We start from the raw sequence: 95,795 nt of genomic DNA on the forward strand, positions 1-95,795 counted from the left end.
TACTATATTGACATAAATCCAAGGATAATTAAAATCGTTGTAACGCACCCACATGGAGCTTTTATTTCAGCGTTATCAATACCTATTTCTAGGCTTACGGCTTCCCCCGACATTCGACAATTTAAGGCTTATCACCTAGGGTATGCTAAGAGGCATAAATGATTATACATTAGACACTCTCTACATTAATTACATGGCTAAATATTGTAATCCTATGTATAAAGGGGCGCGGTACAATTTACCCATACCTGTTTTGTTCATCAATAGCCCACTTAATGCTCCAAGTGTGCCACCGATAGAACTTATATTTCCACCAAGAGAGTTTATATATTTGATAGCAGATGCTAGCGAATCTAAACCTTTTACTCCTGTGGTTCCTAAATCTACAAAGAATTTTACCAGTTCAGAGTCAATTATTGTATTGGACAAAGACTGAAATGCTGAGACATTTTGAGAAATTTTACCACTGATACTATCAAGGTATTTTTCATTTTCCTTAGTAGCACTACCCACACTGTTAATCGCCTGTTCTGTTGCTTTTTCGGCATCTGAGAACTGTTGGGTAATTGCATTCCAAGTTGTTACGTTTCTCTTACCAGCAGCAAGTTCTGCATAATACTGTTTCTGCTTATCAGTAAGGGTTGGTAATACCTTTGAGTAATCTTGGGCAATCTGATATATACTTCTAAGATTTCCATCAGCATCCTCAATGGCTATGCCAATTTTACCAAAACTTTTTTGTAGTTCTGCTGATAATCCATCAATACTTTCTCCGTCTTCGTTTACACCTCGTAAGCGAGCAGAAAGAGTAATAAGGGAGGTTGACACTTTTTCAACATTACGCAATTGTGCATAACCCGCTGTAAGCAATCCTATTGTTTCTTGAATTGTAGTTCCACTTTGAGCCATGGTTCCAGCGGTACGTTCTAATCCTTCTGCTAATTCGTCAAAACCAATTGGACTCTGGTTAGATGTACTGTTTAACATATCAACAATAGACATGGTTTGAGATTCAGCCATATCATATCCTTTTAGTACAGATATAAGCGTTCCTGCCGCATCAGTTGTCTCGGTAATTCCTTCTGCGACGTTTGTCATCATAAGCGCAGCTTCTGCCATATCCATACTATCAGATAATTCATAACCAGCACGTTTAAACTCGGTTATGGCATCAATTACCTGGGTTCCAGTTTTACCTACAGTTTCCCCTAATTTGTATGCTTTATCTGTAATCTCAGCTAATCCCTTTGCGGATAAATCGGAAACCTTTGATAACTCAAGTAGAGAATTATCTAGGTTTATAACTTCTTCCCTCATTTTTCTCAATGAATTTAATCCGGTCATAATTAACCCGGAAACACTTACCCATGAGAAAAATTTACTTCCCATATCTTTGACGGAATCCCATGGAGTTTTTCCCAACAAATTCATTTCTCTAGCATTAATTTTAATCTTCTCAAACTCAGCATTAAGTTTGTCATACTCAGATGTTGGTAAATTCGGTTTTTTCAACCCATCAAGAACCCTATTTACGTCAGCGCCTAATAATTTCATAGCTTTACTATTATTATCTGCCCATGTTTTAATGGAATTGGTTTTTGATAGTCGCTGAGAATCAGTTGCTAATTTATTTGTTTTGAGCGTGACTTCTGAAACGGATATTCCGGCAGATTTAGCAGAATCAGAGAATGATTTAAACCTACTATTGACGACAGAAAAATCACCTTGCGTTTTTACTTTAGATAAATCACTAAGCAAACTCTCAACACTAACTTCTGCTCCATTAATTTGAGTTTTGAATTTATTAATCTCTGGACTAATTCTCTGAATATCTGCGATTTTTGCTTCAAGACCAGAAACATTAATTCCAACTTTTTCATCTTTATTGATGGCAACAGTTTCAGCCTTTACTTTTGATAGTTCTGATCTAGCAACCCTTAATTGATCATTAAAAGTATTCAGAGAAGCAGTATCTCCAACTTTAGATAAAGCAACATCTAAGTCATTTACGGTTTTTGTAATTTGAGGAAAATCTTTTGCATCAGCTTTTAATTTTTCTAAGTCATTGTTGGCAATCGAGAGTCCAGAATTAAAGTCAGTTCCCTTTAATTTGCTAGAAACATTTTCTGCATTTCGATATTCCTTGACCATACTTTGCAAAATGGAAATTTGTTTTTTCGCTTCTACTTCCATATCTGCAAAATTAGACTTAGAAGCCGCACCAACGCTATTAATACTAGCTTTTACCACTTCGTACTGTTTTGATAGAGAGTCAATATTAGCCTGCGATTTAATTGGCTTTGATGAATTTTGATCTTTATAACCAGATTGGATAGAATCAAGTGAGTTACTTAATTGCCCAACTAATCTTTTTTGCTGACTTATGAAGTTGTCTGTTTTAATTGTTGCGGTATCAAGTGATTTTGAATACTGTCCTGCAACCTCCACAAACCCACGAAGAGCTTCTTCTTCCCCGTTTGCATTTTTATTGGTTCCAATTTGTCTCCACGCTATTGTTTTTTTTATTACTTCATTAAGTTCATTCTTATAAGAAACAGTAGCTTGATGAAGTCTTGTAATATTTTTACCAGCATCTTTATCAAATGAAGTACGGGTATCTATTTTTATATCTGTAAGTTGACCCTTAGCTTCAGTCCAATTGCTTACTAACCCTTCCATTTCACGTTTGAATTCATTGGATGTAGAGGGGTCAATTTTGAAATATTTCCCCATTGATTTAGAGCTAACATTTGATATTGCCTTATCTGCATTATCAGAAATCAACTGTCCAACGGTTTTTCCAATCTGTTTCGCCTGATTCTGTAATTGGTTTGTATTACCAAACACGAGGTTAATGTCAATTCCGTTTTTAGTTAACTGATTTTTTAATTCAGTAATTGCCGACTGATCTAAATTTAGTTTAGATACAGTTACAGCCAAATCTTTAATTGCCTCGGCTTGTTTTTGTAAATCACCTTTGGCATTAGCATCTAATAAGGCACCAAGCTGAATTTTATAATCGTTCATTATTCTATCACCCCTTTAACAAAAAAAAGACTAACATAAATTAGTCTAGGTTATTTTAATACCCTGTTTTATTAAGTTTTCTTTTAAAATATCAATAATTTCTCCAAGTTCCTTCAAGGCTCTGTCCCAAAATCCACCTGAATTTACACGTGCAGTATAACCGTGATTTCCGCCATCGCTATCATCATCAGGAAACCTAAAGTTTGCCCAATTGACTACATCCATACCCATAGCAAATCTGCCGTCATAATCATGTGGGTAACTTGGGTCGAATTTTCCAGTATAAGGATAGGCATAATTGAGATAATCTTCATCTATTTTAACTTCACATGCAAACCCGTTTTTTGTTTTAACTATGTCGGTCTTTACAAGCGAAGTTAATAAACGTTCTGTTCTTTCGTATATTTTTGGTGTAAATTCTATATAGTATTGTTTTATAGAATCATCTATTGCTTTATAAACTTTTTTTTGAACATCCGATAACATTTTCTTAGCAATTTTCTCAAATAGTTTATCTAAATCTTTTCCATTCTTAATTACAGTAGCCATAGCTATTCTCTTTCTTTCTTATCATTCCCATCATCCTTATGTACAGAATCATGAATAACACTAGCTAATTCAGCCAAAAATTCTTTTTTAACATCATCAGGAGTCATTTCCTTACTAGCGATAGCTAATTTGGTTAACATCTCTATATAGTCATCACTATGAGAGAGTGCCTTATAAATTTCCATTTTTAGTTTTGCATAGAATAATTTTGATTTGATGTAATTTAACATTTAAGTTTCCTTTCTTATTGTGAGTGAACTGAAAATTTCCAATAGTTACAATTTGTCAAAACCTCAAATTTGTTCTCGTTTGGTAGATATTTTACTCGTGAAATTTGTGGGCTTGTAGAGCATATGTATTGATAGGTCTTTGAATCTAGGTTGTATTTATTGTCGCCTAATATTTTTGCGATTTCCCAATCATACATTAATGAATAATCACCTCGATTTCGGTACGAGGGTTATTCTTGTCATAGCTAGTTTTTAAAGTGAGAGAGCGAAGATGCGACCCGTCGTCGTCAACAATGAAGCCAGACTCGCTAAAGCCATCTAAAATAAATTTAGGAACCGTATTATCACAATCTATCCGTCTTTTAGTTGGCATATATGTAGTAAAAATCATTTCAAAGTTATCAAGATGTTCATTTTGTAATCCTAAATCGTTAATCCACCAAAAAATGAAATCTTTCCACTTTTGCTTTAGAGCATTCATTTGAATACGTGGCAACACCATCCAAATATTTATGGAAGGGTGGTAGGCATGTTCAATTGCCTTTTTTCTAGCTCTTGGGTGTTTGGAAAAATAATACTTATTATATTTTTCCACCACGCCACCATCTAATATCAATTTTATTTTTTCTATGACAATTTCACTTCCTTTTCTGCAATATAAAAACTCCACCAGATTGCCCGGTGGAGTTGTATCTATGTATTATGAATTTATGTAAAGTTAACTTAAAGTGTTTGTCATACTAGTCTTCGCCAAAAGACAAATATAACCTTTTGATTCCAATTCTTGTTTTAGGACAATAGCTTCATCTAATTCCGATAACGGATAGTTGTCCTCAAAAAAGATGGAAGATATGTAATCGTCAATGGATAATGCAATAAGTTTGTAATACCCCATTATGCTACCTCTAAATATCCGTGCTTACGAAGTTGTTTTGTTATGTATGCAATGCCCTCTGGATAGACCCTTGTCTGTAAATGAGCGGTACCATCAGGAGCAATGGCAGGACACGCCATAAATTTCCCACGATGTACAGGTCTTTCATATGGAACGTTGTCTCCATTTTCATTTTTAAAGCAAATCCCGATCTCTCTTAATCTGTCAAATAACTTATACTCACCAATTCCAATAAAGTGTGCGACTTCATTTACAGAAAATGTTCCTTTAGTATCCATTAAGAGTTTCCAGTCTTTTTCGGTTTCTTCAAGTGAAGATATTCTCTTCTTTTGAGCGGCGATAATTTCATCTTTCTTTTCAATCGTTGCATTTGCGATTTTCACTGCTCTTGCAAGAAATACCTCATTTGGCTCTTCTTCTATGACCGGTATATATCCACCCGTCTTGCGAATCTGAGGAAGTATTTCTGATGTCACCCACTTGCGAAACGCTCTTGCATTCTTGGCTTTAGATTCAAACGTTAAATCATAGAGAGAATCTTCAGTAATTCGTGTAGCTTCAAAGTTGCTATCTAACGTTATTGTTTCAAAGTTGTCACCTGGTGACAACCCTTTAATAGAAAGGCTTTCACAGATATGCACTATTTTATCCTTTCTCAGATATGTACGTCCTTTTGCCTGTTTGGTGTATCCTAAACATGAACAAACTTCTCCAAGAAAAAAATAAATGTCTTCATTAAATTTTGTGACAGTTAATTTACCAAATTCAATGTTCTTAAAAATTTTTAAATCATTCATTATTTAATTCCTCCATTCAATGTTGTAAAAATGAGTTGGAGTGTGTATAATGATAATACGCACTCATGCTACCTAGTGTTTGTGCGATAAAAGGTGCTGCCGACTTGTCCAGAGTGGGGCAGTGCCTTTATTTTTTGATTTTCTCTAATATTTCTGACGCACTTATACCACTGTTCAAATATATCTCTACAAATTCTTTTATGAATCCTTGAACAGAAATTCCATCTTTTATCGTCTTTAACTTAAGACTTTGATGAATGTCGTCATCTAATCGCACAATTATCTGTTTAATAATTTTACACCTCCATCTATAATATTTGATAATAAGATATCATGATATTATGATAGCATGAATGCAGAAATAAGTCAACTCATTTTATTATTTCCTCTATGGCTTTATAAATAGGATAGTGAACGTGGTCAGAGGATTCCCACTTCGCAAAGGAGCGACCTTCGCTATTCACTACCCAAGGGCGAGTTCAATAACCTCTCGCCACACAGATATGAAAATACCTGCATCAACCTATTGGTGCTCATGTAGATATTCTCTATTTTGAAATGCAAAAAGAGCGAAATCAAATTAATGAAATCGCCCTTTAATCAGTTAATCTACTACATTCAATTCTCGCATAACCGGCTCAACGACACTATGAATGAATCCGTTGCCGCCGTGTGATTCGTAGCTTTTAAATAAATCCCAAAAGGCATCCTTTTCCAGTGCGCTCCATTCACCAAGATCTTTATATTTCTTATAATAAATAATTATAGTGTCTTTTAACTTTGCCATTTCTGTCTCGTCCATCTTGTTCTGCATAAAGGTGATTTGATCACTCAACGTATCAATTTTATTCGATACACTTTGCAAGTTTTCCTTTAATTTTTCATCATGCTTAATAGACTGTTCTACGTCGATGGCTCTTTGTTTCCATAAGTCATCAAGGCTTTTGGCTGTCTGTATAATAAGTCGTCTCTCTTCATTTTTTTGTTTTACCCACCTGACCGGTTTACCAATTGCCACAGAGAACTTTTCTATTGCGACTTGGGCGGCAACAAAGATAGCCAATATTTGAAAACCTGTTGTCACCCATGTCAATATGTCAATATTTTGTAATTCCGCAAGTTTTTTCACTCATTATGTACCTACCTCTCGAATTATAACGCTTTATTTTTGATATCAAATAATGCGGTGCCAACCAATGAATCTAAATAATCTTCAAAATCAGAATTGGCTTCTTTCAAACTTCTGTAAATGGAAGTTGATAATGCCTGACACACTTTAGTCTTGGCAAGTTCTTTTACTTCCTCCTGTTTTTCAGGTGTCCAGTCCGATGTTTTCTTAATATGTTTCACTTCTACCTCATAAACCGATTTTACCGATTTGACAACTTCCTCATATAAAATGGAAGCATATTTATCTAGTTTCTTTGTTTCAGTCCATGCGTAAATCTGCTTCCATGCATATCCTAAAATTGGAACCAAAACAACCGTCCATATAGTGGACAACACTTCCATAATATTGATATTCTGCAATACTTCATTCATAATATAATACCTCCATTCTGAAATAGGAGAGTAGCAGATTCTCGGCTATTTCACATATGCTGTGTGTCATGTGGTCACGAGTATATCTGATCTACTTTTACACTCATTATCTTGAGCAACCTATATTGATTTGACATCAGTTTTCGTATTTTTTATCAGCATACATTTCTGACAATGCATCCCACAATGATTTACACTTTTTATATTTCCAGACAGATATCTTATCTGTGCTAGTATATACCCATGTATAACGAATTCCTTTTGATTTCAGAAAGGCAACCTCATTAACAAATGAAGTTGCATATTCTTTATCCCACTTGTTTTTATTTTCCATATTCATTATTAATCGTAAAAAAATGGGACACATAAATATCAATTAAATAGATTAAAAGAATTTTATGCATCCCATCTCTCTATTCAATCTGCTCGCTTTCCTTTTCATTTACAGAAGTACTCTTATTAGGTTTTCTTTCTTTAACCCTATTAGTTGCTTCTGTATTGCTCTTGTTGTCGATATCTCTTGCGGATATGACTTTTTGCAAATATTCCTGTCCGCATTCAACGGAGCACGCCACCGTCCTCCAATGAAAAGCCGTATTATCATGTTCACAATCGCTGCAAGGAGTGTATAATTTACCACATATCTTACACGGTTTTTGGACTTTATATGCCATAAGTATCCTTTCTAACAATTTAAGAGAAAAATTACCTCTCTTGCATTGGTTAATAGACTATGAAATCCCACAAATTCGTTGAACCAGAACAGCCACCAGCGAGAGACTCTGCTTCAATAGCATGTACTGTTGGATCTCCTCCCATAGAAATATCAAACTCGCCACTAAAATCAGCTCTGTTAATAATAAACTGTCCGTGGAAAAGGTTATCACAATTATCTTGTGCCGTTACATCAACGTACATCTTGAGAGTCTTACTATAGGTTTCGGAATCATTTGAAATCTTCGCAGAAACAACCTCCTCGTCATAGAAAACCACAATTTCTGACCCAGCAGGAATATCACCATCAAAAAATGTAATTTCACTTGCGGCATATGCAAATTTACCCGTAGCAGAAGCAGTTGCATCCTGTTCCAACTTTTTACCAAGAGAACCATTTGCGTTTTTCAAATACGCATACCCAATCTCTGCACCGGCTGTTCCCACAGGAGTACCAGTCAACGTTGCCTTGTTAGAATTAACTATAGCAACCTCTGTCTTTCTTACTTTGAAGCTTCCCTGTTCAACGGATGTACCAGTCTGAGCAGCCAAGGCTCCACCAACTAATAATCCATTAGTAGCAGTAACCGTTACCGCCTTATTCTTCTTAAGAGAGCCAATCTTACGCCCACCCCGTCCAGTAATATCAACTTTTTCCTGAGTGTTATTGATCGCCCCCTCCTGAATCTCGTCCATAATAAATTCAAGTTCACCAGCATTATTAAAACATGTAATCTGATCAATTTCAGTGATGCTTAACTTGCTTACGTCAATATCTGCCATTTTAAATCCTCCTTTAGTTGTATAAAAATAAGACCCTATCTAAAATGGGTCTCTGCTACTTATCATCAATCCACCACGACAAACATGACTTGTCGGTCATTTTCGAAACATCTACCGTCCCGGAGTAAACTCCTGTCATAGTTTTATCAAAGGTAATACTTTTCTGTATTTGCTTGAAACTTTGGTTAAATTTATATATTGATAAATTCATTACTTCTTCATAGTTGTATTTAAATTCTGGTCTGTTAACCAGCGCAACTATTAAGTTTTCCAAATATGGCTTGTATGGTTTCTTGGCATTGCGCTTTTGTCTCTTTCTCTCCTTTTCAAGCAAATAACGCTTTGCCTCATCATTACCTGGCTTTGACTTAATCTCTTCAATATTGTTGATTTTTCTAAGAGCGTTTACAATTTTTATGTATATAAATTCATCAATTTTATAATCTATTCCGTTTGTAGGACTATACAAAATATTTGTATCATTGGTTTGATCCACATAAACGCCGTAATCATTTGTATTCATATCAAAAAACAACATTGATAAATCCGATTTACCATACATGGGAAAGAGAGTCATAAATAACTCGTAATTTGATATCTCGGTATAATCTATTCCCATATCATCCAACTGCACCATATACTGATATGGTGTAGCAGTAAGAGAGGAGATGATAGAATAATATGTTTGTTCATCTTCGAGAATTTCGCCAACTTTGGGTATGCGAAGTCTAAGTTTCTCCGTAATATTTATATGGTCAGATAATAGTAAACTCTTCTTATCTTCCATATTTGGCACCATCACTGAAATCCTTCACTACAAATTTAAGCAGACGACCTTTGAATTTTTGTTGCGGATAATACGGAACATTACTTACCAAAGTAGTAGTTCCTATACCCAGAATATTTTTATCGGAGAAGATATTGTCCAACTCACAAACTGCTTTATCATACCAGAGATAAGTTCTCCCATTTTCCTCATATCTTATTGCGTCTTGATGGCAGATGATATAGAAGTATATGGTTAAATCCTTATATACATCATTCCTTGGGTCAATGGCAGCACTAATTTCAAAGTTGATGAATTTATCGGTTTGAGTAATGGTCTCTGGAATATATTCATGAGGAAAAGACCATTTATAAGGGATAATGTCTTCCGGATATTCTTCTTCAGCTTCGCCAAGTAATTTTATCAACTCTTCTGACCTACAAATTTGATCCATAATTAGCTTACGATACTCTATTATTTCATAACTTCTTGCTTTACCTATACCACCACCCCCCCCCTTAAAATCCTTCTACAATAGTTATCTCAATCTCGCCAACATTTTTACCATCAACCAAAATACATAATAAAAAAGATTCTCCTATTAGAGAATCATCATCTACTTGCAATTTAATTGTATTCCCAGAAATCGTCTGAGTTATTTTATCAGCGAAATTACATTCCACATTCCACTCAAAATCTACATCTGCAACAGCAGCTCCATCATTATCTGAAAAATTAACCAAATAAGTTCTCGAATATCCGACCTTTAAGTTGGTATTTCCGGTGATATTTGCAAATAAATTCGCTGTTTCATCGGGTGGGTCTGGATTAGGTGGGGTAGTGATCGGTTCAAAATAGTTACACACACCATTTTTATCAGTATCACGATTATAAGAACTATCTTGTTGTAATGTTAATTCAATCAACCCCTTGCTTCCATAATTAAAAGTAGTATTGTTTACATTTGTAACAGCGTAAGTGGTAGTGCTATATTTGTCTAAGAAAAATCTTCGCGCTTCTCTAATTAATTTTGTATTCTCATCAAATGGAAGCTTAACACGGTGCACTCCGTTTAGAGTTGTGAGAACTGAATCTTCATCTGTCCCAATTGTATTAGTTGAATTATCAACACAAGGATATGAGAGTATGACTCCTTCTGGTGATTGAAATAGAAGAGTATAATTACATAACGTAAGTTCCCCCTGCTTATGTATTTCGCCGATATTAAATAGATTTGTACACAGCCAATATTCTTTAGTATTGTTATCAAATATAATACTACCTACTACAAGATTACTGTCTAACAATGTTTGAATAGTAGATATGACTAAGTTTGAACTCTTTTTCCTACTAAATATTCTACAGTCTAGTTTATCGTCAGATTCCCAAAATGTTATGTGTGGGTTAAATGATGGATCTTCATAAAATGTAGACTGTAATAATATTTTACTGTTTTTGATATTTTCATCTCTTATAGTTGAACCACTAGAATTTAGCATTCTTTTCTTGAAAATTTCTAAAGCAGTCAATTACCCACACACCTCCTTTTTGTATTATTTTTGTTTTCTCCACGAGTATCTTGATAACAGCGTCTCATTTTCTTTGAGATATGTATTATGCATCAATATTAATTTATCTAAAAAATTTGCAGGAGAAAACGCATTGAAATCCTTAGAAGAAAGACTTGCCTTTAAAACTGTAGGTACTCTAATATAATTGGAATCTATAAAAGATAAAAGTAAATAATTAGATAATATTTCTATCTCCATATCATCCAAGTCATCGTTAAATTTACCTTCTGCTTCATTTCTACTTGATAAATCTTTTTTACATGTGTGAAATGAGACAATAGCGGGTCTTAAATGTTCATGTAGCATTTCATATACTTCATTTTCTTCCATTAAAGGAATATCAAAATCCTTTAACTTTGGCAGCACACTGTCATAGATTACTGTATATAGAGTTGCCATAAGCACCTCCTATAAATCAAGCAAATCAAATAAATCTATATTCAACAGCCTTTCCAAACTTTTAACCACCTTGACATCAGAAATGCCCCCGCTAACTACCATGTTCTTGATTTTTGTTACAATAGTATTCTTAATTCCTCGTGGGGGTAATGCGTCAAACTTTTCTTTGATTTCTGACATATTTTCAATAGTGTAAATTGAACCATCCATTAAATCTGCATAATTTTTATAAACAGAAACCAATCCAAATGCTTTGACAACTCTATCATCCTTTGGCTCCAACCATAAATCCTTAAAGTACGATTTATAATTTCTATTCATATCCTTTAAAGCAGAATATGTCATGACTTCTTCGTGTCCAACTGTATCCCATTCATAAAAATCATTGTTCTTAGAATCTTTGTATGAAACATGAGGAATCAATGATACAACGACAATTTCTTCATCGTCCTTTAGTGTTTTAGTATCAACCGTTTTCTTTTCCACAGTTACATTAGAAGATGCCACTGTAGATTCCTCTACAACAGCATCTTCGATTATTGTGGTTGCGGTCTTTTTGCTAGTATTAGCCATATTTTCTAACCACCTCTTATATTATTTTTTTTATGTATTAGGCAAATGTAAATACACCAAAATAAGGAGGAAGCAATAACCCCATTCCTAATTTTGTCTGAACCTGAATATCAACGCTCTGGTCATTATTCTTCTTTCCAGTTGTATCCATATCAGAACGAGTGTCACCAATAAATTCAAGTTTAATTGGCTTTACATCTCCACCCATAACAAATACTTTTGAATCATCAAGAGCTAATTCAAAAGTGCCAGATTTCAACGTCTGAGGAATAACCATCAGAGTATTACCTTCCCAATCACCAATTGAACCAGTTGCTGCCTTTGCCTGTTTCTGAGAATCTGCGAACATCTTATCAGGTACGGCATTTGCAAGTTTCCTTAATGCGCCTTTAGTACCAGCCAATGTCATAGAGCTATATCCACCGGCAGCCTGTACTAAATCTACAAGAGAACCAAGTGCTGATTCATCGTTCCCAGACTTAGAAAATTCATCGGGAACAGAGTTTGCAACATTCTGGAACTGTGCATATAATCTATCCTGGATGTACTTATTAGTAGATTTATAAATCTTGTCCATAATTTTTTCAAGACCAGTGATGCCAAGTAAGAATCTTTCCAAATCCTCGTAAACATGAATATAAATCCACTCAGAAGGAAGAGTAATCTCAGCCCCTACGTCAATAGCCTGACGATTTGTATCCCAGTGGTTACCGGCGAAACTAGCTACAGACAATAATCCACCTTCAGAATAAAATGCAGTCATATCTCCAAGAGCTCTGTTTTTAACTTCAACAAATGCATCAATAAAAGGAGAATTTAACACATTCTCACCAATAGTGATATTTGTGATTTCCTCCATGATTTCAAAAAGCACAAGATTATTTCTTCTGTATGCCTGGTATAAAGTTTTGCCCTGAAGCATGTCTTTATTGATTTTATCTCTAAGATAATTTTCTAAATCCACTCTGGATAATTTTTCGGAATCAATATACTGAGTATAGTCCCCTCTTGCGAGATCAAGAGTTAAATCATAAATCTTTGTTTCTTCTTTAGAAAAAGTTAATTTATTTCTATTCATAATTAAATATCCCTCCTTTAATAATTGTAATTAAGCCAGTGTCGTAACTTTGATCTCATACATATCTCTTGAATATCCATATGTATTTGCAGCGGTTACGAGTGTTGCGCCCTGTACACGTTTTCTCATTACAGTTCCCTCGAATGCAACATCTGCGGTTGTGGTGGCAGAAGCTACTAATTTTCCAGTAGTAGCGTCAACTGTTACATAAGCATCCTTTACAAAATTTGCTACAGAAGCGGCAGTGACACATGCTGTATTTACTAAAAATTCATCATTTAAGGCTAGTTCTCTTACTCTAAATTTTGTTCCAGCCGGAATAACAAATTTATCTTTTCTCTGATTGGATTTATATGTAGTATCAGCAGTCCAAGCGGGCTGATCGATTACAACGGTTGTCTTACCTGCACTCAATCCTTTATGAAACACATAAGTATAATCCTCTCCATCGGCTAATTCATCAATATAACCTATCAGTCCATTTTCCAATTCCTCAGTTGTAGAAATTGCATCAAAAATTCTTTTTGCACCTTTAGTGCTTAACATATTTGAGCTTTCGAATACACCTTTAATTGCCATAATTCAATATCCTCCTTAATTATTTGCTTACTTTAATTGCGCCATATTTTGTCTGAACGACTCCCTCATCATTAGATGTGTAGTCAACAATATCAGCGGTTAAAGTATCATTGTTTTTCTGCTTCTTTGTAAAATTTGTATTTAAAGATTTTTGTGTAAATAAAATTGCACATTTTGCTTCAATCTGATCCAATGATAAATTATCTTTCTCATTTTTAAGTGCCGTGTACTCATCCACTGTACTTAAATGTTCATCAAATTTCGCAAAACACTCATCCTTTTTAAGTTCAACGGCTTTCTTCTCGTTTTCGGCTTTTTCTCTTACGAAATCTTCATATTTCGGTTTAATCTCGTCGTATTCTGACTTAATAGAAGAGTAGTTAGTTTCAGCAGTTTCTTTCGCAGTTGTTAATTCGCCAATCTTTTTATCAGCGGTTTTACAGAAATCTTCCACTTCATTTGCAAAAGAAAAAGCACCATCAATTACTTGAGTGCCTTCTTCAAAATTTGTGTATTCAATTTTCTTTCTGGTTTTAGTTGTAAAATCTACCGCTGGTTTGTCTCCATTCATCGTAAATTTAAAACCGAAGTAGGTATAATTTTCTGCTCTATCAATACAAATTACCTCATCGTTCTGTAAATCTACGGCAGAATATCTTATTCTTAAATCTCCCCAACGATCTCGATACTGTTCATGTGCAGAAACTATATTATCTATTTCGCTAAACTGTTGCATCGCAGTTAAAGAGAAATCAGTTTTTGTTTCCTCTGGTTTTGCCATTTGTGTACCTCCTTTATTAATGTTTTGTTTAACATAATCTGTGTAAGTCTTTAATTTATTTGACAATTCACTTTGAATGCTTTTTACAAAATCACTCATTGTAAACTGGACTTCAATTGTGGAATTGTGCATACCTGGTTCTTGGTCATTGCCTAATATACAAGCTGCTCTAAATGAAAATTTGGTGAAATGGAATAGATTGTTTTCGTCTTCCCACCCTTCAATAGAATCCCATAATTCCATAGAATGTGATTTAACTAAATCTCTATTGATAATTTCAGAGCTTTTATCGAACATGTTCCAAATAATTCCATCTACAACTAAAAAAGTACGTGTTACACCATCATCACATAACCTATCCTCATAATGTGCGTTATTATCTTCGGAGCTTAATATGACACCATACGCTGAACCAGCATATTTTTTTTCAACGTTTCCGTCTTTTCTTGTGATTATGTATCTGTGATCACTAAAATCATCTTCACCCGAAGAATTTTTCTCTATAAACCCGACAATCGGGATGTACTCAATTGTTGGGATTGCATCATCGACGACAGAGCGTTCAAAAATAGATCCGTTATAATTATCTTGCAAATGCATCATCCAGATCCTGACTTTAGTAAATCGCCCATCAGAAGTGTCCATCTCATTTAGTTTTTGAAACATAACAGGAACAGAATAGTTTTCTAGTTTTTTTATATCCATTTTATCTATCACCACCTTTCATTATCTTTTTGCATTTTCATCACCATTTTCTGTTTGCTCACCGGCGGTATCTAACGGCTCACCTTTTGAAGCATTTGTAGGTCTGCCTCCACTGTCTTTACTTTGGGTATAAGAAGATGAAAGTGGTATCAAATTATTCTGAAAGTCAAATATCTTTTGCTGTAAAATAAAAGAACCATCAATCTTAGAAGGCGTCATATCTAGTGCAGCAAGCCATTTTGATATAACGGGTGCACCAAATGAACAACCAGACTGATACCGATCTATAACATCTTTTCGATTGTATATAGTGATATCCAGTAAAAAGAATGAAAATTTATAATTCAATTTATTGTGCTTGTTTAACTTGATATATCTGTTTATCCAGCGTTCAAACTGACGGTAAATACCGTATATTAAACCAGAATCATTTTCTATTGAATACCCCAACGCCGTACCACTAGAGGAGCCATTAAACATTTCATTTGAAACACCTGCCGAGTTATAGGTATCAGTAGTAGCGTCAGCGACATTATTTCGAGTATTGCTCGAATCTTTAAAGCTAATGGCTTCTGCTTTAGAGCCTAATGTATGAATTAATCCAATGTCGTCTGACATACTTTCTTTATTTAATTCTGCAAAAACAGCCAGAGTGTCAGGTGTCAATAATGGCTTATCAACGGTACTTTCATCTATTGGAACCTGAACTAAAATTGCTTTATAATTATCTGTTCTAGCTGATTGTAATTTTAATTTTTTATAAGTGTCCAAATCAAAAATATCCCTTACTATGGAAATTAGTAACGGATACGGATATGTTAGATGACTATTTAATTTTATACATATTTGCTTATCTGAAGGTGGGATATACCAATTAATAATATCTCCATTACGATAGTCAATATAAGCTTGCTGAATATAGTCTGGATAAGCACCTATATTTAAAGGATTAATACTTGATAAATCAAATTTGAAATTATATAGCCCGTCCTGAACCTGTCTTAATTTACAATGACGATTATCTAATTGCTGAATAAAAAAATCTGTAGAATTCTCTAAAATAACTCCGTAAAAGACATCTTGGTAAGGGAGAACTTTCATGATTTTTGAGAACTCATGCTTCAGACTCATCTTTTCAAGTTGCGCAGCTAAAGCAAAATAACTCTTTTTCAAAGTGTCCAAGTTATAGCTATCTTTTACATCATATAAATCAATTCCCCAATCAAAAAGAGCCATGTTACTGTAATATGTATTTAGTCTATTATAATGAGGCGAAATACGCATAAGAAAATCACTTGTAGACAATAAGATTTGAGACGATGAATGCGGATGCTCCAAAGCCAGATTAATGTCATCTAAAGAATAATTTCCGCAGCGATATGTCTCTATTATATTGTTCAAATATAAGTCATTTATCATGAGACGCTTAAATCCAGACCAATCAACAGGTTTGTTCCCATTCATAGATTTATTAAAGTTTGACTCGTCCCGTTCATAGATTTGCTGCGAATTAATAGCAGAAGAGGGGAGTGGAGTAGTGAAATTCTTTGGCTTGTTTTTCGAGCCTTTTGGTCTTGGCATATTTATGTATCACCTCCTTTTTAATAGATTTTTGGCTTTTTGTTTAGCTTTGATAGGGATTGAGCATATGACTGGGCGTTGAATGAAGATATAGGTTTTTCATTTGTGATTATCTGTCCTCTTCTTAATTCGTATAACCTATGGGCCAACATAATTAATACATAAAAGCGGTCATCGTGCATGGAGCTTTCCTTATCTTTTGCTAAGGCATAGGTTTTTGTAGTCTTCTCAGAGTTTTCATATTTATATATTGATGTTGTTTCAAGTTTCATTAAATCAATATTGGCTAAAGCAGAGATTTCTTTGTCGGACAGTTCATATTTTTCAATTATCTCCTCGTCTGAATCTTCTTGTTTTTTAGCCATTGAAATAAATTCTTGTTTAAATTCATAAGGGAACTTTATTACCCCTAAATCAATCAATTCTATAAACTCGTCAACCATTTGTGTTCTATATTTTCTAGGGCTAATTAATCTTAACTTATCAATAGCATTAGGGTAAAGTTCTTTATATCCAGTATAGATATCGTGAGATGCATCTATTAATCCCCTATGATGTCGGCCATCTTCACCAACCCAATCATTAAGTAATCCATCCGCATATGCGGAAACTCCCGCACCTCCAGATCCTTGGTCGATCAGTAAACTATCTATATTTTGATAATCGTTGTATTGTCCATTATAGGAAGCAAGATACTTTCGGATTTCCGCTAATTGTCTGTTCGAATCTAATTTATATCCCCTTTTACTCGCCTTATCAAACAAATTAACACAATTGACAATCTCACCAATATACCCATAATTGGGATCATTAACAATATTCATAGCACCAAGAATTGAATTATCAAGTGTTCTGGCAGGATCTAACGCGAGACATATTGAAGTATCTGGTTTATAAGATAATTGAGGAAGATAGAAACATTCGTTTCGTCGTATAGTCCCCCATTTGACAATCTGGTTTACTCCACCATCACGAGTGGGCTGATTATAGTACTCCCTTAATGCTTTTTCTCTGTTCGCTTTCATGGCAGCATCAACTTTATCCTGGGTAAGTAGAGCGGTATATGGTTTCCCATCCATGAATGTTTTTATTGCTGTATCGCAAATCATATCAACAACTATGTAATCTCTATCACCGGCAATCATTCGTTTTGCGAAGTTTTTATAATGCTGATAGAAAATTTTGCTCATGTCATCTTGAGATGATGCATAAACCAATTGTGTTGGACATTTTCTTTTCAAAGTATCGGGATTAAATCCTTTGGCAACTGAGGTCTTGAATTCTGTGTTTTGCGTCGCAAAAGCTTCACATACTGCAATTAGTTCGTCTGAAGAGAATGCGGCTTCATCAAAAAATACTAAGGTTGCTCGACGTGATCTATTGTTGTCTGGATTCCCGTTTAATGTAAATATTTCACTACCATTATAGAACTCCACATGAAATCCTGACTGAGCATGACCAAAACCAGTCTTATTATTACTTGATTTTTTAGTTTCCTTTTCAACAATATCCTTAAGAGAATCAATAGATGCCGCTGTCTTACCGATACGAAGAACAATCTCTTCAATTTTTGAAAAGGTTTCTTTTGATTGATCACCAACGGAACTTACAATATAAATAGCTTGATTTTCATATAAAATTGCTTTGAGAACCATAAAAATAGCGCCCAAAAATGATTTTCCGAAATTTCGGCTACAACACCATAAAACATGTGGTTTATTCCAACTTGCTTGTAATATGTATTTTTGGCTATCTATAAGTTTTATTCCGAGCAAATCTTCACAAGCAATACAAGGGTTTCTTCTATAATAAGCAATACTTTTGGCATCTAGCTCACAAATACGTCTTTTTCTCTCCGATATTAAATTATGATAAGCCATCGTCGTCACCGTCCTCTACAGTGGACAATTGCGATTTTAGCTCATCAACCTGAATAAGTAATTGACGCACTTGTTCTTTTTTGTCATCTAACTCTTTATATAAATCTTCTATAAGCTTTATCTGCGTTTCATATACTTCCTTCTTATCATTTTCATCAAATAGGCAGTGATCAAGAAGTGCCTTTTGAGACACCGAAATTGCCCATTGAGTTCCAGGCCCACTTAGCTGATCATAGTAATCGGCTTCGGCCTTATCAAAATGCTTCTCTCTAAGGTCGCGCATTAAATACGTCAGAGTTGATTTACCGACATCCTTGTTAGATCTGTTCTTTACGGAAATTTCATTTTCTTTTGCTATTTTATCGTTACTGGCGACAAGATCTTTCTTTATGACATTTAAAGTTTTAATGTCATTTGCATCCTTGACCGGATCTAAGTTTGCAATTCGTTTATCACAAACATGAATCTGTTTATTGTTATTAACTATTTGTAGTATCTGGGAAAGTTTATAAGCATCTTCAGCTGAATCTTCATCTTCCAAATACGGGGCAAGCTGATTAAACAAAAATCGCCTATCCTCTTCTGGATAATCTTCAAATGGATCGTATCCAATGAGTTCAATTGCGTAATCTCTATTTTGAGTGTCTTGTTTTGACCACTTGACTTCTTTATCTTGATCAAGATCAGTAGAATTCTTGCCTATTTCACCAGCTAAAATTGATTGTGAAAAGTCTTGATATTGATACTGACGACCATTTATTTGACGCATATAAAGCCCCATGCTAAAGTTGTTGTTGGCCTTTATAATACTGTCGAAAAGAGAATAGTAATAAGGAATATCAAGCTTATAACACATGAAAATACAAGCTGATTTTGTATCATATTTTTTCTCATAATGTGTAAAGAGTTCATTAACACAATCCTTGCAAATATGTGTAAATTTAGAATTCTTTTCAAAACATTCTGACCACGGAGATTTAAAGAATTTACCAACTGGATTTTCATAACTTTTGCCGCAACGTAGGCATGTATAAACATGAGAATCGTCAAAGTTATCTGTTAAGTCGGCAACTTTGGGTTTTCGTGCCATTTATAATACCTCCTTTGCTGTTTACAATAAAAATAAGCACCACCGCCAGTGCAGTAGCGCTTGTTGATAGCTTCTGTATTTTGTTTTCACCATTGAATGTGCAGTTCTAGGTCCAAATGGGAAAGTGATTATGTTAATTTAAAGCCTATAACAATATGACTTTCTTTTAATTTGTCAATTTGTTCATTACTTAATCCAGAACATTCATCAAGAAATAAAATTTTATTTTTGACTTGTCTCATACTTAAAACATATCTGTAATTACAAATTGGTACATTAAATCCAAACTGCTTGCAATTATTCTTTATTCCAAACGAACCATTAGTTGTTTCAGATACTACAATACCATTGTATTTGTGACACAGACTCGCTAAAGCATAAGATTTTCCTGTCCCTCTACATTCATCTCCATAAGTACAAATATAAGATTGCCGATTAGCAATACAGGATTCAAACTTTTCAATCCATACATTCTTTTTATCAGTTGAATCATAAGTCTGATATTCTTTTAGGTTTCTAATTTCACCACAATGATTCTGTTCCCAGATTTTCAACTGCTTCCCAGTAGTGGTTTCTAACTCGGAATACTTTAATTCCCAATCATACTCTTTAATAAGAGCGAGGGTATCTTTTAAAAGACGCATACAACTTAACGCTTCTGTAAAATTATTATTTTCCTGACACTTTGAAAATTTAGCTTGTAGTTTCTTTGCATCTTCGATTAATGTTGCTACAGTTTCTTCAAATACATTTTTGTTTTCCATATTATTTCTCCTAGTGGTAAGTCACGACCTGTTATTTCTCTTCGTGATAGAAGAGTAACGCCGTACACACGATTCGAACGTGCAAGCCTGTTAAAGCCAAGTGTTTTCAAGACACCTCCATCGCCACCCGGACATACGGCATAATAAAAGAGACAGGTCTATTCCTGCCTCTTCCAAATAAATACTCATTTCCTCAATTAGTCAACATACCAAACTTCCAAAGCTCCGTTACCAGAGGCGCTTTCATGATAACAGGCCCCCTCGTAATCTGCACCAGACGTATTCTCCAAGAAATACCATTGTCCATTCCATAACTGCCACCCGGTGAGCATATATCCATTAGGATCAAACAAATACCAATGATGATTGATTAACTTCCAACCGTCTTTGGCATAACTACCATCACTATACTGATACCACCAACGTACATTATCAGCAGCTTTAAGCCAACCCTCTACATACTCCTCTACAAGACTGTAATCTGGTGTACCAAAGCCGGGTATACGAGGTTTATAATCGCTATATGTATAATTCTTCTTTGCTACGCAACCACCATTTTCTACTATGCCAGTTAATCCACCGGTATTCCCCTCGATTGTGGTCATCTTACCAGAAGCATAATCTCTGACATAGAATGTATGATAGATTCTTGTATCATTTTTGAAAAATCCCACATAACCCTCTTCGGGTGTTCCGGTAGACCATCGATTAATATTTTTGAAATACTGTGCGGAAGTAGGGGTGTAAGCAGAGAATCCGCCCAGAAGCTTCTTAGCCTTTTCAACCCCAAATAAGTGAATAAAAATTGTATCAATAAAACTGTCGCACCAAGGCTGACCCTGAACATCAATTCCTGTTTTCTCTTTATATACCTTTGCAAAAATTGTGTAATTATTATCACCGGCCCCAGATGTATAGGACTCAGGGTTATCATAATTAGTTCCCACACTAGAAGCTTTTGCTTTTTCGCAATATCCAATCCATTTTTCAAATTCTTTTGTAACTTTATTTACAACATTATATTTCATATTATCCCTACCTTTCGAAAATGGGAGAGTTATTATTTTCTTTATATATTAGGTGAGGATTTGCACCTCACATACATCAGCCACGATAGGCAATCAGTTCTCTATTCGTCAGTAAAGACTGGTGGCACATATTACCTGATTGCGTTTGCTTTTATAAGCGTCTACCTATTCCGCCACTAATATAGTTACAGGGGTACTCCTCATCACCTGTTTATCTCCAAGCGCCCACCTCACCGCATGTCTACGGATTCGTAGAGAACATCTTCCCTAACTAATTGCGCTATTTCCCTATTTTGACCGCACAGCAGTCATTCGCTATTAATTATCCAGTCGGTTGGCAGTCCGATATCTCTTTAAGACCCTTAGGGCGTGACAACTGCCTGTCCTATCCTTAAATAATTCATTGTGATATTGCCGATGAAAGGCGGATTCTATTGATTAGATTCATCGGCTAGTGCGTTTTTAAGCTTTTCTAGCCCTTTCCATTTTCTGTCTTTTGCAGTATTATCGTTGTATAAATCAACGAGATCTGATGAAGACCAGTTTTGAAGTTCTTGAATTAACTCTTTTTCAAGTCCAATTGACGATAAATATGAAGTCCAAAAATGCCTTCCTGCATGAGGATACCAATGTTTTGTAAGATAGTTATCCCACTTTTCCATCCAGCCACGAATTCCACTAACTTTTATTGGATCACCTGTCCTAGTTATAAATAAGTAATTATGTTCCTTGTTATTTTCATCCATAATTAATTGCCTTACAGGAAGGTATTTATTATAGAATGGAACAAATAAGTCTTTAATAATATATCTTTCTATGTATTTACCATCAACACCACGACCTTTAACTTTTATTTTAGATGTTGTTTCTAAAAATAATCCATCAAAAGCAGTATTATTATAATCAATCATGTCTGTAGTAAACCTAACCAACTCACTGGCTCTTGCCCCAGAAGCCATAATTAGTGCAAGTAAACACTGTTCATTAATAAGATTTTCTTTTCCTAAACAATCCATCAAATAATCAAGTTCTTCTTTTTTGAATACGGATTTTTCCCTTGAATTTTCTTTTGGAAGTTTTTCTACAAATTTAAGTAGATTTCTAAAATTTGGATATGTTTCATCGAAAAATTTTTCAATAAATTTTGATAGTTCAGAAAGAGAACTGTGAATACGTGCATATCTATTTGATTTCCACTTTAAGTCAGTAATTCCAAAATCAAAAAAATCTTGCATATCAAGTTTCTTCAGATTTGTGAATAATTCATTATCGTTGTATAAATAATTCCATGCAAAAAATACGTTAAAATCTGATTTATATGCATTGACTGTTTTTGGGCTTCTTTTAGTGGCAAGATTTTTGAGATATTTATTTACTAATTTTTGATTTTCCGGATTGAAATTTGCAATAATTTCGTCCGTTACAATTATGTTTCTATAGGTTTTCCTAGCTTCTGGCATTTTATCACTTCCTTCCATAACAAAAAAGAAGTGGATAATGTCTAAGCCACTTCTTTTACAATTTTATTAATGCGCTCAAATAATAACCCGTAAATTTCTTTAAACGATTTTGAGTAAATATCTTTCTGATATAAATCAATCAATGGTACATTATATTTTCTGCACAAATTAATTTTTTCTTGCTTTCTTTTTTCATACTTTAAATTTCCTTCTATGCCAAATAACTCCACATAAATTTTTTGTCCGTCAATAAACAGAACAAAATCAAATCTGTATTTTCTTTTAAAGTTTGGTATTATTGTGCTATATAACATTTCATTTTCAAAATTTATATTATATCTTTCAAGCATTTGAGCAAATTTCAATTCATAAGTAGAACGACATTTAACTCCGTTTTTTGTCTTTAAAACATTTATTTTACTATAACCAGATTCTTTTAGTGCTTCTTTAAAACTTCCAAACTCTGATATATAGGTACTGCAACTAGGCATAAAATCATATAAAATTAAGTCTTTTTGAGTAGGTCTTCTGCCTAATAATTTTCCAAGCTTTTGTAAACAGACAATCATTTCTAGTCTTGAAGCACCTTTACCCGGATGGGTTTTCACAAAGCCACATATTTCTTGTAAATTATGTAATGTTCCAAAATGGTTTAAATAAGCTTCTGTAGAGTATATATATTCTTTGTTACTTTTAGATAATCTTGTTATATCTCTACTAGACAAACTTTTACCATGTTCTTTACATGCTCGCTTATATTTAAATAGCATGTCCTTTTCAAGGGCGGAATTGTTAAACTCCTTTTGGTTATATCCGATTAATTCATTTATATGCTCAAATGAACTGAAGCGCCGTATATAAACACTGGTACACTGTATATAATCACAAGCATCTACCTCATCATTTGTCGGTAAGTAAATATTTGTCTTTAAGTGCTCTTCAACAAATTTCTTGTAATTAATTAACATTTCGTTATCGGTTAAACATTCTCTTTGAAACAAATATTCTTTATCATAAACATTTATGTCGGCTTCTTTTAAACAGTTTTGAAATGAACCAAAAGCATTTATTACTTGTGTGACAGACGGAAGTCCATTTTTATGTCTCAAATCTCTTATTACAATTTTCCCGTTTTTATCATACCAATTTTTAATTAATGATATTATTTCGTCATTAGTATATAATTTATAACCCTGTTTACTCTTTACCAATTTATTTCCTCATTTCTCCTCATTCAATAATAAAAGTAGAAGAGGGCGGTGCGAATGAGGTTACACCTTCTAAGGCTCATGACTTCCTTATATCCTCTTCAAAATCCCAGCATCAGCAATGACGCATAATGCTGGACACTACTTATTTCTCCAAACAAAAAGAGAACCACTGAAAAATCAGCAATTCCCATAAAAATAGACCCTACGCGTTTGACCGCATAGAATCTCATATAATTAATCCAACTTCTCTAACAATGTTTCAATCGTCATCACTTCACCAACAGAAATACACTTATCCTGTCTTACTTCCAGAATTTCCTTTAAAAGGGTAATTTCATCATCGGTTAAGTTGACGGTTTTTATAATTTCATCATATCCCATTACATAATCACCGCCTTATTCAACAAACAGTCCCTTAACTGATTTTGACAGCTTAAATGTAGGTTCTTGATGCGCCGGTGTTACATATTCCTCGCCTTTACGATCACCCATCATAATTGTACCTCTACGCTCATTTACATCTTTTACTTTAAATGTGCCAAGTCCAGGAAGAGGAATAGCTTCGTCTTTATTTTTTATTAAACTCTCTGTAACAACTGTTGCATATGCTGCTAATACAGTATCAATATCTTTCTGTGATAACTCCGCAACGCTATTTGTGATTTCTTTTAATAATTCTGCCTTTGTCATATCTTATCAAATCCTCATCTTTCAAATATTTTTAGTCAATAAAATAGAAGAGTAGTAGACGCTCTTCTTAGAGATAATGGCCAGCCCGCCCGTGGCTGACTTTTCTTGTCCTGTATCTAAGTGGTGCTTTAATCCAATTGAATATCATATAACGTTTTAATTTTTATAACTAGTTACGATATTACACATATTCCCAATAGTACCCATATGCTTTGTTTGCTCTATTCTTTAAACTTCTTGAAATATTCCCAGAACATCGTTTTCCTGTTATGTATTCTCCTGCATCAGAAACAGACTTAAAGATATTTATTATCTTCCCATTGCTATCTATTTGTTTTATAGATTTCTTCTGACTTTTATTCCGTTCATAATCAGACAAAGAAAATTTGTCATAATCAGACTCGTATATCCATATATACCCATAAGCACTTTTGGCATTACTAGATAAGCAATTATGAATATTAGAATAAGATTTTTCAATGTTATTATCAAACTGAAAACAAGCGTCAGTTATGGAATCATAATCAGTTACGATTTTTCCGTATAAAGTTAACTGCATTATTCTTTCATTACACTTATTGAAATTCACGCGTCCAATATTGTCACACTTATAATATTTCCATTGAAACCCGTATGCAACTTCTCGTGTTCCATTACAGCAATTTGATATATGACCTCCATTGGCAATGCCCATTTGTTTTACCACATCTGGTACAGTCCCGCATTTTTCAACAAAGTCACCTGATAATGAATATTTATATACTATTCTTGAATTTGTTAATTCAATATATTTTCCAATATTGTTTTTCTTATCAAAAGACCATCTATAATCTCCGGCACTTTTCCTTGAACCATTACAACATTCAGATATTTTTCCTTCACAAATATTGAACTCTCTATTAGCATCAGAAATAGAATTAAATTCACGAATGTAAACCCCATCCATAGAGTATTGAAAAACAGTTTTACCCAAACAATTATGCTCATTCCCTCCATTAGTTAAGTTATACCCAAATTCTGAGTTCGTTGATTTGTATTGTTTTATATAAAACTTTTCTCTATCATTTGCAATTTCTTGCGTATGTATATTATCTTCTAAAATTTCATGAGAGAAATTATCCCACCCATATTTCTGTATTGCTTTATAAAATAATTTACATCCTCTATATCCAACTCCATTCTTTCCAAACCTTGCACGGAGAGATGTGTATGTTTGACCTACATATACCTTCCCGTTTATAGTATTTGTATGCTTATAAATTTTATAGTTTTTCAAAATTACCTCCAAGTTTTTCTACATTATAATTCTCCAAATAAAAAGTGAACTACTTATTTGAAGTCCACTTTTCCAAAAGAGTATTAAGTTTTTCATCTTTTACATAAATCCAAAATAGATTTTTACTATTCGGATTTAATGCTGCCAGTTTGTATCTCAACCCGTTTTCACGTAAATAATTACGGAGCGGAAGTGAATAACAGCAATATAAATTTATGTCCATATGTTTTACCTACTAATTTAAAATAATCTTATAAGTCTCATCGTGACCATATATTTCATTGAATCCATATATCTTTACGGAAGCCTTGCTTCCTTTCATTAGGGAATCGGAATATGGGTCACTCCCAACAAATGATGGAGCAATTAGAACCTCACAATCTGAACAGCAACCTTCATTACTTGTGAGTTCTTTTCCAGCATGAAAATGTCCCATCAGAAGAACATCTATAAATGACCGTCTTAACATAGATAAATCTTTTAATGAATTTTCTATGCTTTTAATCTGATGCCCGTGAAGCGCTACAATCTCATTCCCCAAAATAGGAATGTCAATATATCCTTTACCTTCATCTGCTAAGTGAACACAAATTCGTTCGTTATCTTTGCATAAATCCTTAATATAATTGCCAATAAGGTACTCTAAATCCTCGTCCATAAGTTCGTTGGCTTTACTGCCCAACACCCGCGTCTGCGTATGATTTGCCATCGGCACATGATAATATTCGATTTTTACGAAAGTGGATAATTCATTTAAGAATGTTGCAATAAGACGGCTGATTTCAACCGTAGACTTAACAACGGTACTATCGTTAATTCGTAAATCATTAATCCGAAGAATTCCTTGAAGTAAGTCTCCTAGACTGACAATATGTAATTTCTGCAATTCTTTTTCGGTGATAAATCTCACCAGCTCATAACCCAAAAATTCCAAACGCTCTTTTATTATATCGGGAGAGTATTCATTGTTTTCACTTTTAAATTTTGCCCCATAATGAATGTCTGCCAGTGCTACTAAATATTCTTCTGGGAATGATTTTTTGCAATCACTTGGTTCATACGAATACAAAGGCTTAAAATCAGGCAGTGGGAGAGCATCACATGTTCTTCCAACATATTCATAGTACATTTCTTGACGAGAAACGTTTCTATCAATGCGACTTCTTTCGATGTTGGCTGTCTGCAATTTAATATTTTCCTTGCGGATAGCATCTAATTTTAAATCAAGTTCCCTCATATGTTTATCAGAATCACATGATTCAGTTTTAGCGTCACTATATCCTTCCAGATAACTTTTCATATGCTTACGATGAGCAGATTCATCAAAACATACTCCGAAAGCTTCGTTACACAGCCTGCCGATCTCAGGATTACTTAATCCATATAGTTCCTTATTCTTGTACAGTCTTATTCTGTATGCCTTTGGTTCTTCGTTTGGCTGTCTTAATGCCTTACTGTCTATACGTCAGCCCACCCTTCTTATTCATCGTCATCTGACAAATCAACTTCTTCAACTTCATCTGGTAACTCTAATGAGATCTTAATTGTAAATGTAGTATCTTCTCCATTAGGAAGGGCTTCAACGAGCCTGTCCATAATAGAACCCTCCTCATCTACAAATTTATCTCCATCAACTCTGATATTTTCAATAGTAATATTTTTCTTACGTGGACTCCACTTAGAGTCTACATCTTTAACCTTAATCATTATAAAAAATTCCTTTCATTCTCAAATTTTCGCACAAAAATAGAAGAGTTTAATTTACTCTTCCTCAAAATCATCTTCATAATATTCGTCTTCATTTGGTGTATAGTGAAATCCAATAGCGCATGCGTCAGATTCCGTACCATCATCTTCAGCTACCATCTTCTTATTCCAATCATTTATAATCCCGGACGGCTTTGTTTTCAGAACTTCAATCCATGAGAACGCTACATTGATTAATTCCTCAATTAACGGTATGAAAATAAATCCAGTGATCAGTCCCAATATGTATGATATTAAGTTTTTGTTTTTCATAGGCTCCCTTATAGTAAATCGCATAGTTCTGCAATTCTACTCCTCCAAACGTTCTGTAACTGAACATATCCAAACTCACCATGATCCTTAAATACATCAATTGCGCGCTTCATTCCGTTCTTTTCACCCTGAAAATGGACACTATCAATCTGCTCGAAATCTCCCTCGATAAAGACTTTTGCACCGGATGATACTCTAGATAAGCAGATCTTAATTAAATCAATTGATGTATTTTCACATTCTGTAATCCATAAAATTTCATTATCACGGATTTCCATTCCGCGACAGTCTGACATACAGACCAATTTGATTTTATCCTGGTTAATTAACAAATCCACACCAAGTCTATCACCAAATTTAGTAGTGAGAATCTGCCCGATTCCACTCTGCATAGCTTTTTCTGTAGCAGATCCCGGATAATACCCCTGGTTTTCTGATCCGCGTAATTTTATTGGATTGTATAAGATAACAAGTCGGTCGTATTTGCCACTTTCAATTAGGTGCATGGCGACCATTAATGATAAAAGAGATTTTCCACTACCGGCTTTGCCAGATATTGCAGTCATGGTATTTTTAATTAATGAATCAATGGCCATTTGCTGATAAACATCTTTAGCTTTAAGTTTATCCCCGAACGAAGCAGATTTGATTGGCTTTTTGTATAATCCCTCATACTCTTCGCCAGTCCATCGATAAATATCAATTACTTCGTTCAACTCATTTTTAAGAACTATGTATTCATTTATGAAAAGTCCATATATATTTTCACTTAAATGCTCGTAGAACCACGCTATCTCTGGTTCACTAAGAATTTTTTCAATAAAGCCCATATATGCGTCATCAGCATTACTCTTTAAACTGTCTACAGCCAACCCAAAATATTCTTTTGCAATTAACTTACATAAAATATCGTCGGTAATAAATATTAAATCTCCGTAACCCATTACCGATTTGGCATATGTGGCACACTCCACAATCTGTGTATCATGTGTCTCATCTAAAAGGTGGTCATTAAAATCACGGACTTCTCCATCATATATAATCGCCTTATATTTTTCAGGATGGTCATTTAACCATCTGACAGCAACCCTTGCACTATAACGTAATTCTTCGGTCTTCTTGCTGTTTGTTTTAATTTCTTCAAGCTCCTGAATACTTACTGAACTAATCAGAAACATATTTTCATTCTCCAACACATCTAGGTGGGAGAGTAGTATATTGGTATCTATGAACTTAGTCAATAACGGATACCACCTTTCACGTATATTTCGTCACAGTACTTCTACTTAACGATCTTAGATTTCCGAATTTTCTGTAAATCTGCCATACCTTTTCTTGATTCGGTAAAATAATATTTTTTGTATCGGCTATAAGTATGATGTAAGTCACCTTCATTTCCAAACATATAACCTAATTTTTGCAACTCAATACTTTCTGATTTTGTAATCTGAACTATTGGTAAAACCCTCTTTCTTGTTTTGTATTCCGTTTAATACGGTAACTGACTAAGTAGGACTTGAACCTACGACCCAACGGTTAACAGCCGTTTGCTCTACCAACTGAGCTATTGGTCAATAAAATACCAATGACAACACTACCAGAACGGTAATACCGCCATTGGCTTGAAAAGTAACCTTATTCATTTTTGTAGTTATTACAGCCTTGTACAAACCTAATCGTCAATTACACGACACGAATAAAACTTAATCAAGGGTTTTATCGAATTTTAGTAATTACGCTTTAAACTTTATAAATAAAGAGTTTTAAAATATAATCTTTAAATTCTGAATATTGAATTTTGAGCTTTTACCATCATATGTATTAGTAAATACATCTATCGTAAGTAATGTATTTGCCATTCATCAATATTTGATAAATTCAAATTATTCTATTAAGAATTGTTCTTGATTTTATTTTACCTATGATTATCCGTGGATACCCGCATAGGTGACGGGGTGTAAGTTTTAGGTTTTCATAATAACTACAAAATATTTATGACTTAAAAATCAATTGCAATTTTTGTAATAGCATTTGAAATGACAAGCTGAGTATCTACCTGGCTTTTGAAATTATCAATTTCTTCTTCAAGTTTAACAATTTTGTTGTAAATTTCAATTGGGTCAATAAGCTCAAACTCGTTTTTGTCTCGGTATGGTTTTTCAATAGCTTCCTGATCTTCCTTGCTGATTTTTTTATCGGAGTCCTTACCAATCAGGGTTGCAAGCAGTTCATCAACCTTATTGTCAACTTTCTTATTTTCCTTATTTACTAATTCACTAGCATTCGCATACTGCCTTTTCATTTCAGATAGGAGAGTTTCTTCATACTCAATAGAGTTTTTACGTTCAATAGCCTCTGCAACCGTCATAACTTTATCGGCTACCTGAACTTCTGTAATAGCATTAGATTTTACAATTGCAGACTTTAAAGAATTTCTATTTGCTATTAAATCAATGGAAGACTGGTAGGTGGCTTTTGCTCGTTCGTTAAATATATCCTTTGAAACTACACCGATTTTATCTGAGGACTTTTTAGCACCACCTACAAATGATGCATTAGTAATAGCTTTTGTAATTTTAGAATCATACAGTTTTAACTCATTAAGTGCCTCTGTAATACTGATTGTTCTCATATTAAATTCGCTCCTTTTATTCTCAATTATTTTATTTGTTACAATTATGTATTCTCTGTTTTTCCAAATAATTTTTCATTTAATCTGTTATTATAATATTTTGAAACAGATGCTTTTAATTTTACATGTTCTGGACAATCTAAATCCTCAAACATTCCCTTTGTATAAGATTTTCTACTTATATAATTTCTTCCAATGCTCATTCCATTGAAAATTTTAATATCTATTTTTTCAGTAGGAGAGGAAGAAGAAGATAAATAGTCGAAAATAATTTTCTCTGCCGACTTAAAAATCAATCGGACTGTCGCTATGTTAATATCTTCTACACTTGCAATTTCTTTAATAATATCTTCTTGTACAATAGTCAAATATTATGCGCTCCTCCCATCTAATCGAATTCGATATATAAGAAACATATCTTGATTTGTAATTGATAACATTTTATAATTCTCCTTATAATAGTTATTTGTGCGATATGTGTTCAGCTAATTTTGCATCTTTACGTGCTTTTTCTAGTCGTAATTCATACAATTCACTTGTTGTATATTTAGATTTTTTCTTTACATTTGGTGGAACGTATATTCCTATAATTTTGTCTTTTACTGTTCCATAATTCATATTATATTTTCTAGTACACCATTCTAAATTTTCAACGCGATTATTTTTCTTATCTTCATCTTTGTGATTTACTTCTGGTAGATTATTTGGATTATCAATAAATGCAATTGCCACCAGGCGATGGATAAATTGGGCTTTATACTTTCCGTTTTTACATAGGCGAATCGAAAAATAACCACGGTTATTAACAGTAGGTTTTCTTATTGATTCTTTTTGTAACCTGAAATTATTGTTATTACTTTTCACCAATCTCTCAATACTCTTTACTCTACCGTAGTTTGATATTTCATATAAATCTTCGTAGCCGAATATAGGTTTCCAAACTTCTTTATTTTTTATGTAAAACACCTTCTTCCCTTAATGAAACAAATTTTAATACGTTATTTACGGATTATTTAAATTTTGGTATGTAAATTTAATCCGTAAATAACGAGCTTTATTTATTTTGTCAACTGGTGGGACATTCGTTGTTTTCTCTTTTTCTCTCTTTCGATACGACGTCTTTCAATGTCAAAACAATCGTCACATCTTATCCTTTTTGAATCAATATCCACTTCAACCCATTCTCCACAATTAATACACTGAATAAACTTAGTTTTCTTAATCTGAATATTTTTCTCCAAACTATTTACAACACATTGACCATAGCAGAACCAAAGCAATTGCTTGTATCTTTTTTCATGTCCGTATAAATATTCCACCAACATGTCGGCAATAATTTCGTCTGAATATCCAGTTTTGCTAAACAATTTTCTAATCTGACAAGCAACGTATCTCAAATTGTCAATATACTCATCTTTCATATTTATCATATAACGATATTTTCTATTTAACTCGTTATATAAATTAGCAACCTCTTCACTACAAACCACATTTACATTATTCATCATTAAACGATAATCTATAGAACCAAGATTCAACCCCTTTGTGTTAATTGCCTTATTTGGAATTCTATCAAATATTTTGTTAACAAAACTCTGATTTCTAGTTTCAACTTGTTCCTTTTCTTTATCCTTAGCATATTTAAAAAATGCGGGTAGTTTCTTTTTGGTATATTTCGAAACAACGGGTTTGAACCAATCGGGTCTTTCGGGCATATATAATGTCTTGGCACTGTCAATACAGAAGTTGTTTTCCATACAAAGAAGCTTTACAACGTCAATAGCTTCCCCCTGTTCTTCCTTACTTCCTTCCACAAACACATCATCATTCCATATCTTTGAAATGTCGTTACTATAGATTCCGATATTTCCATGAGTAAAAGCAGCATTTAGTCCATCATAAATTGTCTTATTATTAAGTAATGTAGGATCTGCTTTTCTCATGTTGTAATAGAGTGGAACAACCCCGTTCATATTTCTTTCTGCAATTCTCACAAAATCCGGTTCAGCTACAACTAGACTTTTATCTCCATCAACATCAAACTGAAGAATTTTGCTTATTAAATCGTGAACACTAGTGTAAACAGCATTAGTAGTAAACCACTCTTTGATTTTTGACACGCGATCACCATATCCATCACTTGCAACATTAAATCTTATGGCATGTTCCATATATAAATGAGGACTTCTGAGACAATCCAGTTTGTCACTTTTTTTAAACAAATTACAAAAAACTTCCTTATCACTTAATAATCCATTTGGATTTTCTATTCCACCAAACCAATACTCACAAGCCGCATAAAAATCCGGAAGTAAGAATGTATATTTGCCAACCACTTCAAGCTTTCCACTACGATATTTCTTTAAAAGACTATCTTTAACTTCACGAACTACATCTTTTGCATATGTATCTGATAAAAGTGGGGGATATATTTTAATGGCTTTTTGAAAAGGAGTCATTTTGGTGTTATATGGAGTAACTCCTAGAATATTCATCATTGTATCTTTTGACGTACAGATATTCTCTATTTTTTCGACAGACTTTTCCGTTAGTATATCTATTTCAGAATCAGTAATATTCGTAAGAGTTTGAAGCATTTGATAATTGATTTTTGCATTCTTAACTCTATCTTCTTCAATATTACAAATACCGGCAGTACAATTATATTTTTTATAAAAGTTTTTGTATTCGTCCCATGACTCATAGTATTTCCTTAATACCCTCGGTTTCCCGATATTTAAGTAGGGGAGTAGACTATATCATCACCCTTAAAGGGTGCGTGGCACTTCGCAAGTGGGAATTTCGCCCACAAGCTACTCCTTTCGGATAGTCGTTACACCTTCTTCTTTTAAAGAAGCTTGGCACGGAATTGACTTGTATATTTCAAAATTCGATAATATATTTTTAATACTTGTTTCTATGTCGTCATTATATTTGATTTCAAATAATGGTATATTATGCTGATTACAGTATTGTCTTTTTAATGGATCCGTTTCATTTCGTTGTTGTTCTCCAAACCATCCATATGACTCATCGTAATGTTGCTGACCTTGAAATTCCAAAAGACACAACAGCATATCTTCACTATTCATTATTGCAAAGTCAAATTTTAACTTCCAACCTTTTTTACTTTTTAAATCATTAAACCCATATTGAGTTTTAAAATTTACACTCATTGTGTTTAACAAAATCCTGATGGTTTCTTCTCCACGAGAAATTGTACATCCACAACTTGTTACACTACCACGAACTAAATCATGACCTCTTATAGTTTTTGTAGAACCACATTCGCATTTGCAAAGCCATTGTGAATATTTTGCTCCATTTTCTCCGACAAAAGAACCATCTCTATTTAATACTGTTAATTTCCCAAATTTCTTTCCTAATAAATCCATTGAAAATCTTTCAGAAGTTATTTTACTCTTATAGCATCCGCAACTCGTAGTAGTTCCTTCTTTCAATGAATAGGAGATAATAGATACTTCATTGCCGCAATCACATTGACACTTCCAATATACTCCTTGAGATTTAGGCATTGTTTCATCACGTTCTATAACAACCAATTTTCCAAAACGTTTGCCAACTAAGTCAATTGTTAATTTTTCTGATGTAACTTCACTATGTAAACATCCACAACTCTGTGTCAACCCTCGCTTTACATTGGTTGCATTAACAGAAACTATATTTCCGCAATCGCACTCACAAATCCAATTTAATTTGTTATTTACGTCTGGATGTAAAAATGTTAATCTATGTAAATGGATACCAGTCATATCTGCCTTTTTATGTTTTAAACAACCACAACTTTTCACATGTCCACTTGTTAATCGACTACTTGTTACTTCAATAATATTTCCACAAGAACATTTACATTTCCATCTAATAAATGTTCTATTATTTTTAAAAGAGTAGTTCTCAATTTTATCTATTACTATTAATTCGTTGAACTTTTTACCAACTAAGTTTTCCATATTTCACCTCCATTCATAATAAAATTTGTTTTATCGAATTAAAATATATTTAGTTTTTCTCCGTTAGCTGCAATAGCAACACCCTAGATGTCTAGGTTCACCACGTTTTCGATACACATTACTGTGTAAAGGCACTCATGTTAATGCATTTTAAATTGACTTTTGGTAAAGATTACTTGTATATCTTCTTTGATAATGTCATGTTCTTTTCCATAAATATCTTTAATAATGGAAGAGTAGTGGTTGACCTCAACAAATTTCCTAAAATCAAATACTCCTAATAACCCCTTAATCCACGGCGCACGAAACATAAAATTCTTTTGACTTACACTGGGTAGCATCATACCAGCTCCGTCCGTGTGAGGAATTGGAACATAATCAGTTTTTCTGGTGATAGAATAATCAGATTCATCTATGAAGTCAAAAGTACCATATACATTGCTTTCAAAATCATCAATTACTATTGACTTATCTATATCAAAATTTCCCCACAAATCGGTTGCTGAATTAGTAAGAGCCATATAAGCAAGATGCTTATTAACATTGTTACCTCCTTTTGAATTGATTTTATCAATAGTCAATCCACACATTACAGTTTTTTCAATGCGATTCCAAACAGATTCTTTTATAAAAACCGCTTTTTTCTTACGAATTTGCCCAGCAGATGAAGTGAAATACTTATATTTTTCACCTTTATATGTAAATCCATAAAAAGAAATATCTTTAAATACATCGAAATAATATACCTGCACAACCATTAATGCATCTGTTAGTTCATCTTGCTTTATCCCAATCGTTCTGGTGAGAGCGGAATCAAAGACCGATATTACATTGTTATCAGTTAAACTTCCTTCTCTTATTTCTCGTATATGGTCTTTACCATCTGTTTTCTCATTTTGACTAACCTTATTAGACAAGAGAGTAAGCAACTTCTCTTTTGAATCTTTTGCCTTTTCTCTTTTATGCCTTATAAGATTATTCCATTTTATATATTCCTGAATGGTATCTATATGTTCTGGTAATATTTCAAATTCAACCTCTTCAGATTTATTTGATCGAAACAATGAAATATCATCTTTGGAGTATCCAAATTCTTTTAGATTTTTTTCTAATTCAGGAAGTTTGTTGTTTAAGTAATTACGTTCTCTGCGATATTTACAATTCATATCATGAAGATATTTTTCATGATTACTATAAAAATGTCCAGTATCAACAGAGTACATGTTAATTTGTACGTCTAAAATATCTACATCCTCCACAATCTATATTTTATTATTCTTTTTAGTCTTAACTTGTGTTACAATATTCTTAATGCTATGTGGCAATAGCAGGAAACCAATTCAACCATAAGGAGGTTCATATTTGACAGAATTAACTTTTCTCATGATTGCAATAGCAGTTGTAATTCATGAGATAAACAATTTGCTTCTTATTTGTGTTACATTCAAACCTGATACAAAGAAAGTTGTTTCTTGCGCCAACAAGAAGATCATGAAGCAAATTTTAAAATCTCTTAGCGACTAGCTAAGTCTCTATATGGTATGAATTTATGTAAAACGCGGTCTAGTATCTGAATAAGGTACTAGGCTGTTTTCCTTATATAATTCTCCAATGAGTTATGTTTGCATTGTATAGTCCCGTACTTAATCATTTGCCTTTTCTCTCTTTCTCCATAATCTCAAAACCCCTATCGAAGCATTTCAGCTCGTATTCGTACCTGTCTATGTATTTCTTGAAGAATCCGTCCGTAAGAAGATCTGTCACGTACTGAGCCATATCACGCTTGATAGTCTTCATGTCCGATTCCATCTCAACGTTAGCAGCTTCTTCAATCAAATCCCATTTCTCAACTGAATTTTCGTGCAGTCGGAGGGTAGTGTAGTATTTTTTCTTCTCGTTATCCCACCTCGCCATTGCAATAACTGTATAACCATTCTGTAAATCAATTGAAACTATTACGTTTGCCTCTGTTTCATATCTAAGCATATTTTTGTCTTCCTTTCTATTCCTTGATTAATATTTGATTTTTGTGTGCATGTTCTTTAGGTAAGTATTTCTCCACCAACAGTAGTAGAATTTTCTGTGCAATGGTGGTAATTGAAATTCTGGGCTTAAAATTCATTCTGCGTTAATTTACTCGCCTGATATTTTCTCATGCGCTCACCGGCCGCCTGTCTTTGCTCATCTGATAATTCTTTCTTCTTTGCCCGAAAACTGATTAGCGTTTTATCTTGTAGTAAATATGTTTTCCCACATTTTGTTTCCTCGATAACTGAGTACATGTCGGGACTGGTACCACACAGTTTATCTAGCTTTGTTATGTACGTACTGTCAGATGTGTAAATAGTTGCAGTTTTCTCGTCTCTCATCATATTGATACATACTTCCTGTTCATAAATTGGAACAGAAGTTGGAGATTTTAATTCTAAAAACTCTTCATCTTCGATAAATTCATTATTCATTTTCATTTACTGTCCCTTCTTTCACAATTTTTTCTACACTGTTCATCAAACTTCATATCTGATAAAATCCGTCCTGCAATATCGCCCATAGTTGAAAACCCACGATATTCAGTATTAAAGCTTTCTACATTAATAGCACCTCCATATGTTCTATGTTTTCTGTTTGAGTATGTATTTGTTCCTGTCATGTAATTTGTAATTCTCCTTTTCAATATTTAGTTTTGCTATAATTTCTTTCATCATTGACCGCCTTTCTGGTGAGCCATTGATTGTTTGGTTACGATTAATTTATTCTCTACTACTCTTGATAAAACTTCTTATTTCTTCGTTCAAATAAGTATTGGATTCCATACTTTAATTCTCTTTCCCAATCGTATTCATCGTTATCACAAATTCTAAAGGTTTTATTATTGAGTAATATCTTGTATGGAAAAATGTAAATGATATCATCGGTACGCCAATTTGATTCCTTGTCCTTATAGCTAGGCATTCTATAAGTCTTTATAAGTCCCAATTCTTCTAAAACCGTAGTTGCTCTTGATACCATTTTCCGATTCATTCCTAAAAAACCCCCCATTGCTTCAAAATTAGAATGAAATATTTCTGGCTTATCCTTTTTCGATTTTTCTGAATGACCAGTTATCTCATTAGTGCGAGTCCAAGTAAATGCTCTAATATAGGAGAGTAACAATAATAAAATACTTTTATTTAATGGTTTGTATGAAGATTGATATTTCATGATGGCAGCAATCTCAAAATCATATATGATACCAAAATTTTTATCTGGTATTAATTTCTCCATATTTAAAAAGGAAGACTGAAAATTATTTTGCAGATATTTATCTGAATCGAAGTCCAGAATATAACCATTTTCAAAATACCAGTTCATACATAATAGATATTTATCATAAATATTAGGTTTGTCTTTTGTACTCGTTCTCCAATTGGCCTTATAACCAGACCACTGAATCATGTAAATGGGGGAGTAGTGCACCATCTCGTCCCAAGTTTGGTTATGATTCAAATATGCAAGTATTGAAATCCGATGTTCAGGTAAAGTACTTGCTAAAATTACTTCTTTTGAAACCTTTATGTATCGATTTGGTATTTGAGGGGTTACTGGCATAGTTTCTGACTCTGTTGGTGATTTATTGTTTTCTGGAATATCTATTGGTTGTTCACCTGCCTTTCATTTGTATATTCTCTATACATATTTTGTTTTTCTGTTTTTCACCCGATCATACTCAACCTGTAAAATCTTCTTTCGCTCTTCATACGAATAAATCTCTTGTGAAATAATTAATTGTGCATCATACCTTTCCAATCGTTCAACATCATCAAGTTGGTCGTTGGTAAAGTGATTGCGAATCTGTTCTTTTTCTGAAATGTTGTTTATAGCCCGATATTGTTTTGCTGACATACCCATAATTACAGTATTCAACAACGAGAATTCAATGGAGTACAGATTTCCACTTGTTATCCACTCTGGAACACCATTGAGTAGTTCTTCTCTTTTAGAAATTAAAGCGCCACGTAATTCCTTACAGTTAATAAGTGTGTTTTTACGATTGTGATTCCATTTCACGCGATTCTTAAATGCTTTTTCTATAATAATGAAGTAGCGTCTAGTTAGCGCTCCAATATCAGTACGTTCAACCATGGCAAGCTGCTTGGCACAATCAAGTGTAAGAATGTAATCGGTAGTCTCTTTGGGTTTTACTCGATGTTTAACGGTTTCATAAAAGTGTGAAGCCATAAAATAATCTACATCTTCTATGAGCCGATATGTTTCAATACGGCTTTTGATCCAGTCGGCAAATTGACGGCCTGATTCTAGTTGCTTATGTAGATCTCTTGCGTTAACATTTCTACTATTGTTTATACCTTGTAAAACCGGCAATAGTGCTTGATAATCAAGGATTGTAGATATATCCTCATCTGATAACCCGTAACGTAATAGTTCTTCCTTAGTAAATAATCCGTCTTTCAACGATTCACTTTCGTATGGTATTTCTCTTCTTGGTTTTGGTTCTCTGGTTTTAATATTTCTCAAAATTTATTCTCCTTTTACTATTATCCGTTTACGACATATATGTTGTTGTGATGACATATACTTTCCGAAAATAAGCAAAAGTATATGCTGCTGTGGGTGTCGAAATCAGCCACCCTTTTATAAAGAAAGACTGTAATAATATAAAGAAAGACCTCTATTATTCGTTTCCTTTTATAATTTTTGAGTTGTCTTTATATTTTTTTCTTCTTCCTGTAACATGTATTACTTCTCCGTTTCTGTAATTCTGTTTTAGTGGCATATGCGAATAATCCATCTTTAGAATATGTAACTCTGTCAATGTGGTAGTCTGTCCAATAGTCATGATATGTGTCGCCTGGCTTTGGAGTCGTGTTCTTTGGTAAGCTAATATCTGATGATAAATAATGATATTGCTTTTGTGGCAGTTCTCTTACATAAAACTTCATAATAATATTTTCCTTTCTTTACTTTGTACATATTTCTTCTATAGGAGTATCAAATATGGTTATGTGCTTCTTGGATGTTATTGGATCATCTTCAGATGCAATACCGTATTTAATAAGATTGCTATTGACTATTTGCTCAATCATATCTCTATATTTTGGACTGTATTCATATGGTTCTAATGGATAACACGATGTAAGATTATTTTCGTAAAGGTAATCTGCCTGTATCTGTTGAGTATCCATATCATATAAATTCTCTAATTCGTTTAGGATATTTCTATATAAGGAACCTCTGTTGATATGAAAATGTTCTTCTAGTAACGTATATTTTGGAGACATTTTTCTAAACCATGGATTATATGGCTTTCTGTATGTCGGTTCTGGTAATGATGTCTGTTGATGTTGATACTCCTCTAATTTGGAGATACGAGATTCTTGATTCTCTAATAAGGCAACTATTTTATTTAAAGAATCTGTAATTGGCTTCATATCTATATTTGATATATTTTGTTTATCAATAAAGACAGATGCCAATACATCGGCACATTTATCTTGATAAAGTTCTAATCTATGTGTTATGTTGGGATAATCTCTTATCATGCGTTTTGTAATATTGATCTTTGCTAACGCAATAGGTAATTTTCTCGAATTAATACATTCTGAATTTTGATTACCCTTATTTGTAGGTATGTTGAACTTTAACACCCCTTTTGAAATTGAAATATCATTGATCCATTTACTACGTTGATATCTTACTTGCTCATCTTTGAATCCTAATCCTCTGAGCACCGAATTAATTGCTGTATAAACCTCACCAGTTGAATTATCTTTTAGTGCCACAAGTGAATCTCCATAAAAATCAAAATCTGTTACTTGTAAAGCTGTTTTTGTATTGCTCATAAATAAATCTCTCCTTTACATATTGAAATGTTGTAATTTAGTCTCCGATATTTATTTCTCCATTTGAGATGTGATTTTTTGAAAAGGGGCGAAAATATATTGCCAGTAATAATGATGGGAGTAGTGGTGTGATATGTAATTCTCTGTTTAGATGTAAAGTACACCCTCCCTTATGGTCATGAGATATATGTGATTGCAATAAGATGGAATTTTCATTTATATAGGGAGATTTAGGATTAAATAATATGAAATATAAGATATGATGGATATTGAATGTGGTAATTATATGCAAATATTACATTTTATTTTTGGTAGATTTACACAATGATGATGAGATGAACATATGATTATGACGTTCAAATTTGACCATATACAGGCTTGTAATGCTTTGGATGATATAATTGTTGTGTAGGAGATAAAGTGTATTAGAATTGATTCTGGTGCGTTGTAGAGGGTATGGATATATTGATGAGTTTTGTTACTTTGAATTTGTGGTGACTAAAACTCTTTTTAAATAAATAAAAATAGATAAGCAATATTTACCTATCTATTTTTCGGTTTTAATCTAGTATTATTTTTTAATCAAAGTATTCAAGGACTTCTGCAAAAATAGCAGCTAAGTCCTTTTTTAATTGAATTTTGTCTGCTTGGAATGCATCAATTGATATTGATACGTTTATTCCATGTGATAAGACTTCACCTTTTCTATTGGTGAGTGTTGGTTTCTCAAATGAGAACTGTTGTGGTACGATTGATAAATTGGATTTTGACATTTGTGTTTCCCCTTTCGTTGGAATTATGAAATCGTGATTATTGGCTACAAGTATTAATTCTCTTTTGGAGTTTGTAAAAATCAAAAAAATAGGCATGATGATTTATGCCTATATATTAAGGAGTGTTCTGTTGTGGGGTAATTGAAGATCATAATAAAAAGTAAATAATCTGACAGTTTGAGACTATTTAGATGTAAATTGTTTGAAGGTAAATTATAGCTACTTCGACAGAGAGGGATTTTTGTGCTGCCAAAATATAAGATAAGTGTTGATTTATAAGGGGTATGTGAGATTTGAGTGGATGGGAAATATGGGATCAGATGTGTTGATTTTGGTAAAATTGAGGATTGTTCGAGAAAGTGCTTGATTTATAAGGGTTTTGTGGTGATTTAGGGTGTTATTTATGGTGATTTTTTGATGGAATGAATTATCTGACAATTTAAAATGCTTATTTTATAAGGGTTTTGTGAATGTGTGTCGAACATACTACCGAAGTGAAAATGCGAATTGTGTATGAAAAATATACAATTGTGATGAAAATTTTAAGTTGGTCTGTGAGTGGAATAGATAGCGGCTATTATGAATTTGAAAATCATTTTCAAAATGTAAACTAGGCCCCCGGTCTATGAAAAGTACCATAATACTACACTATTATGGTATGTTTAGTTGGTAGTTACATAGATTGTCAACTAAATTATGGGTAGTCATAAACCAGGACGAATCCTTTCATGTGGTCATTTTGTTGTAATTACAACGTAATATTTGAATGTATATAGGCGTGCCTGTTGAATTGCGTATACAATTTAGTTCGGTCATAAGTGAATGATCATTCAGTTAAAACAATACTATACGCCATATAGTATCATATGGAAAATAATATATTGCCCTTACGATAATCATATAACAATACATGACTATTTCATCATGTACACATGAATAAATGGTAATATATAATAACTCAAATTCGCCATGTTTCTATCAATCATAACTAAACGATCATTCACTTATAATCTTAATCACCTCAGCTACCAGGACATTCCCATTCCCACGCTCAATCAATCCTCATTCACCTTTTCAGCCGGTACAATGTCAATCATTCTTTTTCTCTTATGTCAATTATTAAATCGCAGCCAATAGCATCACAGTATAATTTTATGGTTTCTAATGTGGGATTGGTGCTTTTATAATTCAAGAAATTTGATACCGTTCCTTTATTAAACCCAGTGTAGTCTATGATATCCTTTTGCTGCTTTTTTACATCAATCATTTTATGCTTAATCATATCTATTATTTTGTCTGAATTTCCATCATAAATCATATGCTTTATTCCTCCATAAAAGTATTGCTATATTATAATTTCTCTATATCATATCAAAAAAAGTTGTAAAAAACAATAACTTTTTTGCGTAAAAGTATTGACAAAACACAACTATTACGGTATAATAAGTACATAAGATAAAGGTAAGCAATACGAAACACACAAACAAGTCAATCATGAAAGCGAGGTAAACACCATGACAAATACTGTAAAACTTCAAGGGATATGCAATCATAAAATGGGAATTAAGGTATCCGATTTAAGGCCAGGAAATATACTACTCTGGAATTATGGATACAAAAGCGAGGTAATAAATTTAATTCCAAGTAAGACCGGTAAGACCATTACATTACAGCTAAAATCTTTACAAGACGGAATTTTAAGAGATAGGAAGATGTCTTCTGAGACCTTAGTAGTAAAAGCCTAAACGAAAAGCGTTACAGTCAGGTGCAATCCCTGACTAGGCTATCAACTGATTAAGATATCAGTTTCCATAATGAACGGACATAGGCTCAAGAGTAGCAATGCCTCATAGTTGTGCTACCATATGTGTACAGTGGAATCACATAGAAAAAGATATTCACTTGATTTTAAAGGATGCAGTTTTTAAGAAAACGCATGGGTGAGCGTCAGCCTACGTAGAACGCTGGACAAGAAAATGCAGGTAGGGAGCGAACATAATGAATAAAACCAGGGAACACATTCTTCTATAGGGTGCCTGATATTAAAAAGCCTGGATACTTCCTAAGTTGCCATAAAGGGTAACGAAAACAAATAAGCCGGAATGAGAGAGCCGGAGCGGTGGGAGCACAAATAACCCGATGAAAGTGCAACTCTCAAAAAATTACAAGTGATGATACTTGCCCCACATAGAACGGAAAAGAGCCTGACAGCTACCAACTGTCAAGCCCTAACCAACTACATATTGGGAGGTGATGGAATGCCAAAAGGCTACTTAGTTCCTTCCGGTTACATGGGTTTTGTAAATAATAGCTACCAACTATTTGCAACAGAAGCCGAGTATCTGGAATACATAAGTTAATCACCAAAGGCGGGAAGCTACCAACTTCCTGCCGACCCAAAGGGAAATACAGAAATGTATCTCATCTTCACAAATTGAGATTATCACATTTCTTGCAATCTGTCAATTCTGGCAGAGAGTTTCCCTACAAACAGAGAATTAACTTCTATACCGATTGACAACGCACCAAGCAGTCAACCGCTCATCTATAACAATTCTTAGATAGAATCCCGGAAATTTTGCGCACCTTGAAAAGTGAATAGAAATGTATTAGAGTTATTTCTTTACAAATACTTTGTGAGCTAATGCGATGAGTAAAATTACTATAGCCAACGGTGGGTAAATAAACAGGCAAATTATAAAAATTACAAACCAAAACATTTTTCATTCCTCCATTATCCCTTTTGTATTATATATAAATATGATACAATAATATCAAAGTAAAGGAGGTTTTGCAATGATAACATACTATAAATTATTTGATGTGCTGAAACGTCGACAAATGACCGTTGAGCAACTTAGAATTGACATACAGGCATCAAGCTCTACCATGACAAAGTTGCGTAAGAATCAAAATGTGGCAATCGATGTTATTGATCGTATTTGTGATAGATTGGATTGTCAGCCAGGAGATTTAATGGAATTTGAAAAATCTTTAAAAAGTTAAAGAAAACAGTTGACAAGTCAAAGAATATATGATATACTTGTATTATCAAAAGGAAATAGAAAAGCCGGTTTCCCACCGACCAAAGTAGTTACCGACTTTTCACAAAACACTTGATAAACAAGCGTATAATCATTCTAATACATTTTTATTCGCTTTTCAAGTGCAATCGCACACTAATTTCCATTTTGAAAAAGAGAATTACCAAGTATCAAACCCGATCAGTAATGAAAGAAGCTACTGACCGCTAACAACATTAATTAGTCAAGTGTAGGCATATTGTGACTTTCCGATTCTATACGGGAAGAAGTGAAGCGAAATAAACCGTTCCATCCGTTACATCAAATTAGATGTGACAAGAGATGCATAAGGGTTGAATCACACTAGCATATATTGTAGTCACTGGTTACGGCGGTTTTGAAAAAGTAGACACTTAGTAGAATATATAGAGGCAGCCAGCGAATGATAAATTTGCATTGCTTGCGAAATAAAAAGCAGAAATGAACTAGAGCCGTAAGGCTTGCTTTAATATAGGAAGAAACACATTTCACCAGAAATGTTTTATCAGTTATACCATGCAGACGAAAACAAAGAAACAAACGTGAGACGTTATAGAAGAATCCCAACCACCGCCAAACGGGACATACGGCAAACTTCTATAATTAGTCATATCCCTTGAAAAATTCTATTTTCGTCTGTATGAATATCTGATAAAGATAAGATTTTATAAAGGAGGATAATTACTAATGCACGAAAACGATCTACTGGAAAACAAAGCATTTAGGGAAAAGTTGGTTGCCAAAGTGGAAGTTTTGGAAAAGGTGAAGAAATTACTTCTCATTCCAGGGACAGAAAAGGCAACAGTTGGTCAGGTCGCTGGTTACTTTGAAGTAGGAGAAGAAGCTATAAAAGCAGTTGTGCAGCGTAACCGCATTGAACTTGAAGAAGATGGACTTTATTCGAAGTCCGGGAGGGAAACAAAAGAATTTTTAGAAAGTTGCAACTTGCAACCTTCTAACTTTCGAGGTGGTTTTGAAACAGATGGAATGCGTTTTAGCAATAGGGGAAATCTTCTTTTTCCTCGACGGGCAATCCTACGTATAGGTATGCTACTTAGAGATTCAGAGATTGCAAAGGAAGTCAGGACTCAGCTTCTTAATATAGAAGAAAAGACAACTATCGAAATCAAAACAGCCGATATTACAGAGGAAGAAACACTTGCTTTATCTGTAGGCATGGCTTACGCAAGTGGTGATCCAGATGCCATCTTAATGGCAACAACAAAGATGATGGACTATAAAAACCGCCACATTAAGAAACTGGAACAATCAAACAAAGCACTTGCTAATGGCATTCTTGAATGGGAAGATAGAAGCAGAATCAACTTTGCAGTAAGAAAATTATCTATTTATGCTCATGTTGGATATGGAAAAGTTTGGAATGAATTATACTCGCAGCTTAAAAACAAGTATCATATGAATTTACAGGGCAGAGGGAAACAGCCTTGGATTCAGCACGTAAAAGAAGATGAGTGGAAATGTGTGATTAAAGCATTTTCGGCTTTGTGTGAGTATTACGAAACAGATGTAAACGAAATGTTTAACGATCTGAAAATTGAAGTTTAAAAGTAGGGCTTGTAACTGTCAAAGGTTATAAGCTCATTTTAGTTAAAAAAATAAGTAATCAGAAGGGGATATAACGATGAAGGTTAACATATACACAATTGGTAAGAAACAGTTAATCGGAACTTACAATGTAAGAAACGCTTATGATTCAAGTTTCTATTTTCGTGAAATGCCTACATTGTCAGCGAAAAGGTGCAGAGAAATTTTAAACATTGTATCTCCTGATTATAAAATCGAATCAGAAACTTTGATATTCGAAAATGTTGAAACAGAACATACGGGAGTGCAAAAGGTACACAGAAACGGTACTATATTAAATTTTTAGGAGGAATAAAGACATGAACAAATACAATACATCAAACTGTCTGCCGAGCTTTGCAAAAATGAAAAAGTCATTTCCAGCACTGACAGAGAATAAGAAAGAGTTCACCAATAACAAAAAGTATCTATATGATTTTTCATTGCTTGATGGTAAAATTCCGGCTGACATTGCGGAATCAATTTTCAATCAGGCTATGAAACAAACCGGCATTATTGATTGCTTTTCGGTATGTGATGCCATATCGGGTATAGAGGGTAAGAAATACTATGTATATTTAGATTTTATCCCATATAAGGTTATAAACATGAATACAGGTAAAACAAGTTATTGCATTATGGAAGTATCTGGCTTGCGGATATCTGTCCATAACCTGAATGTATACGGCTATGCTGAGAATATCCAAGCGGATTATATAGAGGCTGGTCATTGGAGAACAAATACACTGACATATATCAATGATATAGAAGTAGCTTAGAATATCCATTTTAAGGGAGGCTAAAAATATTATGAATGAAACATTAGAAAGTATTAAGTATGTAGAAGCAAATAAATTACATGAGGAAGCAAACAAACTTGCCATTAAGGTGGGGAATATTTATATGGCTAGTTTAATGCTTTACAAAAATATCCCACTAACAGAAAAAAATATAGCCATATGCAAAAAAATTGTGTTAGAACGCAAAGAAAATGAAAATAAATGGTTTACATGGTTTATCAATGGTGGATGGAAAGAAGATCTTAAATGAAACGATTATTTGAAGGGAGAAAAATATTTGAAAATTGGAGAGATAGGAAAGAATTCAAAGGGAACAGAAATGAAAATAGTATCTGCAAGAAATTCTTGTGATATAGATGTTCAATTTCTTGATGACTATGGTTACATTTATAAACATAATATTTATACAAATTTCAAAAAGGGAAATATAAAGAATCCATATGACAAAACAATTTCTAATGTTGGTTATTTTGGTGTTGGAGAATATGAAAGTTTAGGAAGAAAACACGCGAAAGAATATGACGCATGGAGGCTAATGATACGGCGTTGTTATAATGAAGGTTCAGATAAAAGATATCCAGCGTATTATGACAAGTGTACAGTATGTGAAGAATGGCATAATTATCAAGTGTTTGCAAGATGGTATGAAGAAAACGTTTATATTGTAAACGAAAGATTACATATAGATAAAGATATACTAAATCCTAACTCTCACGAATATTCACCTGAAAACTGTTTGCTTGTGCCACAAAGAATTAACATGTTATTTCTAAATAAACCAAACAAAAGAGGGTTGCCCAACGGAATAAGAGCTGATAAACATGGATTTTCAGCAAGATATAATCACATTGAATTGGGTAATTTTAGTACATTAGAGGAAGCATATTCCAAATATGCAAAAGAAAAAGAAAAGAAGATTAAGGAGATTTCAGAAGAGTATAAAAGCATAATACCAACAAAGCTATATGAAGCATTGATGAATTATAAGGTGCTCTTAGAGAATGATAAAAATTATATAAAATCAAATATTTATAAAACTTAATCGGCAGAGTGGAGCAGTCTAAACGGCTGCTTTAATGCACTTGACACACGTCAGACGGTCACAAGTCCGTAAGCATTGAGAAAGGGAGAGTTAAACATGAGAAAAACAAGAGTAGTTAAAAATCTTGACAATGGATACGAATATATTTTTGCAAATAAAACACCAATGGAGGCATTACAAGCTATGATTTATACGCTTAATCTAAAGGCAAAAGAGAATTGTACAATAAATAAAACAGTAAGCGGGGAATGCCTTTATTTTGAATACAAAGGGGAAATGTATTCTACGGTAAACAATTAAATTCTTATTTGATGGAGGAAAAGAAAATGATTAATATTGATATGTGGTATGGAGGCAATAAGAAAGAAGCTGACAAAATAGACATTACATTTTACCCAAACGAGGGCAAGTACAGAGGGAATATATACAAGAATGGTAAAGCTATCGGTGATTATTCTTGTAAGGATTCTGTATTGTTAGAAAAAGCATTTCCTCAATTAACATTTAATTGGAATTAAACAGAATATTTATTTCCAGTCAGAAGCCATTAGAGAATATAGTTCTAGTGGCTTTTATAGTGGGAATAACACAAAAAAAATAAATCAAAACGGAGGTAATATGACAATGTCAAATTATTATGATTACAGGGAAGTAAAGGTTATGATAGCTCATAGATTAATGGCTTTAGACGGTTGGAAAGTGTACGATTATTCACCGGATCAATCGGACAGTATGACAGATTATTATTGTCCTGCTACGTGGGGAGGAATTGCAGAGAAAAACGGTTATGTTCTTTGCGTTGATGTTTACGGAGCCAGAGAACCACGGGAAATTAGAAAGTATAACTATACCGGTTTTTCCTATGATACAAGTATTGCGGACAAAATAAAGAAGTTGGAAGCTATGACCGTTGAGCGTGGAGCATCAGAACAGGAAGCAGCAAGCGCAAAAGTTATGATTGAACGGTTACAGAAGAAAGCGGAAGAAAACGCAGAGAATCAAAGTAAATATATTGTAACTGGTATGATTCCAGGACATCAGGCACACCCAAATAAATGCAATTGGCATATTGAAAAAGACGGTATTATCATTGCAAAGGGTAACGGCATTTTAAAATACTCTGAAATCTATTACAAAGAAGATTACAAAAAGCAAACAGAAAAAGAAATTAGAGAGGAAATAACAAGAAGAAATAGTGGTGCTGGCTGGTTTAATGATGAAGAATTAGAAAAATCAGTTAAGTATCAGTTAGAAGAACAAGAAAAGGTTTTGAAACTGAAAAATGATTTTGATAAGTTCATCAATAAAATTGATACCACGTGTGGAGGACTTCTTGGAGAGGGTGACGGCTTTATTTATGAGAAAGTAACCGTTACTGAATATAAGAAAGAAAACAAGGTATTCGAAACTGAAAACGGAAGTATTAAAGAGGGGCAATGTTTTATATTAAAAACTGGTTTTAATTATGGAAGAAGTAAAGGTCTTGTTTATCGTATTCATAGAACCGAATACAACGGAAAAGAACATTTTCACGCTTATAAACTTAATGGAAAACTTACAAAAGAATGCACAGGCAGAGCAAACCAGGCTAATTATTGGAGTTATATTACAGATGATACATTTTTGAAGTGGATTGTAAAAGGTTCTATTTCCTGGTGTGATATTAAGGAAGTAAAAACAGCTTATGAAGTGGAAAAGGTTGTTAAAAAGACCATTAATAGCAAGGTAGCTAAGACAGAAAAGAAACAATCAGATACAAAAGAGACAGAATCACAAGAAAATATTGATATTAATAACTTAACTTTTGAAGTATCAGAAGATATAGACACAAGAGATAATTCTAAAATATATATTGTTAAAATCAATGAATCATTAAGCCGTGAGGAATATATAAAAGTTAATAGTTATATTAAATCAATCGGCGGTTATTATAGTAAATTCAAACATGGATTTATTTTTAAAGAAGATCCAAAAGAGTTATTAAACGTAGCATTAAGTACAGTTACAAAAGAAACAGAAGCAAACACTAAAACAGAAGCAACAGAAGAAGTAAAACCTACAATAGAATATGAAATTACAGAGGATAAAAGCCCGTTTAAGCAATCGGAAATTATCTATCTTGTAAAAGTAAAAAATGAATTATCAAAAAATGATTTTGCAGAGGTCAAGCAGAAGTTAGCAAAATTAAATGGATTTTATAGCAGCTTAAAGGATAGTTTTATATTCAAATATGATCCATCGGAAAAATTGATAACAAATTAATTATAGGCGGTTGAAAAATACCGCCTTTTATAACGGAAGGAGTAAAACAACATGACTATAAATAATATAAAATATGGCATTAGTTTATTGCCTGAAAATTGTTTACCGTATAGAGAAGGTTATAGATATGGAGCATATAAACAAGATTTAAAAACTAGTGAATCACATATAACAGAATTTTTTAAGACTAAAGAAGATATACAAATATTTGTAAATAATAATAAGGAATACGGAAAGGAATGATAAAATGTTTACAGATAATAAAGATTTTTATCCCACGCCAAAGCATCTTATTGACAAGATGCTTTTTGACTTAGATTTTAACTATATTAATAGCGTACTAGAACCATCAGCGGGTAAAGGGGATATAGTAAAAGCATTAGAAGATATTAAGAAGCCTATACACCAGTACGGAAGAAATAAATACAATTTTGATATTGATTGTATAGAAGTAGACCAAAATCTACAACACATTTTAAAGGGTAAAAATTACAGAGTTGTACATGATGATTTTCTAACGTATGACACCATGAAAGAATATGACTTAATTGTAATGAATCCGCCCTTCAGCAGCGGAGTAAAACACCTTTTAAAAGCTTTAGAAATGCAAGAGCGTAACGGAGGCGGTATAATTTGCCTTCTTAATGCCGAAACGCTTAAAAATCAATTTAGCAACGATAGAATAATACTATCAAGAAAGCTAGAAGAATATAACGCAACTATTGAATATTTGCAAGACACATTTTTAGATGCAGAACGAAAAACAGATGTTGAAATAGCACTTATTAAAGTACAACTTCCAACAGTACAGAGGCATTCTTTTATATTTGACGGACTTAGAAAAGCAGCAGAACAGAAAGAAGAATATATAAATACAGAAGATACACAAATAGCGGAAAATAATCTATATAAGTCTATTGTAAGGCAATATGAATTAGAAGTTCAGGCCGGTATTAATCTAATCAAAGAATATAACGCAATGTATCCGTTAATCATGCGTGAATTTGGGAAAGATGCAGGAACAGGAGAAACAATACAGAAGGGCGGTTGTATTTTAAGTCTGGATTTATCAAGAAATAAAGACAAATACAGAAATGAATTATCTGTAAATAATTTTATTCAAGAAGTCCGGGGAAAATACTGGACAGCACTTTTCAATAATCCTAAATTCATTGGTAAATTAACTGGGAATCTGAAAACAGATTTTTATAATCGAATTGAGGATTTAAAAAACTATGAATTTTCTCTATACAATATTTACGAACTAAAAATTGAAATGAGTAAGAAAGTAGTGAAAGGCATAGAGGAAACTATAATCGGTTTATTTGATGAATTTAGTCATAAACATTATTGGGATAAAGATAATTCTAGTAATATCCATTATTACAACGGTTGGAAAACTAATAAATCATGGTACATCAATGACAAAATAATTATTCCTTTATCTGGTTTTGATTCATTTTGGAATAAATATCGACCAACAGATTATAAAGTAAAAGAGAAATTACAGGACATTGAAAAATGTTTTAATTATCTTGATGGTGGATTAACTGAAGCGGTCGATCTTGAAGAATCTCTGAAATTTTCGGAAGAATATGGAGAGACAAAAAACATTGTCTTAAAGTATTTCAACATTACTTTTTATAAGAAAGGAACTTGTCATATTACATTTACTAATCCTGAATTATTGAAGAAATTCAATATTTTTGGATCACAGAAAAAAGGCTGGCTGCCTCCTTCATATGGAAAAAAGCAATACAAAGATATGACACCAGAAGAAAAGTCTGTTGTAAACGAATTTGAGGGAGAAAAAGAGTACAACAAGGTTATGAGCGACACTAAGTATTATTTATTTGATGGAAATAGTATGAATTTGTTAGAAGATAAAACAGCATAAAAGCCAATGAAAAGTAAGTTTCAATTGAAGAATGGGGGTGGAAACATGGCGGCCTGTAAAACATGGACTTATCCAAACACAGAGACAACAACACAGTTTGAGAAGTTGTTTTCTAAAATTGATAATATCATATTGAACAAGTGGTATCAAATTAATAATAACCATACATTCATTTACGAAAACAATAGATTCTATTATCATATGGCCATTTCAAAAAGAAATAGTCTGGGATTCTATATTGATGATTATGTTTTGAGTCGTAAGGGAGAATTAGTATACATTACGACATATGGATATTTTAAGACAAAGGAAAAACTTGCAGAATTCTTAAACAGTAAAACAATGTAACGGAGGTATAATACAAATGGAAATTAAAAACTTATCACAATTGAAGAAATCTATCGCAGCGGGTAACATATTTATCATAAAGAATCACAGAGTACCGGAATTTATAGGACAGAAACGCAAAGGCAATGTAATTCAAACCAACGCAATATATACTATTGTACCGAATGAACCAGAAAACAGAGTAACTCTTGCCAATGGTGGAAAAGGTTCCTGGCTTGAATATGGTAAAGCTTCAGCTTGGGAATTTAATAATGGAATATGTACGCTTTATAACGGAGAACATAAACCGGAAAATCTGGTAATGTCCTTCGTTTTTGAATGATTGGAGGAAAATATCATGGAAAAAGTATGTGTTAGTTTTAAAGAATTATATTTAGAAAATGGATCTGATTTACGCTATGGAGGTTACATTGACTTTTATAGTGATGAAGATAGCGAATATTATGATTTAAGAACTCATGATCCAGATGATACAAGAAGTGAATTAATTGCTTGTGACGGTGAAAATTATTGTATTTTAGCAAAAGATGAAGAACGTGTAATTTTAAGAAGTTTAGAAAATGGACGTACTATATTTTTGTCATTAGATGAATTTAATATTGCGGTATTTAGATGAATGACGAATTTCCTTTGAATAATTAACGGAGGTAGAATGAAAAACAGAGTAGGAGAAGAAAAACTAAATCACAAGGGCGATTTAATGAAAATTGTCCAAGATAATAAAAGTACTATAGTTGTTGAATTTCAAGATTGGTTTAAATACAAAAAGGAAACCGTTTATACTAACTTTAAAACTGGAAGCATACAAAATCCTTATCATAAGTCCATATACGGGGTGGGATATATTGGAGAGGGTTCATATACCGCAAGTAGATTAACCAATCCAGAGTATGACACATGGCGCACAATGATTATGAGATGTTATGACACAGGAGCGAAGAAAAGATACCCTGCTTACTACATGAATTGTACGGTATGTAGAGAATGGCATAATTATCAGAGTTTTGCAAAGTGGTATAGTAAAAACTATTATACTTTGAATGATGGAAAGAGAATGCATTTAGATAAGGATATATTGGTTCCTGGTAATAAGATATACAGTCCAGAACGATGTATTTTTGTTCCACAAAGGATAAACATGCTTCTTCTGAATAAACCAAACAAAAGAGGGTTGCCAAACGGAATAACCAGAACAAAATATGGGTATTCAGCCAAGTATGATCATGTAGAGTTGGGGATATTTAGCACCATAGAGGAAGCATTTTCTCATTATGCAACAGAAAAAGAGGGTGATATTAAGAGGGTGGCAAATGAATATAAAGACAGAATCCCTATGAAGCTATATGAAGCGTTAGTGAATTATATTTTGTTACTAGAAAACGACAAGAATTACGTAAAAGCCAGTTGAAAGGAAAATTTTATCGTGTCATATGACACAGAAAGAAGGTTAATATATGACAACTTATAAATTTAATGATTGTAATGGAAAAGAATATTTACACAAATTTAAATCTGTAGACGAAGCAAGAAGGTTTGCATATGTACACGGCTTATGCTTTTTAGGAAGGGTGTAGGTGGTAATATGAAATTAAGTAGCAACAATGGAACAAGTTTTACAATTAGCCAATTGAAACAATGTAATGAACTTTTAAATGATTGTTTTGAAAGAATTAACGAAATAAACAATGGAACTTTTAAAAAATCAGAAGATGCAATTCAATTTGATTATTGTACTTGTCCAGAATTATCTAACGAAGTTGATAAAATAAACATGATAATGAAAAAGATTACTAAAGTAGTTTATCAAGAGTAACACGATGAAAAATAGATTTCAAAGGAGGTCATTAATATGACATTAACAAGAGAAGAACTAAAAAACGTTCATAATAATGTTATGACGATTATGGAAAATAGAATTATGATGCTTACTGGATGTGATCGGCTCGCGGCAAATCTAACAGCTAACGAAGTTTTAAATATTGATAGAGATGCAGAATATTTATTAAGCAATCCAGAATGTAAATAGAAAACAGGATTCATAGGTAGCGAAAGGAGAAAGTAAGGTATGAATATTTTTGTAATTGATAAGGCATCTAAAAAGAATGTGGGAGTAATTGATTTTATCCCTCAGAAGGGTGACAGAATTGTTTTGAAGCCTAGCTTATGGAAAAATTGCGAGTGCATCGTTGAATGTATTCTTTATTATCCAGAAGATCATGGAGTTTTAATATGGGTTAGCATGGTAGAGCCATACTACTACAATATGATAAAAGATATTAATTGGTAATAAAAAGCACATTTTAAGGAGGGATAATCTATGGAATCTGTAAGAAGTTCAGGGGATCGCTATAATGAGTCATATAGTTATCAGCATATAGAACGGAGAAAACGAAAAAGAAATCAAATTATATTTCAAAAAATCATGGGAAGCATTTTAATCGTGCTTTCTATTTTTATACCCTTTTTGCTATCAGATCAGGACGCAAACGGAGGAATTGCACTTATAGCCCTGGTTGTAAGTGCTGTTTTATTATCACAAATTGGAGGTTGTAATGAGTAGGAAATTTTACTATAAGATCGCCCAAAATGGCTTTGTAGAGGTTTATATTAACAACGTCTATATTGTAACATGTAAGTCATTTAAAGAGGTGTATGAGCTACATATGGCTCTTGTGTAATGGCATACATAGCCTTGTCGGTTATCTGGAATCAGATTATAAAAGCCGTAGCCAGCAAATGGCAGCAAGGCATTTACCGGCAGCCTGTAATGGTTGTCGCTTACCGCATATAATTAGCGGTTGATTGTATAAAGGGAGGTGTTTACATGGGATATAGAGAATTAGAACAATGTAGGGATTTTGAAAAGCTAAAGACAGTTTTTGATGATGATATGCTTAATTATTTTGGAAAGCAACTAGAGGAGTATATGAACGGATCAGAGGAACGGCCTACTATCGTGTGTTGGTGGGAAGGTATGATGAGTACGGAGGAACTTATAAATCAGAATAGTTTGTAGGTATATGATTAAAAATAAGAGTTGCGTAACGTGTAATATCGCCTATACAAAAGGAATTCCTTTTAGAAAAAGGTGTATTTGCAAAACAGAAGAACTTGAAAAATGGAGAAAAGTAAAAAGGTTGTACGTTAGACCTTTCTTTCGTTGGTATGATTTATGGATAGGATTATATATTGACAAGACAAATAAAACCATATATATCTGTCCATTACCAATGATAGGGTTAAAAATTAAATTAAATAATATAAAATGCTGATTTGAAAGGAGAAGGCGGAATGGGCGATTATAAGATGGATTATGTAAAAACCTTAAAAGATGAGGACATGATATGGATTCAAAAAGATGGTGATGACACTGAGATCAAGCAGCTTATAGGTATTGATTCAGATTTGAGATACGGAATAGGGGATAGCTTTGTACATGTGAATATTGCAACAAAGTCAAACGATGTACTGAAATGTGAATGGAATGGAAGAACATTTTATTATGTAGTAATCAATCCGGTAGATGAAGTAATGGCTTTTTGTTATACGTTGTATCCAGAAGCCTAATTAGAAGCACGAACTGAAAGGAGAAGGTGATATGAACAACAATAAACTATTTTTAGAGAAAATGCCTGATACAGAGTTAAGGAAATTAATTTCGGAAATCAACGATTTTGAAAGAGTGGGTGCTACAAATAGTAAGATGATCTTGAGATATGCCGACACATAGTATTCAAATACGGTGGGAATTGAGAGATTAATGCGTCTTACTATAGATGTATACAGAGAGGCCGCAGATAGGTGGTTGAGACAAATAAGTGTCCAATAGAAGAGATATTTGATTGGAATATAGAGTAAAAAGTGTTACAATAAAAATAAAAAACGAAAAGGAGATTTACATTATGGGATTAATAACAGATTTATTATTTGCAACGGGAGTTTTTGAACCATCAAACAAACCAAAGGATTTAGATGCTCTGACAAGAGATAATTTATCCGGAAAATATACCAAATGGGAGATGAGGAGAAGATTAGAGCAAGGTTACTATGATAAAAAGGATTGATTATATGAGCTGAAGGCCACTGGATAAATTAAAATCTGGTGGCTTTTATAATGGAGAAATAGTATAATGAAGGAGAAAAAAATACGTGAAAAAGAAATATAATGATAGATATGAGGTGCTTTCAGAATTTGATTGTTGTGGTGAGCATATGATGACAGTTAGATTTAGAGGGAATGTACATGTGATGACATTGGAAGAGCTAAAGTGTTGGTACGGAAGAATGCACCCTGAGAGATGGGATAGAAAAGCATCATAGAATTGGAGAAAATATGGATAATTATATGAATGAACCGGTGGATTATACATTTACTGATGAGGATATTATAAAGGAATATCAGCAATTTAATGACATAAAGAGAGTTGCTGCCGTGTTTTGTATTGATAATAAAACGGTGAAACAGATTTTAAAGAGAAATGGAGTGTTGTAAATGAAAGTATTAGGAACAAACACAAGCTTACCTTATGGAATGCTCCAAAAGATTAAGCAATTATCCGATAAAGAAATATATCACAATCAGTTTAGAGTAATATGCAGATGTAAGGGTATTGCTGATGGGAACAAGAAATGTGAATTAACTGGACTTGGTTCTAAAGTATTCTCTGCTGGTTGGACTTCGATAACTGGGAATAGAACTGAGTTGGAATTGTGTGAGACTGAAGATATCTGGATTTGCAAAGATGGAACACTTGGAAATGAATATGTCTCTGTTAAGGATTTACAATAGAAGGATTGTTTCAAAGGAGATTGGAGGGAAATGAACACTTTTAATATCAGATTTCAAGATAAATTGGTTATGACTTTAAACGAAGATAATAACCCAATACAAATTGATTGTTGTCTGCCGGTATTAGGAGAAGGGAATAATCGTATTGTTTATGACATGGGAGACTATATTTTAAAGGTTGCTAAATCCGCCATAGCCAGTATGTACAATCAGAATGAGATTAGGTTATGGAATTATCTAAGAGAAAGTTCGTCAAAAATAAAATTTAATAGAATAATCGATGCTGATGAAAACGGGTACTGGTATGTTGCAGAGAAAGCAAATACTGGTGGAGATGCAATGAAGAATGCACTGAAATATATAGAATGGCTTGACTACTCAGATAATGCTGGATACGATAGAAACGGGAAATTAACTATCGTGGACGCAGAAAATGTGTATGTTAAAGACATTGAGTATCTTTTGCAAAAGCGTATTATATAAAGATGAATTGATTATTTTAAATAGAAAAATGGAGGGTGATTATGACAAGTCGAGAAAGATTTAATATAGCTAAGGATATTTTAGATAAAAATGATTTATCTCTATGCACTTTAAACTTTAATCAGTTTGATAAATTATCTGATTTGGAGTTAATTGTTGGCGCAGAAGACGTGGTTAAGAGAATCAAGAGATATGAGGCATATGTTGACAAGGAAAAAATGAAATATCCGGAAAGTATTATGAGAGATGTACGAAGAAATCTGGGTTTAAATGAAATGGATACCAGCATGGACTTAGAAATATTCCAAATGGATAGGGAAGATATTTTGAATTCTGTATGTAACTGGAATAATCTAATTGGGTATGGCGGTACAATCAGAGGTTGGATTGAAGATATTTATCAGATAAAATTAAAAGATGAAATTTGAGATTTAAGGGGAAATTCATATGTGTTATAAAGAGGAAGTTCAAAAAAGGAATGCCGAGAAGTTGCAACGTAAATTCGAGGAAGAAAATGTGCCGGAGTTTATTTGCGATTTCTTTCCTCGTATCGCTAGTAGATCGGCAAGACTTAATTATTGGTCAACTATAAAAAATATGCTGATATGGTTGATGGAAAACGATTATATCAAAAGAGATAAAATAAGTGAAATTATAACAGAAGATATTAAAAACATCAGGACAGCTAAAATGATTTCTTACTTTGAGCATCTGAAATATGAAAAGAAGATTTCTCTTAGTACGTTAAATACTCAAAAAAATCAGTTGGGGAGTTTTTGGGAGTATTTAAAAGAGGAACATTATCTCGATGATAATATTGTGCATATGGTCAAATCAGAGGAGTTCAAACAGGCCAAAACAAATAGAAGAAAAATGGAAAAAATGCCCTTATACGAAGATATTCAGGAGATGATAGAGAAGATACTTAGTAAACCAGATGAATTTGTTCGCATAAGGAACATTATTGTATTTAGAGTATTAAGAGGTACTGGACTAAGGGAGTCCGAACTTGCTGGACTAGATATTGATAACGTATTCCTAGAAGAGGAACACCCTTATATTCTTGTAATTAGTAAAGGAACCTATGACTATACAGATAAAGGAAAAGATATTGTGTATCTTACTAAAGACGCTACAGCCGCATTGTCGGAATGGTTTGAGTACAGAAACAAAATTGACAATATCATAGACACAAAAGCTGTTTTTCTGAATAAAAACGGAAAGCGTATGAATGAAGATAATATCCAAAGTATGTTTAAAAATTATTCAAATGGCAAATTAACGCCACATATGATGCGTCATGAATATACCACTGTTCTTCAAAGAGAAACAAATGATCCTACTTTTGTTCAGGAGCAGGGCAGATGGAAATCTGACAAGGTTATGAAATCGGTTTATGACAGTGGCGCGAGTCGTTCATTGGATAAATTAGCGAATATGTAAAGGAGGAATAAATTATGTCAGATTACAAAATAACTTATTGTGGAAACAAACATATCGAACGAATGCACCACATCGGCATAGAATACAATGGAAATTACTATAGTGTGATTTTTGGAAAGTACGTCAACGGTGGATTCTTTTCTATTCCTGGGTGGAATGTGGGCGGTGAATTAGGAACCTTTGATGATGTGTTTTGGAATACCGAGAGTATTGGAAGGGCGCTGAAAAGTAAGAAAGCAGCTAAACAGATTGCTTTAGCGATTGCGGAATATTCAAAGGAGAGAATACAATGAACGAAGAATCAATTGATATAGGTGACAGATTAAGCGCTCGTCTTTTTGAGCAAGTGATTGAGATAAGAAAAGAGAAGGGTATGACTCAAAGGGAACTTGCTCAATTAAGCGGAGTCAATTTATCTGTAATCACAAAAATGGAAAACGGTACATCGTATCCCAGATTATTCACATTTCTAAAAATTTTAGAAGGGTTAGATGCTACTCTTCAGATGGGGACATTGGAAGACAAAATGATGGAATAAGAGAGAAATAGTAGGGCTCTTATTAAAAATCAATTTGACAATATATGATATATCCTATATAATGGTTGTAGAACAACAAAGGAGAAATGGTAAAATGCCAGTTATTTCAAGATTCTATGGGATTGTGATAAAGATGTATCTGAGACAAAAAGAGCATAACCCTCCTCATATTCATGCAATTTATGGGGAATATATTGGTATGTTTTCCTTAGAAGATGGAGAAATGTTTGAGGGTGATATTCCTCAAAAAGGACAAGTGCATATAAAAGAGTTTATAGATTTTTATAGAGATAGATTATATATAATGTGGGAAACACAGAAATTTGAAGTGTTACCACCGGTTAAATAATATGGAGGTGATATTATGTCTCATAAACTAAAAAGTGTAAGGGCATTAAATGATTTAATATTGCTCGCTATATTTCAAGACGGTACAGAAAAAATGTATGATATCAAGCAGTTATTTACTGTTTTTCCTCAACTTCGTGAGTTAGAAAGATCTTTTGATTTATTTAATGGAGTGCAGATTGACACTGGAGGATATGGAGTTTCATGGAATGATGATTTGGATTTAGACGCAGAAGAAATTTGGGATAACGGAATTAATACTGAAAAGAAACATTTAATTGACATCAAGCAAAGTTTTGCCACTAAGCTGATTTCAGCAAGAGAAATTTGCAATATAACACAAAGGGATTTGTCTAAAAGAGCAGGGATTACTCAGGGAGATATAAGTAAAATTGAAAATGGAAATGCTAATCCATCATTGAGTACGTTAGAAAGACTAGCGGAAGGACTCGGAATGAGAATTGAATTTAATTTTGTAGGCAAGTGAGGAGGTATCGTTATAAACAATTGGGATAATAAGAGTAGAAATGATAAAGACTTTGTAGAAAAAGAACTTGCTGATTACGTCGTAAAGTTTTCTAAAGAAATAGACAAAAATAATGCTAGTCAGATTGCCAAAGATATCATTAAATTAATTGATTGGGATAATTCAACCTTAATGCACAAGGGATTGTCGTGGATTGCCAAGAATTACTTAATTCAACAGAAGATGATTTAATGGAAAATTTAACAGCATAAAGAGAAGACAATAGTAACAGGCATAATTATTTTGAGGTCGGAAATGGTTCCTGACGCACTCTGTAAGGAGTACCTGAGATGATGGATACACCGCCCATCCAGAATAATTATGCTTTTTCTATCTCCATTTATAAATATGTAAAGACGATAAGTTATTCACTATCGTCTTTTTCTTTTTGTTCGTCGCGTTGTATCTTGTCAGCATATAGGAGTAATCGGCTTACTGTTGGATCATCAGATATGATGATATCGTTGGGGGTACATTCCAAGACTCTGCAAATTGACTCAAGGATTTCAAAACTTATACTTGCAGTTTTCCCATTATAAATTGCATTTATAGTGGGATACCCAACATTAATAAGCATAGAAAGCTGGTGACGATTAAGATTTTTTTCTTTCATTTTATCTTTTATATTTAATCTCATTTTTATATACCTCACATTAGAAAGTATAACATATAATAAATGGAAATTAAATACATATTTGGCATTATAATGTTGACATTATAATACAGACGTAGTATAATGGTAAATATCAAAGGTAAATATAGTGATGATTACATATCACTAAAAGAAAGGAGGACATATGGAACTTCATAGATACGATATTATAGAGGCAGAAATTGAATATGGAACAGGTTCAATACAGAAAAAGAAACGTCCATATGTGATTGTGAGCAATGAGCATGGTACATCAAATGCTCAGATTATCACTATAATGCCTTTAACACATATCATTAAAAAGGAATATTTGCCAGTACATGAATGCATAGAAGCAGAGTCAGAGAACGGATTATCGACTTACTCTATGATTCTAGGTGAACAACCACAAACCATATGTAAAAATGAGGTAATTCGAAAATATGGAACCGTCGTGGATCAGAAACAGAGAAATATGATTAATAAGGTTTGCTTTAATACATTTTTCTATGGTGAGAAAATTGATTGGGAGGAGATATTCGCATGAACGAAGATTTTATAGTGGTTTCAAAAGAAGAAGCGATTAAAAAAATAATGGAAGCTCCTGGTGATACAGTAATTATTGGACGAATTTCCATTACAAGTCCAGCTATGCATTATAGTCATGATAAACCGGTGAGGGGTAAGAAGAAGGACGGAAAACTGCTAATAATAGCCGCCAATGAAATAGAATATCAAGATAATAATTGTTTTGGAACACTCTCTCTACATGGAATTAGAAAGGAGAAGGAGGATGAATCAATAATTCATAGCATTTTGTTTCCCCAAAAAGAATAGAGCAAACAAATGTTCGAAAAAAGCTTAAAAAGTAATTGACAGAAACATATGTTCGGAGTATAATCAAAAACAAGTCAAACAAACGTATGTTCGGAAAACAAAAATTGCAGCCTACCTAGTATCATCGGTATTGGCGTACCTCCACTAGTTAGACTGCAATTTTTCAAAGTTAAGTTTTACATAAACAATCATATTAAAATAAGATTATTTAAGAAATATAGCAGAACGCTATACCTGATTATATTTTACATAACTATTTCGTAATAGTCAAGTATTTTCAGGTGAATCAGCGTTTCTGCTAAGAATTTCCACATTTTAAAAAGAGAATTATATAACATAGCCGATTGGTGTAGTGGTAGCACAAGACAATTTGAATGTCTTGGGGTGTGTTCAATTCGCACATCGGCTGTTAAATTACCCGTAAATCGCACTAAAACATCTATAGGAGGGATGTGATATGGAAAGTAGAAGGCAAAATTACAATATTGAAGATCTCATTGAGAAAATGGACGAAAATAAGCTTACATTTGATTATCCCATTCAACGAGATGGCGGACAGTTTGATAAAGATCAAAAGGCATTGTTAATTAATACGGTATTTAATGGATACCTTATTCCAGAAATATACATAATTAAAGAGGGAACAGAGGATTTCTCTCCCATGTCGGTATTAGACGGTAAGCAAAGACTTACAACATTATACGATTTTAGCAAAGATAAGTTTGCTCTTCCAAAAGATGCAGATGATGTTGTTATTAAAACGGTATCTTTTGATGAGGATAAGAACCCAGTCTTTGAAGAAAACACATATGTTGTTGCTGGGAAAAAGTTCAGCAAAATAGATCCTGCTTTACAGAAGATTTTTAATAAATACAAAATTGAAGTAAAACTACTTGCTGGTTATACAGATGAACAGATTGAAGAACAGTTTTATCGCTTAAACAATGGGTGCGTATTCACGAAGTCCCAGAAGGCCAATACAAAACTTGGTACAGATGTAGCCGCCAAAATTGAAGAGATAAAAAATTGTGACTTCTTTGAAAATAGAGCCTCATTTACCAACACTCAGAGAAAACGTGGTGAAGTAACAAGCTGTATCTTACAGACTATGATGTTGTTGTCTGGATTCGAATATAAGAATTTTGGTGCCAATGAAGTGTTGAGATATGCAAATGAATTAAGTGAAAATCCAGATTATGAGTTGATTGCACGTACAAAGGAATTGTTTGATAAATTATTTATCTTGTTGCCTGAATACAACAAGGAGATGGACAAGCAGTTTAAGAAAATACATATACCATCAATGATTATGAATTTAGCAACTGTTGAAGATTTAGACGTTGATTATGAGTTGACAGACGATGAATACACGGAGTTTTTAAGTAAGTGGTTTGAAGTTTGGATTGAAACATCTGGATACATGGATTTTTGTGGACAAGGTTCTACCAGCAAATCGAAAGTCGAGGGTAGAGTTGCGACGATGCAGAAAGAATTAAGAGAATATATAATACAGTTATCAATGGAAGGAGAAGCAAGTAGTGAGAGCAACCAAGATGAAAATAGCGGATTTAAAACCGCATCCTAAAAATGCTGAAATATACGGATACAACGAAGATGTAAGCGATTTGGTGGAAAAAATCCGTAGAAGCAAAAAGGTTCATACTCTGACGGTTAATTCAGAGGGATATATTTTGGCCGGCAATAGCAGATACAAAGCTTGTATAGAACTTGGAATCGGAGAGGTCAATGTAGAAGTTATCGACTTTGAAACACCAGAGGAAGAGATTGAGTATATTATCAATGACAATGCTACTAGAGAAAAGACGGTCGAGCAGAAGTCAAGAGAGGCCAAGGCATTAAAAGAAGTTGAAGAGGCTCTCGCAAAGAAAAGACAGGCAACGTCTACTGGAGGGGTTAGACCTCAGCTTGTGGCAGTTCCGCCACATGCTGTAGAACAAATAGAACAAGGAAAATCCAGAGATATTACCGCAAAAAAAATAGGATTGCGTTCTGGCAGAGAAGCCGATAGAGCCATAAATACGATAAAGGTCATAGATAAACTGGAAAATGAAGGCAGAAAAGAAGAAGCAGACTTGGTTCGGGCAGTTTTAAATAAAAGAAGTGTCTCTACTGCCGAAGAGCTGGCAAAAAATATCGACAAGGTAGATATACCTGAAGATGATATTGAGCTAATTAAAATGGGAAGAAAAAGTCCTTATTCATACATTGAGTCTGCTAAAAAGAAGGACAAGGAGCCAGAAACTCCTAAACAGGAAGTTCCACAAGTAGATTCCACTGAATTTTTAAAAGGAAAAACCACAAAAGAGATTATTGATAACTATGTCAATAATGGTGCAATCATCAAGCCAGGAACAAAAATAGAGAAAAGTAAGTTATTGGAGAAATTAGAGAAACATATTAATGTTTTTTCTATGGGTATGGTTGAGTGCATGATGTATCAAAAAGAAATTCATCAGTTCACGGAGAAAGATATAGATGAACTAAGAATATGCTTCAATAAAATAATATCCGATTTAAACGGATACAAAAATTTATTTCTAGGAGGAAAATAATATGGGAGCAACAGCGGTAAGAAAATTAGCAAAGAGTATCGACATGATGATTAAGGCGGGCGATAGCAGCCTTGTGATTTATGACAGGATCGGATTTGACAAAGAATTTCCTAACATCTTTGTATGTGTAGGAAAAGTGGACATCAGGACATTAAAGAATCCGGTATTCCAAAGAAAAATCGATCCGTTAAGAGTTGAAAACATTAAGAAGAAGCCGTCTATAGTGAGGTTAGATCCTATTACTATTGCTATTGATGATAATGGAGATAGAACTACATGCGATGGCAACCATAGAACTAATGGTGGTATTGCTGGTTTAGCAGAAGGATATTGGGATGATCCATTTGTACCGTGTAAGATTTTGTATAATGCTACTGATGCGCAACTCTCATATTTATTTGCTACACAGGACGAGAATAAGAAAGCGATAGACAACCCCTCTCAGTTAAAGGCATTAATCCTTGCGGAGGGTGAGAATCGGGCGCAGTGGGCGGTTGATATGAATAGAATCGTCGAAGAAGAGGGTCTTACCTTTGGATTCGGTGAAAATAGAAATAACAATGTAGGAAAGATTGTTGCCATTTCGGCTATTAGGAAAGCTTATCTGTCAACATTAGATGAAGACAATTTCAGAAGAATGTTGCGTATTATTCGTGAAAGTTTCGATAATGGTACACGAAAAAATGCTTGTTCTGGAAGAATTATCGATGGCTTATCAACATTCTATTCAGAATTTGGCGAAGAAATTGACGATAAACTTCTTGTAAAGAGATTAAAAAAGAAATCTCCTGATACACTCATCGATGACTTTAATAAATTTAAAACAAAGTTAGATTCTAAACGTCAGTACCTTAAACCACTTACAGATATTTACAATAGTGGAAAATCAAAAGCAGACAGGCTTGATTACTTATAAAGAAAATTTACATAAGGGAAATATAATGAACAGTTGGCTATATTGGTATTATGCATGGTGTTTAAAACGTATTAGCGAGTCTCAGAATACAAATACAATTTCAAAAGGAGAATAATAAAATGGGAAAGCCAAGAAAAGACAGATTTAAAAATAATATGGAGATTTCTTCATATAATGATAGGAAGTTCAAAGAATTTAAGCGAATCAACAGCGAAAATATCGTTGATATTCCGGTGGACAAAATCAAGTTGCTGTCACAAATACATATTGATGGACTTCGTAGAAATGATATGTCAAGGCATATTAATTATTACAAAACTAACGAGCTAAGTATTGGCAGCGTCGTTATTGTCCAGCCTGACAAAGATGGATCTGGTAATTATAATCTCATTACAGGTTGGCGAACATATGTGATTGCAGATGGAATTGGACAAGATACCGTAAAAGCCATAGTTGTTAATTGTAGCCGTAAAGAGTTAAAGAAAATGCTTGGTTGTGTAGTTCCTTATAATTATGTAAGTACAGATGAATTAAAGGTGACGGACAAATTTTCCAAGAGTACCGTTTCCTCTGAGAAGCTCAACACCATCAGAGAATATGATGAGAAATGTCATCAGCCCTACAAACCTATTGTGGTTGATGCAAATGGCTATATTATCGACGGATACGCCCAGTACGTATATAATAAGGCAGCTGGTATTAAAATGAGCCAGGTAATAAGGAAGCAGATTGAATTAGATGTTGCTGTTTAGAAATTCTATTTGACGGGCATATACGGACATGCTCTGTATATGTCTATCTCCTTGGAGGATTGCAATATGATATGTAGGTTGTGTAAAGTAGTAATGACCTCTGGTACGAACTATGATGGGAATAATCGTAGAAGATATGATGAGTGTCCGAAGTGCCATGATAGGGTCTATAATAAGGGTAAGAATTTTCAAGAAATATTACATAAAGAAATAGAGAATAAGAAAGATAACGTACCGTCAAAGTTTGGCCACCGCGCCGGTACGTTATCTTGTTCAGCAACCAGATAATAACGAGATTACCAGGTGCATTCTTATTATATGTGTTTTTCTGGTTCAAATCAAGTGTTTGTCTTATATTTCCCCAATTTTCAATAGGTAGGTGCATAATGGAGAACTTCGAAAGAGAGCAAATAGAAAAAGAATATTTGTCCAACGATATGCGAAAATTGAATAAAATCTGCAAATTTCTGATACTAAGAAAAAACGTTCCTCAAATGTATGAAGATGATTTGTACAGTATCGCTAGAATAACATTCGTAGAAAGTTTGAAAACGTTTGATTCCTCTAAAAAGTGTAAATTCCAAACCTACTTTATTGGGAATGCTTGGAGGGCCTTTTATGATTGGACAAGAGATAATACTCGTTGGAAAAGATGTAATTTGCAAACGGATAAAGACGGAAAAATTGCAAGGGACGAGAAAAACAATCCTATTATTATCCCAGACATATCTATTGATGCACCTACGGAAGATGGAGTTGATTTATCTGAAAGAGTAGCTTCTAGCTTTAATATAGAAGAAGAACTGTCAGAGGAGTTTGGATATTCAAATGATGATAAGATTCAGAAATATTTTAGTAAGCTCTCAAAATTGCAGAAACAAATAGTCATGTATCTTACAGAGGGTTACGATTCAAACGAGATTCAAGGCTTATTACATATTGATAATAAAAGATATTTAGATAACATGAAGGCAATTCGTTCTTACGAAAACATCAAAGTATTAATGTAAAAATGGGAGGATATAATCGTGGCAAAGAAAATCAGAAAGCAAACTTTAGCTTTAAAGTCATACTTGGATAAAGTAAACGAAGAAGATATTAGTGACAGTCAAGACGTTCAGCGAAAGTTTTGCTGGGACAAGAGTGCAATCAACGAGTTAATTGTCACTGTTCTGACCGACGATTACATTCCTCCTATTATCTTAGGAGAAGAAGAACTAGGCGAGAGTTTGGTTCAGCAATACATCGTTGATGGTATGCAAAGAAGTTCCTCGCTGGTTTGGTTCCGTTATGGTAATTATGAAATTTCATCTGCAATAGAGAATAGTATTATTGAGTATCAGGAAAAGAAAATTGAGAATGGAAAGGTTTGCAAAGATGATGAGAATAATGTCATCTGGGAATCAAAAAAATTTGACATCAAGAAAAAGACTTTTGCTGAGTTACCAAAAGTTTTGCAAAAAAAATTTGATGATTACCAGATTGAGATAGCAATTCACCAGGACTGCACCATGGAACAGATTTCGAAATTGGTAAGGCGTTATAACAATCATAAGGCTATGAATGCTGTACAGAAGGCATTTACATACGTAGATAATTATGCCAGAAAAATTCGCAATATCGTGGATTTGGATTTCTTTAAAAATTGTGGGGATTATCCAGAGGTTGAAAAACCAAAAGGAACCTACGAGCGTGTTGTCATGGAATCTGTTATGTTGATGTTTCATCCTGATAAGTGGAAAAAGATGCCTAAAGATATTGGAAAATATCTGAATGAAAATTCCTCCGATCAAGAATTTGATACTTTGAAAAATTTGTTGAACCGTTTGGAGAATATTGTAGATGACAAGTTTCATGACATTTTTAACATAAAAGATTCTTTTATATGGTTTGCACATTTTCATAAGTGTGCACAGTTTGGATTGTCAGATAAGAAGATTGAAGAGTTCTTAACCGAATTCCAATCTAACTTACATAATAAAACCTTTGCTGAATATGAGAATAATTCATTCGATACGATTGATAACGGCAAGGGGACAAAAGACAAAAAGGTTATCATTCAGAAATTGGACATGCTTGAAAAGCTGATGATAGAATTTTTGCATTTTGACACTGAAATAGAAGATGAAAATATAGAGGAGGATAATGAACCGATGACAGATGAACAGTTTATCAATGAAAATGTTGGTATAGATATAGATTTAGTGTATGAAAATATGGACTTGTATATTGATTCACTTGATGATTTGTTGGACAATACGGTGAAAATTGGATCAAGGTTATTAGAACCTGACAATCGGCAGTCTTTGTTGGCTATGGTTGCCTATTCCTATAAAGAGGACAAGGACTTAGACGATTGGCTGACAGATTACTCCGGTAACAATAATACATATTTTATGGATCAAAAGCAGAATTACTTACATATGGTAGAGAGCCTTGAGGAATACAATCGAGTGTTGGACAAGCAAGCAGTTTAATGATTGGCGTGAAAGGAGAATAGCCATGTACATATTGACGGACGGTAAAAATTATGTGATGAAAAATCCATTACAAGAGGGCAAATATATCAGCACCACTTCACCTATAGATGCATCAGAATTTACATATAAACAAGCGAGAACCTTGTTACAGAATAAGAAATCGGCTATTAAGTGGATTCGTACATATTATATGGTAGACAAAGACACCGGAAACAGAGAGGAAACGAACGTAAACTACCATGGCAATGGTGGTGTTTACTGCGAAGAAAAGGATATAGAATTTGATTATAGTGTTATAGAGAATATCAAATCAGAGGTAACTAATATTATTGGACTGGCCGCATGGGATATCAATCAACTCAAATCTTTTAATTCTGTACTGAGTAGTGGATTATCCTATTATGATTCTGCAATTTCGGATATCCGACATGCTAGACTGGACAAGCGCCCTCCGGCTCATATTAGAACTAAAATTGACGGAATCCTTAATGACTTAGAGGAGAAACGACGCGACATCAAACAGACCATGAATTATGTTGATGTTCTGATGAGAGCTATTACTCAGCAATGGACTATTGGAAAAATCAAGGCTGAATTGAGTGCTGCCAAGTATGTGCCGTATAAGGGTAGAACAAAGTATTATGATTTGGTTGTGGAACTGTTGGGATGAAAACGGAATTTCAATGGAGGGTAGAAGGTGGCAGAGTTACAAGTAAAAGATATTAAGAACAAAGAAATAGTTTATGGGTGTGCATATAATATTGATTTTGATAGGCATAGTTGGTATGGAGGGCAGGTAGTACATAATATATGCAAACCAGTCAAAGGTATGGTTAAGAAACCTGAAGATAGCTCTTCATATGGACGATTTTATCTTTTAAAAAGAGATGGATCGGCAAGGCAGTCTGGTATGGTTTCTACTGGATCAAGATGTTTTGCGAGAACATATGAAGAATGCATAGAGATTTACAACCAACTTATAAGGGATAAGATGGAGAAATTAAGAAAAATTGCAGATGATTTGGAAAAGGAATTGTTGGCATGAGGCGGGTAAAAATATGAGAGTAAAATTCAGAGGCAAAACATTAAATATCAAAAATAATAGCAAGAAGCGTAACGAATTCTGTGCTAATTGGAATCATTACGATATCGAAGTTTTTGAAAATGATTATCGGAATGTTGGAGATCATGGAGAATATTGGAAAGCACATAGATTTTATGTCTGTGCAACAGAACCAATGGGGTCGACCATAGTTGACGGTTCAGAAGCTCCTACACAGACAAAATGTCTACAGATAGCGTTTGATAATATTGATTTTGACTTAAAAGAAAAAGAAGAAGTGGTAAATCAAAAGACACAATACGATGATTCTGATTGGGTTGACGAAATTGAATACTGGCTTAAAGAAATGAGCTATTGATTGGAGGTAGGGAAATGAATTTAGAAGAGATTTTAAAAGAAATCTATAAACAAGGATTGCAGAAACAGGTGTATATGACTCTTCATTCGGCTGTCATGGAAGATTATAAATTCGTGGTTAATGAGAATAGAGAGTACGTAGCTTCACTCACGGCAATTAAAAAGATAAACAAGGGTAGGAATGAAGCCATTGATGCTCTGTGTAAAAGGGATTAAGAAATGTTAGATTGGAAGAAAGACTGTGAATTAAAAAAGGCGATTACTGTGCTTATGCAACACGAGATCACACCGCAAATCTATGAAGAAATATTCAACCAAGAAATGGAACGTATTCAAATAGAAGAATTTTACGAACCGTTATACACGCAGAATTAATTGATAAATTGGTTCCAACAAGAGTTGTTGAGATGTGGGGAAAATGCAGATATACAAGAGATGAGGATATGGCATTTTATATTGCGCAGCGTTGGAAAAAGAGTCTTCCTATATGTGAATATGGAGTAAACATCATTAATTATAATAAAACATGGAAGCACATTGTAGAAGATGCCAAGTCTTATGCTGAGAAGGAACTCTCTGAATTGCTCTATCTACAAGAACATCTACACCCAGAGAATAAGACATATTATGAACGATCAATAATTGAACTTAGAGACATAATTTGTGGTAAATATGACTTAACTAAAGTACCAAAGAAATGAACCTTTTAAGGTTGAAATAGGAGGAATAACAAAATGAATATATTAATAGTAGGCATTGCTTTATTTGTTTGCTCGATATTTCTTCTATATAGAAATCAATACGTGTTCAACAACAGATCAGATATACGAGAAGCCATAGCAGACTACAATCTGGATCAAATATTACATGGAAATTATAAAGAAAACAAAATACCATACGATTGTATGGAGGATTATTTCAAGACATTGTTTAGGCTGTTTGATTTTAGTAATAAAAATATCGTAACAAACGAAATCTATAAAAAAATAGAGAAATACATATAGAGTTAAATTGGTTCTTTTAATTGAAAAATAAAAAAGAGAGGTAATAGAATTGGAAGATAAATTACAAAGATTTGATGATTGTATGAATGCAATTTTACGATTAAAAAATGATTGTAGAGCATTATATGAAATACCTGTAGATTTATTAAAAATTGATGAAGATTATCAAACACCGGAAAGAACTCAAAGGAGTTTAAAAAACTTAATTGATAATTGGGATGAAAATAAATTAGAGCCAATAACAGTTGTACCACATGAAGATGAAGGAATGTTTTACATAGTAAATGGATTTGGCAGATGGACGGCTAGCCAAAATTTAAAAAAGCCAAAAAAATATCTTTCTTCAATTGTACTGCTAGGATTATCACATGATAAAAATAAAAGAAAGATACAAGAAGCAGAACTTTATGCTTATCAAAATAGAGAGTGTTCCAAAATGACTCCAATACAGAATCATGGAGCATTGAAGATAATTGGAGATTGTAACGTATTAATGTTTGAACGGTTAAGGAATAAATATGGATTTGATTTTGGGTTTGGTAAAAAGACAAGTAAAAAGCTAAACACAATTGGAAGTTACTCAGAAACACTGAACATGATTAAATCAAGAGAAGAATCTTGCTTTGATTTTATATTTTCAACACTAATTTTATGTGGATTTAATAAAAAAATAAATGGATATTCGACATATGTTTTAAGAGCAATGAGAGACGTGTATGATAATTACGGTAATAGTGAAGATGTTATAAACGCAATTATAAAAATATTAAGAGGAATTACTCCTGAACAATTTAAAGCGTATTCTATTTCAAAATATCCAAATCTCGAATATAGAAGTGCTTGCACGATGTATTTAGAGGATGAAGTTTGTAAAATAAGCGGCAGAAAAAAGGCTCGTTATATCAATGGCAATAAGATTAAATCAAATTGAAATTATTTTAAACCAAATTATATAACGGAACAGAGACAAAAGAAATGATAAAAATAGATTTAAAAATATTTTTTGACATGAAATAAATTTTTCAAAGGAAAATTAAAAACATATAAAGGAGAATAATATTATGGAGTTTATTAAATTTAAAGAGGAATTACAAAAGAGGTTTACTGAAATAAGCAAGGACTCGACACATTTGTTTGAGGTAAATGTGGACAAAGACGAACTATGGAACACCTATCTTGATAGTTTCCCGGCTGGCACAAATAAGATTTTTAGAGAAAGAAGAGAACATGATTGCAGTTGCTGTCGCCAGTTTATCAAGAATATTGGTAATGCGGTAGTTATCAAAGACAACGAGGTACATACAATTTGGGAATTAAATCTCGGAGATAAAATATATCAGTCAGTATGCGAAGCTTTGGACTTATTTGTAAAATCACATATGGTGTCTGATGTTTATGTAAGTAAATTTAAAAAAATTGGTACTGACTTCAACTATGAAGATATGAACGGTAAGATGCATAAATGGGATCATTTCTTTTTAGAACTCCCGGACAAGTTTTACGACAGAAGTTCACGGTATGAAGGAGATATTAAAGGCGGATTTAGAGATACTAAAAATGTGTTCAAGCGTTCGTTAGATGAAATTTTCATGGATTCTATTGATACGGTTTTAGAACTGATTAATTCCAATACTCTTTACAAGGGAGAAGAGTGGAAAGCTGCTTTAGGTGAATTCCGGAAATATAAAAAGGAATTTGACAAATTACAAACTGAAAAAGAGAAAGAGAAAGAGTTATTTGCATGGGAAAAATCAGTAAAAGCAGGTGGGGCAATTGGAAGAATCCGCAATCACAGTATTGGAACACTTCTTGTAAATATCAGTGAAGGAATGGATTTGGATCTTGCGGTTAAGAAGTATGAGCAGATTGTAGCCCCGTCAAATTATAAAAGACCAAAGGCAATTTTTACAAAGAAAATGCTTGAAGAAGCACATAGAACCATTACAGAACTTGGATACATGGATTCTTTACAGAGAAGATTTGCAAATCTTGATGATATTACAGTGAATAATATTCTCTTTTCCAATAAAGATTCTGCGAAACGCATTGGTGGAATGAGTGATATTTTTGGAGATATGGCTAAAGATGTAGCTGTAAGTCCGAAGCGATTCTCAAAAGTTGAAGAAATTTCAGTAAAAGATTTTGTAGAGAATGTTCTACCTACTGCAAAAGAAGTTGAAGCATTTGTAGAAAATAAACACGATAAGAACTTTGTTTCCTTGATTGCCCCTGTAAATTCAGAAGCCAAAACAATGTTTAAATGGAATAATGGTATGAGCTGGGCATATACAGGCAATATCACAGATAGCGATATTACGCAAAGAGTTAAGGATGCTGGCGGTAGAGTTGATGGAGCACTTAGATTTTCTCATAGTTGGAACTATGATGGTATGAGAAATGGATCGTTGATGGATTTACATGTGTTCATGCCTGGTTCTAATCAAGATGTGGTATTCAAAAATGGTAAAGAAATTCATGATAATTATGGAAATAATGAACGTGTTGGGTGGAATCATAGAAATCACATTGCGTCTGGTGGCTCGCAGGACGTTGATTATACAAATGTTGCTCCCGTAGGGTATATTCCAGTAGAAAACACAACGTTCCCGTCAATCGATAAATTAAAAGAAGGGGTGTATATATTCAAAATTCATAACTGGAATCTAAGGAATCCAACAAGCGGAGGGTTTAAGGCAGAAATTGCATTTGGAGGAAATGTATACAAATTTATTAGAAGAGAGCCACTGCAAAATAAAGAATGGGTGACGTTGGCTAAAATAGAATTGAAAAATGGAGAATTTAAAATTATCGAAATGATGGATAATGATACCACTCCGATTGACATATGGAATGTTAGAACAAACCAGTTTGTTCCAGTTTCTGTTATCTGTTATAGCCCTAATTATTTTGATGAGCAGGATGGTATTGGTCATAGACATTTATTTTTTATGCTGAAAGATTGTAAAAATGGAGAGGAACCAAACGGATATTATAATGAGTTTTTAAAGAACGAACTAGTTGAACACAAAAGAGTCTTTGAGGCACTAGGGGCAAAATGCCATGTAGAAGATACAGAGGATCAGCTTTCAGGAATCGGATTTAGCATGACAAAACGTGCAGATTTAGTAGTAAAAGTAAAAGGCGCCACTGAAAGAGTTATGAAAATTAAATTTTAAAATAAAAGGAGAATGTGATTATGAGTAACGTAAATTTATTTGAGGTAGCAACTAAAACAAGAATGAGGTTCCCGTACAAGGGTAGTATATCGGTTGAAGATTTATGGGATCTTTCATTAACAGCACTGGATTCTGTGTTTAAAACATTGAATGCCCAGGTTAAGCAGTCAAAGGAAGAAAGCCTTCTAAGTACGAAATCTAAAGAAGATGAAGTGTTAGAAAATCAGATTGAGATTGTAAAATACATTGTTTCAGTGAAATTGGCCGAGAAAGCAGCAAGAGAAGATGCATTAGAGAAAAAAGAAAAGAAGCAGAAAATCATGCAGATTATGGCTACTAAACAGGACGAAGCTTTACAGAATGCATCAATGGAAGATTTGCAGAAGATGTTAAATGAGTTAGGGTAAAATGATTTGGGGAGGTCAGACTCCCCAAGTTAATTTCGGGATATGAAAGATTAATTTCATGAAAGGAATGCATAAGAAAACCCAAGAAAGTAGTTATTTCAAGATAGAAAAGGAGAAAACGTATGCGAAAAGGCAAAGTAAAAATTTATTTAAAATCCGGTAGTATAATCACGATTGGATGTCTTAGCTGTGAATTTACGGTTAATCGAGATACGGGAGAGATTAATCATTGTTAAATAAGTAGACAAACATAGACAAATGTGGTACAATGTATATATCAAATAAATGGAGGTATATACATGAATAATTACAAACCAAATGAATTTGCAGAAATGATTGGTGTTTCCGTTAAAACACTACAAAGATGGGACAATGAAGGAAAGTTAAAAGCATATCGCACTCCTACTGACCGTAGATATTACACACATAAACAATATGTTGATTATATTGGAGAATCTCATACTAAAAAAGGGAAAGTAATTATATATACAAGAGTTTCAACTTCGAATCAAAAAGACGACTTAAAAAACCAAGTAGATTTTCTAAGACAATATGCAAATGCAAAAGGAATTATTGTTGATGAAGTATTTGAGGACATAGGCAGCGGACTTAATTACAATCGAAAAAAGTGGAATAAACTATTAGAAGATTGTATGTTGGGACTTGTTAAGATAATAATCGTTGCTCACAAAGACAGATTTATTCGATTTGGTTATGAATGGTTTGAAAGATTTCTAAAATCAAACGGAGTTGAAATAATTGTAGTAAATAATGAAACTACTTCTCCTGAGCAAGAATTGGTAAATGATTTAATCTCTATTATTCACGTATTTAGTTGCAGAATTTATGGTTTGCGAAAGTATAAGAAACAGATAAAGGAGGATAGTGAGATTGCTAAAGAGTTACAAGACGGAAATAAAGCCAACGCTAGAACAAATTCAAATGATAAATAAAACCATTGGAACTTGTCGGTTTGTATACAACTTCTTTCTTGCACACAATAAAGAAGTATATGAAAAAGAAAAGAAATTTGTATCTGGGATGGATTTTTCCAAATGGTTAAATAACATCTATATCAAAGAAAATCCTGAGTATTCGTGGATAAAAGAAGTAAGCAGCAAATCAGTAAAACAAAGTATTATGAATGCTGATAGAGCCTTTAAAAGATTTTTTAAAGGACAATCAAGATTCCCTAATTTTAAGAAAAAGGGAAAGTCTGATGTAAAGATGTATTTTGTAAAAACAGACGCAAAAGTAATTATTCCATGTGAAAGACACAGAATTAAGATACCTACTATTGGATGGGTGAGGATAAAAGAAAAGGGTTATATTCCAACGAATCCAAGTACACACATAATTAAAAGTGGAACTGTTTCTTGTAAAGCTGGAAGATATTACGTTTCTGTATTAATCGAAGAACAAGAAAATCCACAGTCAGAATTAAACGATTTTGGTATTGGAATAGATCTTGGTGTAAAAGATTTTGCTATTACAAGCAATGGAATAACAAAGAAAAACATTAATAAATCATCAAGATTAAAGAAACTAGAAAAACAATTAAAAAGGGAACAACGCTGTCTTTCGAGGAAATACGAGGACTATAAAAAGCGTTCAAAGAAAGGAGAAGCTACTAGACAAAATATCCAAAAACAAATAGCCAAAGTACAAAAACTTCATCAAAGAATAAATACTATTCGTACTGATTATATCAACAAAAGTGTAAATGAGATAGTAAAAACCAAACCGTCTTATATCACGATTGAAGATTTAAATGTATCTGGAATGATGAAAAATAGGCATCTTTCTAAAGCAGTTGCTTCACAGAAGTTTTATGAGTTTAGAACGAAATTGGAAGCAAAATGCAAAGAAACAGGAATTGAATTAAGAGTTGTAGATAGATGGTATCCATCAAGTAAACTTTGTCATGAGTGTGGATGTATCAAAAAAGATTTAAAACTTTCTGATAGAGAATACATTTGTGAATGTGGGTATCGTGCTGATAGAGATTATAACGCAAGTCTTAATTTGAGAGATGCAATAACTTACAAAATTGCATAATAAAAGTAAATGTAAGTATGTACGGTTGGCTAGACCGGAATTTACGACTGTGGACTATACAAGAATCTGTGAGTAGATACTGATTTGTCAGATTGAAAGCATATAGGATGAAACAGTAAAATTCTCGATATGGATATATTTGTCCATATTTTGAGTAGCAGACTATACTGGATATAACATTCAAAGCCCCGACAGTTCATTTGGGATTGATGTTCGCCAGATTGAGGCTTGGGAATACATTAAATAAAAGGCGTAATATAAAGCAAACTGTTAAAACACGTCTTTCCTCGGAAAATAAAAATAAAGGAGAATACAATAGTATGAATTTTGGAGAAGCAATTGATAAATTAAAAAGTGGTAAAAAGGTTGCTAGAGATGGCTGGAATGGAAAGAACATGTTCATCGTTTATCAGAAGGGGTATCCACAAGGAATTCCTTGTAATAAGCAAACGGCAGAAGCTTGGGGAATGAATGAAGGTGAATTATTTAAATGTGAGCCATATTTGCAGATTAGAATGGTTAATGGTTCTCATTCTATGTGGGTTCCATCAATAAATGATTGTCTAGCGGAAGATTGGGACGTGGTAAATACCAATTAAACTTCGATTTCAATTCAACGGAGAAAGACAGGTAGGTGATAAAATTTTGAGATTTTATTATGTTAATGACTACGGCGACTCTGGCTATTTTACTTTGAAGAAAACTGAAATACCAAAAGCTATAATGTCGGCATGGAACATTGAAGCAGAACTTAGTATTGTTCTGGGAAAAATAAGTAAATATCAAGAGCGGTGTCAGTTGATATTTTCGTCAGTAGATGATAATGAGTTTAACAACGAACTTCTTAAAGAGTACGGACTTTACTTAAAGGATGGCGAAAAATTTAGAGAATTACATTATTTAGTAGATGATACTCTTGCATGGGAGCCAGACAATTATTATGATGTATTGCAATTAAACTAAAGAGGGAGGACATTATATTGAACAGATTAGAGAGTATAAAGGCAATGCACAATTATTTTTCAATTTATGAAAAAGATCATAAATGGAATTGTATCCGAGAACAATTTGAACAAGAACGAAAGGAGATGAATAAAAAGATGAGGAAGGACGCATACGATGCTTACGCATCACTTACAAAAATTAACGATATAACGCCACTTGTATTTGCATCTAGTCAAAATCATAAAGAAAAAATCACGGATGTAAATATTATCGTACCGGATAAAGTTGTAGAGGTGACATTCGGAGATGGCTTAAAAGAAAAGGCGGTATGTCAAGCTGATGATGTATTTAGTCTTGAACAGGCAATTACAATCTGTCTAACAAAGCACCTTATGGGTGGATCTAGTAAATATAATAACACTATTAGTAAAGCAATCAAGGATTATGAAAAGAAACTTAAGGGAATTGAAGACGATAAAGCAGAGAAAGAGAGAATAGAAAAGAAGAAAGCTAAGATATTAGCATCTAAGCAGCGTAGAGAAGAAAGACGTAGAGAAGTTGAAAGAGCAGAACAAATTGCAATTCAGAGAGAAGCTTATATTCAGGCAATGGATTATTTGAGAGCGAATGAAACCAAATAGGGATATACTGTATATAGAAGTAAATACTTGCTTAATTACTATATGTTCACAGGATAACACATTGAAATTCCTGCTTCATCCAGAGAATAAATAAGTATCACCATCAAATTGGTTTGGCGGCTAATGAGATGGTCAACAAGTTTTAATGTTTGCATAAATTCATATCAATTATAAATTCCAACATTTTAAAACTGAACAGAGAATATCTGTGCGGGTGCTGAAATAGCTCACCCTTGGGAGAGTTTGTCCATAAATAGCTATTTTGACATAGAAGTTTATATAGAGTGAGTTTCTATGTTCCGCTTGGAGACAGGCGTTGAAGTTATAGATGTTTTTATATTTTACATATTTAACATACAAAAATTTTAATTAACGGAGGTAATTTATTTAATGAAAGAATTAAAAAATGTAGTAACGGTAACAGGTGAGTTGGTAAAAAACAATATTGAAGAATTTCAGACTAAAAAGGGAGAAGACGCAATCGGTGGAAGTCTTGTATTAAGAACTTCCGATGGTAGTGAGCATGAAATTAATTTATTCGCCTATAAGTTCAAGAAAGATGAGAACAAAAATTTCACGTCAGAAGAAAGTTATTTCTATAAGCAGTACAGTGATGCGAAAGAAAATCTCAAGGATATCGAACACTGTTCAGAAGGGGAGAGACCGGCGATTGTATCCATTACAGATGGTTCATTTAGAGTAAATGATTTTAAAGGAAATGATGGAAGAGTAGTATCAACTAATAGAATTTCAGCTAGATTCATTAATAAAATTGAACCAAAAGATTATGATTCGACAGTATTAGAATCAAAGTTTGAAGTTGAAGGAGTGGTAGAGTCAATCAAAGATGAGATTATAAAAGATGTTCCTACTGGTAATTTGATTGTGAATATGATGGGAATCGGTCAGACTGCTGACGGGTTCGGAAAAGATGCAGTGTATACAGCCGATCATTTAATTCCAATTAAAATGACAGTTGACAAATCTATGGCTGCTCCATTCAGAAGTGCAGGTTATTATGATGGTTGTTATACCAAATTTGTTGGAACGGTTATTAATTCTGTTGAAACAGAAGAACAAATTGAAAAGGTTGCTTTCGGTGATGATATTAAGCACTTGGTTAAAACATATGTACGTAAGAATGAAATTAAATCTGGGACTATGCCAACCACAATTTTTGAGCATGAACTTACCCAGGAAATTGTTGATGCATTAAGAGCAAAGAGAAAAGCCACTATCGCTGAAGTTGCTAGTGGCCAGTCAAGGCAGGAAGAATCACCTTTCAAGCCTGATACGTCTACACCAGCTCCTCAGACTACATACAATCCATTTGCTCAGCATTAATACAAGGATAACACATCTTAACCCCTATCTGGATTTTTCAGATAGGGAACAACTAACAAAACATAATAAGAAGATAAAGGAGACTTAGTTTTATATGTATATTAATTTAAATGATTTAACACCAAATAAAGTTTCTATTAACTTGAGTCAGTATTCAACGATTTGGATGGGTGATACAGGTGTTGGTAAAACTACTACTCTGATGAAATTTTTAAAAGAATTATCACCTGACAAAGAACCATTTTTCTTAGAGTTTGAAGATAGATATCAAAATATACCTGGGATTATGGCTGTTAAAATTGATACAATGTCAGATTTTAAGTCAGTCATTGGTCAGCTTAGAAATCCAGTGTTTAAAGAAAAGTTTTCGTGTATTATTGTAGACACACTTGACAAGTATGAAGAATTTTGTGAAAGATATGTTCTTGAAAATCGAGATGCTGAAATTCTTAAAGATGTGGGGGGATTTGGCGAGGGATCACTTCGTTTTAAAAGTGCATTGAGGAATATTGGTGTAATTCAGAGCCTTGGTTATACAGTACATTCAATCGCTCAATCTTCCCATAGTAAGGATTTTGATACTAAAAAAGAAAGTGATACGTTAAAACTTAACAAAAATACATTTTCCTATTGTAGAGAATCAGCCTATCTAGTGGGGTATATGTGGAAGGACAGTAAAGATGAAAGATATATTACATTCAAGAAAACTGATAAATACCCTGATTTAAAAGACACATTTGGATTGCCTGAAAAAATTAATGTAAAAGAATTAAAGACAGTTTGGACAAAGGCTGTGCAAGATCTTGGCGGTGATTTTACAACCAAAGAAAAGACTATTGACAAGAAACCAGTAGCTGAAAATTTCGAAGAGGTCAAAGCTAAAGGAGTTGAATTAGGTAGCTTGTTATTCTCAAATGGACATGCTGCCGAAGCTACTGCTGTTTTACAAAAGAACCTTGGTTTAGATGACAATGGTAATGTCAAAATGTTTGATTCATTAAGAGATAGTCAGATTGATCTTACAAAAGTTATTGTGATGGAGTTACAGGAATTAGTAGACAAATTTGCAATTAAATAATGATGGGGAGGATTAATCCTCCTCGCTTTTTAAATAGGGTGGTGAATAATGGCTAGACTAGCGGTATGCAAAGGATGTGGTAAATCACTTCAACCTGATGAAAAACACATACATAATTCAAAATCATATTGTTCTGATTGTTATTCGTCCATAAAAAGGTATTCAGAAGAATATAAAAGTTTAATAGAATTTATATGTGTGAATTTTGAGTTGGATAAGCCAACTGGAATAATGTTTAAGCAAATTAAAGAATTAAAGGATGAATTTAATTATTCCTACGCTGCTATGACTTATACATTGTGGTATTGCAAAGAGATTTTAAATAAAACTCTTGATAAGAAATACGGTATGGCACTAATAAAATATTACTACGATGAAGCTAGAGAATATTACGAACAACAAGAACGTTTAAAAAATCAAGTTGCTAAATTAGAAAACTCAACGGTTATTACTAGGAAAATAAAGCAGTCAAATTCTAAAAGGAACAATAGCGTTTCATTAATAAATTTAGAAAAATATTGAATGGGGTGAGATAAATAGTTTTCAATCAACAAGTAGACAAAAAAGCAATTTTCTTATTATTCGGTTGTTATTGCATAAATCCAAGATTGATATTAGACGAAAAGCTATCTACTAATGAAAATGATTACCCTGAAAATTTTCACAAAATGATTTGGGGGGCAATGGCTAATATTGCGAAAAAAGGAAACGTAGAGAAAATAACATCTCTTGATATAGAAAATGAAGTGTCAATTTTTGAATCAGCTTCTTTGTTATGGAAAAATAATAATGGTTGGGAATATATAGAGGAAGCCATTAATATGGCATCTGACAAATTAATGAATGTTGGAAGATATTATGATGATGTAAGAAAATACTCTATAATCAGAAATGCATCAGAATCATTAAAAATAGATGTTGGTTTTATTTATGATGAGACTGATGATATCAAGATGGAAGCATTCAATAATCTTACAAGTAATGATGTACTTAATGCAATCAATAATAGATTCTTGGATTTTAAATCATTATGGAAAAATGCATTTGGTGATAATTTTTCTTTTCATGTTGGTGATGGCATAAAAAACAGATTAGAAGAACATAAGCGTCAAGAAAATGTTTACGGTTATCCTTTTCAATCAGGATATCTCACTACTATTTTCAAGGGAATGCGAGAGAAAAAATTCATTATTAGAAGTTCTATATCAGGTGGGTCAAAAAGTAGAAATGCTATGGCAGACGCATGTAATATGGCTTGTGATAGAATTTATGATTGGAATAAACATGAGTGGAAACCAACGGGTCAAAAACAACCAGTTCTGTTTATTTCCACGGAGTTAACGAAAGAAGAAATTCAAGATTGTTTATTGGCTCATATAAGCGGAATAGAACAAGATAGAATTGAAGAGTGGAGAGATATTGGTGAAGAGGAAGAATGTGTGTTACGTCTTGCCGCTGAATATGTAGCAGAATCATTGTTATATGGCGAATACATGCCAGATTTTACAATTGATACTATAAGTGAAACCATTGAGAAATATGTAATAAATTTCAATATAATTGCTTGCTTTTTCGATTATATTAATGATTCACCATCTTTATATGCTTACTATTATGAAAAGACTAAGTCAAGATTAAGAACAGATCAGATTTTATTTCTATTTAGCAATTCACTAAAGCTCGTATGTAATAAATATAACATATATCTTGGTTCATCTACTCAGTTGAACGATTCCTATAAAGATGATGCTAATAAAGATGCCGGTGCGTTAAAAGGTTCAAAAGCTATTATAGAAAAGGCGGATGGTGGAATTTTAGCGTTACCGGTGACACATAAGGACATAAAAAAGTTAAAACCAATTTTAGAATCGGAAGGAAGATTTGGAACACTTACACCTAATATGTCATATTACATATTTAAAAATCGCGGTGGTAAATGGAAAACTGTAATTGTGTGGACAAAGATAAATTTAGGTACTATGCGAGAAGTTGACTGTTTTGTAACTGATTATAACTTTGAATTAATTACTGATATTGAAAGAACTGTAATTGATTTTGAATTAGATGATGTAGGAAATGTAGGAATCATAGAGACTGATAATTCCGATGTATCAGGCACTGACTTAGCAACAAAGTTATCGAAATAGGGAGGTATGAATGACCACCCAAGAGATTAAGGAAAAGCTATCAGATGAAGATGTAAGAAAATTACTCTTAGAGATGGGAGCTGATTTCTATTATGAAGATGATGACATGTGGATAACTAATACTATATGTCATCATGGTACAAAACCAAAACTTTATTATCATAAAGATTCAAAGTTGTTTCATTGCTATACAGAATGCGGACAAATGGATATATTTGATGTTGTCATGGGATACAAGGGGTATGAACAGGAAGAGTTTCAAAAAGCAATTAATTGGATTTGCATTAAATTAAACATTGATAATTGTGAATATGGATTCGGAAAGCAAGAACAAATTTCTGATTGGGAGTTTATTCGAAAGTATAAAAAGAATTCCAGGAAAGAAATAGAGACAAAATCCCTTGTCCCATATGACAAAAATATATTGAATATATTCCAGAAAATGTATACCAAAGATTGGGTCACAGAAGGAATATCCATTGAAACTATGGAGAAATACAATGTGTTGTATTCTACATGGCAGCAAAAGATAATCATCCCTCATTTTGATATTAATAATCAGCTTATAGGTGTTAGAGGTAGGTCGCTAGTTGATGAAGATATTGAATTGTTTGGTAAATATACCCCGTTCAAAGTAGGTAGGAGATTTTATAATCATTCACTTGGTCAGAATCTTTTTGGATTAAACCACAATATGAAGACAATTCAACGAAAAAGGAAAATCATGTTAGTAGAAGCTGAGAAATCAGTTTTTCAAACGGATACGATGTTTGGAGATGATAATTTTACAGTAGCTTTATGCGGAAGTAATTTAACCGATTATCAAAAAAGTATGTTGCTGATGCTCGGTGTCAGAGAAGTAATAGTTGCTTTAGATAAACAATATCAGACTCTGGATTCAGACGAATGTAAAAAATGGGCAAAGCATATAAAAGACAAAATAATAAACAAATTAAGTTCCTATTTTTTAGTTTCCGTAATTTGGGACACATCTGACATGTTGGAGTATAAGGATTCTCCTACCGATAAAGGAAAAGATGTTTTACTGAAACTGATGGAGAATAAGATTTATGTCGGAACGAATGATTAGAGAGGAGATGAGTCATTGAGCTTTAGATATGAGTTATTAGGGAATATATGTTTTGGGAATGAATTGGAAGATATATTAAAACTGAAAGGAATAAAAGACATACCTTCCTTTCTTAATCCTACTTTAGACAATACTGAGAGTGAATTATTGCTTGATAATATAGAGTTGGCTAGAGATGTTTATGTACGACATATTGTAAATAATGATGAGATAGACCTACTTGTGGATTGCGATGTAGACGGTTATACTTCGGCAGCAAATATATATTTGTATACAAAAAAAATAAATCAAAAAATTAAAATCAATTGCTTTATTCATGAGGGTAAAATTCATGGATTACAAGACAAAATTGACATAATTTCATCAACCAATAGTAAACTTGTCATCGTACCTGACGCTGGAAGTGGTGATTTGAAGGAATGTCAAGCCTTAATTAATTCGGGAAAAGATGTAATAATTTTGGATCATCATTCAATTAAAGAAGGGAGAAATAACCCAGCAATAGTTGTAAATAATCAATTATCTCCCAGAGTATCAGACAAGGCAATGACAGGAGTAGGTATAACTTATAAATTTACGAAATTACTTGATAAGCATTTTAAAGTAGATTATGCAGATGATTACCTGGATTTAGTTGCACTCGGCATGATAGGTGATCGAGCAGATGTTCTAAATTTACAGACCAGGTATTTGATTAACGAAGGTCTGAAACTTATGAGAAATATGACTGGAAAGAATAAGCTGATAAGAACATTAGTGGAAGCTCAAATGTATGCTATGAATAATAAAGTAACATTGAATAGTGTAGGATTTTACATATGTCCTTTAATAAATTCTATGATTAGATTAGGAACTTATGAGGATAAGAGCATTCTGTTTGAGGCAATGTGTAATTCTGATAAAAGTCTTGAAAGAAAAGTACCAGGAAAAGGAATGGTACGGATGAGCATTCAAGAATACACGTTGAGGGCTTGCCAGTCTACTAACAGAAAGCAAAAGAAACTTACAGAGGAGAGTGCAGCTGTTTTATCTGAAAGTATCAATTTATATGGATTAGACAAGCTACCTATTTTGATATGCAACGCTGAAGATAAAGTAGATAGTAATTCAACTGGATTAATCGCTAATAAATTAGCAGATCAATATCAGAGACCATGTTTACTAATGAGAAGAAAAGGTGATATTTGCAAAGGTAGTGGTAGAGGGTATGACAAATGTGAAATACTAGATTTTAACCAATGGTGTAAAGAAACAAAGTTATTTAATAAGGTTGATGGCCACCCAGGAGCATTTGGATGCCAAATTACTTTTGAAAATACAAATAAGTTATTTGAAATTCTTTCTACTATGAAAAGAATAGATGAACCTACATATCACATCTACGGAATATATGAAGCTGATGTCATACACGATCAAATAATTAGGAATGTGGCAAAACATGATGACATATGGGGGAACTCAGTCAGTGAACCTATCTTCCTAATTAAAAATGTACCATGTAATATATACTATTTAAATTTACTTGGTAGTAAACAGAATAAAATTGAGTTTGAGTATCACAATATAAAATTTACAAAGCAAACAAAAGGAAGTTCTTTGAGTTCAGATTATAAGGAATTAATAGCTATTGGAGAAAACATTGAATTTGATATTATCGGCAGATTTTCAATAGATAATAAAAGTGGAAAAATGGCACAGGTTTTAGTAGAAGACTGGTTATATAGAAAAAGTAACAAGGTACAGGGGTTTGGATTCGGTTAATAAGGAGGAGTTATTTGTTAGATAGAGAGATATACGGATACGACTTTGAGTGCTATTCAAAGATCAATTGGTGGTGCTTGACACTAATCAATAAGGAACAAAGAGATAAACCTATAACAATTATTAATGATAGAAATCAATTAATTGAATTTTTCAACCAACATCGTGACGCAATATATGTCGGATATAACAGTCGACAATATGATCAATTTTTATTTAAAGGTATTTTAGATGGTATTAATCCATCATACATAAATGATCAATTAGTGGAATTTGGAAAAAAAGGTTATCAAATTGTCAGAAATGCAAAAAAGTATCATCTTAATAATTATGATGTGATTTTAAAAGATCGCTCTCTTAAACAGTTGGAAGCCTATATGGGAGATATGATTAAAGAAACAGATGTACCTTTTGATATTGACCGATTACTAACTGAAGAAGAAATTGAACAAATTATTGCTTATAATATTCACGATGTGAAGGAAACGTTACGTGTTTTAGATGCCACGATGGATGACTTTGAAGCTCAGTTAGATATGATTTCTATGTTTGAATTAGACATGGAAATGTTTAATAAAACAAAGGCACAATTAGCTGCTTCTATTCTAGGAGCAGTGGATCAACATACACTCGATGATGAATTTGATATTACCTTACCCAAAAATCTAAAAATGCCAGGTAAATATCAATATATTATAGATTGGTACAACAAGCCAGAAAATAAAAGTTATAAATTACCTTTGAAGACAGAAGTTGTGAGCAATAGTACTAGACAGTTAGTTACTGTAGTAGGAGGAGTACCTTGTGTATATGGGTATGGTGGACTGCACGGAAGTAAAGATAATGAAATATTTGAAGGTATTTTAGTGACAATGGACGTAGCAAGTTTGTATCCTTCATTAATGATAAATGAGGGGTTTGCTAGTAGGAAGCTTAAAAATCCTAAAGACTTTGAAAATATGAGGGATAGAAGATTAGAACTCAAAAAAGCAAAAGATAGTCGTCAGAAGCCTTTGAAAATTGTTATTAACAGTGCATATGGAATATTAAAAGATATCAATTCTGCCTGTTACGACCCAGTTCAAAGTAATAACGTTTGTATTGCAGGGCAACTCTATCTTACTGAATTGGCCGCTAGATTAGAGGACTTGTGTGAAATCTTGCAAATTAATACAGATGGAATCTATGTAAGAGTAAATACATTAGCAGATGTAGATAAAGTGAAAGCTATATCTAAAGAATGGGAAACAAGAACTAAACTTGATTTGGAATTTGATGTTTATGAACACGGTCGATTAGTACAGAAAGACGTAAATAATTATTTGCTGATTGACTTAGATGATGGACATTATAAGTGTAAAGGAGCATACGTCAAGAAATTATCGTCTATTGATAATGATCTGCCAATTTTAAATAAAGCAGTAGTTAATTATTTTGTTCACGATATTCCTGTTGAACAAACTATCAGGAGTACAACAGAATTAATAGAATTTCAAAAAGTTATTAAACTGACTAATTTATATAAAGGCGTTGTATATGGTGAAGGTAAAAAAGTAAAAGTTGATGGCAAAGATAAAATTATGGTGGAAGATGGAACACCTTTAAAAGAAAAAGTACATCGAGTTTTTGCTTCTATTAGACCAGACGATAAAGGAATTTATAAAGTTAAGATTGAAAAGGGTAAGAAGAGTTATGAGAAAGTTTCGTATACACCAGATAAGTGTTTTATCAATAATGATGATATTCAAGGGGTAACTGTCCCTGACTACTTGGATCTTCAATATTATATAGATGCCGCTAATGATAGAATAAAGCAATTCCTAACGAAAGAAGAAGTTAAAATAGATGAAACACCAAATGTCCTATTTGATTTTATGTGTAACAGCAAAAACTTCTATGAATTTTTAGAAAAGTGTAATTCACATGGAATAACAAAAAAAGTTTTAGAAGGTTATCTTATAGCTGATTGTTGCTCTGTGTATGGAAAGACTCAGAAATTGTTGACATTTAGAGATTATTTTACAGTGTTGTACGGGAAAGAAAAAATAACTGTCACAACACTCGATAAGAAGATTACAGATAATGCAATAAAGCAAATAATTATTCAATGCTCAGAATTATCTAAATCAGGTAAGTCTTATAACAATTTAGATTACAAAAAAGCATTGCAATTAATATTTGACACGTTGGAGAATACTCATATTAATCCATATGAGATTATGGAAATGCAGGTATCAAAATTCAATGAGGTTAGATACCGCGATGAAACTTTATCAACGAATAGATGGTTTGTACTAAATACAAGAAATGTAGTATCTCCAAATATTATTATTTATAACATGAACAACGGAGAAATAAAGTATCAGAAGGTTAGAAAAGACGTATTTAAAATTCTACCTCTACAAGATGGAGATATCATTGATGTAATCAAGACAGAAAAAGAATTTAGTAAAAAAATTATTGGAAAAGATGATGAGGGATTAAACATAATAGCAGCAGATATTACTAGAGAAAATGAGGTGATTACACAATACGATCTTGTTTTTAGAAATTATGGAAATGGAAAATCTCTTATACCAGAAAGTGAGGTTTGTTAATGGACGAAGAGAAAATTTTAAAATTTGAATGTACTCTGGATTGGATTATATTTCCTAAGTATGTGAAAAAAGTGGAATCCAACGAATTTGCAATATTCAGAGCGAATATTACAAAAGCATTAGATAATTGTAATGAGGATATGGATCAAATTAAATTAAAAGGAAATACATGTAGTTTGGAGTTCGGAACAACCTATAAGGTATTTTGTAAATTAGCAGACGTACATGAACAGTATGGTAATACATATGAAATAGTATATATCAGCAAATGTATCGATATATCAAGTAAAGATAAACAGAAAGAGTTCTTGAAAAATGTACTGAACGAAAATTTGGTAGATAAGTTATTTGAAGAATATGATGATGTAATCAAACTTTTAGAGAATAGAGATGTTAAATCTTTAATGAAAATAAAAGGAATAGGAAATCAAGTAGCTTTGAAGATGATTGACGAGTTTGAGGAATCCAAAGATTACAGTGCAATTTATATGGAACTTGGACAGCTAGGTTTGACTCATACGTTTATCAAGAAACTTGTTGATTTTTATCATTCGCCAGACACAGTAATTGATGTGGTGAGAAATAATCCATATGACCTTGTTAGGGTGGAAGGTGTTGGGTTTAAAAAAGCTGATGAGGTGGCATGTAAAGTAGGTGTTGGTCAGTTTGATATTCGTAGAATTAAAGGATTTTTGTTACACCATTTAAACGAGCAAGGTGAATTAGGAAAAAGTTATCTGAATTATCAAGAATTAATGAAAGCTTTGTACGATACTCTTGGTTTTGTTCCGGAAGAAGTAGTGAACTCCACAGCAAAGTTAATGATTGAAAATAATGATGTAGTTGTATTAGATAACGGTACTAAAATTGCATTGAAAAAATTCTATGATTTAGAGAATAACATTATGTCAGAACTAATTAGATTGCAGATTGGTAAAATTGAAATTATTGAAACTGACACTAAAGATGACGAAATTCTCCCAGAGTCGGAATTACATATGGATTATATCCCTAAGTCATTCAATATTGGAAATTGGGAAAGTATAGTAAGTAGAGTAGAAGATGAACAAGGATTTACATTTACAAATGAACAAAGAGCTGCTATTAAATTAAGTCTCGATAATCATGTAATGGCACTTACCGGATTGGCCGGTGCTGGTAAAACAAGTACCGCTAATGGAATTTGTTCATTATATGATAATTACAATATTTTGGCTTGCGCATTATCAGGTAAAGCAAGTGTGCGCATTACAGAGGCCACCGGACTCCCAGCAAGTACGATTCATAGAGCACTTGGATATCAGAATGGACAGTTCATGTTCAATAAGCTAAATAAATTGGCTGTGGATATTGTTCTTATAGATGAAGCTACTATGATAAATGGAACATTATTTTTATCTTTATTAGAGGCAATTCCATCAGGCGCAAAGGTTATTATCATGGGTGATGTTCAGCAGTTGACACCAATTGGAAACTGTCAAGTTTTTGCTGATATTTTGGATAGTGATGTGTTACCAGTTGTGAAATTAACTAAACCACACAGACAAGCTCTTATGAGTGGAATCATTCCTACTTCAATTAAGGTAGCATCACAAGAACAGATTTTCTCAAACAGTTTTGATGGAAGTGTAGTTTTAGGTGAGTTGAAGGATATGGAACTCGATATCACCGGAAATAAGGAATCTCTTTCAAATAATATCATAAGACATTTTCAGAGCGAAATGGACAAATATAAAGATATCATGGAAGTTCAGGTTTGTGTTCCTATGCGATTAAAGGGAGAATTATCCTGTTATAACATCAATGCAAAGATTCAGGATATCTATAATCCTAAGTTCAATGATGGTAATGAGATAGAAATTCTTTTAGAAAAGAAGAAGGAAAATGTAAAAAAATATTTAATACGAGTAGGAGATAAGGTCTTAAATACTAAGAATAATTACAAATGTGTAAATTCTAATGGTGATAACACTCCTGTTTTCAATGGAAATATCGGAATTATTAAAGAAATTGGAGATGATGGATATTGCATTATTGATTTCGTAGGAATTGGGGAAGTTGTATTTAGTAAAAGTGATTCAAAAAATTTAGAATTAGCATATGCCTGTACAGTACATAAAATGCAAGGTAGTGGATTCACGTCAACAATTGTTGGTATGGACAGTAGCAGCTTCATTATGAATAACTCAGAATTGTTATATACAGCTTTGACCAGGGCAAAAAAATATTGCATCCTTGTTGGAAATAACTTTGCTGTTTCAAAAGCTATTCAAACAAAAGAGGTGAAAACCAAGCAGACATTTTTACGAGACATGTTACTTGAAAATAAATTCAGATTAAAAGAAAAAGATGAGAAAATAGCATAGGAGGATTTGATATTGAAATTATATGAATTAACGGGTCAGTTTTTAGAATTAATGAATATGTTGGAAGATGCAGAATGTGATGAACAGATGATAATGGATACTCTTGAAGGAATTGATTTTGAAATTGAGGAAAAAGCCGACGGATATGCCAAAATCATTAAATCTTTAGAATCAAATATTAAGGGGTTGGACACAGAGTCAGAACGTCTAATTAACCGAAAAAAGGTATTAGAAAATAGAATTAAATGGTTGAAACAAAATCTTGAAATGTGTATGAGAGTTACTGGAAAGAAAAAGTTTACAACTGACTTATTCTCATTCAATATTCAGAAGAATGGTGGCAAAAGAAAATTAGTCATTGATGTAGATGTAGAAAAGGTTCCAAAAGAATATAGAATTGAGCAGCCTGATGCAATTGACGGAGATTCTATTAGAGAATATTTGAAAGAGAATGGACTTGAAGGTCAGGACGGTTCCCTTAACTGTGAATTTGCTCATTTAGATCCACAGGGAGAAAGCTTAAGGATTAGATAAGTATTTTTCAAATAAAACATATTTTTGATTGGGAAATGGAGGACGTTTAATGACAAACGGAGAATGGGTTAGAAGTATGAATGATGAGCAGCTTGCTTTTTTCATAAATTTAGGAAGACCAAGTTGTAATGATATTTGTGAAGATGCTAGGACTGGTTGTGCTTCTGGTTGCAAGCATCATTGTGGGGAAGATATTTTACGTGAGTGGTTGAAGAAAGAAGTCGGTGCTTAAAATGACAGAGAAAGTTAAAAAATACAGGACGAAACATAAGAGATGTAAATACTGTAAACATCTTAGAGTGGTTATCCGACGTGATAATACTGGCGGTGATTATTATCGTTGTGAAGCAAAAGAAAAAGTTATTGGAGATTATTTTCTGGACATGACGCAAGTACCAAGATGTTTCTGTCAGTGTTATGAGGTAAAAGAAGATGACAAATTATGAAGTAGATTATGAGTCTGATAAGAAATAGCTTAGATAAAAGAATTGGTATTGGCGTTTGAAAGAGGTAAATAAATGTGGTTTGTTTGGTTGGTAAGAACTGGAATTTTAATATTTTGGATTATGGATATTTGTAATATGCCATTTATGGAGATGTTTGATACTACATATCCACTTAATACATTGTTTTGGTTCTTGGTATTGTTTTTTACTGGAACAATTAATTTTAGTTATATCAGAAGATAATAGCGTTAATGAAACAGTGGTTTCAAAAGGAAAATTAATCAATATATAGTGTGTGAAGTGAGATTGGATTACTATATATAGTATGCGAAAGGAATAAAAAAATGACAATATTAGAAATGCTAAATAAAGCTCAAACCGACGGAAAGACATATTATGACTTTGATATGAGATATAACAAAAAGTATGGTTTTCATGATTGTGAAGGTGAACCATGGGATAATAAAGGTTTTGTAAATGTGAATGAAATCTTTGAAGGAGATACATGGGAAGAATTAGATCCTGAAGATGATGTGGATTATGAAAAGCCTATGTCTATTGAAGAAACTGAAGAAGAACTCGGATACAAAATCAAGATTGTACAGAAGAAATGAGGTGATAGGCATGATGTGTTATGACGTAAACGAAGGGTCATTCCCATTGACTCTGCAAGAGTGTGAATGTATTCAAGCTTTATGTAGTGAAAGAATTTCAGAAATGAAGAAAGATTTAGATAAAAAAGATTCTCATAAGTTTATATTAATTAAGGGTTTGGCAGGTAAAATAGGTGGATTTGCTGAGTTAATGTATGCTCGTGGAGAAGCAGAAAATCTGAAGATTAAAGAGGATTATAATTTGAGAAGAGAGTTAGAGAAAATTACAAAGAATGGAGAATAAAATGGCAGAAGTTATATGTGAAACAATTGTGACAGTTGTTATAATTTTATGCATTGCATATGTGTTAACACATTAGAACGAGTATTCAAAGGAGGATTTGATTGAGTAAAATAGATAGAATTAGAGAATTAGTAGAAGAACTTAATAAGGCTGTCAATGCTTATTATAAATATGATAATCCCATTATGACAGATAAACAATATGATGATTTATATGATGAATTGTCTGAGCTTGAAAACGAGACAGGATACATATTGACAGGATCTCCAACGCAGAAAGTACAGGGAGAGGTAGTTGACTTTCTTGAAAAAGTGGAACACAAATATCCAATGCTTTCTTCCAACAAAACAAAGGATTTAGACGTTGTACGTAAATTTATTGGTGACAGAGATGTAATTCAGTCATGGAAGCTTGATGGACTGACAGTGGTTGCAGAATACAGGAGGGGATTTCTTTATAAGGCGGTCACTAGAGGAAATGGTACTATTGGAGAAGATGTTACTCACACATTCAAACATTGCGTGAATCTTCCTGTCCAGTTGAGGAAACCAGTAGACATTACTTTCCGTGGAGAATGTGTTATCCCTTGGGGCACATTCGATAGAATCAATTCTGAATTAGAAGAACCCTATTCTCACCCACGTAATCTTGCAGCCGGGACACTTAGGCAGCTAGATGCTAATAATGCCATTGAACGGAAGTTAGAATATTACGTTTTTGATGTTATAGATGGATTTGACTGTGGAAATCTAATAGGAGATTATGCTTATGCTTCAGGATTGGATATGCCAGTCGTAGAACATTGCATGGTCAAGAATTTGGAAGAAGATTTCAACAAATTCAATCCAGAGAATTTTAGGCTACCGGTTGATGGTATTATTTACCGTTATGATGATACAGGATATGGAAAATCACTTGGAACCACATCACATCACCCACTCGATATGTTAGCTTTAAAATGGCAAGATCAGCTATATGAAACGAAACTGACAGATATTGAGTGGAACACGTCTAAAACGGGCTTAATTAATCCCGTTGCTATTTTTAACCCGGTAGACCTTGACGGAGCTGTTACCACGAGAGCTACTTTGCATAATGTATCTTATATAGAAGATTTAGAACTTGGTGTCGGGGACACTATTATGGTTTATCGTGCTAATATGGTAATTCCTAAAGTCCACGAAAATCTGACAAAGAGTAATACATGGAAGCTCCCAGATAAATGTCCGTGTTGTGGCGGAGATGTAGAAATCCACAATGAGAACGGTAGTAAGACACTCCATTGTTGCAATGATGTCTGCCAGGCTAAGTTGTTATCAAGGCTTACCCATTATGTCAGTAAGAATGCTTTGAACATTGATGGATTTTCAGAAGCTACAATAGAGAAGTTTATGGAGATGGGTTGGCTGACAAATTTGTCTGATATCTATACTCTTCACGAACACAACAATGAAATGATGGTTCTTGATGGTTTTGGAAAGAAATCAACGGAGAAATTATTAGCTGCTATCGAAAAATCCAAGACAACAACTCTGGAAAGATATCTTTATGGGTTATCTGTACCTCTGATCGGTAAAACGGCCAGTAAGACTATCAGTAAATATTTTAAGGGCGACTATGCGAAATTTGTTGAAGCATTGGAAGATAGATTTGACTTTTCACTGTTAGAGGATTTCGGAAGTACCATGAATAAGAGTATCCATGACTGGTATGAAAAATATAGCGATACAGAAGATGCCTACATTCCTATGCTATTAGATTTTAATATTCCAAAGGTGAAGTCAAGTAATGGTAGTAGCGTTGATTTGGCTGGGAAAATATTTGTAGTCACCGGGAGTCTGTTGCATTATTCAAACAGGAACGAACTTGTGACAGAGATTGAGGGGCTGGGCGGTAAAGTATCGGGATCTGTATCCGCTAAGACTAATTATCTCATCAATAATGATAGCATGAGTACATCTGGTAAAAATAAGAAGGCACACGAATTGAACATTCCCATCATCACAGAGGAAGAATTTTTGAAACTAATTGATAAGTAAAGGGAGAATGAATATATGACAGATTCCGAAATTGAACATTACATAGAAAACAGAGGGCATTATCTTACCCAGGACGAGATTCATCACATTCTGGACGTGGAGAGAAATCCACAGATTGACCATTATGAGCTGTTGAGTGGAACATATAAGGCATGGACAAACAGTGGTGGTTATTTTGAGTTTTTTAAGAGATAGGACAAGAAATACGAGATTTATCCAGATTGGAGGAATTATGAAAGTAACTAAATTTAGGAATGAAGGAACTGAATATGAAGAATGGTTTTGCCCTAACTGCAATAGATGGTTTGCGCCGTGGTCTTATCATATCTTTGGAGGAAAGGCAGAGACAGAATGTACTCGTTGTGGAGAAAAACTTGTAACTAAAACCGACGAAGAAATTGACCAAGAAAATCGTGAGTATGAAAAACAAAAGCAAGACGAAGCGGGCAATAGACTTAGCAAAAGAGCGTATGATAACTATGTGACGGGTGGGTGGTATTAAATGCAGTCATTAAAAGATTACATAAACGAAAGACATAGTCAGTTATCTAGTGACGAAATTCTACATGTACTGGACGACAGAAATTATCCAGAAGTTGACCATTTTGAAAAGGTCAATGGGGTTTATAAAATGTGGAACGAAGACGGTGAGTATTTTGAATTTATGAAAAGGGAGTGGAGTTAAGATTGGAGGTGGTATTATGTTTAAGAAGTTGAAAAAATATATACAAGACACAGAAGAAAGTTTGAGGCTAGCATCGATGTCGTGTAAAACAAACGAAGATACTCCTCAGTGTGCTTTAATTGAAGAATTAAGGAACTTACAGCATGAAAAGTACGATGCTGACAATATGAATTTAGAATCTGAAATGTATCAGATCTTAAAAGGAATATTTGGAGATATGGGGTATTACAGAACTAATTCGTATACCGTATTTGGTTATTCTTTAGGAAGAGCAATAAATGGAAGAGAATATATTCCATCTATAATTGTCAGCAGAGTAATAGAAGAACTAAGTAAATATAGAGATTACGCAGTGAAATATGAAAATAAGAAGCAAAGACGTATGGAACTAGAAAAAAGAATAGAAGAAATCAAACTTGAGTTAGGCATTAGATAAATTCTGTATTTTAAAGGAGAGGGGAGAGCTAATGATTCTTCGAAAAATCAAGCCAGAGGAGCTACTGTTTACAGGAGATATAGAAGACGATAGAACAAATACATATTTAACTCTGGCAGATTACGATTGGATGAATTATACACTAAAGACCAGATTTGTGACAAAAGAACTTGGAGTTTTGAATATTAAGCCCGAATTATTCATGATAA

At 33.2% G+C, this 95,795-nt stretch carries 121 protein-coding genes and 2 tRNA genes; 75 read left to right on the plus strand and 48 right to left on the minus strand.

The features are described 5' to 3' along the window. Positions 1 to 189 precede the first annotated feature (189 nt). The 47 genes from DS742_RS13925 to DS742_RS14150 form a co-directional block, all read right to left on the minus strand. Positions 190 to 3,027 carry a phage tail tape measure protein gene (locus DS742_RS13925; RefSeq protein WP_117417583.1) on the minus strand — a complete coding sequence of 946 codons (2,838 nt, stop codon included), beginning with the start codon at positions 3,025 to 3,027 and terminating at the stop codon, positions 190 to 192. Positions 3,028 to 3,072: 45 nt separating this feature from the next. Continuing rightward, a complete protein-coding gene (locus DS742_RS13930; RefSeq protein ID WP_117417584.1) occupies positions 3,073 to 3,576 on the minus strand; it encodes a YomN family phage-derived protein in 504 nt (167 codons plus the stop codon). A 2-nt stretch (positions 3,577 to 3,578) separates the two neighbouring features. Then, the gene (locus DS742_RS13935; RefSeq protein ID WP_117417585.1) at positions 3,579 to 3,806 is read right to left on the minus strand and encodes a hypothetical protein; all 228 of its coding nucleotides are present in this window, start codon (positions 3,804 to 3,806) and stop codon (positions 3,579 to 3,581) included. A 196-nt stretch (positions 3,807 to 4,002) separates the two neighbouring features. Next, complete coding sequence (locus DS742_RS13940; RefSeq protein ID WP_117417586.1) at positions 4,003 to 4,422, minus strand: RusA family crossover junction endodeoxyribonuclease; 420 nt, start codon at positions 4,420 to 4,422, stop codon at positions 4,003 to 4,005. 278 nt (positions 4,423 to 4,700) lie between these two features. Beyond that, positions 4,701 to 5,498, minus strand: a complete 798-nt coding sequence (locus tag DS742_RS13945) for a phage antirepressor KilAC domain-containing protein (RefSeq protein ID WP_117417587.1) — start codon at positions 5,496 to 5,498, stop codon at positions 4,701 to 4,703. 604 nt (positions 5,499 to 6,102) lie between these two features. Continuing rightward, positions 6,103 to 6,627: a hypothetical protein gene (locus DS742_RS13950; RefSeq protein WP_117417588.1), complete on the minus strand. Its 525-nt coding sequence runs from the start codon at positions 6,625 to 6,627 to the stop codon at positions 6,103 to 6,105. Between the two features lie 23 nt (positions 6,628 to 6,650). Further along, a complete protein-coding gene (locus DS742_RS13955; protein ID WP_117417589.1) occupies positions 6,651 to 7,040 on the minus strand; it encodes a hypothetical protein in 390 nt (129 codons plus the stop codon). A gap of 413 nt (positions 7,041 to 7,453) precedes the next feature. After that, positions 7,454 to 7,615: a hypothetical protein gene (locus tag DS742_RS28840; protein WP_170313460.1), complete on the minus strand. Its 162-nt coding sequence runs from the start codon at positions 7,613 to 7,615 to the stop codon at positions 7,454 to 7,456. A 148-nt stretch (positions 7,616 to 7,763) separates the two neighbouring features. After that, a complete protein-coding gene (locus tag DS742_RS13970) occupies positions 7,764 to 8,537 on the minus strand; it encodes a YomU family phage tail tube protein (RefSeq protein WP_117417592.1) in 774 nt (257 codons plus the stop codon). Between the two features lie 55 nt (positions 8,538 to 8,592). Further along, positions 8,593 to 9,324: a hypothetical protein gene (locus tag DS742_RS13975; RefSeq protein WP_147325791.1), complete on the minus strand. Its 732-nt coding sequence runs from the start codon at positions 9,322 to 9,324 to the stop codon at positions 8,593 to 8,595. Beyond that, positions 9,314 to 9,730 carry a YomW family phage-derived protein gene (locus tag DS742_RS13980; RefSeq protein ID WP_170313461.1) on the minus strand — a complete coding sequence of 139 codons (417 nt, stop codon included), beginning with the start codon at positions 9,728 to 9,730 and terminating at the stop codon, positions 9,314 to 9,316. Before DS742_RS13980 ends, DS742_RS13975 begins: the two co-directional genes overlap by 11 nt. A gap of 91 nt (positions 9,731 to 9,821) precedes the next feature. Beyond that, on the minus strand, positions 9,822 to 10,832 hold the full coding sequence (locus DS742_RS13985) for a hypothetical protein (protein ID WP_117417595.1): 1,011 nt from the start codon (positions 10,830 to 10,832) through the stop codon (positions 9,822 to 9,824). A 24-nt stretch (positions 10,833 to 10,856) separates the two neighbouring features. Further along, positions 10,857 to 11,273: a hypothetical protein gene (locus DS742_RS13990; protein ID WP_117417596.1), complete on the minus strand. Its 417-nt coding sequence runs from the start codon at positions 11,271 to 11,273 to the stop codon at positions 10,857 to 10,859. A 9-nt stretch (positions 11,274 to 11,282) separates the two neighbouring features. Beyond that, on the minus strand, positions 11,283 to 11,846 hold the full coding sequence (locus DS742_RS13995; RefSeq protein ID WP_117417597.1) for a hypothetical protein: 564 nt from the start codon (positions 11,844 to 11,846) through the stop codon (positions 11,283 to 11,285). A gap of 37 nt (positions 11,847 to 11,883) precedes the next feature. Beyond that, complete coding sequence (locus tag DS742_RS14000; protein ID WP_117417598.1) at positions 11,884 to 12,924, minus strand: YonB family capsid-like protein; 1,041 nt, start codon at positions 12,922 to 12,924, stop codon at positions 11,884 to 11,886. Positions 12,925 to 12,954: 30 nt separating this feature from the next. After that, positions 12,955 to 13,503, minus strand: a complete 549-nt coding sequence (locus tag DS742_RS14005; protein ID WP_117417599.1) for a hypothetical protein — start codon at positions 13,501 to 13,503, stop codon at positions 12,955 to 12,957. 19 nt (positions 13,504 to 13,522) lie between these two features. Beyond that, on the minus strand, positions 13,523 to 14,989 hold the full coding sequence (locus DS742_RS14010; RefSeq protein ID WP_117417600.1) for a hypothetical protein: 1,467 nt from the start codon (positions 14,987 to 14,989) through the stop codon (positions 13,523 to 13,525). 21 nt (positions 14,990 to 15,010) lie between these two features. Next, entirely contained in the window at positions 15,011 to 16,570 is a 1,560-nt protein-coding gene (locus tag DS742_RS14015) for a hypothetical protein (RefSeq protein ID WP_117417601.1), read from the minus strand. Between the two features lie 20 nt (positions 16,571 to 16,590). Beyond that, positions 16,591 to 18,450 (minus strand): terminase large subunit, encoded by a 1,860-nt coding sequence (locus DS742_RS14020; protein ID WP_117417602.1) that lies wholly within the window; start codon positions 18,448 to 18,450, stop codon positions 16,591 to 16,593. Next, a complete protein-coding gene (locus tag DS742_RS14025; RefSeq protein ID WP_117417603.1) occupies positions 18,437 to 19,540 on the minus strand; it encodes a YonG family phage-derived protein in 1,104 nt (367 codons plus the stop codon). The genes DS742_RS14020 and DS742_RS14025 overlap by 14 nt, the downstream gene beginning before the upstream one ends. Positions 19,541 to 19,668: 128 nt before the next feature. Continuing rightward, the gene (locus DS742_RS14030; RefSeq protein ID WP_117417604.1) at positions 19,669 to 20,304 is read right to left on the minus strand and encodes a hypothetical protein; all 636 of its coding nucleotides are present in this window, start codon (positions 20,302 to 20,304) and stop codon (positions 19,669 to 19,671) included. A gap of 197 nt (positions 20,305 to 20,501) precedes the next feature. Beyond that, complete coding sequence (locus DS742_RS29485; RefSeq protein ID WP_242996480.1) at positions 20,502 to 21,332, minus strand: CHAP domain-containing protein; 831 nt, start codon at positions 21,330 to 21,332, stop codon at positions 20,502 to 20,504. 431 nt (positions 21,333 to 21,763) lie between these two features. Next, entirely contained in the window at positions 21,764 to 22,792 is a 1,029-nt protein-coding gene (locus tag DS742_RS14040) for a tyrosine-type recombinase/integrase (RefSeq protein ID WP_117417605.1), read from the minus strand. A 41-nt stretch (positions 22,793 to 22,833) separates the two neighbouring features. Further along, positions 22,834 to 24,003, minus strand: a complete 1,170-nt coding sequence (locus tag DS742_RS14045; RefSeq protein ID WP_117417606.1) for a homing endonuclease associated repeat-containing protein — start codon at positions 24,001 to 24,003, stop codon at positions 22,834 to 22,836. Positions 24,004 to 24,237: 234 nt separating this feature from the next. Continuing rightward, positions 24,238 to 24,384, minus strand: coding sequence for a hypothetical protein (locus DS742_RS28845; RefSeq protein ID WP_170313462.1), 147 nt, complete (start codon positions 24,382 to 24,384; stop codon positions 24,238 to 24,240). 15 nt (positions 24,385 to 24,399) lie between these two features. After that, complete coding sequence (locus tag DS742_RS14050) at positions 24,400 to 24,693, minus strand: HU family DNA-binding protein (protein ID WP_117417607.1); 294 nt, start codon at positions 24,691 to 24,693, stop codon at positions 24,400 to 24,402. A 181-nt stretch (positions 24,694 to 24,874) separates the two neighbouring features. Next, the gene (locus tag DS742_RS14055) at positions 24,875 to 25,969 is read right to left on the minus strand and encodes an NUMOD1 domain-containing DNA-binding protein (RefSeq protein ID WP_117417608.1); all 1,095 of its coding nucleotides are present in this window, start codon (positions 25,967 to 25,969) and stop codon (positions 24,875 to 24,877) included. A 235-nt stretch (positions 25,970 to 26,204) separates the two neighbouring features. Then, complete coding sequence (locus tag DS742_RS14060; protein WP_496196557.1) at positions 26,205 to 27,431, minus strand: hypothetical protein; 1,227 nt, start codon at positions 27,429 to 27,431, stop codon at positions 26,205 to 26,207. 17 nt (positions 27,432 to 27,448) lie between these two features. Beyond that, positions 27,449 to 27,676 (minus strand): hypothetical protein, encoded by a 228-nt coding sequence (locus DS742_RS14065; protein ID WP_117417609.1) that lies wholly within the window; start codon positions 27,674 to 27,676, stop codon positions 27,449 to 27,451. A 54-nt stretch (positions 27,677 to 27,730) separates the two neighbouring features. Beyond that, complete coding sequence (locus tag DS742_RS14070) at positions 27,731 to 28,012, minus strand: hypothetical protein (protein WP_117417610.1); 282 nt, start codon at positions 28,010 to 28,012, stop codon at positions 27,731 to 27,733. Next, entirely contained in the window at positions 27,997 to 29,229 is a 1,233-nt protein-coding gene (locus tag DS742_RS14075) for a PhoH family protein (protein ID WP_117417611.1), read from the minus strand. The genes DS742_RS14070 and DS742_RS14075 overlap by 16 nt, the downstream gene beginning before the upstream one ends. A 260-nt stretch (positions 29,230 to 29,489) precedes the next feature. Then, positions 29,490 to 29,562, minus strand: a tRNA-Asn gene (locus DS742_RS14080). A 425-nt stretch (positions 29,563 to 29,987) separates the two neighbouring features. Next, complete coding sequence (locus DS742_RS14085; RefSeq protein ID WP_117417612.1) at positions 29,988 to 30,620, minus strand: hypothetical protein; 633 nt, start codon at positions 30,618 to 30,620, stop codon at positions 29,988 to 29,990. A gap of 44 nt (positions 30,621 to 30,664) precedes the next feature. Beyond that, complete coding sequence (locus DS742_RS14090) at positions 30,665 to 30,988, minus strand: hypothetical protein (protein WP_117417613.1); 324 nt, start codon at positions 30,986 to 30,988, stop codon at positions 30,665 to 30,667. Between the two features lie 94 nt (positions 30,989 to 31,082). After that, positions 31,083 to 31,586 carry an NUMOD4 domain-containing protein gene (locus tag DS742_RS14095; RefSeq protein WP_242996481.1) on the minus strand — a complete coding sequence of 168 codons (504 nt, stop codon included), beginning with the start codon at positions 31,584 to 31,586 and terminating at the stop codon, positions 31,083 to 31,085. Between the two features lie 92 nt (positions 31,587 to 31,678). Beyond that, positions 31,679 to 33,118 carry a hypothetical protein gene (locus DS742_RS14100; protein WP_205692760.1) on the minus strand — a complete coding sequence of 480 codons (1,440 nt, stop codon included), beginning with the start codon at positions 33,116 to 33,118 and terminating at the stop codon, positions 31,679 to 31,681. 315 nt (positions 33,119 to 33,433) lie between these two features. Next, positions 33,434 to 34,591: a hypothetical protein gene (locus DS742_RS14105; protein ID WP_117417614.1), complete on the minus strand. Its 1,158-nt coding sequence runs from the start codon at positions 34,589 to 34,591 to the stop codon at positions 33,434 to 33,436. A 140-nt stretch (positions 34,592 to 34,731) separates the two neighbouring features. Next, positions 34,732 to 35,850 carry a hypothetical protein gene (locus tag DS742_RS14110; protein WP_242996482.1) on the minus strand — a complete coding sequence of 373 codons (1,119 nt, stop codon included), beginning with the start codon at positions 35,848 to 35,850 and terminating at the stop codon, positions 34,732 to 34,734. A gap of 388 nt (positions 35,851 to 36,238) precedes the next feature. Next, positions 36,239 to 36,577 (minus strand): hypothetical protein, encoded by a 339-nt coding sequence (locus tag DS742_RS14115; RefSeq protein ID WP_117417615.1) that lies wholly within the window; start codon positions 36,575 to 36,577, stop codon positions 36,239 to 36,241. A gap of 125 nt (positions 36,578 to 36,702) precedes the next feature. After that, positions 36,703 to 37,059 (minus strand): hypothetical protein, encoded by a 357-nt coding sequence (locus tag DS742_RS14120; protein ID WP_117417616.1) that lies wholly within the window; start codon positions 37,057 to 37,059, stop codon positions 36,703 to 36,705. Further along, entirely contained in the window at positions 37,056 to 37,241 is a 186-nt protein-coding gene (locus DS742_RS14125) for a hypothetical protein (protein WP_024348468.1), read from the minus strand. Before DS742_RS14125 ends, DS742_RS14120 begins: the two co-directional genes overlap by 4 nt. Before the next feature lie 110 nt (positions 37,242 to 37,351). Beyond that, positions 37,352 to 38,179 (minus strand): hypothetical protein, encoded by an 828-nt coding sequence (locus DS742_RS14130; RefSeq protein WP_117417617.1) that lies wholly within the window; start codon positions 38,177 to 38,179, stop codon positions 37,352 to 37,354. Between the two features lie 78 nt (positions 38,180 to 38,257). Further along, the gene (locus DS742_RS14135) at positions 38,258 to 39,106 is read right to left on the minus strand and encodes an antA/AntB antirepressor family protein (RefSeq protein WP_117417618.1); all 849 of its coding nucleotides are present in this window, start codon (positions 39,104 to 39,106) and stop codon (positions 38,258 to 38,260) included. A gap of 157 nt (positions 39,107 to 39,263) precedes the next feature. Then, positions 39,264 to 39,428: a hypothetical protein gene (locus tag DS742_RS28850; protein WP_170313463.1), complete on the minus strand. Its 165-nt coding sequence runs from the start codon at positions 39,426 to 39,428 to the stop codon at positions 39,264 to 39,266. A gap of 121 nt (positions 39,429 to 39,549) precedes the next feature. After that, positions 39,550 to 40,431 carry a phage antirepressor N-terminal domain-containing protein gene (locus DS742_RS14140; RefSeq protein ID WP_117417619.1) on the minus strand — a complete coding sequence of 294 codons (882 nt, stop codon included), beginning with the start codon at positions 40,429 to 40,431 and terminating at the stop codon, positions 39,550 to 39,552. A 578-nt stretch (positions 40,432 to 41,009) separates the two neighbouring features. Beyond that, on the minus strand, positions 41,010 to 41,204 hold the full coding sequence (locus DS742_RS14145; RefSeq protein WP_117417620.1) for a hypothetical protein: 195 nt from the start codon (positions 41,202 to 41,204) through the stop codon (positions 41,010 to 41,012). A gap of 1,093 nt (positions 41,205 to 42,297) precedes the next feature. After that, positions 42,298 to 42,522: a helix-turn-helix domain-containing protein gene (locus tag DS742_RS14150; protein ID WP_117417621.1), complete on the minus strand. Its 225-nt coding sequence runs from the start codon at positions 42,520 to 42,522 to the stop codon at positions 42,298 to 42,300. Between the two features lie 196 nt (positions 42,523 to 42,718). Here DS742_RS14150 and DS742_RS14155 point away from each other — a divergent pair, with 196 nt between their 5' ends. The 35 genes from DS742_RS14155 (at position 42,719) to DS742_RS14295 (ending at position 60,287) form a co-directional block, all read left to right on the plus strand. Beyond that, complete coding sequence (locus DS742_RS14155; RefSeq protein WP_117417622.1) at positions 42,719 to 42,949, plus strand: hypothetical protein; 231 nt, start codon at positions 42,719 to 42,721, stop codon at positions 42,947 to 42,949. A 1,051-nt stretch (positions 42,950 to 44,000) separates the two neighbouring features. Further along, complete coding sequence (locus DS742_RS14160; protein WP_117417623.1) at positions 44,001 to 44,210, plus strand: helix-turn-helix domain-containing protein; 210 nt, start codon at positions 44,001 to 44,003, stop codon at positions 44,208 to 44,210. 743 nt (positions 44,211 to 44,953) lie between these two features. Next, a complete protein-coding gene (locus tag DS742_RS14165; RefSeq protein WP_117417624.1) occupies positions 44,954 to 45,832 on the plus strand; it encodes a hypothetical protein in 879 nt (292 codons plus the stop codon). 76 nt (positions 45,833 to 45,908) lie between these two features. Further along, positions 45,909 to 46,157, plus strand: a complete 249-nt coding sequence (locus tag DS742_RS14170) for a hypothetical protein (protein ID WP_117417625.1) — start codon at positions 45,909 to 45,911, stop codon at positions 46,155 to 46,157. 13 nt (positions 46,158 to 46,170) lie between these two features. Beyond that, positions 46,171 to 46,629 carry a hypothetical protein gene (locus DS742_RS14175; protein ID WP_117417626.1) on the plus strand — a complete coding sequence of 153 codons (459 nt, stop codon included), beginning with the start codon at positions 46,171 to 46,173 and terminating at the stop codon, positions 46,627 to 46,629. A 31-nt stretch (positions 46,630 to 46,660) separates the two neighbouring features. Continuing rightward, positions 46,661 to 46,900, plus strand: a complete 240-nt coding sequence (locus DS742_RS14180) for a hypothetical protein (protein ID WP_117417627.1) — start codon at positions 46,661 to 46,663, stop codon at positions 46,898 to 46,900. Between the two features lie 27 nt (positions 46,901 to 46,927). Continuing rightward, complete coding sequence (locus DS742_RS14185; RefSeq protein ID WP_117417628.1) at positions 46,928 to 47,692, plus strand: AP2 domain-containing protein; 765 nt, start codon at positions 46,928 to 46,930, stop codon at positions 47,690 to 47,692. Positions 47,693 to 47,788: 96 nt separating this feature from the next. Next, positions 47,789 to 47,992, plus strand: a complete 204-nt coding sequence (locus DS742_RS14190) for a hypothetical protein (RefSeq protein ID WP_117417629.1) — start codon at positions 47,789 to 47,791, stop codon at positions 47,990 to 47,992. Positions 47,993 to 48,018: 26 nt separating this feature from the next. After that, positions 48,019 to 48,210, plus strand: coding sequence for a hypothetical protein (locus DS742_RS14195; RefSeq protein WP_117417630.1), 192 nt, complete (start codon positions 48,019 to 48,021; stop codon positions 48,208 to 48,210). 106 nt (positions 48,211 to 48,316) lie between these two features. Further along, a complete protein-coding gene (locus DS742_RS14200; RefSeq protein WP_117417631.1) occupies positions 48,317 to 49,954 on the plus strand; it encodes a hypothetical protein in 1,638 nt (545 codons plus the stop codon). A 51-nt stretch (positions 49,955 to 50,005) separates the two neighbouring features. Further along, positions 50,006 to 50,197: a hypothetical protein gene (locus DS742_RS14205; protein WP_117417632.1), complete on the plus strand. Its 192-nt coding sequence runs from the start codon at positions 50,006 to 50,008 to the stop codon at positions 50,195 to 50,197. Between the two features lie 4 nt (positions 50,198 to 50,201). Continuing rightward, on the plus strand, positions 50,202 to 51,851 hold the full coding sequence (locus DS742_RS14210) for a DUF4942 domain-containing protein (RefSeq protein WP_117417633.1): 1,650 nt from the start codon (positions 50,202 to 50,204) through the stop codon (positions 51,849 to 51,851). A gap of 45 nt (positions 51,852 to 51,896) precedes the next feature. Next, positions 51,897 to 52,199, plus strand: coding sequence for a hypothetical protein (locus DS742_RS14215; protein WP_117417634.1), 303 nt, complete (start codon positions 51,897 to 51,899; stop codon positions 52,197 to 52,199). A gap of 16 nt (positions 52,200 to 52,215) precedes the next feature. Continuing rightward, a complete protein-coding gene (locus DS742_RS14220; protein WP_117417635.1) occupies positions 52,216 to 52,521 on the plus strand; it encodes a peptidylprolyl isomerase in 306 nt (101 codons plus the stop codon). A 15-nt stretch (positions 52,522 to 52,536) separates the two neighbouring features. Then, on the plus strand, positions 52,537 to 52,815 hold the full coding sequence (locus DS742_RS14225) for a hypothetical protein (protein WP_117417636.1): 279 nt from the start codon (positions 52,537 to 52,539) through the stop codon (positions 52,813 to 52,815). Between the two features lie 36 nt (positions 52,816 to 52,851). Continuing rightward, positions 52,852 to 53,607, plus strand: coding sequence for a hypothetical protein (locus DS742_RS14230; protein ID WP_117417637.1), 756 nt, complete (start codon positions 52,852 to 52,854; stop codon positions 53,605 to 53,607). Positions 53,608 to 53,781: 174 nt separating this feature from the next. Continuing rightward, positions 53,782 to 54,012 carry a hypothetical protein gene (locus tag DS742_RS14235; RefSeq protein ID WP_117417638.1) on the plus strand — a complete coding sequence of 77 codons (231 nt, stop codon included), beginning with the start codon at positions 53,782 to 53,784 and terminating at the stop codon, positions 54,010 to 54,012. Positions 54,013 to 54,048: 36 nt separating this feature from the next. Further along, positions 54,049 to 54,225: a hypothetical protein gene (locus DS742_RS28855; RefSeq protein ID WP_170313464.1), complete on the plus strand. Its 177-nt coding sequence runs from the start codon at positions 54,049 to 54,051 to the stop codon at positions 54,223 to 54,225. 39 nt (positions 54,226 to 54,264) lie between these two features. Further along, entirely contained in the window at positions 54,265 to 54,486 is a 222-nt protein-coding gene (locus DS742_RS14240; protein ID WP_117417639.1) for a hypothetical protein, read from the plus strand. Positions 54,487 to 54,516: 30 nt separating this feature from the next. Beyond that, positions 54,517 to 54,759, plus strand: a complete 243-nt coding sequence (locus DS742_RS14245; protein ID WP_117417640.1) for a hypothetical protein — start codon at positions 54,517 to 54,519, stop codon at positions 54,757 to 54,759. Then, positions 54,752 to 54,877, plus strand: a complete 126-nt coding sequence (locus DS742_RS29780) for a hypothetical protein (RefSeq protein WP_278336020.1) — start codon at positions 54,752 to 54,754, stop codon at positions 54,875 to 54,877. The genes DS742_RS14245 and DS742_RS29780 overlap by 8 nt, the downstream gene beginning before the upstream one ends. Before the next feature lie 146 nt (positions 54,878 to 55,023). Then, a complete protein-coding gene (locus tag DS742_RS14250; RefSeq protein ID WP_117417641.1) occupies positions 55,024 to 55,215 on the plus strand; it encodes a hypothetical protein in 192 nt (63 codons plus the stop codon). 275 nt (positions 55,216 to 55,490) lie between these two features. Then, positions 55,491 to 55,766, plus strand: coding sequence for a hypothetical protein (locus tag DS742_RS14255; RefSeq protein ID WP_117417642.1), 276 nt, complete (start codon positions 55,491 to 55,493; stop codon positions 55,764 to 55,766). Positions 55,767 to 55,797: 31 nt separating this feature from the next. Continuing rightward, entirely contained in the window at positions 55,798 to 55,929 is a 132-nt protein-coding gene (locus DS742_RS29785; protein ID WP_278336021.1) for a hypothetical protein, read from the plus strand. 112 nt (positions 55,930 to 56,041) lie between these two features. Then, the gene (locus DS742_RS28605) at positions 56,042 to 56,263 is read left to right on the plus strand and encodes a hypothetical protein (protein WP_147325794.1); all 222 of its coding nucleotides are present in this window, start codon (positions 56,042 to 56,044) and stop codon (positions 56,261 to 56,263) included. 85 nt (positions 56,264 to 56,348) lie between these two features. Beyond that, positions 56,349 to 56,519 (plus strand): hypothetical protein, encoded by a 171-nt coding sequence (locus DS742_RS28860; RefSeq protein WP_170313465.1) that lies wholly within the window; start codon positions 56,349 to 56,351, stop codon positions 56,517 to 56,519. Between the two features lie 13 nt (positions 56,520 to 56,532). Next, positions 56,533 to 56,691, plus strand: a complete 159-nt coding sequence (locus DS742_RS28865; protein ID WP_170313459.1) for a hypothetical protein — start codon at positions 56,533 to 56,535, stop codon at positions 56,689 to 56,691. Continuing rightward, positions 56,692 to 56,988: a hypothetical protein gene (locus DS742_RS14260; protein WP_117417643.1), complete on the plus strand. Its 297-nt coding sequence runs from the start codon at positions 56,692 to 56,694 to the stop codon at positions 56,986 to 56,988. A 30-nt stretch (positions 56,989 to 57,018) separates the two neighbouring features. Next, a complete protein-coding gene (locus tag DS742_RS14265) occupies positions 57,019 to 57,471 on the plus strand; it encodes a hypothetical protein (protein WP_117417644.1) in 453 nt (150 codons plus the stop codon). Between the two features lie 41 nt (positions 57,472 to 57,512). Next, positions 57,513 to 57,899, plus strand: a complete 387-nt coding sequence (locus DS742_RS14270; RefSeq protein WP_117417645.1) for a hypothetical protein — start codon at positions 57,513 to 57,515, stop codon at positions 57,897 to 57,899. Positions 57,900 to 57,918: 19 nt separating this feature from the next. After that, a complete protein-coding gene (locus DS742_RS14275; protein WP_117417646.1) occupies positions 57,919 to 58,914 on the plus strand; it encodes a tyrosine-type recombinase/integrase in 996 nt (331 codons plus the stop codon). 14 nt (positions 58,915 to 58,928) lie between these two features. Further along, on the plus strand, positions 58,929 to 59,207 hold the full coding sequence (locus DS742_RS14280) for a DUF6618 family protein (protein WP_117417647.1): 279 nt from the start codon (positions 58,929 to 58,931) through the stop codon (positions 59,205 to 59,207). Then, complete coding sequence (locus tag DS742_RS14285) at positions 59,204 to 59,452, plus strand: helix-turn-helix domain-containing protein (RefSeq protein WP_117417648.1); 249 nt, start codon at positions 59,204 to 59,206, stop codon at positions 59,450 to 59,452. The genes DS742_RS14280 and DS742_RS14285 overlap by 4 nt, the downstream gene beginning before the upstream one ends. A 94-nt stretch (positions 59,453 to 59,546) precedes the next feature. After that, entirely contained in the window at positions 59,547 to 59,801 is a 255-nt protein-coding gene (locus DS742_RS14290; RefSeq protein ID WP_117417649.1) for a DUF4160 domain-containing protein, read from the plus strand. A 15-nt stretch (positions 59,802 to 59,816) separates the two neighbouring features. Then, complete coding sequence (locus DS742_RS14295; protein ID WP_117417650.1) at positions 59,817 to 60,287, plus strand: helix-turn-helix domain-containing protein; 471 nt, start codon at positions 59,817 to 59,819, stop codon at positions 60,285 to 60,287. A gap of 403 nt (positions 60,288 to 60,690) precedes the next feature. Here DS742_RS14295 and DS742_RS14300 read toward each other — a convergent pair whose 3' ends face one another. After that, positions 60,691 to 60,963 carry a helix-turn-helix domain-containing protein gene (locus tag DS742_RS14300; protein ID WP_117417651.1) on the minus strand — a complete coding sequence of 91 codons (273 nt, stop codon included), beginning with the start codon at positions 60,961 to 60,963 and terminating at the stop codon, positions 60,691 to 60,693. A 160-nt stretch (positions 60,964 to 61,123) separates the two neighbouring features. On the opposite strand from DS742_RS14300, the gene DS742_RS14305 reads away from it, so the two are divergent. The 40 genes from DS742_RS14305 (at position 61,124) to DS742_RS14505 (ending at position 95,586) form a co-directional block, all read left to right on the plus strand. Continuing rightward, positions 61,124 to 61,504 (plus strand): type II toxin-antitoxin system PemK/MazF family toxin, encoded by a 381-nt coding sequence (locus tag DS742_RS14305; RefSeq protein WP_117417652.1) that lies wholly within the window; start codon positions 61,124 to 61,126, stop codon positions 61,502 to 61,504. Beyond that, complete coding sequence (locus DS742_RS14310; protein ID WP_117417653.1) at positions 61,501 to 61,794, plus strand: hypothetical protein; 294 nt, start codon at positions 61,501 to 61,503, stop codon at positions 61,792 to 61,794. The genes DS742_RS14305 and DS742_RS14310 overlap by 4 nt, the downstream gene beginning before the upstream one ends. 338 nt (positions 61,795 to 62,132) lie before the next feature. Continuing rightward, a tRNA-Gln gene (locus DS742_RS28870) sits at positions 62,133 to 62,203 on the plus strand. 48 nt (positions 62,204 to 62,251) lie between these two features. Next, a complete protein-coding gene (locus tag DS742_RS14315; RefSeq protein ID WP_117417654.1) occupies positions 62,252 to 63,379 on the plus strand; it encodes a DUF262 domain-containing protein in 1,128 nt (375 codons plus the stop codon). Continuing rightward, the gene (locus DS742_RS14320; protein WP_117417655.1) at positions 63,333 to 64,367 is read left to right on the plus strand and encodes a ParB/RepB/Spo0J family partition protein; all 1,035 of its coding nucleotides are present in this window, start codon (positions 63,333 to 63,335) and stop codon (positions 64,365 to 64,367) included. Before DS742_RS14315 ends, DS742_RS14320 begins: the two co-directional genes overlap by 47 nt. Before the next feature lies 1 nt (position 64,368). After that, positions 64,369 to 65,283, plus strand: a complete 915-nt coding sequence (locus tag DS742_RS14325) for a DUF6551 family protein (RefSeq protein WP_117417656.1) — start codon at positions 64,369 to 64,371, stop codon at positions 65,281 to 65,283. 119 nt (positions 65,284 to 65,402) lie between these two features. Continuing rightward, positions 65,403 to 66,035, plus strand: coding sequence for a hypothetical protein (locus tag DS742_RS14330; protein ID WP_117417657.1), 633 nt, complete (start codon positions 65,403 to 65,405; stop codon positions 66,033 to 66,035). A gap of 386 nt (positions 66,036 to 66,421) precedes the next feature. Then, a complete protein-coding gene (locus DS742_RS14340) occupies positions 66,422 to 67,045 on the plus strand; it encodes a sigma factor (protein WP_117417659.1) in 624 nt (207 codons plus the stop codon). Between the two features lie 18 nt (positions 67,046 to 67,063). Then, positions 67,064 to 68,512, plus strand: coding sequence for a DUF262 domain-containing protein (locus DS742_RS14345; RefSeq protein WP_117417660.1), 1,449 nt, complete (start codon positions 67,064 to 67,066; stop codon positions 68,510 to 68,512). A 25-nt stretch (positions 68,513 to 68,537) separates the two neighbouring features. Then, positions 68,538 to 69,185, plus strand: a complete 648-nt coding sequence (locus tag DS742_RS14350) for a hypothetical protein (RefSeq protein WP_242996483.1) — start codon at positions 68,538 to 68,540, stop codon at positions 69,183 to 69,185. A gap of 27 nt (positions 69,186 to 69,212) precedes the next feature. Beyond that, the gene (locus tag DS742_RS14355; protein ID WP_117417661.1) at positions 69,213 to 69,560 is read left to right on the plus strand and encodes a hypothetical protein; all 348 of its coding nucleotides are present in this window, start codon (positions 69,213 to 69,215) and stop codon (positions 69,558 to 69,560) included. Between the two features lie 13 nt (positions 69,561 to 69,573). Beyond that, positions 69,574 to 69,936, plus strand: a complete 363-nt coding sequence (locus DS742_RS14360; RefSeq protein ID WP_117417662.1) for a hypothetical protein — start codon at positions 69,574 to 69,576, stop codon at positions 69,934 to 69,936. Positions 69,937 to 69,950: 14 nt separating this feature from the next. Next, on the plus strand, positions 69,951 to 70,151 hold the full coding sequence (locus DS742_RS14365) for a hypothetical protein (protein WP_117417663.1): 201 nt from the start codon (positions 69,951 to 69,953) through the stop codon (positions 70,149 to 70,151). 227 nt (positions 70,152 to 70,378) lie between these two features. Continuing rightward, positions 70,379 to 70,636 carry a hypothetical protein gene (locus DS742_RS14370; protein ID WP_147325796.1) on the plus strand — a complete coding sequence of 86 codons (258 nt, stop codon included), beginning with the start codon at positions 70,379 to 70,381 and terminating at the stop codon, positions 70,634 to 70,636. A gap of 33 nt (positions 70,637 to 70,669) precedes the next feature. Then, positions 70,670 to 70,939 carry a hypothetical protein gene (locus tag DS742_RS14375; protein WP_117417665.1) on the plus strand — a complete coding sequence of 90 codons (270 nt, stop codon included), beginning with the start codon at positions 70,670 to 70,672 and terminating at the stop codon, positions 70,937 to 70,939. Between the two features lie 49 nt (positions 70,940 to 70,988). Further along, positions 70,989 to 71,870, plus strand: coding sequence for a ParB N-terminal domain-containing protein (locus DS742_RS14380; RefSeq protein ID WP_117417666.1), 882 nt, complete (start codon positions 70,989 to 70,991; stop codon positions 71,868 to 71,870). A gap of 130 nt (positions 71,871 to 72,000) precedes the next feature. Continuing rightward, positions 72,001 to 74,115: a hypothetical protein gene (locus tag DS742_RS14385; RefSeq protein WP_117417667.1), complete on the plus strand. Its 2,115-nt coding sequence runs from the start codon at positions 72,001 to 72,003 to the stop codon at positions 74,113 to 74,115. A 20-nt stretch (positions 74,116 to 74,135) separates the two neighbouring features. Beyond that, positions 74,136 to 74,522, plus strand: coding sequence for a hypothetical protein (locus DS742_RS14390; RefSeq protein ID WP_117417668.1), 387 nt, complete (start codon positions 74,136 to 74,138; stop codon positions 74,520 to 74,522). 299 nt (positions 74,523 to 74,821) lie between these two features. Continuing rightward, positions 74,822 to 75,475, plus strand: coding sequence for an IS607 family transposase (locus DS742_RS14395; protein ID WP_117417669.1), 654 nt, complete (start codon positions 74,822 to 74,824; stop codon positions 75,473 to 75,475). Further along, complete coding sequence (locus DS742_RS14400) at positions 75,405 to 76,580, plus strand: RNA-guided endonuclease InsQ/TnpB family protein (protein ID WP_117417670.1); 1,176 nt, start codon at positions 75,405 to 75,407, stop codon at positions 76,578 to 76,580. Before DS742_RS14395 ends, DS742_RS14400 begins: the two co-directional genes overlap by 71 nt. 320 nt (positions 76,581 to 76,900) lie before the next feature. Then, on the plus strand, positions 76,901 to 77,179 hold the full coding sequence (locus DS742_RS14405) for a DUF2829 domain-containing protein (protein WP_117417671.1): 279 nt from the start codon (positions 76,901 to 76,903) through the stop codon (positions 77,177 to 77,179). Positions 77,180 to 77,225: 46 nt separating this feature from the next. Next, positions 77,226 to 77,543 (plus strand): hypothetical protein, encoded by a 318-nt coding sequence (locus tag DS742_RS14410; RefSeq protein ID WP_117417672.1) that lies wholly within the window; start codon positions 77,226 to 77,228, stop codon positions 77,541 to 77,543. Between the two features lie 17 nt (positions 77,544 to 77,560). Further along, entirely contained in the window at positions 77,561 to 78,166 is a 606-nt protein-coding gene (locus DS742_RS14415) for a hypothetical protein (protein ID WP_117417673.1), read from the plus strand. A 390-nt stretch (positions 78,167 to 78,556) separates the two neighbouring features. Further along, a complete protein-coding gene (locus tag DS742_RS14420) occupies positions 78,557 to 79,510 on the plus strand; it encodes a YorF family protein (RefSeq protein WP_117417674.1) in 954 nt (317 codons plus the stop codon). Between the two features lie 94 nt (positions 79,511 to 79,604). Beyond that, positions 79,605 to 80,588 carry an AAA family ATPase gene (locus DS742_RS14425; RefSeq protein ID WP_117417675.1) on the plus strand — a complete coding sequence of 328 codons (984 nt, stop codon included), beginning with the start codon at positions 79,605 to 79,607 and terminating at the stop codon, positions 80,586 to 80,588. Between the two features lie 48 nt (positions 80,589 to 80,636). After that, entirely contained in the window at positions 80,637 to 81,110 is a 474-nt protein-coding gene (locus DS742_RS14430) for a YorH family phage-derived protein (RefSeq protein ID WP_117417676.1), read from the plus strand. Positions 81,111 to 81,271: 161 nt separating this feature from the next. Beyond that, the gene (locus tag DS742_RS14435) at positions 81,272 to 82,735 is read left to right on the plus strand and encodes a DnaB-like helicase C-terminal domain-containing protein (protein WP_170313467.1); all 1,464 of its coding nucleotides are present in this window, start codon (positions 81,272 to 81,274) and stop codon (positions 82,733 to 82,735) included. A 10-nt stretch (positions 82,736 to 82,745) separates the two neighbouring features. Further along, a complete protein-coding gene (locus tag DS742_RS14440; RefSeq protein ID WP_117417678.1) occupies positions 82,746 to 83,825 on the plus strand; it encodes a hypothetical protein in 1,080 nt (359 codons plus the stop codon). A 15-nt stretch (positions 83,826 to 83,840) separates the two neighbouring features. After that, on the plus strand, positions 83,841 to 85,586 hold the full coding sequence (locus DS742_RS14445; RefSeq protein WP_117417679.1) for a DHH family phosphoesterase: 1,746 nt from the start codon (positions 83,841 to 83,843) through the stop codon (positions 85,584 to 85,586). 14 nt (positions 85,587 to 85,600) lie between these two features. Then, entirely contained in the window at positions 85,601 to 88,183 is a 2,583-nt protein-coding gene (locus DS742_RS14450; RefSeq protein WP_117417680.1) for a hypothetical protein, read from the plus strand. Beyond that, the gene (locus DS742_RS14455; protein ID WP_117417681.1) at positions 88,183 to 90,549 is read left to right on the plus strand and encodes an AAA family ATPase; all 2,367 of its coding nucleotides are present in this window, start codon (positions 88,183 to 88,185) and stop codon (positions 90,547 to 90,549) included. Before DS742_RS14450 ends, DS742_RS14455 begins: the two co-directional genes overlap by 1 nt. Before the next feature lie 12 nt (positions 90,550 to 90,561). Continuing rightward, entirely contained in the window at positions 90,562 to 91,083 is a 522-nt protein-coding gene (locus DS742_RS14460) for a siphovirus Gp157 family protein (RefSeq protein ID WP_117417682.1), read from the plus strand. Positions 91,084 to 91,132: 49 nt separating this feature from the next. Then, a complete protein-coding gene (locus DS742_RS14465; protein ID WP_117417683.1) occupies positions 91,133 to 91,315 on the plus strand; it encodes a hypothetical protein in 183 nt (60 codons plus the stop codon). A gap of 558 nt (positions 91,316 to 91,873) precedes the next feature. After that, positions 91,874 to 92,143 (plus strand): hypothetical protein, encoded by a 270-nt coding sequence (locus DS742_RS14475; RefSeq protein WP_117417685.1) that lies wholly within the window; start codon positions 91,874 to 91,876, stop codon positions 92,141 to 92,143. 10 nt (positions 92,144 to 92,153) lie between these two features. Next, positions 92,154 to 92,426, plus strand: coding sequence for a hypothetical protein (locus DS742_RS14480; protein ID WP_117417686.1), 273 nt, complete (start codon positions 92,154 to 92,156; stop codon positions 92,424 to 92,426). 101 nt (positions 92,427 to 92,527) lie between these two features. Then, the gene (ligA, locus tag DS742_RS14485) at positions 92,528 to 94,465 is read left to right on the plus strand and encodes an NAD-dependent DNA ligase LigA (protein WP_117417687.1); all 1,938 of its coding nucleotides are present in this window, start codon (positions 92,528 to 92,530) and stop codon (positions 94,463 to 94,465) included. 15 nt (positions 94,466 to 94,480) lie between these two features. Then, positions 94,481 to 94,660: a hypothetical protein gene (locus DS742_RS14490; protein WP_117417688.1), complete on the plus strand. Its 180-nt coding sequence runs from the start codon at positions 94,481 to 94,483 to the stop codon at positions 94,658 to 94,660. Between the two features lie 37 nt (positions 94,661 to 94,697). After that, a complete protein-coding gene (locus tag DS742_RS14495; RefSeq protein WP_117417689.1) occupies positions 94,698 to 94,967 on the plus strand; it encodes a hypothetical protein in 270 nt (89 codons plus the stop codon). Further along, on the plus strand, positions 94,968 to 95,150 hold the full coding sequence (locus tag DS742_RS14500) for a hypothetical protein (protein WP_117417690.1): 183 nt from the start codon (positions 94,968 to 94,970) through the stop codon (positions 95,148 to 95,150). It abuts the gene before it with no gap. Positions 95,151 to 95,166: 16 nt separating this feature from the next. Next, entirely contained in the window at positions 95,167 to 95,586 is a 420-nt protein-coding gene (locus tag DS742_RS14505) for a hypothetical protein (RefSeq protein WP_117417691.1), read from the plus strand. Positions 95,587 to 95,795: the final 209 nt, after the last annotated feature.

It is taken from the genome of Lacrimispora amygdalina (assembly GCF_003432035.1).
Taxonomy (GTDB): domain Bacteria; phylum Bacillota; class Clostridia; order Lachnospirales; family Lachnospiraceae; genus Lacrimispora; species Lacrimispora amygdalina.

Excerpts from the sequence above, each read along its gene's own strand:
- DS742_RS13925 (WP_117417583.1), bottom strand. The coding sequence starts at position 3,027 with ATGAACGATTATAAAATTCAGCTTGGTGCCTTATTAGATGCTAATGCC.
- DS742_RS13930 (WP_117417584.1), bottom strand. The coding sequence starts at position 3,576 with ATGGCTACTGTAATTAAGAATGGAAAAGATTTAGATAAACTATTTGAG.
- DS742_RS13935 (WP_117417585.1), bottom strand. The coding sequence starts at position 3,806 with ATGTTAAATTACATCAAATCAAAATTATTCTATGCAAAACTAAAAATG.
- DS742_RS13945 (WP_117417587.1), bottom strand. The coding sequence starts at position 5,498 with ATGAATGATTTAAAAATTTTTAAGAACATTGAATTTGGTAAATTAACT.
- DS742_RS13955 (WP_117417589.1), bottom strand. The coding sequence starts at position 7,040 with ATGAATGAAGTATTGCAGAATATCAATATTATGGAAGTGTTGTCCACT.
- DS742_RS13970 (WP_117417592.1), bottom strand. The coding sequence starts at position 8,537 with ATGGCAGATATTGACGTAAGCAAGTTAAGCATCACTGAAATTGATCAG.
- DS742_RS13975 (WP_147325791.1), bottom strand. The coding sequence starts at position 9,324 with ATGGAAGATAAGAAGAGTTTACTATTATCTGACCATATAAATATTACG.
- DS742_RS13990 (WP_117417596.1), bottom strand. The coding sequence starts at position 11,273 with ATGGCAACTCTATATACAGTAATCTATGACAGTGTGCTGCCAAAGTTA.
- DS742_RS13995 (WP_117417597.1), bottom strand. The coding sequence starts at position 11,846 with ATGGCTAATACTAGCAAAAAGACCGCAACCACAATAATCGAAGATGCT.
- DS742_RS14000 (WP_117417598.1), bottom strand. The coding sequence starts at position 12,924 with ATGAATAGAAATAAATTAACTTTTTCTAAAGAAGAAACAAAGATTTAT.
- DS742_RS14005 (WP_117417599.1), bottom strand. The coding sequence starts at position 13,503 with ATGGCAATTAAAGGTGTATTCGAAAGCTCAAATATGTTAAGCACTAAA.
- DS742_RS14010 (WP_117417600.1), bottom strand. The coding sequence starts at position 14,989 with ATGGATATAAAAAAACTAGAAAACTATTCTGTTCCTGTTATGTTTCAA.
- DS742_RS14015 (WP_117417601.1), bottom strand. The coding sequence starts at position 16,570 with ATGCCAAGACCAAAAGGCTCGAAAAACAAGCCAAAGAATTTCACTACT.
- DS742_RS14020 (WP_117417602.1), bottom strand. The coding sequence starts at position 18,450 with ATGGCTTATCATAATTTAATATCGGAGAGAAAAAGACGTATTTGTGAG.
- DS742_RS14025 (WP_117417603.1), bottom strand. The coding sequence starts at position 19,540 with ATGGCACGAAAACCCAAAGTTGCCGACTTAACAGATAACTTTGACGAT.
- DS742_RS14030 (WP_117417604.1), bottom strand. The coding sequence starts at position 20,304 with ATGGAAAACAAAAATGTATTTGAAGAAACTGTAGCAACATTAATCGAA.
- DS742_RS29485 (WP_242996480.1), bottom strand. The coding sequence starts at position 21,332 with ATGAAATATAATGTTGTAAATAAAGTTACAAAAGAATTTGAAAAATGG.
- DS742_RS14040 (WP_117417605.1), bottom strand. The coding sequence starts at position 22,792 with ATGCCAGAAGCTAGGAAAACCTATAGAAACATAATTGTAACGGACGAA.
- DS742_RS28845 (WP_170313462.1), bottom strand. The coding sequence starts at position 24,384 with ATGGGATATGATGAAATTATAAAAACCGTCAACTTAACCGATGATGAA.
- DS742_RS14050 (WP_117417607.1), bottom strand. The coding sequence starts at position 24,693 with ATGACAAAGGCAGAATTATTAAAAGAAATCACAAATAGCGTTGCGGAG.
- DS742_RS14065 (WP_117417609.1), bottom strand. The coding sequence starts at position 27,676 with ATGATTAAGGTTAAAGATGTAGACTCTAAGTGGAGTCCACGTAAGAAA.
- DS742_RS14070 (WP_117417610.1), bottom strand. The coding sequence starts at position 28,012 with ATGCGATTTACTATAAGGGAGCCTATGAAAAACAAAAACTTAATATCA.
- DS742_RS14085 (WP_117417612.1), bottom strand. The coding sequence starts at position 30,620 with ATGAGAACAATCAGTATTACAGAGGCACTTAATGAGTTAAAACTGTAT.
- DS742_RS14100 (WP_205692760.1), bottom strand. The coding sequence starts at position 33,118 with ATGATGAATATTCTAGGAGTTACTCCATATAACACCAAAATGACTCCT.
- DS742_RS14105 (WP_117417614.1), bottom strand. The coding sequence starts at position 34,591 with ATGGAAAACTTAGTTGGTAAAAAGTTCAACGAATTAATAGTAATAGAT.
- DS742_RS14115 (WP_117417615.1), bottom strand. The coding sequence starts at position 36,577 with ATGCTTAGATATGAAACAGAGGCAAACGTAATAGTTTCAATTGATTTA.
- DS742_RS14120 (WP_117417616.1), bottom strand. The coding sequence starts at position 37,059 with ATGAAAATGAATAATGAATTTATCGAAGATGAAGAGTTTTTAGAATTA.
- DS742_RS14125 (WP_024348468.1), bottom strand. The coding sequence starts at position 37,241 with ATGACAGGAACAAATACATACTCAAACAGAAAACATAGAACATATGGA.
- DS742_RS14130 (WP_117417617.1), bottom strand. The coding sequence starts at position 38,179 with ATGCCAGTAACCCCTCAAATACCAAATCGATACATAAAGGTTTCAAAA.
- DS742_RS28850 (WP_170313463.1), bottom strand. The coding sequence starts at position 39,428 with ATGACTATTGGACAGACTACCACATTGACAGAGTTACATATTCTAAAG.
- DS742_RS14140 (WP_117417619.1), bottom strand. The coding sequence starts at position 40,431 with ATGAGCAATACAAAAACAGCTTTACAAGTAACAGATTTTGATTTTTAT.
- DS742_RS14145 (WP_117417620.1), bottom strand. The coding sequence starts at position 41,204 with ATGTCAAAATCCAATTTATCAATCGTACCACAACAGTTCTCATTTGAG.
- DS742_RS14150 (WP_117417621.1), bottom strand. The coding sequence starts at position 42,522 with ATGATTTATGATGGAAATTCAGACAAAATAATAGATATGATTAAGCAT.
- DS742_RS14155 (WP_117417622.1), top strand. The coding sequence starts at position 42,719 with ATGACAAATACTGTAAAACTTCAAGGGATATGCAATCATAAAATGGGA.
- DS742_RS14160 (WP_117417623.1), top strand. The coding sequence starts at position 44,001 with ATGATAACATACTATAAATTATTTGATGTGCTGAAACGTCGACAAATG.
- DS742_RS14165 (WP_117417624.1), top strand. The coding sequence starts at position 44,954 with ATGCACGAAAACGATCTACTGGAAAACAAAGCATTTAGGGAAAAGTTG.
- DS742_RS14170 (WP_117417625.1), top strand. The coding sequence starts at position 45,909 with ATGAAGGTTAACATATACACAATTGGTAAGAAACAGTTAATCGGAACT.
- DS742_RS14175 (WP_117417626.1), top strand. The coding sequence starts at position 46,171 with ATGAACAAATACAATACATCAAACTGTCTGCCGAGCTTTGCAAAAATG.
- DS742_RS14180 (WP_117417627.1), top strand. The coding sequence starts at position 46,661 with ATGAATGAAACATTAGAAAGTATTAAGTATGTAGAAGCAAATAAATTA.
- DS742_RS14190 (WP_117417629.1), top strand. The coding sequence starts at position 47,789 with ATGAGAAAAACAAGAGTAGTTAAAAATCTTGACAATGGATACGAATAT.
- DS742_RS14195 (WP_117417630.1), top strand. The coding sequence starts at position 48,019 with ATGATTAATATTGATATGTGGTATGGAGGCAATAAGAAAGAAGCTGAC.
- DS742_RS14200 (WP_117417631.1), top strand. The coding sequence starts at position 48,317 with ATGTCAAATTATTATGATTACAGGGAAGTAAAGGTTATGATAGCTCAT.
- DS742_RS14205 (WP_117417632.1), top strand. The coding sequence starts at position 50,006 with ATGACTATAAATAATATAAAATATGGCATTAGTTTATTGCCTGAAAAT.
- DS742_RS14210 (WP_117417633.1), top strand. The coding sequence starts at position 50,202 with ATGTTTACAGATAATAAAGATTTTTATCCCACGCCAAAGCATCTTATT.
- DS742_RS14215 (WP_117417634.1), top strand. The coding sequence starts at position 51,897 with ATGGCGGCCTGTAAAACATGGACTTATCCAAACACAGAGACAACAACA.
- DS742_RS14220 (WP_117417635.1), top strand. The coding sequence starts at position 52,216 with ATGGAAATTAAAAACTTATCACAATTGAAGAAATCTATCGCAGCGGGT.
- DS742_RS14225 (WP_117417636.1), top strand. The coding sequence starts at position 52,537 with ATGGAAAAAGTATGTGTTAGTTTTAAAGAATTATATTTAGAAAATGGA.
- DS742_RS14230 (WP_117417637.1), top strand. The coding sequence starts at position 52,852 with ATGAAAAACAGAGTAGGAGAAGAAAAACTAAATCACAAGGGCGATTTA.
- DS742_RS14235 (WP_117417638.1), top strand. The coding sequence starts at position 53,782 with ATGAAATTAAGTAGCAACAATGGAACAAGTTTTACAATTAGCCAATTG.
- DS742_RS28855 (WP_170313464.1), top strand. The coding sequence starts at position 54,049 with ATGACATTAACAAGAGAAGAACTAAAAAACGTTCATAATAATGTTATG.
- DS742_RS14240 (WP_117417639.1), top strand. The coding sequence starts at position 54,265 with ATGAATATTTTTGTAATTGATAAGGCATCTAAAAAGAATGTGGGAGTA.
- DS742_RS14245 (WP_117417640.1), top strand. The coding sequence starts at position 54,517 with ATGGAATCTGTAAGAAGTTCAGGGGATCGCTATAATGAGTCATATAGT.
- DS742_RS29780 (WP_278336020.1), top strand. The coding sequence starts at position 54,752 with ATGAGTAGGAAATTTTACTATAAGATCGCCCAAAATGGCTTTGTAGAG.
- DS742_RS14250 (WP_117417641.1), top strand. The coding sequence starts at position 55,024 with ATGGGATATAGAGAATTAGAACAATGTAGGGATTTTGAAAAGCTAAAG.
- DS742_RS14255 (WP_117417642.1), top strand. The coding sequence starts at position 55,491 with ATGGGCGATTATAAGATGGATTATGTAAAAACCTTAAAAGATGAGGAC.
- DS742_RS29785 (WP_278336021.1), top strand. The coding sequence starts at position 55,798 with ATGAACAACAATAAACTATTTTTAGAGAAAATGCCTGATACAGAGTTA.
- DS742_RS28865 (WP_170313459.1), top strand. The coding sequence starts at position 56,533 with ATGGATAATTATATGAATGAACCGGTGGATTATACATTTACTGATGAG.
- DS742_RS14260 (WP_117417643.1), top strand. The coding sequence starts at position 56,692 with ATGAAAGTATTAGGAACAAACACAAGCTTACCTTATGGAATGCTCCAA.
- DS742_RS14265 (WP_117417644.1), top strand. The coding sequence starts at position 57,019 with ATGAACACTTTTAATATCAGATTTCAAGATAAATTGGTTATGACTTTA.
- DS742_RS14270 (WP_117417645.1), top strand. The coding sequence starts at position 57,513 with ATGACAAGTCGAGAAAGATTTAATATAGCTAAGGATATTTTAGATAAA.
- DS742_RS14275 (WP_117417646.1), top strand. The coding sequence starts at position 57,919 with ATGTGTTATAAAGAGGAAGTTCAAAAAAGGAATGCCGAGAAGTTGCAA.
- DS742_RS14280 (WP_117417647.1), top strand. The coding sequence starts at position 58,929 with ATGTCAGATTACAAAATAACTTATTGTGGAAACAAACATATCGAACGA.
- DS742_RS14285 (WP_117417648.1), top strand. The coding sequence starts at position 59,204 with ATGAACGAAGAATCAATTGATATAGGTGACAGATTAAGCGCTCGTCTT.
- DS742_RS14290 (WP_117417649.1), top strand. The coding sequence starts at position 59,547 with ATGCCAGTTATTTCAAGATTCTATGGGATTGTGATAAAGATGTATCTG.
- DS742_RS14295 (WP_117417650.1), top strand. The coding sequence starts at position 59,817 with ATGTCTCATAAACTAAAAAGTGTAAGGGCATTAAATGATTTAATATTG.
- DS742_RS14300 (WP_117417651.1), bottom strand. The coding sequence starts at position 60,963 with ATGAGATTAAATATAAAAGATAAAATGAAAGAAAAAAATCTTAATCGT.
- DS742_RS14305 (WP_117417652.1), top strand. The coding sequence starts at position 61,124 with ATGGAACTTCATAGATACGATATTATAGAGGCAGAAATTGAATATGGA.
- DS742_RS14310 (WP_117417653.1), top strand. The coding sequence starts at position 61,501 with ATGAACGAAGATTTTATAGTGGTTTCAAAAGAAGAAGCGATTAAAAAA.
- DS742_RS14315 (WP_117417654.1), top strand. The coding sequence starts at position 62,252 with ATGGAAAGTAGAAGGCAAAATTACAATATTGAAGATCTCATTGAGAAA.
- DS742_RS14325 (WP_117417656.1), top strand. The coding sequence starts at position 64,369 with ATGGGAGCAACAGCGGTAAGAAAATTAGCAAAGAGTATCGACATGATG.
- DS742_RS14330 (WP_117417657.1), top strand. The coding sequence starts at position 65,403 with ATGGGAAAGCCAAGAAAAGACAGATTTAAAAATAATATGGAGATTTCT.
- DS742_RS14340 (WP_117417659.1), top strand. The coding sequence starts at position 66,422 with ATGGAGAACTTCGAAAGAGAGCAAATAGAAAAAGAATATTTGTCCAAC.
- DS742_RS14350 (WP_242996483.1), top strand. The coding sequence starts at position 68,538 with ATGTACATATTGACGGACGGTAAAAATTATGTGATGAAAAATCCATTA.
- DS742_RS14360 (WP_117417662.1), top strand. The coding sequence starts at position 69,574 with ATGAGAGTAAAATTCAGAGGCAAAACATTAAATATCAAAAATAATAGC.
- DS742_RS14365 (WP_117417663.1), top strand. The coding sequence starts at position 69,951 with ATGAATTTAGAAGAGATTTTAAAAGAAATCTATAAACAAGGATTGCAG.
- DS742_RS14370 (WP_147325796.1), top strand. The coding sequence starts at position 70,379 with ATGGCATTTTATATTGCGCAGCGTTGGAAAAAGAGTCTTCCTATATGT.
- DS742_RS14375 (WP_117417665.1), top strand. The coding sequence starts at position 70,670 with ATGAATATATTAATAGTAGGCATTGCTTTATTTGTTTGCTCGATATTT.
- DS742_RS14385 (WP_117417667.1), top strand. The coding sequence starts at position 72,001 with ATGGAGTTTATTAAATTTAAAGAGGAATTACAAAAGAGGTTTACTGAA.
- DS742_RS14390 (WP_117417668.1), top strand. The coding sequence starts at position 74,136 with ATGAGTAACGTAAATTTATTTGAGGTAGCAACTAAAACAAGAATGAGG.
- DS742_RS14395 (WP_117417669.1), top strand. The coding sequence starts at position 74,822 with ATGAATAATTACAAACCAAATGAATTTGCAGAAATGATTGGTGTTTCC.
- DS742_RS14405 (WP_117417671.1), top strand. The coding sequence starts at position 76,901 with ATGAATTTTGGAGAAGCAATTGATAAATTAAAAAGTGGTAAAAAGGTT.
- DS742_RS14420 (WP_117417674.1), top strand. The coding sequence starts at position 78,557 with ATGAAAGAATTAAAAAATGTAGTAACGGTAACAGGTGAGTTGGTAAAA.
- DS742_RS14425 (WP_117417675.1), top strand. The coding sequence starts at position 79,605 with ATGTATATTAATTTAAATGATTTAACACCAAATAAAGTTTCTATTAAC.
- DS742_RS14430 (WP_117417676.1), top strand. The coding sequence starts at position 80,637 with ATGGCTAGACTAGCGGTATGCAAAGGATGTGGTAAATCACTTCAACCT.
- DS742_RS14435 (WP_170313467.1), top strand. The coding sequence starts at position 81,272 with ATGGCTAATATTGCGAAAAAAGGAAACGTAGAGAAAATAACATCTCTT.
- DS742_RS14440 (WP_117417678.1), top strand. The coding sequence starts at position 82,746 with ATGACCACCCAAGAGATTAAGGAAAAGCTATCAGATGAAGATGTAAGA.
- DS742_RS14455 (WP_117417681.1), top strand. The coding sequence starts at position 88,183 with ATGGACGAAGAGAAAATTTTAAAATTTGAATGTACTCTGGATTGGATT.
- DS742_RS14465 (WP_117417683.1), top strand. The coding sequence starts at position 91,133 with ATGACAAACGGAGAATGGGTTAGAAGTATGAATGATGAGCAGCTTGCT.
- DS742_RS14475 (WP_117417685.1), top strand. The coding sequence starts at position 91,874 with ATGACAATATTAGAAATGCTAAATAAAGCTCAAACCGACGGAAAGACA.
- DS742_RS14480 (WP_117417686.1), top strand. The coding sequence starts at position 92,154 with ATGATGTGTTATGACGTAAACGAAGGGTCATTCCCATTGACTCTGCAA.
- DS742_RS14490 (WP_117417688.1), top strand. The coding sequence starts at position 94,481 with ATGACAGATTCCGAAATTGAACATTACATAGAAAACAGAGGGCATTAT.
- DS742_RS14495 (WP_117417689.1), top strand. The coding sequence starts at position 94,698 with ATGAAAGTAACTAAATTTAGGAATGAAGGAACTGAATATGAAGAATGG.
- DS742_RS14500 (WP_117417690.1), top strand. The coding sequence starts at position 94,968 with ATGCAGTCATTAAAAGATTACATAAACGAAAGACATAGTCAGTTATCT.
- DS742_RS14505 (WP_117417691.1), top strand. The coding sequence starts at position 95,167 with ATGTTTAAGAAGTTGAAAAAATATATACAAGACACAGAAGAAAGTTTG.